The organism is Demequina litoralis (assembly GCF_030418455.1).
GTDB lineage: Bacteria > Actinomycetota > Actinomycetes > Actinomycetales > Demequinaceae > Demequina > Demequina litoralis.
The window spans coordinates 224,152-319,535 of record NZ_JAUHPW010000003.1 but is presented as its reverse complement, the minus strand read 5'-3'; the positions used below and the strand labels follow the sequence as shown (position 1 = coordinate 319,535).

88 protein-coding genes, 1 tRNA gene and 1 riboswitch (1 of these 90 running past the window's edge) are annotated in these 95,384 nt (G+C 71.9%); of the genes, 26 read left to right on the top strand and 63 right to left on the bottom strand.

The features are described from left to right. Window positions 1–173 precede the first annotated feature (173 nt). The 4 genes from QQX09_RS05935 to QQX09_RS05920 are packed head-to-tail and all read right to left on the bottom strand — an operon-like array spanning window position 174 to window position 4,245. Complete coding sequence (locus tag QQX09_RS05935; protein ID WP_301131896.1) at window positions 174–995, bottom strand: ABC transporter permease; 822 nt, start codon at window positions 993–995, stop codon at window positions 174–176. After that, on the bottom strand, window positions 995–1,861 hold the full coding sequence (locus QQX09_RS05930) for an ABC transporter permease (RefSeq protein ID WP_301131829.1): 867 nt from the start codon (window positions 1,859–1,861) through the stop codon (window positions 995–997). The genes QQX09_RS05935 and QQX09_RS05930 overlap by 1 nt, the downstream gene beginning before the upstream one ends. 1 nt (window position 1,862) lies before the next feature. Further along, complete coding sequence (locus QQX09_RS05925) at window positions 1,863–3,011, bottom strand: ABC transporter ATP-binding protein (protein WP_301131828.1); 1,149 nt, start codon at window positions 3,009–3,011, stop codon at window positions 1,863–1,865. Next, window positions 2,998–4,245 carry a polyamine ABC transporter substrate-binding protein gene (locus QQX09_RS05920; RefSeq protein ID WP_301131827.1) on the bottom strand — a complete coding sequence of 416 codons (1,248 nt, stop codon included), beginning with the start codon at window positions 4,243–4,245 and terminating at the stop codon, window positions 2,998–3,000. Before QQX09_RS05920 ends, QQX09_RS05925 begins: the two co-directional genes overlap by 14 nt. A 146-nt stretch (window positions 4,246–4,391) precedes the next feature. On the opposite strand from QQX09_RS05920, the gene QQX09_RS05915 reads away from it, so the two are divergent. Continuing rightward, complete coding sequence (locus QQX09_RS05915; protein WP_301131826.1) at window positions 4,392–5,846, top strand: NAD(P)/FAD-dependent oxidoreductase; 1,455 nt, start codon at window positions 4,392–4,394, stop codon at window positions 5,844–5,846. Window positions 5,847–6,017: 171 nt separating this feature from the next. Continuing rightward, complete coding sequence (locus QQX09_RS05910) at window positions 6,018–7,472, top strand: sugar porter family MFS transporter (protein WP_301131825.1); 1,455 nt, start codon at window positions 6,018–6,020, stop codon at window positions 7,470–7,472. A 173-nt stretch (window positions 7,473–7,645) separates the two neighbouring features. Here the strand turns inward: QQX09_RS05910 and QQX09_RS05905 are convergent. After that, window positions 7,646–7,727 (bottom strand) — tRNA-Tyr (locus tag QQX09_RS05905). Window positions 7,728–7,849: 122 nt separating this feature from the next. Here QQX09_RS05905 and QQX09_RS05900 point away from each other — a divergent pair. Further along, the gene (locus QQX09_RS05900; RefSeq protein ID WP_301131824.1) at window positions 7,850–8,341 is read left to right on the top strand and encodes a YajQ family cyclic di-GMP-binding protein; all 492 of its coding nucleotides are present in this window, start codon (window positions 7,850–7,852) and stop codon (window positions 8,339–8,341) included. 21 nt (window positions 8,342–8,362) lie between these two features. Here the strand turns inward: QQX09_RS05900 and QQX09_RS05895 are convergent, their stop codons facing one another. From QQX09_RS05895 to QQX09_RS05865, 7 genes are all read right to left on the bottom strand, one after another. Then, window positions 8,363–8,722, bottom strand: coding sequence for a nuclear transport factor 2 family protein (locus tag QQX09_RS05895; RefSeq protein ID WP_301131823.1), 360 nt, complete (start codon window positions 8,720–8,722; stop codon window positions 8,363–8,365). A 58-nt stretch (window positions 8,723–8,780) separates the two neighbouring features. Next, window positions 8,781–9,698, bottom strand: a complete 918-nt coding sequence (locus QQX09_RS05890) for an oxygenase MpaB family protein (protein ID WP_301131822.1) — start codon at window positions 9,696–9,698, stop codon at window positions 8,781–8,783. 84 nt (window positions 9,699–9,782) lie between these two features. Next, complete coding sequence (locus tag QQX09_RS05885) at window positions 9,783–10,337, bottom strand: isochorismatase family protein (protein WP_301131821.1); 555 nt, start codon at window positions 10,335–10,337, stop codon at window positions 9,783–9,785. A 50-nt stretch (window positions 10,338–10,387) separates the two neighbouring features. Continuing rightward, window positions 10,388–11,266 (bottom strand): zinc metalloprotease HtpX, encoded by an 879-nt coding sequence (gene htpX / locus QQX09_RS05880; protein ID WP_301131820.1) that lies wholly within the window; start codon window positions 11,264–11,266, stop codon window positions 10,388–10,390. Between the two features lie 253 nt (window positions 11,267–11,519). Beyond that, window positions 11,520–12,914 (bottom strand): FAD-dependent oxidoreductase, encoded by a 1,395-nt coding sequence (locus QQX09_RS05875; RefSeq protein WP_301131819.1) that lies wholly within the window; start codon window positions 12,912–12,914, stop codon window positions 11,520–11,522. A gap of 201 nt (window positions 12,915–13,115) precedes the next feature. Continuing rightward, window positions 13,116–13,763: a DUF4125 family protein gene (locus QQX09_RS05870; RefSeq protein ID WP_301131818.1), complete on the bottom strand. Its 648-nt coding sequence runs from the start codon at window positions 13,761–13,763 to the stop codon at window positions 13,116–13,118. Next, the gene (locus tag QQX09_RS05865) at window positions 13,745–15,688 is read right to left on the bottom strand and encodes a DUF4037 domain-containing protein (protein ID WP_301131817.1); all 1,944 of its coding nucleotides are present in this window, start codon (window positions 15,686–15,688) and stop codon (window positions 13,745–13,747) included. Before QQX09_RS05865 ends, QQX09_RS05870 begins: the two co-directional genes overlap by 19 nt. Window positions 15,689–16,079: 391 nt before the next feature. Between QQX09_RS05865 and QQX09_RS05860 the strand changes: the two genes are divergently transcribed. The 3 genes from QQX09_RS05860 (at window position 16,080) to rarD (ending at window position 19,617) form a co-directional block, all read left to right on the top strand. Beyond that, the gene (locus QQX09_RS05860; RefSeq protein WP_301131816.1) at window positions 16,080–17,867 is read left to right on the top strand and encodes a nitrite/sulfite reductase; all 1,788 of its coding nucleotides are present in this window, start codon (window positions 16,080–16,082) and stop codon (window positions 17,865–17,867) included. Then, window positions 17,864–18,592 (top strand): phosphoadenylyl-sulfate reductase, encoded by a 729-nt coding sequence (locus QQX09_RS05855; protein WP_301131815.1) that lies wholly within the window; start codon window positions 17,864–17,866, stop codon window positions 18,590–18,592. Before QQX09_RS05860 ends, QQX09_RS05855 begins: the two co-directional genes overlap by 4 nt. Before the next feature lie 74 nt (window positions 18,593–18,666). Next, complete coding sequence (rarD, locus tag QQX09_RS05850) at window positions 18,667–19,617, top strand: EamA family transporter RarD (RefSeq protein ID WP_301131814.1); 951 nt, start codon at window positions 18,667–18,669, stop codon at window positions 19,615–19,617. A 217-nt stretch (window positions 19,618–19,834) separates the two neighbouring features. Here rarD and QQX09_RS05845 read toward each other — a convergent pair whose 3' ends face one another. From QQX09_RS05845 to QQX09_RS05755, 19 genes are all read right to left on the bottom strand, one after another. Then, window positions 19,835–20,374 (bottom strand): hypothetical protein, encoded by a 540-nt coding sequence (locus tag QQX09_RS05845; RefSeq protein ID WP_301131813.1) that lies wholly within the window; start codon window positions 20,372–20,374, stop codon window positions 19,835–19,837. Window positions 20,375–20,546: 172 nt separating this feature from the next. Next, window positions 20,547–21,563: a hypothetical protein gene (locus QQX09_RS05840; RefSeq protein ID WP_301131812.1), complete on the bottom strand. Its 1,017-nt coding sequence runs from the start codon at window positions 21,561–21,563 to the stop codon at window positions 20,547–20,549. Beyond that, window positions 21,563–22,102 carry a sigma-70 family RNA polymerase sigma factor gene (locus QQX09_RS05835; RefSeq protein WP_301131811.1) on the bottom strand — a complete coding sequence of 180 codons (540 nt, stop codon included), beginning with the start codon at window positions 22,100–22,102 and terminating at the stop codon, window positions 21,563–21,565. Before QQX09_RS05835 ends, QQX09_RS05840 begins: the two co-directional genes overlap by 1 nt. A gap of 184 nt (window positions 22,103–22,286) precedes the next feature. Next, complete coding sequence (locus QQX09_RS05830; RefSeq protein WP_301131810.1) at window positions 22,287–23,285, bottom strand: polyprenyl synthetase family protein; 999 nt, start codon at window positions 23,283–23,285, stop codon at window positions 22,287–22,289. Between the two features lie 3 nt (window positions 23,286–23,288). After that, window positions 23,289–24,869: an NADH-quinone oxidoreductase subunit NuoN gene (nuoN, locus tag QQX09_RS05825; RefSeq protein ID WP_301131809.1), complete on the bottom strand. Its 1,581-nt coding sequence runs from the start codon at window positions 24,867–24,869 to the stop codon at window positions 23,289–23,291. Next, the gene (locus QQX09_RS05820; protein ID WP_301131808.1) at window positions 24,866–26,359 is read right to left on the bottom strand and encodes an NADH-quinone oxidoreductase subunit M; all 1,494 of its coding nucleotides are present in this window, start codon (window positions 26,357–26,359) and stop codon (window positions 24,866–24,868) included. The genes nuoN and QQX09_RS05820 overlap by 4 nt, the downstream gene beginning before the upstream one ends. Before the next feature lie 3 nt (window positions 26,360–26,362). Further along, window positions 26,363–28,243, bottom strand: coding sequence for an NADH-quinone oxidoreductase subunit L (gene nuoL / locus QQX09_RS05815; RefSeq protein ID WP_301131807.1), 1,881 nt, complete (start codon window positions 28,241–28,243; stop codon window positions 26,363–26,365). Window position 28,244: 1 nt separating this feature from the next. Continuing rightward, complete coding sequence (gene nuoK / locus QQX09_RS05810) at window positions 28,245–28,544, bottom strand: NADH-quinone oxidoreductase subunit NuoK (protein ID WP_042213267.1); 300 nt, start codon at window positions 28,542–28,544, stop codon at window positions 28,245–28,247. Next, complete coding sequence (locus tag QQX09_RS05805; RefSeq protein WP_301131806.1) at window positions 28,544–29,281, bottom strand: NADH-quinone oxidoreductase subunit J; 738 nt, start codon at window positions 29,279–29,281, stop codon at window positions 28,544–28,546. The genes nuoK and QQX09_RS05805 overlap by 1 nt, the downstream gene beginning before the upstream one ends. Further along, complete coding sequence (gene nuoI, locus QQX09_RS05800) at window positions 29,281–29,988, bottom strand: NADH-quinone oxidoreductase subunit NuoI (protein ID WP_301131891.1); 708 nt, start codon at window positions 29,986–29,988, stop codon at window positions 29,281–29,283. The genes QQX09_RS05805 and nuoI overlap by 1 nt, the downstream gene beginning before the upstream one ends. A 68-nt stretch (window positions 29,989–30,056) precedes the next feature. After that, the gene (gene nuoH, locus QQX09_RS05795) at window positions 30,057–31,394 is read right to left on the bottom strand and encodes an NADH-quinone oxidoreductase subunit NuoH (protein WP_301131805.1); all 1,338 of its coding nucleotides are present in this window, start codon (window positions 31,392–31,394) and stop codon (window positions 30,057–30,059) included. After that, the gene (locus QQX09_RS05790) at window positions 31,394–33,886 is read right to left on the bottom strand and encodes an NADH-quinone oxidoreductase subunit G (RefSeq protein ID WP_301131804.1); all 2,493 of its coding nucleotides are present in this window, start codon (window positions 33,884–33,886) and stop codon (window positions 31,394–31,396) included. The genes nuoH and QQX09_RS05790 overlap by 1 nt, the downstream gene beginning before the upstream one ends. Then, window positions 33,883–35,208, bottom strand: coding sequence for an NADH-quinone oxidoreductase subunit NuoF (gene nuoF, locus QQX09_RS05785; RefSeq protein WP_301131803.1), 1,326 nt, complete (start codon window positions 35,206–35,208; stop codon window positions 33,883–33,885). Before nuoF ends, QQX09_RS05790 begins: the two co-directional genes overlap by 4 nt. Continuing rightward, entirely contained in the window at window positions 35,205–35,861 is a 657-nt protein-coding gene (gene nuoE / locus QQX09_RS05780) for an NADH-quinone oxidoreductase subunit NuoE (protein WP_436969048.1), read from the bottom strand. The genes nuoF and nuoE overlap by 4 nt, the downstream gene beginning before the upstream one ends. Next, on the bottom strand, window positions 35,858–37,201 hold the full coding sequence (locus QQX09_RS05775) for an NADH-quinone oxidoreductase subunit D (protein WP_301131802.1): 1,344 nt from the start codon (window positions 37,199–37,201) through the stop codon (window positions 35,858–35,860). The genes nuoE and QQX09_RS05775 overlap by 4 nt, the downstream gene beginning before the upstream one ends. Beyond that, a complete protein-coding gene (locus QQX09_RS05770) occupies window positions 37,198–37,914 on the bottom strand; it encodes an NADH-quinone oxidoreductase subunit C (RefSeq protein WP_301131801.1) in 717 nt (238 codons plus the stop codon). Before QQX09_RS05770 ends, QQX09_RS05775 begins: the two co-directional genes overlap by 4 nt. Next, window positions 37,911–38,462, bottom strand: coding sequence for an NADH-quinone oxidoreductase subunit B (locus QQX09_RS05765; protein ID WP_301131800.1), 552 nt, complete (start codon window positions 38,460–38,462; stop codon window positions 37,911–37,913). The genes QQX09_RS05770 and QQX09_RS05765 overlap by 4 nt, the downstream gene beginning before the upstream one ends. A gap of 3 nt (window positions 38,463–38,465) precedes the next feature. Then, window positions 38,466–38,825, bottom strand: coding sequence for an NADH-quinone oxidoreductase subunit A (locus QQX09_RS05760; RefSeq protein ID WP_082099479.1), 360 nt, complete (start codon window positions 38,823–38,825; stop codon window positions 38,466–38,468). 41 nt (window positions 38,826–38,866) lie between these two features. Further along, window positions 38,867–40,162 (bottom strand): geranylgeranyl reductase family protein, encoded by a 1,296-nt coding sequence (locus tag QQX09_RS05755; RefSeq protein WP_301131799.1) that lies wholly within the window; start codon window positions 40,160–40,162, stop codon window positions 38,867–38,869. A gap of 200 nt (window positions 40,163–40,362) precedes the next feature. On the opposite strand from QQX09_RS05755, the gene QQX09_RS05750 reads away from it, so the two are divergent. Further along, on the top strand, window positions 40,363–41,664 hold the full coding sequence (locus tag QQX09_RS05750; protein WP_301131798.1) for an FAD-binding protein: 1,302 nt from the start codon (window positions 40,363–40,365) through the stop codon (window positions 41,662–41,664). Next, the gene (locus tag QQX09_RS14270; RefSeq protein ID WP_367307548.1) at window positions 41,661–43,622 is read left to right on the top strand and encodes an isochorismate synthase; all 1,962 of its coding nucleotides are present in this window, start codon (window positions 41,661–41,663) and stop codon (window positions 43,620–43,622) included. The genes QQX09_RS05750 and QQX09_RS14270 overlap by 4 nt, the downstream gene beginning before the upstream one ends. A 66-nt stretch (window positions 43,623–43,688) precedes the next feature. Here QQX09_RS14270 and menD read toward each other — a convergent pair whose 3' ends face one another. Together menD and QQX09_RS05730 are read right to left on the bottom strand one after the other, a co-directional pair. Continuing rightward, entirely contained in the window at window positions 43,689–45,344 is a 1,656-nt protein-coding gene (menD, locus tag QQX09_RS05735; protein ID WP_301131797.1) for a 2-succinyl-5-enolpyruvyl-6-hydroxy-3-cyclohexene-1-carboxylic-acid synthase, read from the bottom strand. Then, window positions 45,341–46,228, bottom strand: coding sequence for an o-succinylbenzoate synthase (locus tag QQX09_RS05730; RefSeq protein ID WP_301131796.1), 888 nt, complete (start codon window positions 46,226–46,228; stop codon window positions 45,341–45,343). The genes menD and QQX09_RS05730 overlap by 4 nt, the downstream gene beginning before the upstream one ends. Before the next feature lie 152 nt (window positions 46,229–46,380). Here QQX09_RS05730 and QQX09_RS05725 point away from each other — a divergent pair, with 152 nt between their 5' ends. Beyond that, on the top strand, window positions 46,381–47,310 hold the full coding sequence (locus QQX09_RS05725) for a 1,4-dihydroxy-2-naphthoyl-CoA synthase (protein ID WP_301131795.1): 930 nt from the start codon (window positions 46,381–46,383) through the stop codon (window positions 47,308–47,310). Window positions 47,311–47,331: 21 nt separating this feature from the next. Here QQX09_RS05725 and QQX09_RS05720 read toward each other — a convergent pair whose 3' ends face one another. Continuing rightward, window positions 47,332–48,045 carry an SIR2 family NAD-dependent protein deacylase gene (locus QQX09_RS05720; RefSeq protein WP_301131794.1) on the bottom strand — a complete coding sequence of 238 codons (714 nt, stop codon included), beginning with the start codon at window positions 48,043–48,045 and terminating at the stop codon, window positions 47,332–47,334. A gap of 95 nt (window positions 48,046–48,140) precedes the next feature. Between QQX09_RS05720 and QQX09_RS05715 the strand changes: the two genes are divergently transcribed. Beyond that, the gene (locus QQX09_RS05715) at window positions 48,141–50,015 is read left to right on the top strand and encodes an Ig-like domain repeat protein (RefSeq protein WP_301131793.1); all 1,875 of its coding nucleotides are present in this window, start codon (window positions 48,141–48,143) and stop codon (window positions 50,013–50,015) included. A gap of 16 nt (window positions 50,016–50,031) precedes the next feature. On the opposite strand, the gene QQX09_RS05710 is transcribed toward QQX09_RS05715, so the two are convergent. Beyond that, on the bottom strand, window positions 50,032–51,117 hold the full coding sequence (locus QQX09_RS05710; protein WP_301131792.1) for a DUF3048 domain-containing protein: 1,086 nt from the start codon (window positions 51,115–51,117) through the stop codon (window positions 50,032–50,034). A gap of 36 nt (window positions 51,118–51,153) precedes the next feature. On the opposite strand from QQX09_RS05710, the gene QQX09_RS05705 reads away from it, so the two are divergent. Together QQX09_RS05705 and QQX09_RS05700 are read left to right on the top strand one after the other, a co-directional pair. Then, window positions 51,154–52,164 (top strand): AMP-binding protein, encoded by a 1,011-nt coding sequence (locus QQX09_RS05705; protein ID WP_301131791.1) that lies wholly within the window; start codon window positions 51,154–51,156, stop codon window positions 52,162–52,164. Next, on the top strand, window positions 52,161–53,030 hold the full coding sequence (locus QQX09_RS05700) for a 1,4-dihydroxy-2-naphthoate polyprenyltransferase (RefSeq protein ID WP_301131790.1): 870 nt from the start codon (window positions 52,161–52,163) through the stop codon (window positions 53,028–53,030). Before QQX09_RS05705 ends, QQX09_RS05700 begins: the two co-directional genes overlap by 4 nt. 33 nt (window positions 53,031–53,063) lie before the next feature. Here QQX09_RS05700 and QQX09_RS05695 read toward each other — a convergent pair whose 3' ends face one another. Continuing rightward, window positions 53,064–53,351 carry a DUF4229 domain-containing protein gene (locus QQX09_RS05695; protein ID WP_301131789.1) on the bottom strand — a complete coding sequence of 96 codons (288 nt, stop codon included), beginning with the start codon at window positions 53,349–53,351 and terminating at the stop codon, window positions 53,064–53,066. 31 nt (window positions 53,352–53,382) lie between these two features. Between QQX09_RS05695 and QQX09_RS05690 the strand changes: the two genes are divergently transcribed. Beyond that, window positions 53,383–53,676: a PLD nuclease N-terminal domain-containing protein gene (locus QQX09_RS05690; RefSeq protein WP_301131788.1), complete on the top strand. Its 294-nt coding sequence runs from the start codon at window positions 53,383–53,385 to the stop codon at window positions 53,674–53,676. A gap of 101 nt (window positions 53,677–53,777) precedes the next feature. Here QQX09_RS05690 and QQX09_RS05685 read toward each other — a convergent pair whose 3' ends face one another. Genes QQX09_RS05685 through QQX09_RS05670 form a run of 4 tightly spaced genes read right to left on the bottom strand, consistent with a single transcriptional unit; the run spans window position 53,778 to window position 59,393 of the window. Further along, entirely contained in the window at window positions 53,778–56,081 is a 2,304-nt protein-coding gene (locus tag QQX09_RS05685; RefSeq protein ID WP_301131787.1) for a beta-xylosidase/alpha-l-arabinosidase, read from the bottom strand. Continuing rightward, window positions 56,078–56,965, bottom strand: coding sequence for a carbohydrate ABC transporter permease (locus QQX09_RS05680; protein ID WP_301131786.1), 888 nt, complete (start codon window positions 56,963–56,965; stop codon window positions 56,078–56,080). Before QQX09_RS05680 ends, QQX09_RS05685 begins: the two co-directional genes overlap by 4 nt. Window positions 56,966–56,970: 5 nt before the next feature. Continuing rightward, window positions 56,971–58,017, bottom strand: a complete 1,047-nt coding sequence (locus QQX09_RS05675; RefSeq protein WP_301131785.1) for a carbohydrate ABC transporter permease — start codon at window positions 58,015–58,017, stop codon at window positions 56,971–56,973. 35 nt (window positions 58,018–58,052) lie between these two features. Beyond that, window positions 58,053–59,393, bottom strand: coding sequence for an ABC transporter substrate-binding protein (locus tag QQX09_RS05670; protein ID WP_301131784.1), 1,341 nt, complete (start codon window positions 59,391–59,393; stop codon window positions 58,053–58,055). Between the two features lie 169 nt (window positions 59,394–59,562). On the opposite strand from QQX09_RS05670, the gene QQX09_RS05665 reads away from it, so the two are divergent. After that, the gene (locus QQX09_RS05665; RefSeq protein ID WP_301131783.1) at window positions 59,563–60,555 is read left to right on the top strand and encodes a LacI family DNA-binding transcriptional regulator; all 993 of its coding nucleotides are present in this window, start codon (window positions 59,563–59,565) and stop codon (window positions 60,553–60,555) included. 114 nt (window positions 60,556–60,669) lie between these two features. Here QQX09_RS05665 and QQX09_RS05660 read toward each other — a convergent pair whose 3' ends face one another. Genes QQX09_RS05660 through QQX09_RS05630 form a run of 7 tightly spaced genes read right to left on the bottom strand, consistent with a single transcriptional unit; the run spans window position 60,670 to window position 66,582 of the window. Continuing rightward, on the bottom strand, window positions 60,670–61,815 hold the full coding sequence (locus QQX09_RS05660; protein ID WP_301131782.1) for a glycosyltransferase family 4 protein: 1,146 nt from the start codon (window positions 61,813–61,815) through the stop codon (window positions 60,670–60,672). Then, entirely contained in the window at window positions 61,816–62,784 is a 969-nt protein-coding gene (gene ccsB, locus QQX09_RS05655; RefSeq protein ID WP_301131781.1) for a c-type cytochrome biogenesis protein CcsB, read from the bottom strand. It lies immediately after the preceding gene. Continuing rightward, window positions 62,781–64,391: a cytochrome c biogenesis protein ResB gene (resB, locus tag QQX09_RS05650; protein WP_301131780.1), complete on the bottom strand. Its 1,611-nt coding sequence runs from the start codon at window positions 64,389–64,391 to the stop codon at window positions 62,781–62,783. The genes ccsB and resB overlap by 4 nt, the downstream gene beginning before the upstream one ends. Further along, window positions 64,391–65,101: a cytochrome c biogenesis CcdA family protein gene (locus QQX09_RS05645; protein WP_301131863.1), complete on the bottom strand. Its 711-nt coding sequence runs from the start codon at window positions 65,099–65,101 to the stop codon at window positions 64,391–64,393. Before QQX09_RS05645 ends, resB begins: the two co-directional genes overlap by 1 nt. Before the next feature lie 50 nt (window positions 65,102–65,151). Beyond that, window positions 65,152–65,712, bottom strand: a complete 561-nt coding sequence (locus QQX09_RS05640) for a TlpA family protein disulfide reductase (RefSeq protein WP_301131779.1) — start codon at window positions 65,710–65,712, stop codon at window positions 65,152–65,154. Beyond that, window positions 65,709–66,326: a histidine phosphatase family protein gene (locus QQX09_RS05635; protein WP_301131778.1), complete on the bottom strand. Its 618-nt coding sequence runs from the start codon at window positions 66,324–66,326 to the stop codon at window positions 65,709–65,711. The genes QQX09_RS05640 and QQX09_RS05635 overlap by 4 nt, the downstream gene beginning before the upstream one ends. A 19-nt stretch (window positions 66,327–66,345) precedes the next feature. After that, the gene (locus tag QQX09_RS05630; RefSeq protein WP_301131777.1) at window positions 66,346–66,582 is read right to left on the bottom strand and encodes a glutaredoxin family protein; all 237 of its coding nucleotides are present in this window, start codon (window positions 66,580–66,582) and stop codon (window positions 66,346–66,348) included. A gap of 51 nt (window positions 66,583–66,633) precedes the next feature. Here QQX09_RS05630 and QQX09_RS05625 point away from each other — a divergent pair, with 51 nt between their 5' ends. Together QQX09_RS05625 and QQX09_RS05620 are read left to right on the top strand one after the other, a co-directional pair. After that, on the top strand, window positions 66,634–67,473 hold the full coding sequence (locus QQX09_RS05625; RefSeq protein WP_301131776.1) for an HAD family hydrolase: 840 nt from the start codon (window positions 66,634–66,636) through the stop codon (window positions 67,471–67,473). A gap of 72 nt (window positions 67,474–67,545) precedes the next feature. After that, the gene (locus QQX09_RS05620; protein WP_301131775.1) at window positions 67,546–68,769 is read left to right on the top strand and encodes a glycoside hydrolase family 32 protein; all 1,224 of its coding nucleotides are present in this window, start codon (window positions 67,546–67,548) and stop codon (window positions 68,767–68,769) included. Window positions 68,770–68,985: 216 nt separating this feature from the next. On the opposite strand, the gene QQX09_RS05615 is transcribed toward QQX09_RS05620, so the two are convergent. Beyond that, window positions 68,986–69,084: a 30S ribosomal protein bS22 gene (locus tag QQX09_RS05615; protein ID WP_074789180.1), complete on the bottom strand. Its 99-nt coding sequence runs from the start codon at window positions 69,082–69,084 to the stop codon at window positions 68,986–68,988. Between the two features lie 87 nt (window positions 69,085–69,171). Next, window positions 69,172–69,405: a helix-turn-helix domain-containing protein gene (locus tag QQX09_RS05610; RefSeq protein ID WP_301131774.1), complete on the bottom strand. Its 234-nt coding sequence runs from the start codon at window positions 69,403–69,405 to the stop codon at window positions 69,172–69,174. A 174-nt stretch (window positions 69,406–69,579) separates the two neighbouring features. On the opposite strand from QQX09_RS05610, the gene QQX09_RS05605 reads away from it, so the two are divergent. After that, window positions 69,580–70,950 carry a TrkH family potassium uptake protein gene (locus tag QQX09_RS05605; protein ID WP_301131773.1) on the top strand — a complete coding sequence of 457 codons (1,371 nt, stop codon included), beginning with the start codon at window positions 69,580–69,582 and terminating at the stop codon, window positions 70,948–70,950. After that, on the top strand, window positions 70,943–71,608 hold the full coding sequence (locus QQX09_RS05600) for a potassium channel family protein (protein WP_301131772.1): 666 nt from the start codon (window positions 70,943–70,945) through the stop codon (window positions 71,606–71,608). Before QQX09_RS05605 ends, QQX09_RS05600 begins: the two co-directional genes overlap by 8 nt. Before the next feature lie 6 nt (window positions 71,609–71,614). Here the strand turns inward: QQX09_RS05600 and QQX09_RS05595 are convergent, their stop codons facing one another. The 5 genes from QQX09_RS05595 to QQX09_RS05575 form a co-directional block, all read right to left on the bottom strand. Beyond that, window positions 71,615–72,334, bottom strand: a complete 720-nt coding sequence (locus tag QQX09_RS05595) for an anti-sigma factor (protein WP_301131771.1) — start codon at window positions 72,332–72,334, stop codon at window positions 71,615–71,617. After that, window positions 72,321–72,908, bottom strand: a complete 588-nt coding sequence (locus tag QQX09_RS05590) for an RNA polymerase sigma factor (protein WP_301131770.1) — start codon at window positions 72,906–72,908, stop codon at window positions 72,321–72,323. The genes QQX09_RS05595 and QQX09_RS05590 overlap by 14 nt, the downstream gene beginning before the upstream one ends. Next, entirely contained in the window at window positions 72,905–73,564 is a 660-nt protein-coding gene (locus QQX09_RS05585) for a class F sortase (protein WP_301131769.1), read from the bottom strand. The genes QQX09_RS05590 and QQX09_RS05585 overlap by 4 nt, the downstream gene beginning before the upstream one ends. Window positions 73,565–73,635: 71 nt before the next feature. Continuing rightward, a complete protein-coding gene (locus tag QQX09_RS05580) occupies window positions 73,636–74,451 on the bottom strand; it encodes a DUF4397 domain-containing protein (RefSeq protein WP_301131768.1) in 816 nt (271 codons plus the stop codon). Between the two features lie 230 nt (window positions 74,452–74,681). Beyond that, window positions 74,682–75,863 carry an anti-sigma factor domain-containing protein gene (locus QQX09_RS05575; RefSeq protein ID WP_301131767.1) on the bottom strand — a complete coding sequence of 394 codons (1,182 nt, stop codon included), beginning with the start codon at window positions 75,861–75,863 and terminating at the stop codon, window positions 74,682–74,684. Window positions 75,864–76,338: 475 nt separating this feature from the next. On the opposite strand from QQX09_RS05575, the gene QQX09_RS05570 reads away from it, so the two are divergent. Continuing rightward, window positions 76,339–76,893 (top strand): hypothetical protein, encoded by a 555-nt coding sequence (locus QQX09_RS05570; RefSeq protein WP_301131766.1) that lies wholly within the window; start codon window positions 76,339–76,341, stop codon window positions 76,891–76,893. 371 nt (window positions 76,894–77,264) lie between these two features. Here the strand turns inward: QQX09_RS05570 and QQX09_RS05565 are convergent, their stop codons facing one another. Next, window positions 77,265–78,692, bottom strand: coding sequence for an ATP-binding protein (locus tag QQX09_RS05565; RefSeq protein ID WP_301131765.1), 1,428 nt, complete (start codon window positions 78,690–78,692; stop codon window positions 77,265–77,267). 105 nt (window positions 78,693–78,797) lie between these two features. Continuing rightward, window positions 78,798–81,221, bottom strand: a complete 2,424-nt coding sequence (locus tag QQX09_RS05560) for a glycoside hydrolase family 94 protein (RefSeq protein ID WP_301131764.1) — start codon at window positions 81,219–81,221, stop codon at window positions 78,798–78,800. 406 nt (window positions 81,222–81,627) lie between these two features. Between QQX09_RS05560 and dcd the strand changes: the two genes are divergently transcribed. The 6 genes from dcd to QQX09_RS05530 all read left to right on the top strand — a co-directional run bounded on the left by dcd (window position 81,628) and on the right by QQX09_RS05530 (window position 87,912). After that, window positions 81,628–82,200 (top strand): dCTP deaminase, encoded by a 573-nt coding sequence (gene dcd / locus QQX09_RS05555; RefSeq protein ID WP_301131763.1) that lies wholly within the window; start codon window positions 81,628–81,630, stop codon window positions 82,198–82,200. A 95-nt stretch (window positions 82,201–82,295) separates the two neighbouring features. Continuing rightward, window positions 82,296–83,204 (top strand): DUF2510 domain-containing protein, encoded by a 909-nt coding sequence (locus tag QQX09_RS05550; protein ID WP_301131762.1) that lies wholly within the window; start codon window positions 82,296–82,298, stop codon window positions 83,202–83,204. A gap of 71 nt (window positions 83,205–83,275) precedes the next feature. Continuing rightward, a riboswitch (TPP riboswitch) is annotated at window positions 83,276–83,406 on the top strand. A 19-nt stretch (window positions 83,407–83,425) separates the two neighbouring features. Continuing rightward, window positions 83,426–84,499, top strand: coding sequence for a thiamine ABC transporter substrate-binding protein (locus QQX09_RS05545; protein WP_301131761.1), 1,074 nt, complete (start codon window positions 83,426–83,428; stop codon window positions 84,497–84,499). 10 nt (window positions 84,500–84,509) lie between these two features. Further along, complete coding sequence (locus QQX09_RS05540; RefSeq protein ID WP_301131760.1) at window positions 84,510–86,150, top strand: ABC transporter permease; 1,641 nt, start codon at window positions 84,510–84,512, stop codon at window positions 86,148–86,150. Continuing rightward, complete coding sequence (locus QQX09_RS05535; RefSeq protein WP_301131759.1) at window positions 86,147–86,797, top strand: ABC transporter ATP-binding protein; 651 nt, start codon at window positions 86,147–86,149, stop codon at window positions 86,795–86,797. Before QQX09_RS05540 ends, QQX09_RS05535 begins: the two co-directional genes overlap by 4 nt. A gap of 404 nt (window positions 86,798–87,201) precedes the next feature. After that, window positions 87,202–87,912 (top strand): GNAT family N-acetyltransferase, encoded by a 711-nt coding sequence (locus tag QQX09_RS05530; protein WP_301131758.1) that lies wholly within the window; start codon window positions 87,202–87,204, stop codon window positions 87,910–87,912. A 154-nt stretch (window positions 87,913–88,066) separates the two neighbouring features. Here QQX09_RS05530 and QQX09_RS05525 read toward each other — a convergent pair whose 3' ends face one another. The 7 genes from QQX09_RS05525 to QQX09_RS05495 all read right to left on the bottom strand — a co-directional run bounded on the left by QQX09_RS05525 (window position 88,067) and on the right by QQX09_RS05495 (window position 95,087). Next, window positions 88,067–89,245 carry an ABC transporter substrate-binding protein gene (locus QQX09_RS05525; RefSeq protein ID WP_301131757.1) on the bottom strand — a complete coding sequence of 393 codons (1,179 nt, stop codon included), beginning with the start codon at window positions 89,243–89,245 and terminating at the stop codon, window positions 88,067–88,069. 61 nt (window positions 89,246–89,306) lie between these two features. Continuing rightward, a complete protein-coding gene (locus QQX09_RS05520; protein ID WP_301131756.1) occupies window positions 89,307–90,068 on the bottom strand; it encodes an ABC transporter permease in 762 nt (253 codons plus the stop codon). A gap of 2 nt (window positions 90,069–90,070) precedes the next feature. Then, a complete protein-coding gene (locus QQX09_RS05515) occupies window positions 90,071–90,877 on the bottom strand; it encodes an ABC transporter ATP-binding protein (RefSeq protein WP_301131755.1) in 807 nt (268 codons plus the stop codon). Continuing rightward, complete coding sequence (locus QQX09_RS05510; RefSeq protein WP_301131858.1) at window positions 90,874–91,749, bottom strand: ABC transporter permease; 876 nt, start codon at window positions 91,747–91,749, stop codon at window positions 90,874–90,876. The genes QQX09_RS05515 and QQX09_RS05510 overlap by 4 nt, the downstream gene beginning before the upstream one ends. Before the next feature lie 11 nt (window positions 91,750–91,760). Further along, a complete protein-coding gene (locus tag QQX09_RS05505) occupies window positions 91,761–92,777 on the bottom strand; it encodes a TIGR03842 family LLM class F420-dependent oxidoreductase (protein ID WP_301131754.1) in 1,017 nt (338 codons plus the stop codon). Between the two features lie 11 nt (window positions 92,778–92,788). Beyond that, window positions 92,789–94,225 carry a dihydropyrimidinase gene (hydA, locus tag QQX09_RS05500; protein WP_301131753.1) on the bottom strand — a complete coding sequence of 479 codons (1,437 nt, stop codon included), beginning with the start codon at window positions 94,223–94,225 and terminating at the stop codon, window positions 92,789–92,791. A 13-nt stretch (window positions 94,226–94,238) separates the two neighbouring features. After that, window positions 94,239–95,087, bottom strand: a complete 849-nt coding sequence (locus QQX09_RS05495) for a nitrilase-related carbon-nitrogen hydrolase (RefSeq protein WP_301131752.1) — start codon at window positions 95,085–95,087, stop codon at window positions 94,239–94,241. A 135-nt stretch (window positions 95,088–95,222) separates the two neighbouring features. On the opposite strand from QQX09_RS05495, the gene QQX09_RS05490 reads away from it, so the two are divergent. After that, a protein-coding gene (locus tag QQX09_RS05490; protein ID WP_301131751.1) for an aminotransferase class I/II-fold pyridoxal phosphate-dependent enzyme crosses the window boundary here: on the top strand, window positions 95,223–95,384 show its 5' end (the start). It continues 1,218 nt past the right edge of the window; 162 of the gene's 1,380 nt are visible here — the first part of the coding sequence; its start codon is at window positions 95,223–95,225; its stop codon lies beyond the right edge, outside the window.

Here is a 95,384-nt window from a genome sequence, read left to right as displayed (position 1 = left end):
GCTGACGCACGATTTCCAATGACACGTGTGACGCGATAGGCCCGTGTGACACCTGGGGTCCCACCCCTCACCTGCGCCCCACGGTTCACCTTTGTCATTGGGAATCCCTCGGGAGTCGAGAAGGGCCCCGATCCGCGTCCGGATCGGGGCCCTTCCTCGTCTGCCGCCGCGGCTCAGAGGGCCGCGGCCTTGCCCTTCGCCCGCCGCCGCGAGGCGACCTCGCCGCCCACCACGATGGCGAGCGCGAGGATGAACATGAGCGTGCCGATCACGTTGACCTGCATCGGGACGCCGCGCTGCGCGGCACCCCACACGAACATCGGGAAGGTCACCGTCGTGCCCGAGTTGAGGTTCGTGATGATGAAGTCGTCGAACGACAGCGAGAACGCGAGCAGCGCCGCCGACAGGATGCCGGGGAACACCAGCGGGAACGTGATCCTCCAGAACGCCTGCCACTCGTTCGCGTAGAGGTCCATCGCGGCCTTCTCGAGGTTCGAGTCCAGGCCCGCGAGACGCGACCGGACCGTCACCACGACGAACGAGATGCAGAACATGATGTGCGCGATGAGGACCGTCCAGAAGCCGAGCTGGCCGCCGAAGCCCGCCGCCACGAACAGCGCGAGCAGCGACGAGCCCATGACGATCTCGGGCGTCGCCATCGGCAGGAACAGCACCAGGTTCATGGTGGAGCGGCCCTCGAAGCGGTGGCGCACCAGCGCGAACGCGGCGAGGGTGCCGATGACCGTCGCGACGAGCGTCGCCAGCAGGCCGATGCTGATGCTCACCCGCAGCGACTCGCACATGCCCTGCGGCTCGCAGGGGTTCAGCCAGTTGTCCCACGTGAAGGACTGGAACTGGTAGAGGTTGCGCGACTGCGACGAGTCGTTGAACGACATCAGGGCGACGATGAAGTTCGGGATGTACATGTACAGCAGCACCAGGATGCCGAGCGTCAGCATGAGGTGCTTGCCGATCCAGTTGCCGATGCGGGTCATCACAGCAGCTCCTCCGTTCCTGCGCGGCGCACGTACACCAGGACCATGCCGACGATGATCACCATGAGGATGACCGACAGCGCCGATGCGTGCGGATAGTCGCCCGCGGTGGTGAACAGCTGCTGGATCTTGTTGCCGACCATCTGGGTGTTGGGGCTGCCCAGCAGGGACGCGTTGATGTAGTCGCCCGTCGCCGGGATGAACGTCAGCAGCGTGCCGCCCACGACGCCCGGGATCGACAGCGGCCAGATCACCTTGGCGAAGCGCTGGAACGGGCTCGCGTACAGGTCCGCCGCCGCCTCGTTGAGCTTCGGGTCGATCTTCTCGAGGCTCGTGTAGAGCGGCAGGATCATGAACGGCAGGAAGTTGTACGTGAGGCCCATGATGACCGCGAACGGCGTCGCCAGGAGCCTGCCGTCCTCGCCCAGGATGTGCAGCGTCTGCAGCGTGTTCACGATGATGCCGTTGTCCGCGAGGATGAGCTTCCACGACAGCGTGCGCACCAGGAACGACGTGAAGAACGGCGCGATGACGAGCACGAGCATCACGGTCTTCCAGCGCCCCGCCTTGAAGGCGATGGCGTACGCGAGCACGTAGCCGAGCACGAGGCACAGCAGGGTCGAGATGCCGGCGTACAGGAGCGACCGCATCATGTACGGCCAGTAGTCCCCGAGCGCCTCCGTGTAGTTCGCGATGCGCCACGTCAGGGTGTACCCGTTGATGGGCGAGCCCGTCGCCGGATCCGACAGCGACGTGGTGAGCAGCGACAGCATCGGGAACAGGAAGAAGACCGCGAGCCAGATCGCGGCCGGCCCGATGAGGAGATAGGCGGCGTTCTTGCCGAACACCCGCTGAAGCGCCTCCACGTCAGTCCTCCTCGAGCCCCGCCTCAACGTCCTGAGCGGAGTCGAGGAGGAACGCGAACTCGGGACGCCACGACACGTCGACCTTGGTGCCCACGGGGATCAGGCCGCCGCGGCGGCCCGTGTTCTGCTCGAAGCAGGTGATCTCCTGGCCCCACGGCATGCGGAGCGTGTAGTCGGTGGACACGCCGATGTAGCTCGCGTCGACCACCACGGCGCCGGACAGCGCCGCGCCGGGCGCGTCGAGCGACTGCCCCTCGGGCTGGATGAGGACCTTCTCGGGTCGGATGCCGACCCAGCCCTCGTCGGAGGTGGTGTGGACCTTGCTCGCCTTGATCGTCGCGACCGTGCCGTGCATGTCGACCTTGACCACCGCATCGTCACCGGTGCCCTCGCGGCCCACGACGGTGCCCTTGATGAGGTTCGAGCGGCCCAGGAAGTTCGCGACGAACGTGGTGCGGGGGTTGGTGTACAGCTCGTACGGCGCCCCCATCTGCTCGATGCGACCCTTGTTCATGACGGCGACCGTGTCGGCCATCGTCATGGCCTCCTCCTGGTCGTGCGTGACGTGCACGAAGGTGAGGCCCACCTCCTCCTGGATGCGCTTGAGCTCGATCTGCATCGCGCGACGCAGCTTGAGGTCGAGCGCGCCGAGCGGCTCGTCGAGCAGCAGGACGTCGGGGCGGTTGATGAGGGCGCGGGCGAGCGCGACGCGCTGCTGCTGACCGCCGGACAGCTGCGCCGGCTTCTTGCCCGCCTGCTCGGTGAGCTCCGTCAGCGCGAGGATCTCCTTGACCCGGTCGATCGGGTCCTTCGCGCCGCGACGCTTGGGACCGAACGCCACGTTCTCCGCGATCGTGAGGTGCGGGAAGAGCGCGTAGTTCTGGAACACCGTGTTGACGGGCCGCTTGTACGGCTTCGCGTAGGTGATGTCCTGCTCGCCGATGTGGATGGTGCCCTGGGTGGCCTCCTCCAGACCGGCGACCATGCGCAGCGTCGTGGTCTTGCCGCAGCCCGACGGGCCGAGCAGCGCGAAGAAGGATCCCTGCGGGATCACCAGGTCGAGCGACTCGACCGCGACGAAGCCGTTCGGGTACCGCTTGTGGAGACCGGTGAGCTTGAGGTCGCCGCGGGCTCCGTCAGCCAGTGACATCCGCGTAGTCCTTCTCGTACTGCGAGGCCTTCGCCTCGTCCAGCGCCATGAAGCCGTGCGTCTGGGCGAGGTACTCGGCGGTCGGGAAGATCAGCGGGTTGTCGACGAGCGACGGGTCGATCTTCTCCATCTCCGCCTGGGCGCCCTCGACGGGGCAGACGTACCAGACGTAGGCGGCGAGCTTGGCGGCGACGTCGGGCCGGTAGTAGTAGTCGATCAGCTTCTCGGCGTTCGCCTTGTGCTGGCCCTGGACCGGCACGATCATGTTGTCCGACCAGATCATCATGCCCTCCTCCGGGGGCAGGAAGACCAGGTTCTCGTCCTCGGCGGCGGCGACGTCGCCCGACCACGCGACGCAGGCCGCGATGTTGCCGTTGGCGAGGTCGTTGATGTACTCGTTGCCGGTGAACGCGCGGATCTGACCGTCGGCACGCGCCTTCGAGATCTTGTCGAGCGCGTTGCCCCACTGGTCGTCGGTGAAGTTCGCCGGGTCGGCGCCGTCGGCCAGCAGCAGCAGGCCCATGGTGTCGCGCATCTCGGTGAGCATCGTCACCTTGCCCTTGAGGTCCGAGCGCGTGAGCAGCTCGTCCATGGTGGTGACCTCGCCGACGAGCGACTTGTTGTACGCGATGCCGGTGAAGCCCGACTGCCACGGCGCGGAGTAGTCGCGGTTGGGGTCCCAGCCGACGCCCTGGAGCGACGAGATGAGGTTCTTGTCGAGGTTGGGCACGTTGGCCTTGTCGAGCTGCTGGATCCAGCCCGCCTCGATCATGCGCGCGGCCATCCAGTCGGTCAGCACGAACATGTCGCGGCCGGTCGGCTGGCACGCGCCCAGCTGGTTGCGGACCTTCGCGAAGAACTCGACGTTGTCGTTGACGTCGGGCGTGTAGGTGACGTCGATGCCCGACTCCTCGCCGAAGGCCGTCAGCGTCGACACGTAGTCGCCGTCGTCCTCGTCGATGTACTCGGGCCAGTTGGACATGTTGAGGACGGCCTCGGTGTCCGACAGGTCCGTCGTCACGCAGCCCGCGGCCGCGTCGCCGCCGCCGCCTCCACGGCCCATGAGGTAGACCGCCCCGAGGCCCGCCACACCCGCCGCACCTCCGATCATCAGACCGCGGCGCGAGATGCCCTTCTTCTTCACTTCCTCCGGCGGCGTGACCTCGGACACGTCGACCTCCTTAGCTCCGGGCAGGACCCGGTCGGACTTCTTCGAGTGGGGAGATAGTGGCATGCCCCCTGGGGCTCAACAAGAGGTGAACGATGCGTGGACACGGGTTATCGGCCGGATTGGCCGGAGGACCGATGCGCGGGAGACGACTTGTCCGGGCCGGGAGATTGCAGGCGTGTTTCCAACGTGATCATCGCCACACTGAGGCCATGAACACGCACGACTTCGGCGCCGGGGCCGCGCGGTCCGCGCGCCGCCCCGCCCCGGACGTTCCGTCCGAGCGCGCCCGCGCCTACGCCTCCGTCTCGCTGTGGCTCGCGACGGCCGACGACGACCTCGTCGCCGCGGACCCGCTCGCCGGCGACCGCGAGGTGGACGTGGCGATCGTCGGGGCCGGCTTCACCGGGCTGTGGACCGCGTACTACCTCGCGGAGGCGCGGCCCGACCTGCGCATCGCGATCGTCGAGCGGGAGATCGCGGGCTTCGGGGCGTCCGGGCGCAACGGCGGGTGGGCGTCGGCGCTGTTCCCCTCGTCGCTGGCCACCCTCGCGCGCGACGCCGACCGGGACGCCGCGCTGCGCCAGCACGCGGCGATGCGCGCCTCCGTCGACGAGGTGATCCGCGCCGCGGCCGCCGCGGGCATCGACGCACGCCTCGCCAAGGGCGGCACTCTCACGCTCGCGCGCACCGCGACCCAGCTGGCGCGCGCCCGCGCCGAGGTGGACGAGGCGCGGGCCTGGGGACGGGGCGAGGACGACATCGTCCTGCTCGACGCGGAGGCCGCCCGTGAGCGGCTCGCCGCGACGGACGTGCTCGGCGCCACCTACACGCCCGACTGCGCCGCCGTGCATCCGGGGCGGCTCGTGCGCGGGCTGGTGCGCGCCGTCCGCGAGCGCGGCGTGCGGGTCCACGAGCGCACGGCCGCGACGCGCATCGTCCCCCACCGGGTCGAGACCGAGCGCGGCACGCTCACCGCGACGCACGTCGTCCGCGCGACCGAGGGCTACACTACGGGGCTGCCCGGTCACGGACGGGCCGTGGTGCCCGTGCACTCGCTCATCATCGCCACCGCGCCGCTGCCCGCGGGCATGTGGGACGAGATCGGCCTCGCCCGCCGCGAGACGTTCACGGACGGCCGCCACCTCGTCATCTACGGGCAGCGCACCGCCGACGACCGCATCGTCTTCGGCGGCCGCGGCGCCCCCTACCGCCTGGGCTCGAGCACGCGTCTCGACCCGCGGGCGGCCGCCCGCACCCACGCGAAGCTCCACCGCATCCTCGTCGACCTGCTGCCCGCGGTGCGCGACGTGGAGATCACGCACGCGTGGGGAGGCGCGCTCGGGATCGCGCGCGACTGGCACGCGTCGGTGGGCCTCGATCCCGAGACGGGCCTGGGCTGGGCCGGCGGCTACGTGGGCGACGGCGTCACCACGACGAACCTCGCGGGCCGCACCCTGCGCGACCTGGTGCTCGGCGAGGACACCGCGCTCACCTCCCTGCCGTGGGTCGGCCACCGGTCCCCCGGCTGGGAGCCCGAGCCCGTCCGCTGGCTCGGCGTCAACGCGGGCCTGCGCGCGATGGCCGCCGCGGACGCCGAGGAGCGCGCCACCGGTCGCGGCAGCGTGGCGGCGCGGATCATGGCGCCGTTCACCGGGGGCCACTGAGCGCACGCCACGGGTGGTGACGTCATCACCGGCGACACGCGGACGATGCGGGCCCTTCCGCGGGCGATCCGCCCCGGTTGGCGATAGTTTCGGCGGTATGGACCGTGCCGCCGAGGCACGGCGATCGAGTGGTCGGGGACGCGACGCAGCGGCCCCGGATTGGAGCCCGCCGTGACACAGCAGCCTCCCGCGACGGCGGCTCCCCGCCTGCATGGCCGGGTCGTCGCGATCAGCATCGGCGCCGCGCTCGGCGGCTTCCTCTTCGGGTTCGACTCGTCGGTGATCAACGGCGCGGTCGACTCGATCCAGGGCGAGTTCGACCTGGGCGACACCTTCACCGGCTTCGCGGTCGCGTCGGCGCTGCTGGGCTGCGCCGTGGGCGCCTGGTTCGCGGGCGGCCTCGCCAACCGTTACGGCCGCATCCGGGTCATGGTGATCTCGGCGATCATGTTCTTCCTCTCCGCGCTCGGCTCGGGCTTCGCGTTCGGCGTGTGGGACCTCATCGGCTGGCGCATCCTCGGCGGCCTCGCGATCGGCGCGGCGTCCGTCATCGCGCCGGCGTACATCGCCGAGGTCGCACCCGCGACGTTCCGCGGCCGGCTCGGCTCCCTCCAGCAGATGGCGATCGTGCTCGGCATCTTCGCCGCGCTGCTGAGCGACGAGATGCTCGCCTCGAGCGCGGGCGGCGCCTCGGAGGAGCTGTGGGCGGGACTCGAGGCGTGGCGCTGGATGTTCCTCGCCGCCGCCGTGCCCGCGGTGATCTACGGCGTCGCCGCGCTGCGGCTGCCCGAGTCGCCGCGCTACCTCGTGACGAAGCATCGCGACGACGAGGCCGCGCGGATCCTCGCCGACTACACGGGCGAGGCGGACCCGCACCACAAGATCGCCCAGATCCGCTTCTCGCTCGGCAGCGACGAGAAGCGCTCCCTCCGCGACCTCCGGGGCCACGCGTGGGGCCTGCACCCGATCGTGTGGACCGGCATCCTGCTGTCGATGTTCCAGCAGCTCGTGGGCATCAACGTGATCTTCTACTACTCGACCACGCTGTGGCAGTCCGTGGGCTTCGACGAGTCCGACGCGTTCACCACGTCGACCATCACGTCGCTCACCAACATCGTCGCGACCATCGTCGCGATCTCGCTGGTCGACCGCATCGGCCGCCGCCTGCTGCTCCTCATCGGCTCGGCCGGCATGTTCGTGTCGCTCGCCACCATGGCGCTCGCGTTCGCGAACGCCACCACGAACGCCGCCGGCGACACCGCGCTCGAGGGCGGCTGGGCCACGGCCGCCCTCATCGCGGCGAACCTGTTCGTGGTCTTCTTCGCCGCATCGTGGGGTCCCGTCGTGTGGGTGCTGCTGGGCGAGATGTTCCCCAACCACATGCGTGCGACCGCCCTCGCGGTCGCCGCCGCGGCGCAATGGGCGGCGAACTTCCTCATCACCGTGTCGTTCCCGGGCCTCGCGGACCTCTCGCTCGTGCTCGCCTACGGCTTCTACGCGGCGATGGCGCTGCTGTCCTTCTTCTTCGTGCTGTCGCGCGTCCCCGAGACGAAGGGTGTCGAGCTCGAGGACATGCGGGACGATGCGGACGCGCACACCGTGGAGAACGCCGCCGCGGGCGTCTGACCGCGGCACTCCCGTGCACCCCTCCACACGGGATGTGCACCTCTCCACGCCGGAACCCAGTTGTGAACGGGCACATCCCGCGAGAAGCGTGGATGCGCATCGTCCCGTGTGGAGGGGTGTCCGCCCGGGGAACGCAGAAGCGCCCCTCCCGGAGGAGGGGCGCTTCCCAGATGTGGCAGGTGAGGGATTCGAACCCCCGAAGTCGATGACGGCTGATTTACAGTCAGCTCCCTTTGGCCGCTCGGGCAACCTGCCGATGCGCCGCAAGCGGCGCGCATGGAAGGATAGCAAGGATCGAGCCCCCGACGCGAATCGCGGCCGGGACGGGCTCCCGAGACGTGGTGGCGCCGCTCCGACGGCGCCCGGAAGGAGATGAGATGGCAGGCGACAGCAGCTTCGACGTGGTGTCCAAGGTGGACCGCCAGGAGGTCGACAACGCGCTCAACCAGGCTTCCAAGGAGATCGCGCAGCGCTACGACTTCAAGGGCGTGGGCGCCTCGATCGAGTTCGCCGGCGAGGACATCCTCATGAAGGCCAACAGCCCCGAGCGCGTCAAGGCGATCCTCGACGTGTTCATCGGCAAGCTCGCCAAGCGCCAGATCGAGATGAAGGCGCTCGAGTGGGGCGAGCCGGTCCAGTCGGGCAAGGAGTACCGCCTCGTCGCCAAGGTCAAGGAGGGCATCGCGCAGGACGTCGCGAAGAAGCTCACCAAGCTGGTGCGCGACGAGGGCCCCAAGTCGGTCAAGGCGCTCATCCAGGGAGACGAGCTACGCGTGACCTCGAAGTCGCGCGACGACCTGCAGGCGACCATCGCGCTGCTCAAGGGCGCCGACGTCGACGCCGCGCTCCAGTTCGTCAACTTCCGCTAGGGGCGGCGCCGGGAGCGGCCGCTAGGACGGGTGCGAGGCGGCGGTCTGCTGGTGCGCCAGCAGCCGCCACCCGCCGTCCAGCAGCGCGTACGCGCTCGTGATGTGGAGGACGTGCTGGTCGTCCCACCGGATCGCCCGCGCCCGGTAGACCACCACGGCGACGTCCTCGCGCGGCGCGATCACGCGCATGTCGTCCAGCGTGTGGAGGTCCCACGGCTGGCTGGTCGCCATCGAGTCGATGGCCTCCGCCCGCTCCAGCACGCCCACGTCGGGCACCACCATGACGGCCTCCGGGGCGAGCACGCTCTCGAAGAACGTCCGCGGATCCCCGCCGGAGAGCTCCTCCCAGGCCTGTCGCTCGAGCTTCTCCGCCTCGTGCATGAGGTCACCTCCGACCCGCCGGGGCCCCGGCCGATCGGCGCGGGAGCCCCTCCCAGCATCATCCCCCCGCGGCGCGCTCCTCACCCGTCGAGCGGGCATCCTCGCGCCGCTCGCCGTGCGGGACCGGGCAGCCGGACGGGAACGTGCCGAGATTCTCGAGGCGGTAGCCGTCCGGGTAGCTGCGGATCCACGGCAGGTCCTCGACGCGAGTCGGGCGCGCATCGGACGGGAGCAGCCCCGCCATCCTGCCGCGGAGACGCACGGCGAGCCGGGAGCCGGCCACGACGGCGCGCGGCGGCCGCGGGTAGCGGAAGGCCTCGAGCAGCGCATCGTCCATGAGCGCCCGGCTGAACGGCTCCATGAGGGCGTCGGGCACGCGCGGACGGAAGGTCAGCAGCAGCGCGAGGGTCGCGTCGGCGACCCGGCGCCCGCCCTCGTCGAAGGCGAAGTGCTCCTCCTCGTAGGCGTCCATGAGGCCGGCGAAGCCCTCGTAGGTCTCCGGCACGTCGCGGATGCCCATGTGCGCGCCGAGCGCGCGGTAGTAGCGCACCGACGCCTCGAGCTCGCCGCCGGTGAGCGGCCGCTTGCCGTAGTCGTCGAGCCAGCGCTTGGGGACGACGACGAACGTCGACAGGACGTAGCGGAGCTCGTGGTCGGGGATGTCGTAGGCGCGGTGCATCTGGTTGATGCGGCGGATCGCGGTGCGCGCGTCGGGATGCTCGAAGCCCAGGCGGGAGGGGACCTCGAGGAGGAGCGCGGTGTCGTCGTAGCGCTTCTGCGCGCGGCCGGTGAACTCGCCGGTGCGGTCGAGCAGCGCGCCGATGCCGGGCACCGCGTACGTGCGGAACAGCGCGAAGCTGAGCGCCTGGTTCATGTCCCAGGGGAACTCGTGCATCACCAGGTTCCGGTAGATCTCGACGAAGTCGCGCTCCGGGTCGAGCGACTCGTTCACGCGCTTCCAGTGGTCGCGTCTCATGACTCGCAACCTACGCGAGAAGTCGCGAGAAGTGAACGGGGGTTCACCGGGATGGCCGCATGCCGACGCGTGCGGCCCGACGCGTCAGGGCGTCGCGAGCACGATGCGCGCCGCCGGCACCACGTCGGCCCGCTTCCCGGGTCCGCTCTGGTAGCGCCAGTAGAGGTTGGTGTGGGCGATCACCTGCGCGGGAGGCGGCGCGCCGAACGCCGAGTGGTCGACGGTCGTGTGGCCATCCTCGACGAGCGTGACGTCGTAGCCGCGCGCGAAGGCACCGTGGATGGTGGAGCGCACGCACGCGTCCGTCTGGGCGCCGCACACGACGAGGCGTCCGGCGCCGAGCGCGGCGAGCGCGCGCTCCAGGTCCGTGTCCTCGAAGGCGTCGCCGTGCTCCTTCGCGACCACCGGCTCGCCCGGATGCGGCGCGAGCGCGTCGACGAGACCCCAGCCGTCGCTGCCCTGGGCACCGTCGAGCGTGTCCTGCACCCAGACCACCGCCACGCCGGACGCGCGGGCGCGCGCGACCAGTGCGGCGATCCTCGCCACCGTGCCGTCGCGGTCCACAGCATCGGCGACCACGTCGCGCTGCATGTCGATCACCAGCACCGCCGTGGCGGCGCGACCCTCGAGCGTCGTCATGCCCCCACGCTACGGCCGGTCGCCGACATCGGGCACCGGCCCGCGCGGGATCAGCGCAGGTAGCCGCGGGTGCGCGCCATGTCCTCGAGGCGGGCGATGCGCTGGTCCATGGGCGGGTGCGTCGCGAAGAGGTTCGCGAGACCCTCGCCGCGGAACGGGTTGGCGATCATCATGTGCGAGACGTTCTCGAGCTGCGGGGTGTCCTTGAGCGGACGCGCGCGCGTGCCCTGCTCGAGCTTGCGCAGCGCCGAGGCGAGCGCGAGCGGGTCGCCGGTGAGCGAGGCGCCGTCCTCGTCCGCGTCGTACTCACGCGTGCGCGAGATCGCGAGGCGGATGAGCGACGCGGCGAGCGGCGCGAGGATGAGCATGGCGAGCAGGCCGATCGCGCCGAGCGGGTTCTCCCGGTTCGACTGGCCGCCGCCGAAGAAGAACAGCATCTGCGCGACCGCGGTGATCATGCCCGCGAAGGCCGCGGCGACGGAGCCGATGAGGATGTCGCGGTTGTACACGTGCATGAGCTCGTGGCCGAGCACGCCGCGCAGCTCGCGCTCGTCGAGCAGCTCGAGGATGCCCTCGGTGCAGCACACCGCGGAGTTCTGGGGGTTGCGGCCGGTCGCGAACGCGTTGGGCGCCGCGGTGGGCGAGACGTAGAGCTGCGGCATCGGCTGGTTCGCCTCGCGACTGAGGTCGCGGACGATGCGGTACATGGCCGGCTGCTCGACCTCGGTCACGGGCCGCGCGTGCATCGCGCGGATCGCCAGCGAGGCGGAGTTCCAGTAGCCGAAGGCGGTGCCCGCCACGGACAGGAGCGCGAAGAGCCAGAGGTACTGGCCGCCGCCGATGAACGTGCCGAGCGTGAGCATCACCGCCCACAGCAGCACGAACAGACCGGTGGTCTTGAGCCCGTTGAAGTACTTCCTGCCGCCCACGTGTCCTCCGTTTTCCCTCGGACGGAGAACGCGCGTCAGCCCGTGCCGGTTCCCCCCGGGAGGAATGGTGCCATGCCGCAGCGGCACCCGGTGCCAGCGCGGCGGGGACGGCGCGCATCGTCCCGCGTCCCGGGGCGGCGCCCGGACCGCCCGACCGGCGACGCCGGCGGACGCCGCCGGAGACGCGGCGGGCCGATGCGACGGTCGCATCCGTCGCATCGGCCCCATGCGTCACCTACTTCATCGGGAGTCGTCAGGGCGAGACGTTGTGGGCGCTGCGGCTGAGCGCGATCTCCGTCATCTGCTCGCGCGGGACCACCTTGATGCGCTCGCGGCCGTGCGGCTCGCCGATCGCGCGCTCGTGCGCGTCGAGGATCTCCCAGTCGGCCCACTGCACCACGGGCACGCCGCGCGACTTGAGCAGGCGCAGCACGTTGTCGGGGCTGAGGCCCGCGGGCGTCGCCTTGGTCTCTGCGTAGAGCGACGGCGCGTCCTCGACGAGGTTCGCGATGGTCTCCGAGGCGTCGGACTTGGTGTGGCCGATGAGGCCCACCGGGCCGCGCTTGATCCAGCCGGTCGCGTAGTAGCCCTGGAGGTGCTCGCCCGACTCGTCGACGACGCGGCCGCCCTCGTTGCGGATGGTGCCCTTCGCACCGTTGAACGGAATGCCCTCGATCTCGGTGCCCCAGTAGCCCACGGCGCGGTACACGGCCTGGACCGGGTAGTCGATGAACTCGCCCGTGCCCTTGACCGTGCCGTCGCCCTGCAGCGCGGTGCGCTCGACGCGCACGCCGACGACCTTGCCATCCTCGCCCAGCACCTCGTGGGGGCTCTGGAGGAAGTGGAGGTGGATGCGTCGCGAGGCGGTGCCGGGCTCCTTGAGCGCGTAGTCGGTCAGGGTCTTGACCACCTGCTTCTGCTGCTTGTTGGTCTCGGCGAACTCCAGCGAGGCCTCGTCGAACTCGTAGTCGGTCTCCGGGTACACGACGATGTCGACGTCCGGGACGTGGCCCAGCTCGCGCAGCTCGAGCGGCGAGAACTTGACCTGTGCCGGGCCGCGGCGTCCGAAGACGTGCACGTCGGTCACGGGCGAGCCCGAGAGGCCGTCGACCACGTTCGCGGGGATCTCCGTCGGCATGAGGTCCTTGACGTGCTTCGCGAGGATGCGGGCCACGTCGAGGGCCACGTTGCCGACGCCGAACACGGCGACCTGCGACGCGTCGAGGGGCCACGTCCGGGGCACGTCGGGGTGGCCGTCGTACCAGGACACGAAGTCGGCGGCGCCGAACGAGCCTTCCAGGTCGATACCAGGGATGTCGAGGTCGGCGTCCTTGAACGAGCCGGTTGCGAAGATGACCGCGTCGTAGTGCTCGCGGAGCTCCTCGAGCGAGATGTCCTCGCCCACGTTGACGTTGGCGAGCAGGCGGATGTCGCCGCGGCCGATCACGTTCGCGAGGGCGACGATGATCTGCTTGATCCGCGGGTGGTCGGGGGCGACGCCGTAGCGCACGAGGCCGAAGGGAGCGGGGAGCCGCTCGATGATGTCGATCGACACGTTGAGGTCGGTCTTGGACAGGATGTCGGCGGCGTACGTGCCGGCGGGGCCGGCGCCGATGATGGCGACACGGAGCGGACGCTCGGTGGTCACGGCGGTCTCCTCAGAGTTGCTGGGCGGGGATTCCGGGGAGGGGTGCGCTGCTCGCCACGCCCGCACCGGGCGAACGCCTCCAGAGTATAGACACGGCCTGGAGGCCACCCGTCAACCCCGGAGCGCGCACACCCCTGGGGGCATCGAGGCTGGTAGATGCCCTCCCGGGTATGGCCCGGACGGGCGCTCCGGCCCGCCTCGTCAGGCGCCCTGGGCGGCCTCGGCGGCGTCCAGGTCGGCGAAGCCGGCGTAGCCGGCGGTGCGCGCGACGGCCCTCTCGGTGAGGTTGCCGCCCGCCGCGGCGACCGCGTCGACGAGCTCCGCGTACAGGCGCAGGGTGCGGGTCGAGTAGGTGCCGAGCTCGCCTCGCAGGTACGTCTCGAGGGACGTGGCCTCGTCCGAGTCCTCGGAGGTCGTGAGGACCCGCATGCCCGCCCCGAGCCGCGGGTAGCGCGCACGGAAGTCGCGCGCCCAGGCGACCTGCGTGGCGACGATGCGCTCCTGGAGGGCGACGCGGGTCGACGACAGCGGCGGGAGGTGGGGCGCGATCTCACGCGCGTACCGCTCGGGCGCCGTCGACCGCATCATCCGCGCGTACTTCTCGGTCAGCAGGTTGCGCCCGGTGGCGTCGGCGACGTCGAGGTCCTCCGCGTAGCTGTCGAGCAGCCGGGGCGTCCACTCGAGGAACTGGCTGAGGCGCATCGCCCGGAAGGTCGGCCAGTCGTCCTGGCAGTCGGCGCGGCCGTCGTCGCCGCGGACGTGCTGGAACTGGGCGAACTCGTGGCGCACGACCGCCTCGGCCTTGGCGGCGCGGCCGGCCTCGTCGCCGCTCACAGCGCCCTCAGCCACGGGTCGCGGATGCGTGCCTGCACCTCGCCGCGGTGGTGCTCGAGGAACGTCGCGTCCGAGCGCGACAGCCCCTGCACCCGCAGCTCGGCGACGATGCGCGCGCTCAGCCGCTCGATCGCGGCCTCGAGCCGCTCTCGCGCGGGACCCGCGCCCGACCCGCCCTCGCCGAAGCCGGCGCCGCCCAGGCACGCGGCGGACGCGAGGCGCAGGATCTGGGACAGGTCCCGATGCGCCTCGGGCAGGCGCGACGCGGGACGCGCGGCGAGCCGGCGCAGCGCCGCGAAGTGCCACTTGTAGTAGGGCAGGTAGCCGACCGCGGTGGGCCCGTTGAGCAGCATGACGAGGGAGGCGGCGGCGCGCGCGAGCTCGCCGACCGCGAGCCAGGCGGCCTCGCCGTCGCCCCGGGCGAGCATGCGCGGCACGTTGTACTGGCCGGCCTGAGCGATCATGCCGAGGCGCTGCGAGATCCGGGCGAGGCGCACGTCCTCGGGCATGCGCCGGAACCCGTTGCGGGCCGCGCTGAACGCCCCGAGCGGGTCGGCGAAGACCGCGCCGTTGGTCGCGGCCGCGAGCGTCGCCTCCTCGAGGAGCATCCACTCGTGGGGGCTGTCCGCCGTCGGGGCGGACGGCCGCCCGGCGACCGAGGTGAAGAACTCGCCGATCTCGAACACGCCGGTCCGCCGTCCCTCGCCCCGGGCGCGTGCGGTCTCGACCCGCGGTCCGAGCCCGTGGAGGACGCGCGGCAGGCGCTCGTAGTCCGCCTGCAGCGCGGCGCCGATCTCGGCATGGTCCGACGCGGTGAGCCACAGGCACAGGCCGGGCCCGAAGTCGTGGTCGCGCGAGACGGCGTCGTCGAAGCCGTAGCACTCGGAGCCGTGCCCGACGAGTCCCGCGGCGATGCGGCCGCGGTGGTCGGGGTAGCGCTCCGCGAGCAGCGGGCGGACGTGGTCCTCCCACAGCTCGCGGGCGAGCTCCATGCCGGTGGGGCCGTCGGCCCGGTGCGCGGTCGGCGCCTCCCCCGCGGGGGACGATGCGGCGGTCGGGGTCGCGGCCCGTGCCGGCTCGACGACCGCGTCGGGGGCGGCACCCGGCGCGGCCTGCGCGGCGACACGGCGCGCGTCGGCGAGGTTGCCGGCGGTGATCGCGTACGCATCGGACCCGGCTCCGTAGGCACGCTCGACGATCGCGAGCGCCTCGGCGTAGAGGTCGACCGCCTGCGCGGCGTGACCCGCCAGCAGGCGCTGCTGCGCATGGCTCGCGAGCATGGCCGCCGCGTGCGGGTCCTCGGCGTGACCGCCCTCGCGCACGATGGCGAGCGCGGCCGCGGTGTGCCTCGCCGCATCGTCCCCACGGCCCAGCGCGAGGCATTCGAGCGCGAGGTTCGAGCGCGTCGCGGCGATGTCGAGGTCGGCGCCGGGGTCGACGGCGGCGGACTCGAGGATCGCGAGCGCCCCGAGCAGCTCGTCGCGCGCGCCGGCGTGGTCGCCGGTCGCGCCGAGCGCGAGCGCGAGGTTGTTGCGCAGCGCGGCGAGGCGCCGGTCCCCCGCCGGGAAGGCCGTCGCGGCCGCGGCACGCGCGGCGCGGTACAGCGCGAGCGCGTCGTCGTGGAGTCCCGCGGCACGATGCGCGGTGGCGGCGTTGACGAGCGTGGTCGCGTGCGCCTCGGTGCCGGCGAGGCCGAGCTGGTCGACGAGGGCGAGCGCCTCGATCGCCTCGCGCACCGCATCGTCGTGCCGACCGACGGACCGGTGATGACCCATCGCCTCGTTGAGCACCTGGAGCCGCGCCGGACGGTCGCCCGCGGTCGCGGCGAGCGCGTCGCGCAGGTAGCGCTCGGCGGCCTCGGGCCCCGCGCCGGAGGCATGGAGCGCGTCGAGCCCGCGCAGGAACGCGGCGGGGTCGAAGGCGGCCGGGGCTGCGTCCATCGTCGCTGGTCCTCGCGTTCCGGGAGGCGTCGGGAAGGGGTCGGGGCGCGCCGCGCCCCGCTCGCGATCCTAGGTCGCACGCGCCCTGCCGGTCCGGGCCGAAGGCCCCGGCCGCGCACACCCCCGGGGGCATCCTGCCTGGTAGGCGCCTTGCCTGATAGCACAGGGATCGGCCCGGCAGGGGTTCCCAAGGTCCCGGATGATGTGTCATCATCTCCGCCATGGCGACCTCGGCGAACCAGCGTGCACTCCAGTGCCGCGTTTGCTGTGCCATGTGTCTGTCGGCCTGAGACGCCCACGGATCGACCTCACCATCCATCCAGGGCGCTCGGCCTGACGAGCGCAACCTCGTCACGCCGCAGCTCCCGACCCGACACCCACAGGAGCAGCAGTGAGCACCACGACAGAGCACACCGGTGCCGTCCCCCCTGCCCCGCAGGGCGCCACGGAGGCCGACGAGCGCCGCCGCCAGCGCGAGGAGGCTCGCCTCATCCGCACCCGCGAGGCCGCCGCGCGCAAGAACACCGCGTCGAAGGACGGCCAGTGGGCCGCGGGCGACCGCACCCCGCTCAACCCGAACGAGGAGTTCAAGGCGACCTCGGATCCGCTCGAGGTCCGCCACCGCATCGAGACCATGTACTCCAAGTGGGGCTTCTGGTCGATCCCGCCGACCGACCTGCGCGGCCGCTTCCGCTGGTGGGGCCTGTACACGCAGCGCCGCCCGGGGATCGACGGCGGCCGCACGGCCGTGCTCGAGCCGCACCAGCTCGACGACGAGTACTTCATGCTCCGCGTCCGCTCCGACGGCGGCCAGCTGAGCGTCGCCCAGGCCCGCGCGATCGCGGGCATCTCGCAGGAGTTCGGGCGCGACACCGCCGACGTGTCCGACCGCCAGAACATCCAGCTCCACTGGATCCGCATCGAGGACGTCCCCGAGATCTTCCGCCGCGTCGAGGAGGTGGGCCTGTTCACCACCGAGGCCTGCGGCGACAGCCCGCGCGTGATCCTCGGCTCCCCCGTCGCGGGCGTCGCCAAGGACGAGCTCATCGATCCGACGCCGCAGATCCAGGCGATCATCGACCGCGGCATCGGCAACCCCGAGTTCTCCAACCTGCCGCGCAAGTTCAAGTCGGCGATCTCGGGCACCCGCATCCCGGACATCGTCCACGAGGTCCAGGACATCGCCTTCGTCGCGGTCGACCACCCCGAGCTCGGCCTCGGCTACGACCTGTGGGTCGGCGGCGGGCTGAGCATCAACCCGCACCTGGGCGTGCGGCTCGGCGCGTTCGTCGAGCCGGCCAAGGTGCCGGACGTGTGGGCCGGGGTGATCGGCATCTTCCGCGACCACGGCTACCGCCGCCTGCGCACCCGCGCCCGCCTCAAGTTCCTCGTGAAGGCCTGGGGAGCGGAGAAGTTCCGCCAGGTGCTCGAGGACGACTACCTCGGCTGGAAGCTGCCCGACGGCCCCGGCCCCGAGGTCGCGAAGCCAGGCGACCGCGGCGACCACGTCGGCATCCACGAGCAGAAGGACGGCCGCTACTACATCGGCGCCGCGCCCGTCGCGGGCCGCATCTCCGGCGTGAAGCTCGCCGCGATCGCGGACATCGCCGAGGCCGCGGGCTCCGACCGCATCCGCCTCACGCCGCTCCAGAAGATCCTCATCCTCGACGTGCCCGAGGACAAGGTCAACGACGTGGTCAACGGCCTGCGGGGGCTCGAGCTCGAGGCGCAGCCCGGCGAGTTCGCCCGCAACGTGATGGCCTGCACGGGCATCGAGTACTGCAAGCTCGCGATCGTCGAGACGAAGGCGACCGCCCGCGAGGTGGTGAAGACGCTCGACGCGGCCTTCCCCACGCTCGACTCCCCCATCACGGTGCACGTCAACGGCTGCCCCAACTCGTGCGCCCGCATCCAGGTGGCCGACATCGGCTTCAAGGGGCAGCTGGTGCTCGACGAGGAGTCGGGCGAGCAGGTGCCCGGCTTCCAGGTCCACCTGGGCGGCCGGCTCGGCCGTGGCGAGGACAACGACTTCGGCCGCAAGATCCGCGCGCACAAGGTGACCCAGCACGGGATGCCCGAGTACGTCGAGCGCGTCACCCGCAACTACCTCGAGACGCGCGCCGACGGCGAGCCGTTCGCGGACTGGGCCTTCCGGGTGGACGAGGAGCTGATCCGATGACCGTGCCAGGGGTGGCGTCGCTCACCCTGCTCAACCCCACCGAGTGGAACGCGGAGACGTGCGCCGCGGTCAACGCGCGCCTGCTCACCGCATCGGCGGAGCACATCGCCGACTGGGCGGTGGCGACGTTCGGACGCGACCTCGCCGTCGCATCGTCCATGCAGGACACGATCCTGCCGCACCTGTTCGGGACGCGCCTCGAGGGCGTCGACGTGCTGTTCCTCGAGACCGGGTACCACTTCCCCGAGACGCTCGCCACGCGCGACGCGGCCGCCGCATCGTTCCCCATCACCATCGTGGACGTGACGCCGGAGCGGACCGTCGCGGAGCAGGACGCCGAGCACGGCAAGGACCTGTTCGCGCGCAACCCCGGACTGTGCTGCCAGCTGCGCAAGGTCGACCCGCTCCGGCGCGCGCTCGAGGGGTACTCGGCGTGGGTCACGGGCGCGCGCCGCGTCGACGCCGCCACGCGTTCCGAGATGCCGGTCGTGTCGTGGGACGCCAAGCACGGGCTGGTGAAGATCAACCCGCTCGCATTGTGGGACGACGCCGCGGTCGACGCGTACGAGGACCGCAACGGGCTGCCGCGCAACCCGCTGGTCGCGCAGGGCTACCCGAGCATCGGCTGCTGGCCGTGCACCCGCCAGGTCGCGCCCGGCGAGGACCGGCGCGCGGGCCGCTGGGCGGGCCAGGACAAGACGGAGTGCGGCATCCACGTCGCCTGACCGGCCCGCGGGAGGTGCCAGTCGAGAGCCGCTGGCCCTCGGGATGAGGGGCCGGCGGCTGGCAGAATCGTCCGGTGACCCCCTCGCTCGACCGCCGCGGCCTCGCCTACGGCGCCTCCGCCTACTTCATCTGGGGGCTCTTCCCCCTCTTCATGGCCGCGCTCGAGCCGGCCGGCGCGCTCGAGATCGTCGCCTGGCGCTCGATCTCCTCGCTCGCGGTGTGCCTCGCGATCGTGCCGTTCGTCCGCGGATGGGCGCGCATCGTCGCCGTGGTGCGGGATCGCACGGTGATGGCGCGGCTGGCCGTGGCCTCGTTCGTGATCGCGCTCAACTGGGGCGTGATGGTCTACGCCGTGGTGACCGACCGCGTCGCGTCGACCTCGCTCGGCTACTACATCAACCCGCTCATCACGGTGACGCTCGGCGTCGTGCTGCTGGGCGAGCGGCTGCGACGGCTCCAGCTGGTGGCGATCGGCGTCGCGGCGGTGGCGGTCGTGGTGCTCGCGGTCGAGATGGGCGGCCTGCCGTGGATCTCGCTCGTGCTGGCGCTGAGCTTCGCGACGTACTCCTTCATCAAGAAGGACGTGGGGCACAAGGTCGATGCGCTCACCGGGCTCACCGTCGAGACCGCGGTGCAGCTGCCGGTGGCGATCGGCGTGCTCGCGTGGGTCGGGATCGCCGGGCAGGCGACGCTGTTCGCGCGCGGCGCCGAGGGGCTGGGCGGATGGCACGACGCGCTCATGCTCACCACCGGCACGTGGACCGCGGGCGCGCTGCTGATCTTCGCGGCGGGCGCGCGACGGCTCCCGCTCAACATCTCGGGGCTGCTGCAGTACATCGCGCCCACCATGACGTTCGCGCTCGCGGTGTGGCACTTCCACGAGCCGATGCCGCCCGCCCGCTGGGCCGGCTTCGCGCTGGTGTGGGTGGCGCTCGTGCTCATCACGGTCGACTCGTGGCGGGCGCGCTCGCGGGTGAAGGATCCGGAGGCGGCGGTCTCGGGCGGGGTCACCGAGCCCGTCTGAGCGCCTTCGCTCCCCTCTCCCCCCGGCCATGGGTCGCTGGTGGGCGCTTCCGCGCTCTCGCAGCGCGACACCGGTGGATCATCGTCGAGCGCCTCGCGCCGCAGGATCCGGCCGTTGCCCGCGTCGGAGGCGCGACGTAGACTCGGTGCCGCGGAGGGCTCTCGCCCTTGGAGCCCGGCAGTCTTCCGGACGGTGGACGAGCCGGGCTCACGCATTCCTAGGGCCGCATCACTCGACGCTCGACCAAGGGTTCGATGCGCCGTAGCCATTCCCCGCGGCGCTGAACACACCACGCCACCGCATCGCTCACCCACAGCACGGGATCCTCCGTCGGAGGCACATGACGGTAGGTGAGCCCTGGACGTTCTCGCCCGCTGCGAAGCACCCTCTCGATCACCTGGCGATCGGATCGCTCGAGAGACGCATCGCACTCCAACAGCAGTTCGGCGACGCCGTCGCGCGCGAACGCGCCCACCATGGCGACGAGGCAGCGCGGACGGGCTACCCTGTCGGACTCGCCGCGGACCGCCCACACTGCGGACCGGACATCAAGTCCGTTCATGGTCGCCAGGATCTCCCGCCTGCGCGAGTCGCTCTCGCGGGTGAAGTGGAGGCGCGTCTGGCCGGCGCGGAGCAGTCTTCGCAAGGATCGACGGACGTCGGCATGTGCGGCGGGTGCGACAGCGGTCGCCGCCATGACGTACACGTTCGACTTGGACTCATCCACGAATACCCGGTCCCCCGCGTTGAAGATCACGAGTCAACGGTACGGAGACCGCCCGACCAAGCGGCCGCCCTGTCCACAGCCGACCACGCCACGCTGGGCCGACCGTCGCCGCGCGACGCGAGGCGCGAGGCGCGACCGCGCGGTGATCGGCGATGCCTGCGATCCCGGAGCCCCTGCAGGTGTCGGGCTCGAGGAGACGGATCTACTCTGCGAGCGAGACGCTCGGCGCGGGCGAGCTTCCGGACGGCTCCACCGCGGGGCCCCCACCGGGCTCCCACCCGGCGGTGAGGCTCATGTCGGGCGCCACCTCGGCGGCGGGATCCACGCAGGCCACGTCGAGGATGCCGGCCAGGTCGTGATGCGCGACGATGCTGAAGGTTCCTCCGCCAGGTAGGCCGCTCACGCGCAGCGCGACGGACTCCACCGCGGTGTCGTCCGCGGCCGGCGGCATCGCGGACCCCTCACCCATGGGCGTCGTCGTCGTGCCCGAGGCAGTGGTCACCACGGCCTCCGTCGTTGCGCCGGCGGGTACGGACGTCCCCAGGTAGCCCAGCCCGCCCAACCCGATCCCGGTGCGGAGCGTCGAGGACAGCAGCGCGGTGTCGATGCCGTCGGGGACGTCGGCGGGGATGTCCACGGTCCACGCGTAGTCGGCGACCACCGGGTTGACGCCGTCCCAGTCGCCGCCTCCGGCGGAGCCGTCGGTGGAGTGGTCCACGACCATCGCCATGTCATCGAGCCCGGTCTCCTCTCGAGGCCAGGAGACGATGTACACCTGTCCGTCGAGCGCGTAGAGATAGCGCCCCTCGGCGTCGGGCTCGAGGCGCGACCAGGTGCCGTCGGGCAGCACCACCACGACCCCGGGGTGGACAGCGTCGGCACGCAGGTCCACGTAGGCGCGGAACGCGTAGGGCGCGTCGCCGAGCGCGGCGGCATTCGGTGCCACGTACGGCAGTGCGGCGCAGTCCGCGGCGTCCGAGGTCGCGGCGGGCACCGCTGCGGGGGGCGCTGCGGGATCGCCGCCGACGGCGAACGCGGCCACCCCGACCGCACCGACCACAGCCGCGGCGCCGAGACCGCTTCCGATCGCACGGCGCGTGCGGCGCCGGTGGGCAGCTCGCGCCGCCCCCGACCCGAGACCCGGGTCGACGCCCGCGGCGCCGAGCGCGCTCGCGTGAGCCTCGAACCCGTCGCGCAGCACATCGTTCATCTCGCGCATCAACGTCCCCTCTCCAGAGCAGCGACCACCTCGACGGTCCTTGGCTCCTCGTCCCAGTCCGCTGTCACGTCGAGCAGCGGCGCGAGCTGCGCCACGGCATCGTGCAGGTACCGCTTCACCGTGCCCTCCGCGATCCCCAGGCGCTGGGCGATCTGCGGCACCGTGAGGTCGTCGAAGAAGCGCAGCACCACGCAGACCTGGACGCGCGGGCTCAGCCCCCGCAGCGCACGACGGACATCGAGGCCGGCATCGAGGTCCGGCGCCTCACGAGGTCGCTCGAAGGCGCGGTCGCGCGCGCGGCGCCGGCTCGCGGCCGAACGCGCCCGATCGATGACGATGCTGGGCATGGTGGAACGGACGTACGCCTCGGCCTCCCCGACCGTGGAGAGGCGCCGGGGGCGGGAGAACACCTTGACCAGCGCATCGTGGACGAGGTCCTCGGCGTCACCGTCACGGCCGACGAGCAGGGCCGCGTAGGCCACGAGCCGTGGCCCTCGCTCCCGCATCAGCTCCTCGACGAGCCCCGTCCATCGTGTCACCGGATCCCCCTCCGTCTCTCTATCCCGCCAAACGGAGCCCGAGCTGGAAACGTTGGGCCGGTGCCGGACCACGCTCCACACACGCGGCGCGCGCGCCGGCCGTCCAGATGCGGCTCCCGCACATCACACCAGGTGGCGCGGCCGGAGTTGCAGGATCCGTGTGGGGAGCGGCTGCTGGGGGCGGTCAGGCCGCGCGGGCGACCAGCGCGTCCGCGAAGGCCACCAGGGAGTCGCGCACGTCGCCCTCGGGCAGCTGGGCCACGGCGTCCTTGGCCTGCTGGGCCCACGCGCGTGCGAGGGTCGCGGTCTCGTCGACCACCACGTGCGCGGCGAGGCGCGCGACCACGGAGGCGAGCACTTCGTCGTCCGACAGGTCGCCGTCGATCGCGTCGAGCAGCTCGCGGTCGCCCTCGGCCGCGTCGCCCGCTGCGAGGCGGCGGCGCAGCAGCAGCACGGGCATCGTGGGGACGCCCTCGCGCAGATCGGTGCCGGGGGTCTTGCCGGTGGTGGCGGCGTCCGAGCGGATGTCGATGACGTCGTCGGCGAGCTGGAACGCGACACCCGCGGCCTCGCCGTACGCCGTCACCTTCTCGACGATGCTCGGCGGGCAGCCGCCGAACATCGCGCCGAAGCGCGCGGAGGTCGCGATGAGCGAGCCCGTCTTGTCGGCGAGCACCTGCAGGTAGAACGCGATGGGGTCGTCCGCCTCGGACGCCCCGACGGTCTCGTGGAGCTGTCCCAGGCACAGCCGCTCGAACGTCTCCGCCTGGATGCGCACGGCCTGCGGGCCGAGGCCCGCCACCACGCGCGAGGCGCGCGCGAACAGCAGGTCGCCGGTGAGGATCGCGACCGAGTTGCCCCACACCTCGTGCGCGGCGGGGGCGCCGCGCCGGGTGGGCGCCGAGTCCATGACGTCGTCGTGGTACAGCGTCGCCAGATGGGTGAGCTCGACCACCACGGCCGCGTCGAGCACCTCGGGGCGCGCGCCGTCGCCGAGCTGCGCGCACAGCAGCGCGAGCACGGGCCGCAGACGCTTGCCGCCCGCGTCGACGAGGTGACGCGAGGTCGCGTCGGCGAGCTTGTCCGACTGCGCCACCGCATCCCGGAGCCGCTCCTCGACGACCTCGAGCCGGGGCAGCAGCTCCGCCTCGAGCGCCTCGTTGCCGATCGCCAGAGTCGCCATCCGCTAGCCCGCCGCTCCCAGCAGCAGCACGCCGGCGTTCTCGAACGCCGCGAGCACGGGCCCCGGCAGCACGCCGAGCAGCACCACGGCGGCGGCGGCGATCACGACCACGGCGCGCGCGAGCGGGCTGTGGTCGATCTCGACGGCGTCCTCCTGGCCCTCGGGCACGTCGGTGAGGAACATCAGCACGATGAGGCGGACGTAGAAGAACGCGGCGGCGGCCGAGGCGATCACCGCGATGAGCACGAGCGGCCAGGCGCCCTCGGAGATCGCCGCGGCGAACGCGACGAACTTGCCGACGAAGCCCGCGGTGAGCGGGATGCCCGCGAAGGACAGCAGGAACAGCGCCATCGCGGCGGCGAGCCACGGCGAGCGCTTGCCCAGGCCGGCCCACTGGCCGAGACGGGTGGCCTCGCCCATGACGGTGCCGTCCTCGCCCTTCTCGCGCACCTGCGTGATGACCGCGAACGCGCCGAGCGTCGCGAGGCCGTACGACGCGAGGTAGAACGGCAGCGCCGAGAGCGCGCCGTCGGGGAAGCCGGCGAACGCGACGAGGATGAAGCCGGCGTGCGCGACCGACGAGTAGGCGAGCATGCGCTTGAGCTCGGTCTGGACCAGCGCGACCACGGTGCCGAGCAGCATCGAGGCGATCGAGACGCCCCAGATGAGCCAGGAGAGCTCCCACTCGAGCCCGTAGAACGCCTCGTACACGACGCGCAGCAGCGCGGCGGTGGCGGCGGCCTTGGTCGCGGCGGCCATGAAGGCCGTCACGGGCGTGGGCGCGCCCTGGTAGGCGTCCGGGGTCCACGAGTGGAAGGGCACGGCGCCGATCTTGAACAGCAGGCCGACGACGACCATGACCGCGCCCGCGAGCACCAGCCCGTCCACGCCGCTCACCGACGCGACGCCCTGAGCGATCTCGGTGTACGAGGTCGAGCCGGTGGCGCCGTACAGGAACGCGGCGCCGAACAGCAGGATCGCTGAGGAGAACGCGCCGAGCAGGAAGTACTTCAGGGCGCCCTCGTGCGAGAGGAAGCGGCGGCGGCGCGCGAGCGCGACGAGGATGTACAGCGGCAGCGAGAACACCTCGAGCGCGACGAACAGGAAGATGAGGTCCGTCACCGAGGTGAAGAGCATCATGCCGCCCACCGCGAACAGCGCGAGCGGGAACACCTCGGTCACCTGCATGCCCTTGCGGCGCGCGAGGGTCTCCTCGGTCGAGCCGGGCGCGACGGACCCGAGCGGCGTGAACGCCTCCTCGCCGGCGCGCGTGCGGGCCGCGAACAGCAGCGTCCCGAGGGTGCCGAAGACCAGGATGACCACCTGCCACGCGAGCGACTGGCGGTCGACGGTCAGCATGCCGTCGAGCACGACGGTGCCGGCGCCCTCGAGGCCGGCCCACTGCACGATCGCGGTGCCGGCCGCGGCCAGCAGCGCGACGACGGAGACTCCCAGCTGCACGCGGCGGCGGGTCTGGGCCGCGCGCACGAACGACTCGATGAGGATCGCGACCGCGGCGGCGCCGAGGACGATGATGACGGGCGCCAGCGGCGCCCAGGCGATCTCGGGGGTCGTGAAGCTCACTGACCTGCCTCCTCGGTGGGAACGGTGGCCACGATGTCGGCCGACGGCTCACGCAGCGTGTCGATCGCGATGCCGGGCAGGAAGCCGAGCACCAGCATGAGCGCGATCAGGGGCCACAGCACCACGCGCTCGCGGCGCGTGAGCTCGCGGACGGGCTTGCGGCCCTCGGGCGCGGGCCCGGTGAACACCTTCTGGTAGGTGAGCAGCACGTACAGCGCCGCCAGCACCACGCCGACGGCGGACACGATCACGGCGACCTTCGCGACGGAGAAGGCTCCGACGAGCACCATGATCTCCGAGACGAACGGGGACAGTCCGGGCAGCGCGAGCGCGCTCAGGCCGACGATGAGGAACGTGCCCGCGAACACCGGGACGATGCGCTGGAGACCGCCGTAGGCCGTCACGTCGGCGGTGCCGTAGCGGTGGATGAGGAACCCGACCGCGAAGAACAGCGCGCCCGTCGACAGGCCGTGGTTGAACATGTAGAACGCCGCGCCCTCGACCGACGTCTGCGTGAACGCGAAGATGCCCAGCACCATGATGCCGAAGTGGCTCACCGAGGTGAACGCGACCAGGCGGAGCATGTCCTTCTGGCCGATCGCGAGCAGCGCGCCGTAGATCACCGAGACGACCGCGAAGCCGATGATGACCGGAGCGGCCCAGGCGGCGGCCTCGGGGAACAGCGCCACGCACAGCGTCAGCATGCCGAACGTGCCGATCTTGTCGAGCACGGCGACGAGCAGCGCCGTGGTGCCCGGACGTGCGGTCTCCGCGACCGTGGGCAGCCACGTGTGCACGGGGACCATGGGCGCCTTGATCGCGAACGCGAGGAAGAAGGCGAGGAAGATCAGCCGCTCCGCCGTGGTGGACATCGGCAGGTTGGTGAGGTTGTCCGTGAGGAAGGCCTGGTCGCCGCCGGGGCCCTGGAAGTACAGGGCCACCACGCCGACGAGCATCACGAGGCCGCCGGCGAGCGAGTACAGCAGGAACTTCACCGCGGCGTAGCGGCGCTGGCCGCCGCCGAACGAGCCGATGAGGAAGTACAGCGGGATGAGCATCGCCTCGAACAGCACGTAGAAGAGGAAGACGTCGCGCGCGGCGAAGATGCCGATCATGAACGCCTCGCTCAGCAGGATCAGCGCGAGGTAGTGCGTGCGGCGCGCCGGGTCCTTGTCCTCCCACCAGCCGGCGAGGATCGCCAGCGGCGTGAGGAGCGCGGACAGCACGATCATGAGCAGGCCGATGCCGTTGACGCCGAGCGCCCAGCTGGTGCCGATCTGCGGGATCCACGCGTAGGTCTCGGAGAACTGGATGGTGCCCGCGGCGGACGTGTCGAACTGGAGGAACAGCACGACGGCGAGCACGAGCTCGACCCCGGTGATGGCGAGCGCCAGCTCGCGCACCCGTGCGCGCGCCCCGCCGGGCAGGGCCCAGAGCAGGACGGCGCCGAGCGCGGGCAGCGCCACCATGACGGAGAGGATCGGGAACATGGTTTAGAGACCCCCCTGCACCACGATGAGGATGACGATGACGAGACCCACCAGCATGGTCAGCGCGTACGAGCGCACCTGACCGTTCTGCGTCTTGCGCACGGACTCGCCGGTTCGGGCGAAGCTGTGCGCCGTCTTGTCCACCGCGCCGTCGACGAGCGCCGCGTCGGCGTACACGAGGGTGCGGGTGAGGTGGGTGCCGGGACGCTCGAAGACGCCCCGGTTGACCGAGTCCTGGAACATGTCGTTGCGCGCGGCGATGGTGGCCAGCGAGGCCGCCGGGGCGGTCTCGGGCACGTCCGCGGCGCCGTACTTGCGCCAGGCGACCCACGCGCCGAGCGCGACGAGCACGAGCGTCGCGACCATGATGACCGGCACCGGCAGCACCGGCTCGTGGTGCTCGGCGTGGCCGGTGACCGGCTCGAGCCACGTGGCGAAGCGGTCGCCCATCGCGAGGAAGAGGCCCAGGAACGCCGAGCCGACCGCGAGGATGATCATCGGCACCGTCATGAGGGCCGGCGACTCGTGCGGGTGCTGGTCGTCGGTCCAGCGGGCCTTGCCGTGGAACGTCATGAAGAACAGGCGGGACATGTAGAAGGCCGTCAGGCCGGCGCCGATGAGCGCCGCGCCGCCGAGGATCCAGGGCTGGACGCCCTCGCCCACGAAGGCGGCCTCGATGATCTTGTCCTTCGACCAGAAGCCCGAGAACGGCGGGACGCCGAGGATCGCGAGCCAGCCGAGGCCGAACGTGACCCAGGTGGTGACCATCGCGGTGCGCAGCGCGCCGTAGCGGCGCATGTCGACCTGGTCGTGCATGCCGTGCATGACGGAGCCGGCGCCCAGGAACATGCCGGCCTTGAAGAAGCCGTGCGTGACGAGGTGGAAGATCGCGAACGCGTAGCCGATCGGGCCGAGGCCAGCGGCGAGCATCATGTAGCCGATCTGCGACATCGTCGAGGCGGCGAGCGCCTTCTTGATGTCGTCCTTGGCCATGCCGATGAGCGCGCCGAGGATGAGCGTGAACGCACCGATCGCGGCGACGACGGTCTGCGCGGCGGGCGCGCCCTCGTAGACCGGGGCGGAGCGGACGATGAGGTACACGCCCGCGGTCACCATGGTCGCCGCGTGGATGAGGGCCGAGACCGGGGTCGGGCCCGCCATCGCGTCGCCCAGCCAGGACTGCAGCGGGAACTGCGCGGACTTTCCGGTCGCGGCCAGCAGCAGCATGAGGCCGATCGCGGTGAGCTGTGCGGTCGAGGCCTCGGGCGCGGCCGCGAACACGGTCGCGAAGTCGACGCCGCCGAGGTAGGCGAACATGAGGCCCATCGCGAGGATGAGCCCGATGTCGCCGATGCGGTTGACCACGAAGGCCTTGTTCGCGGCGGTCGCGTACTCGGGCTTCTGGTTCCAGAAGCCGATGAGGAGGTACGACGCGAGGCCCACGCCCTCCCAGCCGACGAACAGCAGGAGGTAGGAGTCCGCGAGCACGAGCAGCAGCATCGCGGCCACGAACAGGTTGAGGTACGCGAAGAAGATGCGGCGGTTCGGGTCGTGCTCCATGTAGGCCACGGAGTAGACGTGGATGAGCGTGCCGACGAACGTCACGAGCATCACGAAGGTCATCGACAGCGGGTCCACGAGCAGACCGGCGTCGAGGTTGAGCTCGCCGCCGGGGATCCAGCTGAACAGATGGACCGCGTGCGCGCGGTCGTGCGCGTCGAGGCCGAGCATCTGGATCAGCGCGATCAGGCCGATGACGAAGGCGGAGCCGGAGGCGGCCACGCCCAGCCAGTGGCCCCAGGGGTTCGCGCGCTTGCCCAGGAGCAGCAGGACGAAGCTGCTGGCCAAGGGCGCGGCGATGAGAAGCCAGGTCAGGTCTAGCATGTCAGCCCTTCAGCTCAGCGGGTTCGTCGAGCGAGATGGTCTGGCGCGCGCGGAACACGGCGATGATGATCGCGAGTCCCACGACGACCTCGGCGGCCGCGACGACCAGCACGAAGAACGCCATGATCTGGCCGTCGATCTCACCGTGCATGCGGGAGAAGGCGACGAGCGCGAGGTTGGCGGCGTTGAGCATGAGCTCGACGCCCATGAAGGCGATGATCGCGTTGCGCCGCAGGAGCACGGCCGCGGCGCCGATCGCGAACAGGATGCTCGCGAGGATGACGAAGTTGATGGGGTCCATCAGCGGTCGCCCTCCTGGCGCGACGGGTCCTCGAGCCTGGCGCGGTACTCCTCGCCGAGCTGGGTCTGGCTGCGCGTCTTGAGGACGCGCGAGATCGACTCCTCGATCGGCTGACCCTCGGGGTCGAGCGCCGGGACGTCGAGCGCGTTGTGACGCGCGTACACGCCGGGCATGGGCTTGTTCACCGGGTTCGCACCCACGCGCACGCGGTCCCGCTGGACCTCGAGCTGGGTGCGGCGCGGCTTGAGGCGCGGCGTGTGCGTGAGCACGAGCGCGCCGACCGCGGCGGTGATGAGGAGGAAGCCGAGCACCTCGATGACGAGGACGTACTTCTCGAACAGCATGATCGCGATGACGTCGGGCTCGCCCTGCACGCCGGTCTCGGCGGTGGGCAGGACCGTGCGGCCGACGATCGACACGAGGAAGGCGCCGAGGCCCGCGGCCGTGAACAGGCCGATCCAGCGCTGGCCCACGATGGTCTCCTTGAGGTCCTCGCGCTGGTCGACGCCGACCAGCATGAGCACGAAGAGGAAGAGCATCATGACCGCGCCGGTGTAGACCACGATCTGCACCATGCCGAGGAACGGGGCGCCGAGCGTCACGTACGCGGCGGCGAGGCCCACCATGACGAGCACGACGGACATCGCGACGTGCACCGCCTTGCGGGCGAACAGCAGCGACAGCGCCGGGATCACGGTGATCGCCGCGATGATCCAGAAGAGGACGGCGTTGACCATCAGAGCTTGCCTCCGCCCATGTAGCCGAGCCGCGCGCTGCCCATCGCGCCCGCCGCATGCTGCGGCGAGGTGTAGCGCTCCTCGCGCGGCGCATCGTCCTCCACGGGCTCCTTGCCGCGGTTCTCCGGGAGCGTCGGGTCGTCGGGACGGTGCTCGCGCACCCACGCGACCTGCTCCTCGACCGGGCCGTCGACCTCCTGGCGGTAGTACGAGCCGTCGGTGGTGCCGGGCACCATCGGGTGCGGCGCGGCGAGCATGTTCTCGCCCATCGGCGCGAGGAGGTCCTGCTTCTCGTAGATGAGGCCCTCGCGCGTGGGACCGGCGAGCTCGTACTCGTTGGTCATCGTGAGCGCCCGCGTGGGGCACGCCTCGATGCACAGCCCGCAGAAGATGCAGCGCAGGTAGTTGATCTGGTAGACGCGGCCGTAGCGCTCGCCGGGGCTGACCTGGTGGTCGGGCGTGTTGGAGTCCGCCTCGACGTAGATCGCGTCGGCGGGGCACGCCCACGCGCACAGCTCGCAGCCGATGCACTTCTCGAGGCCGTCGGGGTGACGGTTGAGCTGGTGGCGGCCGTGGTAGCGCGGCATCGTCGGCACCTTGACCTTGGGGTACTGCTCGGTCACGGTGGGACGGAAGAAGTTGCGGAGGGACACGCCGAATCCGGCGACGGGCGCGAGCGCCTCGCCGATCGGTCCCTTCTTGGGCAGGTTGGACTCGAAGGTCTCCCGCTGCGCGTCGCGCTCGCGGTTGACCTTCCAGACCTCGTCGGACCCGCTCACTCGGAGTCCTCCTCTCGTGAGCCGACATGCGCCTCGACCGTGCGGCCCGAGCGCGGGGACGGGGGCAGGACCTGGTGCGGCAGCGGAGGCACCGGGTAGCCGCCCGCGAACGCGTCGAGCACCTCCGGCTCCGCGTCCTCGTCGACCTGGTCCGCCTTCTTCGCCTTCTCGTCGGAGACGAAGCTCCAGACGGCCACGACGAGCAGGATCGCGACGAGGCCGGCGACCGCGTCGTAGACGTTGAGGTCGCGGTCGAAGTGGTCGAAGGCCGCGCGACCGACGGAGAAGAACACCAGCCAGCCCAGGCCCACCGGGATGAGGATCTTCCAGCCGAACTTCATGAACTGGTCGTAGCGGAAGCGCAGCACGGAGCCGCGGATCCACACGAACACGAACATGAGCAGCCAGATCTTCAGGATGAGCCACAGCGGCGGGAAGATGCCGGTGTTCAGGAGCTCGGCGCCTGGCCACGAGGCGGGCCATGGCGCGCGCCAGCCGCCCAGGAACAGCGTCGCGGCGACGGCCGAGACGTTGATCATGTTCATGTACTCGGCGAGGAAGAACCACGCGAACTTCATCGACGAGTACTCGGTCATGAAGCCGGCGACCAGCTCCCCCTCGGCCTCGGGGAGGTCGAAGGGCAGGCGGTTGGTCTCGCCGACCATGGAGATGACGTAGAGGATGAACGCCGGGAAGAGCGGCCACACCCACCAGCGGTCGGTCTGCGCCTCGACGATGCCGGACGTGCTCATCGTGCCCGAGAGCATGAACACCGTGACGAGCGACAGCCCCATCGCGAGCTCGTACGAGATCACCTGCGCGGTCGAGCGGATGGCGCCCATGAGCGGGTAGGTCGAGCCGGAGGCCCAGCCGCCCAGCACGATGCCGTACACGCCGAGCGCGGCGCACGCGAGGATGAAGAGGATCGCGACGGAGAAGTCGGTGAGCTGCAGCGGCGTCGAGAAGTCGGTGCCGTAGATCCGCGTCTCGGGGCCGAACGGGATCACCGAGAAGATCAGCAGGGCGCAGAACACCGAGATCATCGGGGCCGCGATGTAGAGCGCCTTCTCCGCCTTGCGGACGCTGATGTCCTCCTTGAACAGGAGCTTCATCGCGTCGGAGACGGACTGGAGGAGGCCGAAGGGGCCCAGCCGGTTGGGGCCGGGACGCTCCTGCAGACGGCCGATGACGCGGCGCTCGAACCACACGGCGAACAGCACCGAGGTCAGCAGGAACACCACGACCAGGACGGCCTTGACGATGACGACCCACAGCGGGTCGGCGGCCAGGGCCTCCGCGACGGGGACGCCCGACGTGGACGCGAGGACGGTCATCACGCCGCTCCCTTCACCGAGACGACGGCTCCGGCGGTCGCGCGCAGGTCGCGCGCCACCCACGAGCCGGGGGACTTCACGGGCACCCACACGACGCCGTCGACCATGCCGTCGGTCACGACGAGCGGCAGCTCGACCGCGCCGGCCTCGGTGGAGACCTCGACGCTCACGGCGTCGCCGAGCGCGGCGGCGGTGGCGGCGGACATGCGGGCGACGGCGACGCGGCCGGTGCCGGCGAGGTAGGGCTCGCCGTCCTGCAGCGCGCCCTCGTCGACCAGCTGGTGCCAGGTCGCGAGGACCGCCGTGCCCTTCTTGGGGCGCGGGTTGCGGGCGGCCCTGGCCTTCGGCGCGGCGGGACGATGCGCGGCGTCCGCGGCGCCCAGCGCCGCAAGCTCCGCGTTGACGGCCTCGACGGTGCCGGTGCCGAGCTCGACGCCCCACTCGCGGGCGAGCAGGTCGAGCACGCGGTGGTCGGGCATCGCGTCGGTGCGGATCGCCGTGGCGAAGCCGCGCAGGCGGCCCTCCCAGTTGACGAACGTGCCGGGCTTCTCCGACGGCGGCGCGACGGGCAGGACCACGTCCGCCGCCTCGGCGATCTCGGAGCGGCGCACCTCGAGCGACACGACGAAGCCGGTGGCCTCGAGCGCGGCCGAGACGTCGCCGGCGAGGTCGGAGGCGCTCACGCCGCCGACGACGAGCGCACCGATGGCGCCCTCGGCCGCGGCCTTGAGGATGCCGGCGGTGTCACGGCCCTTGGCCGACGGCAGCGCGTCGACGCCCCAGGCCTTCGCGACCACGTCGCGGGCGCCCTTGAGCGTGGCGGTGCGGCCGCCGGGCAGGAGGCCGGGCAGCGCGCCGGCCTCGACGGCTCCGCGCTCGCCCGCGCGGCGCGGGATCCACGCGAGGCGTGCGCCGGTGGACGATGCGAGCTCCTGGGCGGCGACGAACGCGCCGGGCGCCTCGGCCGCACGCTCGCCGAGCACGACGACCGCGCCGGGCTGGGACAGCGCGTCACGCACGTCCTCGGGCAGCTCCGCGAGGACCGCGGCCTCGCGACCGGGGGCCGCGGGCACGAGCGTGGCGCCGAGCTTCTCGGCCCCGCGCGACAGGAACGGCGCGACGGCGGCGACCCGCTGGCGTCCGAGCGACTTGCGCAGGCGCAGGAACACCACGCCGCCCTCGTCCTCGGGCTCGAAGCCGACGAGCAGGACCGCGGGAGCCTTCTCGAGCTCGCCGAAGGTCACGCCGAGGCCCGTGCCGGCGACCTGCGAGCCGAGGAACGCCTGCTCCTCGTCGCTCGCGGTGCGGGCGCGGAAGTCGACGTCGTTCGTGCCGAGCACCACGCGGGCGAGCTTCTGGTACGCGTACGCGTCCTCGAGCGTGACGCGGCCGCCCGTGAGGACGGCGGCACCGCGGGAGGCGCCCTCGTCGTCCGCGGCGGTGGCGGCCTTGATGCCCGCGGCCGCGGCGGCGAGCGCCTCGGGCCACGACGTCTCGACGAGCTCGCCGTCCTTGCGGACGAGCGGGCGGGTGAGACGGTCGGACAGGTTCTGCCACGCGAAGGCGAAGCGGTCCTTGTCGGAGATCCAGTCCTCGTTGACCACCGGGTCGTTCTCCGCGAGGCGGCGGAGAATCTTGCCGCGACGGTGGTCGATGCGGATGGCCGAGCCCGACGAGTCGTGCTCGGCGATGCTCGGCGACGACACGAGGTCGAACGGGCGCGAGCGGAAGCGGTACGCGGCGGAGGTCAGCGCGCCCACGGGGCAGATCTGGACCGTGTTGCCGGAGTAGTACGACGAGAAGGCCTTGCCGGCCTCGTCGACGGTGGCCGCGCCCACGGGGCGGTAGCCGTCGAAGTCGAGCACGTCCTCGTCGAACGTGCCGATCTGCTGCTGCGCGCCGCGGTTCTGCAGGTCGATGAACGCGTCGCCCGCGATCTCCTTCGAGAAGCGGGTGCATCGCTGGCACAGGACGCAGCGCTCGCGGTCGAGCAGGATCTCCGAGCTCAGCGCGAGCGGCTTCTCGAAGACGCGCTTGACGTCGACGAAGCGGCTCTCGGGCCGGCCGTGGCTCATCGCCTGGTTCTGCAGGGGGCACTCGCCGCCCTTGTCGCAGACCGGGCAGTCGAGCGGGTGGTTGATGAGCAGCAGCTCCATCACGCCCTTCTGGGCGCGGTCGGCCTCCTCCGAGGTGTGCTGCGTGTTCACCACCATGCCCTCGGTCACCGTCATGGTGCACGAGGCCTGGGGCTTGGGGAACGCGCGCAGCTTGCCCTCGGGACCCGCCGGGCTGGCGACGTCGACGAGGCACTGGCGGCACGCGCCCGCGGGCTTGAGCGCCGGGTGGTCGCAGAAGCGCGGGATCTCGATGCCGACCTGCTCGGCCGCACGGATGATGAGCGTGCCCTTGGGCACCGTGACCTCGGTGCCGTCGATCGTCAGGGTGACGGTGTCGACGACCTCCGCTGCCGGCTTGTCCGCGGTCGCGGTCATGCGTGCGCCTCCTCGGTCGCGGGCGTGTCGGTGTAGTCGAAGAGCGCGGAGGCCGCGTGGTCGAACGGGCAGCCGCCCTGCTCGACGTGCGCCTCGTACTCCTCGCGGAAGAGCGTGACGGAGCTGATGATCGACGAGGTGGCGCCGTCGCCGAGCGCGCAGAACGAGCGGCCGGCGATCGAGTCGCACGTGTCGAGCAGCTGCTGGATGTCGGCCTCGGTCCCGCGGCCCGCCTCGATGCGCTTGAGGATCTGGGTGAGCCAGTACGTGCCCTCGCGGCAGGGGGTGCACTTGCCGCAGGACTCGTGCTTGTAGAACTCGGTCCACCTGGTCACCGCGCGCACCACGCAGGTGGTGTCGTCGAAGAGCTGCAGCGCGCGCGTGCCGAGCATCGAGCCCGCGGCGCCCACCGACTCGTAGTCGAGCGGGGTGTCGAGGTGGTCCTGCGTGAAGATCGGGGTCGACGAGCCGCCGGGCGTCCAGAACTTGAGCTCGTGCCCCTCGCGGATGCCGCCCGCGAGCTCGAGGAGCTCGCGCAGCGTGATGCCGAGCGGCGCCTCGTACTGGCCCGGGCGGGTGACGTGGCCCGACAGCGAGAACAGGCCCATGCCCTTGGAGCGCTCGGTGCCCATCGCCGTGAACCACTCGACGCCCTTGTCGACGATCGCCGGCACGGAGGCCACCGACTCGACGTTGTTGACGACCGTGGGACGCGCGTAGAGGCCGGCGACCGCGGGGAACGGGGGCTTGAGGCGGGGCTGGCCGCGACGGCCCTCGAGCGAGTCGAGCAGCGCGGTCTCCTCGCCGCAGATGTAGGCGCCGGCGCCGGCGTGGACGGTGACGTCCAGGTCGAAGCCGCTGCCGTGGATGTCCTTGCCCAGGTGGCCGGCCTCGTAGGCCTCGCGCACGGCCTGCAGCAGGCGGCGGTAGACGTGGACCACCTCGCCGCGCAGGTAGATGAAGGCGTGGTTGCAGCCGATCGCGAAGGACGTGATGATGACGCCCTCGATGAGCGCGTGCGGGGCGGACATCATGGTGGGGATGTCCTTGCAGGTGCCGGGCTCCGACTCGTCGGCGTTGACCACGAGGTAGCGGGGGCCGCCGTCGTCCGGGGGCAGGAAGCCCCACTTCATGCCTGTGGGGAAGCCCGCGCCGCCGCGGCCGCGCAGGCCAGAGTCCTTGACGGCCTGGATGAGGTCGCCTGGCTCCATGCCGAGCGCCTTCTTGAGCGGCGCGTAGCCGCCGGCGTCGGTGTACGTGTCGAGGCTCCAGGACTGCTCGGAGCCCCAGGTCGCGCTGAGGACGGGGACGAGGTCGGTCACTTGGCCGCCCCCTTCCAGCCCTGCTCCTTGGCGGCCTCGAGGCCCGCGAGGGTGGGGGCGCCGGCGCCCTGGTCCTCGTCGGCCCGGCCGTCCTCGAAGCCCGCGAGCACCCGCGAGACCTGCGTGAACGAGCACACCTTGGCGGGACCGCGCGTGGGCGCGACGTCCTTGCCCGAACGGAGGTCGTCGACCACCTGCTTGGCGCTCTCCGGCGTCTGGTTGTCGAAGAACTCCCAGTTGACCATCATCACGGGCGCGTAGTCGCAGGCCGCGTTGCACTCGAGGCGCTCGAGCGTGATCTGCCCGTCCTCGGTGGTCTCGTCGTGGCCCACGCCGACGTGCTCGGACAGCTCGTCCCAGATGCGGTCGCCGCCCATGACGGCGCACAGCGTGTTGGTGCACACGCCCACCTGGTACTCGCCGTTGGGGCGGCGCTTGTACTGCGTGTAGAACGTCGCGACCGCGGACACCTCCGCCGCCGTGAGGTCGAGCTGCTCGGCGCAGAACTCGATGCCGTCGGGGCTGACGTAGCCGTCGACGGACTGCACGAGGTGCAGCATCGGCAGCAGCGCGGAGCGCTTGACCGGGTAGCGCGCGATGATCGCGGCCGCGTCCTCGGCCAGCTGCGCGAGCGTGGTCTCGTCGTAGGTCATCGGTCGACGCCTCCCAGCACCATGTCGATCGTGGCGATCGCGACCACGACGTCGGCGACCTGACCGCCCTCGGTGAGGATCGACAGCGCCTGCAGGTTGTTGAACCCGGGGTCACGGAAGTGCGCGCGCCAGGGCTTGGTGCCGCCGTCGGACACGAGGTGCACGCCGAGCAGGCCCTTGGGGCCCTCGATCGCGGAGTACACCTGGCCCGCGGGGACCTTGAAGCCCTCGGTCACGAGCTTGAAGTGGTGGATGAGCGACTCCATCGACTCGCCCATGATGTGGCGGATGTGGTCGAGCGAGTTGCCCTGGCCGTCCGAGCCGACGGACAGCTGCGCAGGCCAGGCGATCTTCTTGTCCGCGACCATGACGGGCTGGCCCTCGGTCTGCTCGAGGCGGTCGGCGCACTGCTCGACGATCTTGAGCGACTCGTAGCACTCCTCCATGCGGAGCACCACGCGCGAGTACGCGTCGCCGTCGGTCGAGGTCGGGACCTGGAAGTCGTACGTCTCGTACCCGAAGTACGGGTCCGACTTGCGGAGGTCGTACGGCAGCCCCGCCGAGCGCAGGATGGGTCCGGTGATGCCGAGCGCCATGCAGCCCGCGAGGTCGAGGTTCGCGACGCCCTTGAGGCGGCCCTTGAAGATCGGGTTCTCCAGCTGGAGGTCCGCGAGCTCGTCGAGCTTGGCCTTGATCTGCGGGATCAGCTTGCGGATGTACGCGACGGTGCCCTCGGGCGCGTCCTGTGCGACGCCGCCGGGACGGATGTACGCGTTGTTGGTGCGCAGGCCGGAGATCATCTCGATGATGCGGAAGGTGTCCTCGCGCGCGACGAACGCCGTGGTCATCACGGTCGTGGCGCCCATCTCGTTGCCGCCGGTGCCGACCGCGACGAGGTGCGAGCCGATGCGCGTGAGCTCGAGCATGAGGACGCGCAGGATGTTCGCGCGCTCCGGGACGTCGTCCGTGATGCCGAGCAACTTCTCGATGCCCATGCAGTACACGGCCTCCTGCGACATGGACGCGACGTAGTCCATGCGGGTGCAGAAGGTCACGCCCTGGGTCCAGGTGCGGAACTCCATGTTCTTCTCGATGCCCGTGTGGAGGTAGCCGATGCCGGCACGGGTCTCCGTGACAGTCTCGCCCTCGATCTCGAGCATGACGCGCAGCACACCGTGCGTGGACGGGTGCTGGGGGCCCATGTTGACGACGATGCGCTGCTGCGCGAGGCGCGCGGCCTCGTCGGCGATGTCGGACCAGTCGCCGCCGTAGGCGCTGTACTCGGGGGCGTCGGGGTCCTCGACGAACGCGCCCGTGGCGTGGGGTGCGGTCTGGGTCATCGGTACTGCCTCCGGTTGTCGGGCGAGGGGATCTCCGCGCCCTTGTACTCCACGGGGATGCCGCCGAGCGGGTAGTCCTTCCGCTGCGGGTGCCCCTCCCAGTCGTCGGGCATCTCGATGCGCGCGAGCGACGGGTGGCCGTCGAAGACGATGCCGAAGAAGTCCCAGGTCTCCCGCTCGTGCCAGTTGTTCATCGGGTAGATCCCGGTGATCGACGGGACGTGCGGGTCGGCCTCCGAGACCGCGACCTCGAGTCGGAGGCGGCGGTTGTGGGTGATCGACTGCATCGGGTAGACGGCGTGCAGCTCGCGGCCCTGGTCCGCGGGGTAGTGCACGCCGGAGACGCCGAGGCACATCTCGAAGCGCAGGTCCTGGTCGTCGCGCAGGTGCTGGGCGACGGCGAGGAGGTGCTCGCGCGCGATGTGCAGCGTGAGCTCGCCGCGGTCGACCACGACGTGCTCGATGGCGGCCGCCGCATCGTCCCCGAGGAGCTCCTCGAGCACGTCGACGACCCCGTCGAACCACTCGCCGTACGGGCGCTCGGAGGCGCCGGGCATCTCGACCGGCTTGACGAGCAGGTCGTAGCCGGACGTGTCGCCCTGGGCGCCGAACATGCCCTCGCGGACGTTGATGAGCGTGATCTGCTCGCGGTCACCCGGCTGGGGGCCGCCCTGCGGGGCGCCGGTGCCGGTGAGGTCCTGGGAGTCGCTCAACGAAGCAGGCCCTTCATGTCGGAGGTCGGGGTGGCGGCGAGCGCTGCGGCCTCGGCGGCGGCGGCGATCTCGCGGCGGTTGCGGCCCATGGGCGTGTTCCTGACCTGCTCCTGCAGCTCGAGGAGCGCGTTGAGCAGCATCTCCGGGCGCGGCGGGCAGCCGGGCAGGTAGATGTCGACGGGGACGATGTGGTCGACGCCCTGGACGATCGCGTAGTTGTTGAACATGCCGCCCGACGAGGCGCACACGCCCATCGAGATGACCCACTTGGGCTCGGCCATCTGGTCGTAGACCTGGCGGACGATGGGCGCCATCTTGTTGGACACGCGGCCCGCGACGATCATCATGTCGGCCTGGCGCGGCGACCCGCGGAAGACCTCGGAGCCCATGCGCGAGATGTCGAAGCGCGGCGTGCCGGTCGCCATCATCTCGATCGCGCAGCACGCGAGGCCGAACGTGGCCGGCCAGAGGGATCCCGCCCGCATGAAGCCGACGAAGTCCTCGACCACGCCGAGCATGAACGGGGGTGCGCTCTCTTCAATACCCATAAGTCAGTCCCACTCGAATCCGCCGCGGCGCCACTCGTACACGAAGGGGATCGTGATGAGGGCGAGGAAGGTCATGATGGCGATGAGCCCGAACCACCCGAGGGCGTCGTGCGCGACGGCCCACGGGTAGAGGAAGACGACCTCGATGTCGAAGATGATGAAGGTCATCGCGACGAGGTAGTACTTGATCGGGATGCGGCCTCCGCCGGCGGCGCCCGGGGTGGGCTGCAGGCCGGACTCGTACTGGTCGAGCTTCGCGGCGTTGGCGCGCTTCGGGCCCAGGATCGAGCTGACGAAGAGTCCGGCGCCCGCGAGCAGCCCCGCGATCACCATCATCACGATGATCGGCACGTACGGATTCACAGGGGTTGATCCTTCCGTCTTCGTCGAGGTCGCGGATGCCGTCAGGCCGCCGGAGCGACCCTCGTCAGGGCGGAGAGGAGCCTGTCGGCCCAGTTCCCGCCACGAGGCTCATAGACATCTGCCAGCAGTCTAGACGTGAATTCCATGACCAAAGGACTAGGAAGCCCGTACCGGGTGCACACCTTCATGACGCTCGGATGCTCGACCAGCGAGGCGAAGACCCGCCCGAGCGAGTAGTAGCCCCCGAGGTCGTCCTTCATCATCCGGGCGTAGCTCGCGAGCGCGGCCTCCTGGTCGCGTGCTCCCGTCGCGGAGCGCCACGCGACGGCGGCCTCGGTCGCGCGGCGGGCCGCCTGCATCGCGTAGGCGATGCCCTCGCCGTTGAACGGGTTCACCATGCCGCCGGAGTCGCCCACGAGCATCATGCCGGGCACGTAGTGCGGCTGGCGGTTGAAGGCCATCGGGATCGCGGCGCCCTTGATGCCGCCGACCTGCTCGCCGAACTCCCAGTCCGCCGCGGAGTGGTCGAGCCAGTCGCGCAGCAGCGCACGGTGGTCGAGCTTGGGAGGCGTGCCCTTGGCGCTCAGGGTGCCGAGGCCCACGTTCGCGGTGCCGTCGCCCATGGGGAAGATCCAGCCGTAGCCCGGCAGGAGGTTCGAACGCCCGCGCTCGCCGTCCCAGATCTCGAGGTGGCCCTCCATCCACTCCTCGTCGTGGCGGGGGGTGGTGAAGTAGGTGCGGACTGCGACGCCGATGGGGCGGTTCTCCATGCGCTCCATGCCCATCCCGAGCGCGGCGCGCGCGCTCACGCCGTCCGCCGCGATGACGAGCGGCGCGCGGTACTCGACGGGCTCGCCGACCTTGCGGCCGCGCTCGTCGGTCTCGCGCGCGACGACGCCGACGACCCGGCCGCCGCCGGCGTAGCCCGCCTGGCGCTCGTCGCGGAGGACCGAGTCGACGTGCCAGCCCTCGCGCACGTCGGCGCCGGCGGCGCGGGCGTGGTCGGCCAGTCGCTTGTCGAAGTCGGCGCGCGGCAGGGACAGCCCGTAGCGGGGAAAGGACTCGAGGTCGTGCCAGGGGAACTCGAGGCGGTGGCCGCCGCCGACCATGCGGAGCCCGTGGTTGGGGATCCAGCCCTCGTCCCGCGGCGTCGGCAGCCCGATGAGGTCGATCTCGCGGACCGCGCGGGGCGTGAGCCCGTCGCCGCAGACCTTCTCGCGGGGGAACCTCGCCTTCTCGAGGGCGATCACGTCGAAGCCCTCGGCGGCGAGATAGCGGGCGGCGGCGGATCCTCCGGGACCCGCCCCGATCACGATGACATCGGCTTCTGTGCGCACCCGACAAGGGTAGAGGGGCGCGCTCGGTGCTCGGTGCGGGGCGCTGCCCGCGCATCGTCCCGCCGCCCGTCCCCGCGCATCGTCCCGCCGCCCGTCCCCGCGCATCGTCCCGCCGCCCGTCCCCGCCGGGCGGACGATGCGCGCCGCGCCGTACCGCGCCCGAACCGCGCGCGCGGGGGCCGCGTTGCTACGTTGGAATCATGAGCGACGCGGGCGTCACCTGGGCGGGTACCCATCGTTTCGTGGCGGAGCGTCTGGTCGAGGCGCGCACCGTCGAGGACGTGGCGCGCGCGGTGCGCGAGGCGCCCGGCCGGGTCAAGGCGCTCGGCACCCGGCACAGCTTCAACTCGATCGCGGACACCGACGGCACCCTCATCGACACGACGGGCCTCGAGGGCGAGCCGCACATCGACCTGTCGGACCCCGCCTGGCCCACCGTGACGGCTCCCGCGGGCATCCGCTACGGGGAGCTCGGCGCGTGGCTTCAGCACCGCGGCTGGGCGCTGCACAACACCGGCTCGCTGCCGCACATCTCGGTGGTCGGCGCGATCGCGACGGGCACGCACGGCTCGGGGGCGCGCAACGGCTGCCAGGCCACGGCGCTGCGCAAGCTCGACTACATCGACGCGGACGGCGAGCTCCGCACCTGCCGCCAGGGCGACCCGGAGTTCCCGGCGCTCGCGGTGGGGGTCGGGGCGTTCGGGATCATCACGTCGGTCACGCTCGGCGTGCAGCCCACCTACGACGTCCGCCAGGACGTCTACACGGGGATGCCGTGGGCGACGCTGCTGTCCGACACCCCGGCGATCCTCGCGGACGCGTACTCGGTGTCGATCTTCACGACGTGGGACGAGCCGACCGTCCAGCAGATCTGGCGCAAGAGCGGCGTCGGGCTCGACAAGGCTCCCCCCGACGAGTGGCACGGCGCCGTGCGCAGCCCGGAGTCCGACGCGCGGCTGGTCGACGGCGACCCCGACGCCCTCACGCCGCAGGGCGGCACGCCGGGGCCCTGGATCGACAGGCTCCCGCACTTCCGGCTCACGCACACGCCGTCGAACGGCCAGGAGATCCAGACCGAGTACTTCGTGCCGATGGAGGCGGCCGGCGAGGCGCTCGCCGCGGTGCGCGCGCTGGGCCTGCTCATCCGCCCCCACCTGCTCGTGTCGGAGCTGCGCGCGGTGGCTGCGGACCAGCTGTGGCTGTCGGGCGCGTACGGCCGCGACACCCTCGCGATCCACTTCACGTGGGCGCCGCACCCGGAGGAGGTGCTCGCGCTGCTGCCGCGCATCGAGGAGGCGTTGGCCCCGTTCCACGCGCGCCCGCACTGGGGCAAGTGGCATGCGTTCGACGCCGCCGCGATCGCTCGCGCGCATCCCCGCGTCGCCGACGCGCGCGCCGTGTTCGAGGAGCTCGACCCCGGCGGCCGCTTCGTCAACGAGTACCTCGCGGGGGTCGGGGTGCGTGCGGCCCGATGGTGGAACGGCCCTAATGTGGATGAGTGACCGTCCATAGCGCCTCCCCGGGACCCCTCGTCGTCCGCACCATCGAGATCGAGGACCCGGGCGATCTCATCGCCGCGCTGCCCGTGCCCGGCATCTCGTGGGTCCGCCGCGGCGAGGGCATGGTGGCGTGGGGCGAGGTCGCGCGCGTCGACGGCACCGGCGAGGACCGCGTCGACCAGGCGCAGCACTGGTGGCGGCTGCTGTGCCGCCACGCCGAGGTGCGCGACGAGGTCCGCGAGCGCGGCACCGGCCTGATCGCCTTCGGGTCGTTCGCGTTCGCGGACGCCTCCGACGCGGGCGGCGCCCTCGTCGTCCCGCGCTACGTGCTGGGCCGCCGCGACGGGCGCGCGTGGTTCACGACGATCGCCCGCGGGGACGATGCGCCGGTCACCCTCGAGGAGGCGCTCGCCTCCGCGACCGCCCCTGCCGACCCCGGCGAGGTGACCGTCTCCGCGGGGGACGAGAGCGTCTGGGCCGCCGCCGTCGACGCGGCCGTGGCCCGGATCCGCGCCGGCGAGCTCGAGAAGGTGGTGCTGGCCCGGGCCGTCGAGGCCACCGCCGAGCGCCCCGTCGACGTGCGCGTGCTGCTGCGCCGCCTCGCGGACGAGTACCCCACCTGCTGGGCCTTCCACGTCGACGGCCTCGTGGGCGCGACCCCCGAGCTGCTCGCACGCGTCGACCACGGGCTGGTGACGTCGCGCGTGCTCGCGGGCACCATCCGCATGACCGGGGACGACATGCGCGACCTCGCCCGCGCCGGAGCGCTCGCCCGCTCGTCGAAGGACCGCGAGGAGCACGAGTACGCGGTGCGCTCGGTCACGCAGGCGCTCGCGTCGCACTGCGGCAGCGTCAACGTGCCCGACGAGCCCTTCGTCCTCCACCTGCCCAACGTCATGCACCTCGCGACGGACGTCACGGGCGTGCTGTCGCACAACGTCGCCGCGCTCGAGCTCGTGAGCGAGCTGCACCCGAGCGCGGCCGTGTGCGGCACCCCCACGCTCGGCGCGGCGCGCGTCATCGACGAGCTCGAGGGGCTCGACCGCGGCCGCTACGCGGGCCCCGTGGGATGGATCGACGCGGGCGGCGACGGCGAGTGGTGCATCGGCCTGCGGTCCGCGGAGATCTCGCCCGCCGACCCGACGCGGCTGCGGCTGTTCGCGGGCTGCGGCATCGTCGCCGCGAGCGAGCCGGCCGCCGAGTGGGCGGAGTCGGAGGCGAAGCTCGAGCCGATGCGGCGCGCGCTCGGCGCCCCCGCGCCGGCGGCGACCGGCGCGATCCCGCACGTCCACCCCGCGGGTCCGGATCCCGACGCCGTCGACGGCTGGGACGCGACCGCGTGGGAGGAGCGCTACGCCTCGCACGACGCGGTGTGGAGCGCGAACCCGAACCACCAGCTCGTCGAGGAGGCCGCGCGCCTCGCCCCGGGCCGCGCGCTCGAGGTGGGCTGCGGCGAGGGCGCGGACGCCGTGCATCTCGCCCGGCTGGGCTGGTCCGTGACGGCGATCGACGTGTCCGCGACCGCGGTGTCGCGCGGCGTCGCGCGGGCGTCCCGCGCGGGCGACGAGGTCGCGGCGCGCCTCGAGTGGCGCGTCGACGACGCGATGCATGCGGACCTGCCGACCACATCGTTCGACCTGGTCACCACGCACTACGCGCACCCGGAGGCGGGCATCGCGGTGCTCGTCGCACGGCTGGCGGACCTGGTCGCGCCTGGCGGGACGCTGCTGGTGGTGGGGCACGACCCCCGCGACCCGCACGTCCTCGAGCACCCCAAGCTCAGCCGCCTGGCGTTCCGCGCCGAGGAGGCCGCGGCCGGGCTGGGCGAGGGCTGGACGGTCGAGGTGGCCGAGCTGCGCGAACGCGACGGCATCGGTCACGACGGCGAGCCGATGCTGCGCCGAGACGCAGTCCTCCGCGCCCTCCGACTGCCAATGACAAAGGTGACAGAAGTGACGTGAGGGAACGCCCGGGTGACCCGGGCGTCAAACCCCCTTCTTCACTCCTGTCACTCTTGTCATTGGCAGTCAGCGCACCAGGGCCTCCACCACCTCGAGCGCCGTGACGGGCTCCCCGAGCGCCGCCACGAGCTCATCGCGCGAGCGCACGGCACGATGCGGCACCCGGTAGCCCGCGCACACCGACGCGAGGTCCGCGCCGTGCGGCGTGGTGAACACGCGCTCGAGGTTCTCCGCGGGCGCACCGCCGTGCTCGAGGCCGCCGAAGATGGTGCCGCCGCCGTCGTTCACCACGACGATGCGCAGCCGCGGCCGCTCCTCGCGGGGACCCACCAGCAGGCCTCCCGCCTCGTGGAGGAAGGTGACGTCGCCCATGAGCGCGTGCACGGGATGCCCCGACCCGAAGGCGATACCCGCCGCGGTCGAGACTGTCCCGTCGATGCCCGCGAGCCCGCGGTTGGCCAGCAGCATCGGCGCGGCGCCGGCCGGAGCGGACGGCATCAGGCGGTCGAGGGACCGCACCGGGCCCGACGAGCCGACCACGCCCCACACGCCGTCGCGCAGCGACTCCGCGAACGCGGCCGCCACCACGCGCGGCCCCCAGCCCTCCGGCACCTGCACCCGGCCGCCCGCGGCCCGCCACTCGGCGAGCCAGCCGGGGTCCGCATCGTCCGGCGAAGCGGACCACAGCCACGAGGCCGGCACGTCCCGCAGCACGGCCTGCGCGTGCGGGGGCGCCTCGCGCCACCGCGCACCGAAGCGCGCGACCACCAGCGCGGGCGCCCGCGCGATGAGCGCCTGCACGGGACGCGTGAGGGTGGGGCGGCCGATGACCACGACCTGGTGGACGCGGTCCGCGAGGTCCCTGCCGTGCGCGGACTCGAGGAGGCGCACGTAGTCGGGGACGCAGTGCGAGCCGGAGCGCGCGAGCGAGGTCGGCTCCGCGAGGAGCGGCCAGCCGTGCGCCTCAGCGACCTGGCGGGCGACGTCGCCGGCCCCGTCGCCCGCGATCACCACGCCGCGCGCGACGGGCGGCAGCGGTGCCGGCTCCTCGGGCGGCGCGACGATCGGGATGCCGCCGGTCGGGGTGGGCAGGCGGGGCGGGTCGCTCCACAGCCCGCCGTCCGCACCGAGCGGCTCGCGGAAGGCGACGTTGACGTGGACAGGGCCGCCCGCCGCGGCCAGGTCCTCGCGCGCCCGGTCGCCGAGCGCGGCGCGCACGGCGCGGTCCGCGAGCGCGGTCGCGCGGTCGGGACGGTCGCCCAGGGCCGCGGCGGGCACATCGGCGCCCCAGCGCACGAAGGCCCCGAACAGCCCCACCTGGTCGGTGGTCTGGTTCGCCCCCACCCCGCGCAGCTCGGTGGGCCGGTCGGCGGTGAGGAGCAGCAGCGGCACGCCCGAGTGGTGCGCCTCCATGACGGCCGGCATGAGGTTGCCCACCGCGGTGCCCGAGGTCGTGACGATCGCGACCGGGCGAGGATCTCCGGCCGCGGCGCGCCCGCGCGCGATGCCGAGCGCGAGGAACGCGGCGGAGCGCTCGTCGATGCGCACGTGGAGGCGGATCCGCGGCGCGCCGAGCGGCGGGTTCTCCGCGCCGGCCTCCGCGAGGGCGTGCGCGAGCGGGCCCGAACGCGACCCGGGGCTGAGCACGTAGTCCTCGACGCCGCGCTCGGCGAGCGCCGCGACCAGGGCGCGGGCGAAGGCCCCCGACGGGTGCTCGGTCATGCGACGACGTCCAGCGTCACGGGGCCGATGACGCCGTCGCGCGGCACGATCGTCTCCCGCACGGTGTCCTCGGCCAGCAGCTCGCCGGTCCCCAGCCCGCACGCGTACGGCAGCTCGGGGACGGCCCGCGCGAGCGCCACGCCCGCCGCGAGGCCCACCGAGGACTCCATCGCGCTCGACACCACGATGGGCACGTCGTAGCGCTCGACCACGCGCAGGCACGCGGCCACGCCTCCCATCGGCGCGACCTTGAGGACCAGGATGTCGGCGGCGCCGGCGCGCATCACCTCGTCGGCGTCGCCGGGCAGGCGCACCGACTCGTCGGCGGCGACGAGCACGTCCGTGCGGCGGCGCACCTCGGCCAGCTCCGCGACGGTGCGGCACGGCTGCTCGACGTACTCGAGGCCCGGCCCTCCGCCCGCACGGGCGGCGGCGTCGAGCTCCGCGAGCGCCTTGACCGCGGTGTCGACGTCCCACGCGCCGTTCGCGTCGACGCGCACCCGGCCCTCCGGGCCGAGGGCGACCGCGACGGCCTCGACGCGCCGCGCATCGTCCCTCAGCGAGACGGTCCCGGCGACCTTGACCTTGGCGGTGGTGCAGCCGCCCGCCCTCGCGAGCTGCGCCGCGCGGCCCGCGGGCACCTCGGGGACGATGCTGTTGACCGGCACCGTGTCGCGCACCGGCGCCGCCCACCCTCCGCGGGCGGCCTCCATCGCGGCCTCCCACCAGCGGGAGGCGCGCTCGGGGGTGTAGTCGTCGAACGGCGAGTACTCGCCCCACGCGTCCTGGCCGTCGGGGCCGGTGCCGCGGATGAGGACGCCGTGGCGCTCCGTCACGCCGCGGAAGCGCGTCGACAGCGCGACGCGGAAGGGCCGGAACTCCATGAGCTCAGCCTAGGGCTGGCTGGTCCGACGTTTCCCCATGACAAGGGTGAGGCATGGGACGGGTGGGACGGGAGGGGCCCGGCACCCGGATTCACACCTGTCACCCTTGTCATTGGGAATCGCGCACGCTCGCCGCACTACGCTCGGGGAGCATGAGCGACATCCCGGCGCAGGTCTCCGACCTCATGGACCCGACCCAGTGGCGCGCGATCGACGGCTTCCCGGACGCGGACATCACCTACCACCGCTGGGTGGCGCGCGGGCCCGAGGGCGAGCGGGACCTCCCCGCCGTGCGCATCGGCTTCAACCGCCCCGAGGTGCGCAACGCGTTCCGCCCGCAGACCGTCGACGAGCTCTACCGCGCGGTCGACCACGCCCGCCAGACCGTCGACGTCGCGGCGATCATCCTCACCGGCAACGGCCCCGCCGCGGACGGCGTGCACGCGTTCTGCTCCGGTGGCGACCAGCGCATCCGTGGCAAGGACGGCTACCTCTACGAGGGCTCGGCGCAAGACGCCCCGGCGTACGGCGGCCGCCTCCACATCCTCGAGGTGCAGCGCCTCATGCGCACCTCCCCCAAGGTCACCATCGCCGCGGTCAACGGCTGGGCGGCCGGCGGCGGCCACAGCCTGCACGTCGTGTCCGACCTGAGCATCGCGAGCCGCGAGCACGCGCGCTTCAAGCAGACCGACGCCAACGTCGGCTCGTTCGACGCCGGCTACGGCTCCGCCCTGCTCGCCCGCCAGGTGGGCGACAAGCGGGCACGGGAGATCTTCTTCCTCGCCCGGGAGTACTCGGCGGACGATGCGGCCGCCTGGGGCGCAGTCAACGAGGCCGTGCCGCACGCGGAGCTCGAGGCGAAGGCGCTCGAGTACGCCGCGCTCGTCGCCACGAAGTCGCCGCAGGCGATCCGGATGCTGAAGTTCGCCTTCAACCTCGCGGACGACGGCCTCGCCGGCCAGCAGGTCTTCGCGGGCGAGGCGACCCGCATGGCCTACATGACGGAGGAGGCACAGGAGGGCCGCGACGCGTTCCTCGAGCGCCGCGAGCCCGACTGGACGCGCTTCCCGTACGCGTACTGACCGCCGGGGCCCACGGGCCCCTCACCCCGCCAGCCACTCCTCGACGAGCGCCGGCACGGCCTCCTCGATGGGCTCGCGGACCACGCGGTGCGCGTCGCGGTCGTATGCCGTCGGGGACGCGTTGACGATCACCAGCTCCGCGCCCGCCTGCAGCGCGGACCCCGCGTACATCGCCACGGGGTACACCTGCAGCGTGGTCCCGATCGCCACGAACACGTCGCACCCGCGTGAGGCGCGCGAGGCCCGGTCGAGGTCCGCATCGCTCAGCGCCTCCCCGAAGTACACGACGTCCGGCTTGAGCACCCCGCCGCAGTACGGGCAGCGCGGGTCCGGGTCCACGTCCAGCATCGCGATCACCTCGCGCGTCTCGCAGCCCCACTCGCATCCCACGCACGAGGTGGTGGCGAGGCTGCCGTGCATCTCGACCACCGCATCGTCTGGCGTGCCGGCGGCCTGCTGCAGGCCGTCGATGTTCTGGGTGAGGATGTCGCGGGCGAGGCCGGCCTCGACCAGCCGCGCGAGGGCACGATGCGCGGGCGAGGGGCGCGCCGACCACGCCGCGTGCGCGGCCCAGTCGCGCCAGCCCTCGATGCGCGCCTCGCGGTCGCCGAGGAAGACGTCGATCTCGAGCAGCCGGGCCCGTTCGGGGTGCCGCGTCCACACGCCGTCGGGGCCGCGGAAGTCGGGGATGCCCGCGCCGGTCGAGAGCCCGGCGCCCGTGAGGACCGTGATCACCCCTCCATGGTGCCGCACCGGGCACACGCCCGCGCCGGCGAGGCACCCACAAATGGGGGTATCGCCGCTGGTGCGCCCCCCGATAGCCTCCCCCCGTGACCACTCGCATCCGCCCGGCGGCCCGCACCGCCACGAGCGCCGGCGTGGCGCTCGCGCTCACCCTCGCCGGCCTCTCCAGCGCATCCGCGATCCCCGCGGGCCCGGGCGGGACGCTCGGCCTCGCCACGGTCGACGCCCACATGCTCGAGGTGATCGTCGACACCGAGGGCGAGCACACCGACGGCTACGTCCTCGTCGAGGACGACGGCTCGATCACCGAGGTCTCCGGCGAGGCCCTCGAGGAGATCCCCTCGGGCTCCGAGGTGGAGGCGACCGTCGACGACGGCGTCGTGAGCGCCGCCACGGTGCTCGACCCGGTCGCCGCGGCGGTCGCGGTCACGGGCCACGACGCGTACGTCGTGACGATCGACGATGCGACGACCGGCGGCGACGTCTCGGCCGCGGACGCGACGGACGACGCGGCGTACGCGCTCGACTACTGGGTGCGCGAGGGCCGCGGCGCGTTCTCCTCGTTCGACATCGCGCAAACGCGCGTGCTGTCGCTCGCGGGCTCGTGCGCGTACACCTTCGACGAGCTGTGGGAGGAGGCCGCGGCGCTCTTCCCCGCGGTCGACTTCGCGACCGCGACCAACCACCTCATCGTCTACACGCCCACCTCGTGCGTGTACGACTACCTCGGCGTCGCGACCATCGGCCGGATGACGCTCGGCGGCTACGTGCACATCGCAGAGCCGGGCGCCGCGGTCACCGTGCACGAGCTCGGCCACAACCTCGGGCTCGGGCACAGCGACCTGCTGTGGGGCGACGTGTTCGGCGCGTACGGCTTCGCCGAGTACTACGGCGCCTACAGCCCCATGGCCGGGTCCATCGGCACCTTCGAGCCGGCGAGCCTCGACGCCGCGTACCGCGCGTACCTCGACCTGCCCGGCGTGGACGCGCAGACCGCCGCCCTCACCCTGACGCCGGGCGCGACGGAGCCGCAGGTCGTGACCCTCGGCGCGTCGACCTCGACCACCGGCACCACCGCGGTCACCTTCGACGACGACTACGGATTCCGCTACTTCGTCGACTACCGCGACGGCGCGGGCACGGACGCCCCGGCGTACTTCGCCGGCACCGACGCCTACCTCGAGCCGCTCGGGTTCGTCGCCTCCTACGCGCCGGGCGTGGTGCTCACGATGATGGAGCCCGGCTACAACGAGCAGTACGTGTTCGCCCACGACCACGGCGACGGCACGCTCCAGACCTCGTTCCGGACCGGCGACACCTACGTCGACCCGATGGGGCAGTTCACCCTCGACGTGGTCGAGTCGACCGCCTCGAGCGCGACCGTCGCCCTCACGCCCGGGCCGGCGACGGCCACGACGGCGCGCGCGACGGCCACCAAGGTCCCCTACCGCACCGCCGGCAAGGTCACCGTCACGGTGGCCGGCGAGCGCACGCCGATGGGCACGGTCACCCTGAGCGTGGGATCCCGGGAATGGACGAGGACGCTCAACAACGGCAAGGTGACCTTCACCCTGCCCAAGGGCTGGAAGCCGGGCACGCGCACGCTCACCGCGCGGTACTCGGGCTCGCTCGCGTCGCAGCCCTCGACGACCACGGTCAAGGCGACCGTCACGAAGGCGACGCCGAAGGTCACCGCGGTCGCCAAGACCGCGGTGAGGAAGGGCGCGCGGGCGACCTTCGTCGCGACCGTGTCGAGCTCCGTCGCGCGCGAGACCGGCTACGTGCAGATGTACGTCGGGACCACGAAGGTGTCGGCCAAGTACAAGCTGGTGCGCTCCGGCTCGGTCTACAAGGTGCGGCTGACGACCTGGAAGCTGCCGAAGGGACGCGTGTCGGTGAAGTACCTGGGCAACACGTACCTCAAGGCCCGCAAGGTCGCGACGAGCTCGTACGCGCGCTGAACCGCGCGCCCGGCGGCTACGAGATGTCGATCGACGTCGCGCGCCCGATGCCCGCGTTGGGGATGAGCTCGAACCAGGTCTGACCGGCCGCGAGCGCGACCTCGTCGCCGTCCTTCGTGGTGAGCACGAACGGGTCGTACTGGCCCTTCTTGCTCCACCTGATCGGGATGGTCCGGTTGCCCGTGACCACGTAGCCCTCGCCCGAGCGCCCGGCCACGAGCGTCTCCGGCACCGACGAGCCGCCTTCCGAGGACGTGTACTGGACGGTCACCCACAGCATCACGACGTTGGTGGCGGACAGCTGCACGCCGTCCGTGGTGACGTGCGGCCTGCCCGACTCCGAGCGCTTCCACACCTGGTCGGTCCGGTCCCACCGCCACGACGGCTGCGAGTAGCCCGACATGTAGATGTCGATCGCGGTCGCCTTGGTGCCTTCGAGCTGCGCGGTGGCCTCGGTCGCGGGGTAGGCGACCTCCCACTGCGCGTCGGGCGCGTCCGCGTCGGTCTGCTCGAGGAACGAGGACAGGTAGCCGTGCAGGTTGTGGGGCGCGGCCTTGTCCGTGGTCCGGTAGAAGCCGTAGTCGCCCACGTCCTGCGTGATGATGTCCTGGCCCGAGGCGAGGGTCGCGGACACGAACCGCGGCTGCGCGCCGGAGAAGATCAGCGGGCCGCCGAACGAGCCCATGATGTTGCGGTCCATGGGGCGCATCGACCGGATGGGGCCCACCGACTCGGGCATGTCCGACTGGTAGACCGCGATGAGGCGGGAGATGCCGGCCTCGACGTACTCCTCGAAGACGACGTCCGCCTTGTCGAGGTTCTCCTGCGGGCGGGCCTCCGCGGAGTTCTCGATCTTGATCGACAGCGCCGGACGGTTGCGGTCGGCCTTGGACGCGCCGGACGCGTCGAGGCCCGTGAGCGGCCACGCGATCGCGGGCACCGGGTCCTCGGGGGCGGGCGGCAGCGCCACCGCCGACACCTCGGGCGAGGCCTCGATCGACAGGGTCGTGGTGGGGCCGCTCTCGGAGGCGGGCGAGCACGCGGCGAGGATCGTCACCGCGGCGGCAGCCGCGAGCGCGCCCGCGATGCGGGTCGACGTCATGCGGATGAGTGTAGGGGCCGCCCTAGGCTGGGCGGTGTGACCTACGCCCGCCTCGCCGACGATCCCTTCGCCGCGGTGGACGATGCGCTGGCCGGGCGCGCCGACGGCATCGCCGCCGCGACCTCCGGCTCGACGGGCGCGCCCCGCGAGGTGCTCGTCCCCGCCGCCGCGATCCGTGCCTCCGCGACGCTCACCGCGGCCCGCCTGGGCGGCGAGGCGGCCTGGCTGCTCGCGCTGCCCGCCGACCGCATCGGCGGCGCGATGGTGGTGGCACGCGCGACCCTCGCCGGGACCCCGCTGGCGACCATGCCCGCCGGGCCCTTCACCGCATCGTCCTTCGCCGAGGCGACCTCCCGGATGCCGGCGGGCCGGCGGCACGTGTCGCTCGTGCCCACGCAGGTGCGCCGGCTGCTCGCCGACCCGGCCGGGCGCGACGCGCTCGCCACGTTCGAGGCGGTGCTCGTCGGCGGCGCCGCGCTGCCCGAGCGGGACGCGCCCGCGAACCTCGTGCGCACGTACGGCATGAGCGAGACGTCCGGCGGCTGCGTCTACGACGGCCGACCGCTCGACGGCGTCGGGGTGCGGATCGACCCGGACGGGCGGATCCTGCTGGCGGGGCCCACGCTCGCGGCGGGCTACGCGGACGGCGACGATGCGGGCTTCGAGACCCGCGACGGCGTGCGGTGGTTCCGCACGTCCGACGTGGGCGAGCGGCGCGCGGACGGCCGGCTGCACGTCCTCGGCCGCGCCGACCACGTCATCAACACCGGCGGCGTCAAGGTGCACCCGCAGCGCATCGAGCTCGCGCTCGAGCGGGCCGGCGCGACGGCGGCGGCCGTGGTCGGGGTGCCCGACCCCGAGTGGGGCCAGCGCGTGGTCGCGGTCGTCGAGGGCGCGGTGGACGATGCGGCGCTGGCGGCGGCGCTCGAGGGTCTCGCCTCGTACGAGCGCCCCAAGCGCATCGTCCGTGCGACTGTGCCGCGCACCGCGGGTGGGAAGATTGACCGGCCGGCCGCCCGTGGCCTGGCGAGCGAGGAGGACCGATGACCACGACCGCCGACTGGGTGGCAGGCGCCCGCCCCCGCACGCTGTGGACCGGCGCGGTGCCGGTGATCGTCGGCTCCGCGGCCGCGATCGCGGAGGACGGCTTCCGGCTGATCCCCGCGCTGCTGGCGCTCGGCGTCGCGCTCGCGCTGCAGGTGGGCTCGAACTACGCCAACGACTACTCGGACGGCATCCGCGGCACCGACATCGACCGCATCGGCCCCGAGCGGCTGGTCGCGTCGGGCAAGGCGCTGCCGTCCTCGGTCAAGCGCGCCGCGTACCTGTCCTTCGCGGCGGGCGCGCTGCTGGGTCTCGCGCTCGTCGTCTCCGTGGAGATGTGGTGGCTGCTCGCCGTGGGCGCGGTCGCGATCGTCGCGGCCTGGACCTACACGGGCTCGTCGCGGCCGTACGGCTACGCGGGCTGGGGCGAGGTCAGCGTCTTCATCTTCTTCGGACCCGTCGCGGTGCTCGGCACCATGCTCACGCAGGCCGGGCACATCACGTGGTGGGCCGTCGTGGCGTCGGCGGGCGTGGGGCTGTACGCGGTCGCGCTGCTGCTGGTCAACAACATCCGCGACCTCGAGACGGATGCGCTCGCCGGCAAGCGCACGCTTGCGGTCAAGGTGGGCGAGCTGCGCGCGCGCCAGCTGTTCGCGGCGTCGGTGACGCTGCCCGTGGGCCTCGCGGTGCTGGTCGCGTTCGCGCACCCGTGGGTGCTCATCTCGACGATGGTCGCGCTGCCGTCGGTCATCATCGCGTTCGGCATGCGCATGGGCGCGTCGGGCCGGAACTTCGCGGTGATGTTCCAGGGGATCAGCGGCGTGGGCCTCGCCTACGGCCTGCTGATGGCGGTGGGGCTGGTGCTGTAGCGCGGGCCCGGGGACGCGTCGCGCTCGGCGGGTTCAGCGAGCGGTGCCGGCCTCGTGGTCGGTGGGCTCCGCATCGGCGCCGATCTCGGCGTCCTCCTCGGCGGCGGCCTCGCGGATGCCCTTCTCCGAGCGGGAGATCCAGCCGTCCATCTGCTCGGCGGCGCGGACCCGCAGGCCCGGGAGTGCCAGGTAGGACACCAGCCAGGCCACGATGAAGGCGGCGAAGAACGCGATCACGTCGCGCCATCCCACGGCCCACAGCACGCCGAGGACGGCGAGGAAGATGCCCGTCCGGGCACCCCAGTACGCAAGAACGCTCATGCGTCAACGGTACCCGGCGTACGCTTGATGGATGGCTCGCGTGCTTCCCCTGCTCATCTACCTGGGCCTCGTCATCTACGCCCTCTCCGACGCGATGCAGCGTCCCGAGAAGGACCCGTACGGGGTGTCCAAGTGGCTATGGGCTGCGATCATCGTGCTGCTGCCCTACGTGGGCGCGATCGGCTGGATCCTGCTGAGCCGCACCCGGCCCGACAGCGGCCCGCAGCGCCGGTCGGAGCCCGTGGCGCCCGACGACGACCCCGAGTACCTCGCGTGGCTGCGCGAGCAGTCGCGGCGCAAGCGTCAGAGCGGCGAGGGCCGCTGACCCGCGTCCGACTGCCAATGACACAGGTGAAGGGAGTGACGACTCGCCGCGTGGACGGGCCCGGCCCGGCCCACCACGCGCCGTCACACCAGCCACACGTGTCATTGGCAATCGGCGCGCACCCTCCTTGCGCTCTCGCGGCCCACCGCGCATCGTGACCCGGTGAGCGCCACGACCGCCTCGGCCTCGCGCCGCAGCGGCGTGCCGACCCACAGCTCGACCTCGCCGGGCTCGACGGCGCGCACGAGGTCGCGCCCCGAGAACGCCAGCCGCGCGGCCGGGATGTCGAGCGTGACCCGCCGCGACCCGCCCGCGCCGACCGGCACCCGCGCGAAGCCCACGAGCTGCGCGACCGGCCGCGTGAGCGACGCGCGCCGCTGGTGCGCGTAGACCTGCACCACCTCGTCGCCGTCGCGATCGCCGGTGTTGCGCACGGTCACGGACACCCGCATCGTGCCGTCCGTCGCGGCCCCGGACGCCGCGAGGTCCTCGTACGCGAAGGACGTGTACGACAGGCCCTCGCCGAAGCCGAGCGGCGGCGCAGACGACAGGTTCGTGACGTCCGTGTCGCCGCCGAGGCGCGGGTGGAGGTAGCTGTACGGCTGGGCGCCGGTGTCGCGAGGGATGCTCACGGGCAGCCGGCCCGACGGGTTGACCCGCCCCGACAGCACGCCCGCGATCGCCCGCGCGCCCTCCTCGCCCGGGAAGAAGGCCTGCACCACGGCGGCGCAGCGCTCGAGCGCCCAGCCGATCGCGTACGGGCGACCCGTCACCAGCACGAGCACCACCGGCGTGCCGGTCGCGAGCACCTCCTCGACGAGGTCGCGCTGGACGCCGGGCAGCTCGAGGGAGTCCGTGTCGCATCCCTCACCCGAGGTCCCGCGCCCGAACAGCCCCGCCTGGTCGCCGACCACGACGACGGCGACATCCGCCGCGCGCGCCGCGGACACCGCCTCGGCGAAGCCCTCGCGCGAGTCGCCCTGGACGTCGCAGCCGCGCGCGGACAGCACGGGGCCGAGCTCGTCGCGGACGGCGTCGAGCACGGTCGGCACGTCGAGCCCCAGCTCGGTGCCCGGCCGCTTGTCGAGCACGTGGTTGGCGAACGAGTAGCAGCCGAACATCGCCGCGTAGCGGTCCGCGTTCGGGCCGATGACCGCGAGGCGGGACGATGCGCCGGCGCCCTGAGCGCCGCCGTCGCCCGCCGCATCGTCCCGCGGGGCGAGCGGCAGCGTGCCGTCGTTGGCCAGGAGGACGATGCCGCGCTCGGCGAGCAGCCGGGCGACCTCGCGGTGCTCGGGGCCGTCGAGGTCGACGCCCGAGGGCGGCGGCCCGTCGAAGGTCGCGTCGAGGAGGCCGAGCGCCTCCTTCTGCGCGAGGATGCGCGCGACCGCCCGGTCGACGAGGGCCTCGGGCACCCGCCCGGACCGGACGGCGGCGGCGAGCGGCGCGAGGTACGCGTCGCCGGTGGGCAGCTCGACGTCGACGCCCGCCTCGAGGGCGAGCGCCGCGGCCTCGGAGAGGTCCTCGGCGATGCCGTGCAGGAGGTGGAGGAACGCGACTCCGAAGTAGTCGGCGACCACGACCCCGTCGAAGCCCCACTCGTCGCGCAGGACGCCCGTGAGCAGGTCGCCGTCCGCCGCGGTGGGCACGCCGTCGATCTCCGTGTAGGCGTGCATGACGGACCGCACGCCGCCGTCGACGACGGCCATCTCGAACGGCACCATCATGACGTCGCGCAGCTCGCGCGGCCCCATCGAGACGGGCCCGAAGTTGCGTCCCGAGCGCGACGCCGAGTAGCCGACGAAGTGCTTGAGCGTCGCGTGCACGCCCTCGGACTGGACGCCCTCGACGTAGCTGGTGCCGATCTCGCCGACCAGGTACGGGTCCTCGCCGATGCACTCCTCGACGCGTCCCCAGCGAGGGTCGCGCACCACGTCGAGCACGGGCGCGAGGCCCTGGTGGATGCCCAGCGCGCGGCAGTCGCGGCCGATAAGCGCGCCCATGCGCGCCACGAGCGCCGGGTCGAACGCCGCGCCCCACGTGAGCGGGCCGGGATAGGTCGCGGCCTTCCACGCGGACAGGCCGGTGAGGATCTCCTCGTGGACGATGGCCGGGATCCCCAGGCGCGTCCCCGTCACCAGCGCGCGCTGGCGCTCCCACAGGACGCGGGCCCGGGCCTCGGCGTCCACGGGCGTGGTGCCGTAGATGCGGGTGAAGTGGCCGATGCCGTGACGCGTCGCATCGTCCAGGCCGCCGGTGACGGACACCTCGCCCTGGAGGGGGGCGACCACGTCGCCCTTCTCGTCCTCCCAGAAGCCGGTGATCTGCGCGAGCTTCTCCTCGAGCGTCATCTCGGCGAGCAGCGAGGTCACGCGGGAGCTCGCCGCGAGGTCGACCGCGGTCATCCCTTCACCGCCCCGGTGAGGCCGTCGACGATGCGCCGCTCCATCAGCAGGAAGAACGCGAGCGCCGGCAGCATCGCGAGCGACGTGTACGCCATGATCATGGTCGTCGCGGCCGCGTGCTGGCCCTGGAACGTGGTGACGCCGAGCGGCAGGGTCATCCCGGCGGGGTCGCCGGTGAGCAGCAGCAGGGGCAGCAGGTAGGCGTTCCACGAGCCGATGAACGCGAGCACGCCCACCGTCACCATCGCGGGCCGGGCGAGCGGCAGCAGCATCCGCCAGAAGAAGCCGATGCGGGAGATGCCGTCCATGAACGACGCCTCCTCGAGCTCCTTGGGCAGCGCCGCGAGGAACGGCCGCAGGATGATGATCGTGACCGGCAGGCCGAAGGCGATCTGCGGGATTACCAGGCCCCACAGGCCCGAGATGCCCATGTCGCGCAGCAGCAGGTACAGCGGCAGCACGGCGACGGTGAGCGGGAACATCAGGCCGGTGGTGAAGATCACGAAGACGAGCTCGCGGCCCTTGAAGGAGTACCGTGCGAGCGGGTACGCCGCCATCGTCCCGAACAGCACCACGCCCGCGGTGGTCGCGACGGCGACCAGCGTCGAGTTGAGCAGCTGCCTCCAGAACAGCGGCTGGGACAGGATCTCCCAGTAGTTCTGCCACATGAACGGGTCGGGGAAGCCGGTGGGGTTCGCGGCGAGGTCGCCCTGGGTGCGGAAGCCGCCGAGGATGAGGTAGAGGATCGGGCCGAGGGTCAGCCCCACGCCGACGAGCGCGATGCCGACGGCGATGTAGGCGGAGCCCTCGGGCATGAGCCCCTTGCGGCGCCGCCCCTCGGGGGACGATGCGGCGGTCGGGCGGGCGGGGGTGTCGACGGACATCGTCGTCACCTGGCCTTTCGGGGGTGGGCGTTGTCGCGGCGCAGGATGGTCGCCATGTAGGCGAGCGCGATGACGAACGACAGGAGGAACATGATCACGGCGATCGCGGAGCCGTAGCCCCAGTCCGCCCGGAAGAAGCCGATCTCCATCATGTAGCTGGCGATCGTGGAGTACTGGCCGGCGGTCCCGCCGCGGTTGAGCACCCACACCATGTCGAACAGCTGGATCGAGCCGATGATCGACAGGAACGCCCAGATGCGGATGGTGGGCCCGATGAGCGGGATGTTGATGCGCCACTGGATCTGCCACCAGCTGGCGCCGTCGATCGCGGCGGCCTCCTGGAGGTCCTCGCTCACGCCGGACAGGCCGGCGAGGAACAGGATGATGGCGAGCCCCACGTACTTCCACGTGATGATGAAGAACACGGTCCAGAAGCCCCACGTGGGGTCCTCGAACCAGCCGCCCGCCGGCATGTCGAGGCCGATGGCCCGCATGAGCTCGGTCGCGATGCCGTTGGGGTCGAAGATGATGAGCCACATGGTTCCGGCGATGACCTCGCTCAGCACGTAGGGGGCGAAGATCACCACCCGCGTGAAGGCGCGGCCGCGGAAGCGGCGGTTGAGGGTGAGCGCGACCGCCAGCGCGATGGGCAGCTGGACCGCCATCGACAGGAAGATGATCGCGAAGTTGTGGCTGAGGGCCTCCCAGAAGGGCTGGGAGTAGGCCGTGGTGAAGGCCTGCTGGGTGGCGGGGTCGGTGCCGCCGAAGAGCGCCCGCGCGTAGTTCTCGAGGCCGATGAACTCGGCGTCGGAGAACTGCGAGACGCCGTTCCACTTGTAGAGGCTGAACCGGGCCGCCGAGACGACCGGGTAGACGACGAAGGTGAGGAAGAGCGCCATCGCCGGGCCCACGAAGAGGGCGATCTCCGCCCACTTGCGTGCCGTCGCCCGGCGGGTGTGCTCGGTTGCAGGGGTCACCGGGCGGGACCCCGCCGCCGACGTGGTGTCGACGGCGGGGGCCGCGCTGCGACCCGAGGCCTCCAGTGCGGTCACCAGGGAGCCTCGCTTTCTTGTCGCAGGGATCGGTGTCAGGAGGTGGCCGCGGCCGCGGTCATCATGTCGACGACACCCTGGGCGTCGCCCGTGCCGTTGAAGATGTTGACGATGCCGTCGTTCATGGCGCCGCCCACGTTCGGGCCGAGCAGGGTGTCCATCCAGAGCTGGACGTACGCCGCGCTCGAGGTGGTCTGCGCGATCTCCTGGAGGACCGGGTCGGTGACCGCGTCCGCCGCCGCCGGGGCCACCGGCAGGCCGCCCACGGCCTCCGCGTAGCCGCGCTGGACGTCGTCGCTGACGATGTACGCGAGGAAGTCCGCGCACTCCGCCGGGGCGTCCACGTAGCAGGAGAAGCCGTCGCCGCCGCCCATCGCCGCGGACGGGTCGCCGGAGCCGCCGTCGGTGGCGGGCATCGGGAACCAGTCGAGGTCGTCGTGCAGCGCCGCGATCGCCTCGTCCGAGCCGTCGGTGAAGCCCTCGTACACGAAGTAGTTCCACTGGCCCATGAGCTCCATGGCGGCCTTGCCGTTGGCCACCATGCCCGCCGACGAGGTCGCGCCGGTCTGGGCGACGGTCGACGTGAACTGGGGCTGGAACGGCTCGGTGCCGAGGAAGTCCTCGAGCTGGGTGCCGGCGTCGAGCCAGCACGGGTCCGAGAAGTCGAGGCCGGTGCCGGCGCTCGCGACCACGTCCTGCGCGCAGGAGCGCAGTGCGAAGTTGTACCACCAGTGCGCGGCGGGCCAGCCGTCCGAGGCGCCCACGGCGATCGGCACGATGCCGGCGTCCTTGAGCTTCTCGACGGCGTCGCCGAGCTCCGCCATGGTGGTGGGCTCCTCGGTGATGCCGGCCTCCTCGAAGAGCGAGGGGCGGTACCAGATGCCCTCGACCGCGAACTGGAACGGCAGGCCGTAGGTGACGCCCTCGACCTGCCACGGGGCGACGCCGCCGCCGAGGCGGTCGATGTCCGCGGACAGGGTGTCGGACAGGTCCATGAGGTAGCCGGCCTCCGCCTGCGCCGCCATCTCGCCGCCGCCCCACTGCTGGAACAGGTCGGGCGCGTCGCCCGACTGCAGCGCGGTGGGGATGCGCGTGCGCTGGAGGTCCTCGTTCTGGATCTGCTCGATCTCGATCGTCACGTTGGGGTGGTCCGCCATGTAGTCGGCCGCGACCGTGTCCCAGTAGTCACCGAGCGAGTTCTCGCCGGTGTCGCCCGCCACTCCGTTGTGCCACCACGTGAGGGTGACAGGGGCGTCGCCCGAACCGCCGTCGGTGGCGTCGGCAGAGCTGCCGTCCTCCCCCGCCTCGGTCGAGCTGCACGCCGCCAGCAGCGCCATGGATGCCGCGATCGCCGCTCCCGCAGCGGCTCGTCGCATGTTCGCCATGATGTCCCCTTTCGTCTCCATTGACTCAGGCCGAACAGTGGCGAGTCTGGCACCGGTCCGCCACGTTCGTCAAACGTTATCGATAACGTTTTCGCAACGGGGTGGCGGACGGCCGCCCGAGGACGCCCGGCGACGCGCGAGGCCCGCTAGCATGCGAGGCATGGAACCGGTCGCCCGCGTCAAGCTCGCCGACGTGGCCCGCAGGGCGGGCGTCTCGGTGGCGACCGTGTCCAAGGTGGTGAACGGCCGCTACGGGGTCTCGAAGGACACGATCGCCAAGGTCCAGCGCGTCATCGACGAGCTCGGCTACGCGGGCAACCTGTCGGCCGCAGCGCTGCGCGGCCAGCGCACCAACGTGCTCGGCATCCTCGTGGCCGGCTTCGAGCCCTTCTCCGCGGAGCTCATGAAGGGCGCCTGGACCGGGGCCGAGGGCAGCGGCTACGAGCTGCTCGCCCACTCGGGGGGCCACGGCCACGGCTGGGAGCGGCGCTCGCTCGCGCGGCTCGCGGGCACCCTCATCGACGGCGCGATCCTCGTCACGCCCACGGTCCTCAACACGGAGACCGGCGTGCCCGTGGTCGCGATCGACCCGCACTACGGCCCGTCGCCGCTCCCGACCGTCGACTCCGACAACTACGGCGGCGCGCGGGCCGCGACGGACCACCTGCTGGGCCTCGGCCACCGCCGCATCGGCTTCCTGGGCGGGCGCCGCGACCTCGACTCGGGGCGCCGCCGCGAGGACGGCTTCCGCGACGCGATGGAGGCCGCCGGCGTCGAGGTCGACGAGGACCTAGTCGTGGAGACGAGCTACGAGCCCGAGCTCGCGGCCGCCGCCGCCGAGTCGATGCTCGGCCTCCCGGACGCGCCCACCGCGATCTTCGCGGCGAACGACACCACTGCCCTCGCGGTCATGGACGTCGCCGCCGACATGGGGGTGCCGGTGCCGCACGAGCTGTCGATCGTGGGCTTCGACGACATCCCCGAGGCGGCCGGCGCGGAGGTGCCGCTCACCACGGTCCGCCAGCCGCTCCAGGCGATGGGCGCCGAGGCGATGGAGATGCTGCTCCTGCTGGTGCGCGGGGAGGAGTGCGAGCAGCACGTGCGGATGGACACGTCGCTCATCGTGAGAGGCTCGACGGCCCCGCCCCGCTGACCCCTCAGCGATTCCCAATGACAAGAGTGAAGGATGTGACAGGCCCGCACGCGGGCCGAGTCACACCAGCCACACGTGTCATGGGGAATCCCATCGGGAATCCCGTCCAGACCCTCATCGGGAAGCGGAGGGGCCGTACAGCTCCAGCACCTGGGCTCCGACCGTCTCGACGTCGAAGCGCGCGACCCGGGAGGCCTGCTCCGCGTGCAGCTCGGCACGCAGATCGGCGTCCTCGATGAGCCGCCGGAGCGCCGCCGCGAAGCCCTCGGCGTCGCGCGCGTCGACGGAGACCCGCGCATCGTCCCCGATCACCGAGAGGTAGCCGGGGTTCGCACCCGCGAGCACCATGCCCGAGCCGCGCCCGGCCTGCGACGCCATCGCCTCGACCAGCACGATCCCGAAGCTCTCGCCGCCGGTCGCGGGGAACACCGCGATGTCCGCGTCGGCGTAGAACGCGGCCTTGTCCTGCTCGGCGACGAAGCCGGGCAGCGACACCCGCGCCAGCGCGCTCACCTCGATCGCGGCCTCGAGCGCGCCCAGCAGCGGCCCCTTGCCGCCGATGCGCACGTCGATCCGGTCCTGCACCTCGACGGGCAGCGCATCCAGCGCATGCACAAGCTCGAGCACGCCCTTGCGCTCGACGAGCCGGCCGAGGAACGCGACGACCAGCCGGCCGTCCGCACCCGGCACCCGCTCGGCCGCGGCGGCGGAAGCCGCGAAGCCCGCGACGTCGACGGGGCACGGGATCACCCGCGCCGAGATCCCGAACGCGGACGCGGCGAACTCGCGCGCCGGCTCGGACACCGCGCAGAACGCGTCGAACCTGCGCAGGTTGCGCCGCAGCACCCGCCCGAGCAGGTGCGTCCCCCACGAGGACACCTTGCCGTCGGGAAGGATGTGGAAGGTGCCGACGATGCGCACGGCGTCCCCGAAGAGCCTCCGCGCCTCGTCCACCACGCGCGCGGCGAACAGCGGCGAGTGCGGCGTCTGGACGTGGATGACGTCGTAGCGCTCGCGCTCGAGCACCGCACGGATCCCGGCGCGCGACGCGGGCAGCGGGACGCGCAGCCCGTTGCCGTTGAACGTCACGCCGACGTTGCGCGCGAGCGAGTGGACGGTCACGTCGGTGCGCTCGGCGGACGAGCTGAGGTAATGCACCTCGTGGCCCTCGCGGGACAGGTACGCGCCCAGCGTGAGGACGTACTGCTGGACCCCGTCGGTCCGGTCGATGCTGTCGTCCAGGACCAGCGCGATCCTCACTCAGGACCCCGCATACGTGTGAAGGCCCTGGAAGAACAGGTTGACCACGGTGAAGTTCATGATGAGCGCGGTGAAGCCGGCGATCGCGAGCCACGCGCTGCGGCGGCCGGCCCAGCCCTGGGTGGTGCGCGCGTGGAGGTACGCGGCGTAGAGCACCCAGATGACGAAGGACCAGACCTCCTTGGGGTCCCAGCCCCAGTAGCGGCCCCACGCGTGCTCGGCCCAGATCGCGCCGGCCATCACCGTGAACGTCCACAGCACGAAGCCGACGGCGTTGAGCCGGAAGGACAGCGCCTCGAGGGACGATGCGGCGGGCACCGCGTCGAGCCAGCGCATCCGGTCGCCGGTCCAGCGCGAGCCTCCGTCGCGCGAGTCGCGCATGAGCTGCAGCGCGCTCACCACGAACGAGACCGCGAAGATGCCGGTGACGATGGTGGCGATCGACACGTGGATGATCAGCCAGTAGCTCTGCAGCGCGGGCGGCAGCGTGTCGACGTCCTTGTAGAGGACGGTGAGCGCGAGGCCGAGCGAGATGGTCGCCATGCCCGTGACGCCTGCGCCGAGGTACGCGACGTCGCGCCGGCGCTGCAGGACGAGGAACGCGACCACCGCGAAGAACGAGCCCGAGATCGTGTACTCGTACATGTTCGACCACGGCACGTGGCCGGCGTCGATGCCGCGCGCGGCCAGGCCCACGCCGTGGAGGACCGCGCCGACGAGCGTGCTCGAGCGGGCGATGCCCGCGGCCTTCGCGGAGCGCGCGCCACGGGACGATGCGGCGGGCGCCTCGCCGCCGGACGTCGACGGCGTCGCGGGCCCGCCGGCGCCCACGGGCACGGCTGCGGCGGCCCTGGCGGCCACCTTCTCGTCGGCCACGCGGGCCAGGCGGATCGCGTAGGCGACCATCGCGATCGCGTAGAGGACGGTCGCGCCGCCCAGCGCCATCACGCTGAGGTCGGTCGGATTCATGGCTGCTCTCTCTCCCCCGCCTCGGGGGCCGGATCGCGGCCCGCCGCGGCGGCCATGGCGCGCTCGAGGACCACCCCGACGCCCGCATCGTGCGCCGGCGCATACGCGGCGCCGGTGACCACTGTAGTTCCGTCCTCCGCACGCGCGACCACCCACACCTTGCGGCGGGAGGCGAACAGCGACGTCGCGAGGCCCGCGAGCGTCAGCATCGCGGCGACGAGGAGGAACGGCAGCGACGGGTCCGCGCGGAGGTCGAAGGCGCCGTAGCGCGGCAGCTCCTCGAACGTCACGGAGCCGAGGCCGTCGGGCAGCTCGACCGTCTCCCCGAGCGCGAGGCGCAGCGTCACGGGCAGGCCCTCGTCGTCCTGGACGGGGCTGAGCTGGGACTCGTCGAGCGTGTAGACGTTCTGCGGCACGCCGGCGTCGAGGCCGAGGTCGCCCGTGTACGCGGTCATCTCGATGACCGGGTTCGCGGGGTCGGGGTGCACCGAGCCGACCGCGAAGGGGCCCTCGACGAAGCTCGGGTACAGCGTCGCCTTGAAGCCGAGTTGCTCGCCCGTGGTGACGTCCGGCACCTTGACGACGCCGGTCGAGGTGTAGGCGGCATCCTGCGCGAGGAACACGACGGGCCCCGAGAACGCCACCTCGCCCGCGGCGTCGCGGACGGTGAGGACGGGCGCGTAGCCGTTGCCCTGGAGGTAGATCTTCGCGTCGCCGGACTCGAGCGGGTGGTTGACGGCGATGGTCTCCGCGACCGGCGCCTCGCCGGGCTCGGTGAACGCGACGTTCGCCTGGAAGTGCAGCGGGCGCCCCGTGTCGGAGAACGATGCGTCGAGCGAGTCGAGCCGCAGCGTGAACGGGTCGAGGTCGGAGGCGTCGAAGAGGCTGCCCGAGGAGAACGTGTCGTACGCCGCGACGGCGTTCGTGAAGGAGCGCCCCTCGACCACGATCGCCTGACCGCGGTAGGTGAACAGCGTGCCGTAGGCGACGGCGACGAGCACGAGCACGAGCGACGCGTGGAACACGAGGTTGCCGAGCTCGCGCACGTGGCCGGTCTCCGCCGCGAGCGCGATCGCGCCGTCGTCGCGGCGGTCGACGCGCACGCGGTAGCCGCGGACGGCGCCCAGCCAGCCCGCGCGCGGTCGCAGCACCGCGCGGGCGGCCGCGACCGCATCGTCCGGCGTGGCATCGATGTGCTCGGGACCCGTGCCGTCGTAGCGCGCGAGGGAGCGCGGCGTGGCCGCGACCGGGCGGCGCAGCTCGCGGTAGTGGTGGATCGCGCGCGGCGTGATGCAGCCGATGAGCGATGCGAACAGCAGCAGGTAGATCGCCGTGAACCACGCCGAGCCGAAGACGTCGAGGAAGCCGGTGGCGTCGAGGACGGGGCCCCAGAAGGCGTTGTCGGCGACGAACTGGCGGGTCGCCGCGGCGTCCTGGGGCCACTGCGGCAGCACCGAGCCCGGGATGGACGCGAGCGCGAGCAGGAGCAGCAGGATGAGCGCGACGCGCATCGACGTGACCTGGCGCCAGATCCACCGCAGCCAGCCCGTGAACCCCAGGCGCGGCGCGGCGGGCACCACGTAGTTGTCGAGCTTGACGCGGGCCATCAGACGGCGACCCAGAACGAGTCGATCCAGCCCTGGAGCTGCGCGGTGAGGCTGTCCCACAGCCCGGTGACGAGCAGCACGCCGAGCACGATGAGCAGCGCGCCGCCGACGCGCATGAGCGCGAGCCGGTGGCGGCGCAGCCAGCCGAGCACCTTGCCGGAACGCTCGAACAGGGCCGCGAGCAGGATGAAGGGCAGGCCCAGCCCGATGCAGTAGGCGACGGCGAGCGCGACGCCGCGGCCCTGCGTCGCCTCCGACAGGCCGAGCGCGTAGACCGCGCCGAGCGTCGGGCCGATGCACGGGGTCCAGCCGAGCCCGAACGCCACGCCCAGGATCGGGGCGCCCGCGAGGCCCGCGGTGGGGCTGACGTGGAGGCGCTTCTCGGTCTGCAGGAAGGGCAGCGCGCCCATGAAGGCGAAGCCGAGCAGGATGATCACGACGCCGAGCAGCCGCGTGATGAGCGAGAGGTACGGGGCCAGCACCGCGCCCAGCGAGGACGCGAGGAAGCCGAACGTGATGAACACCGCGGAGAAGCCGAGGACGAACAGCAGCGCGCCGACCACCAGCCTGGGCTTGGACGCCTTGCCCGTGCCGCCGGCGCCCGCCATGCCGGACACGTAGCCGAGGTACCCGGGCACCAGCGGCACCACGCACGGGGAGGCGAAGCTCACGAGGCCCGCGAGGATCGCGACGGGCACGGCGAGCAGCATCGAGCCGCTCAGCGCGATGCCGGCGAACGAGGCGTCCGCGGCGAGCGCGATCACGCGGCCGCCCCGGCGGCCTCGTCGACCAGCGACCGCAGGGTCGAGGGGTCCGCGGTGCCGATGATCCGGGCGTACAGCGCGCCCTCGGGGTCGACCACCAGGGTGGTGGGCACCGCGTTCATCGCGACGATGCCCTGGAGCGTGGCGGTGGCGGCGCCGTCGGTGTCGTCGATCGACGGGTACGCGATGCCGAAGGTGCGGTCGAAGGCCTCGACGGTGGGCGCATCGTCGCGGCCGTTGACGCCGATCACCTGGACGTCGTCTCGCGCGTCCAGCGCAGCGATGTCGGGAGCCTCCGCGCGGCACGGCGGGCACGAGGCGTACCAGACGTTGATGAGCACCACCTGGCCGCGGTAGTCGGCCACGTCGACGGCGTCGCCCTGGAAGGACGTGCCCGCGAGGGCGACCTCGACGCCGTCGTCGAACACCGTCACCGTGCCGTCGCCCGAGACGTAGCCGGGCGACTGGGCGGCGTCGCCGGGCGCGCAGCCGACGACGGTGAGGACGATGGCGAGGACGATCGCGGCAAGGATCGCGATGCGGGCGGCGGGCCTCACCTGGGCGCCTCGATGTGGGCGGCAGGCGCGCTGTAGCCGACGAAGGAGACGCGGTCGCCGTCGACGTCGAAGCTCGTGAGCGACGCCAGCGCGCACTCGCGCGAGCGCGGGTCGTGGACGAACGAGCGGCCCTCGGCTGCGCAGCGCGCGACCCAGATCGGCAGCTGGTGGCTCACCATGACGGTCTCGGAGCCGGGGTTCGCGGCGGCGGCGTCGACGATCGCGGCGTGCATGCGCGCCGCCTGCTCCTTGTAGGGCTCGCCCCACGACGGGCGGAAGGGGTTGCGCAGCAGCCACCAGTTCCGCGGGTGGGCGAGGGTGAGCGGGGTGGGGGTCGGGCCGCCGGCGAAGGCGTTGTCGGCCTCGATGATCCGCTCGTCCGTCGCGATGTCGAGGCCGTACGCGGCGGCGACGGGCGCGGCGGTCTGCTGGGCGCGCAGCAGCGGCGACGCGACCACGCGGCCCACCTTCGCCCCGGAGCCCACGAGGTGGTCCGCGACGGCCTGCGCCATCTGCTGCCCCGCATCGGACAGGCGGAACTCGGGAAGGCGGCCGTACAGCACCCCGTCGGGGTTGTGGACATGGCCGTGGCGAAGGACGTGCACGCGGGACATGGGTCCTATTGTCACCCGGTTACGAGAGGGCTCCGCGCAGCCTCTCGGGGTCGATGCGCCAGAACCCGACGGTCTCGCCGTCGACGGTCGCCACGGGGATCTCGTCGCCGTAACGCGCGCGCAGCTCCGGATCGGCGTCGATGTCGACCTCCTCCCAGTCCTGCTCGAGCGCGGCGCAGGCCGCGGCGACCACGTCGCGGGCGTCCTCGCAGAGGTGGCAGCCGACGCGGGTGTAGAGCATGACGCGGGCGGGCATGCTCCCAGGATAGGCACGGGGGATGCTTGCGCATCTCGGTACAGTTGAGCGGTGACCACGGACGCCGAGCACGCCCCCGCACGGGTCGCCGCGTTCTTCGACGTCGATAACACGGTCATCCGGGGCGCGAGCTCGTTCCACATCGCGCGCGGCCTGTGGCAGCGCGACTACTTCAACCTCCGCGACATCCTCAAGCTCGGGTACGAGCAGGCCACCTACGTCCTCTTCGGCGAGACGAAGGACCAGATGGACCGGATCCGCGAGCAGGGCCTGGGCATCATCAAGGGGTGGTCCGTGGCGGAGATGACCGCGGTCGCCGAAGAGGTCTACGACGAGCTGCTCGCCAGCCGCGTCTACCCCGGCACCAAGGCGATCATCGACGAGCACCTCGAGCGTGGCGACGAGGTGTGGTTCGTCACGGCCTCCCCCATCGAGGTCGGGCGCCTGATCGCGCGGCGCATCGGCGCGACCGGCGCGCTGGGCACCGTCGCGGAGCACCGCGACGGCCACTACACCGGCCGGCTCGAGAGCGACTTCCTCCACGGCCCGGCCAAGGCCACGGCGGTGCGGGCGCTCGCCGCCGAGCGCGGCGTCGACCTCGCCGCGAGCCACGCGTACGGCGACTCGGTCAACGACGCGGCGATGCTCGAGGTGGTCGGCCACCCGTGCACCATCAACCCGGATCCGCGGATGCGCCGGCTCGCCAAGGAGCGCGGCTGGCAGGTGCGCGAGTTCCGCAAGCGCCGCAAGAGCGGCCGCCGCGGCATCGTGAAGTCGTCGGTCACGGGCGCCGCGTGGGTCACGATCCAGGTGACACGCGGCGTCAAGGCGGCGCTGCGCACGCTGCTCGGCAGGCCCCGCCGCGAGTCGGAGGGCGCGCGCGAGGCCTGAGCGCATCGTGCCGCGCGCCGCTGCCGGCGCTCGACCCTGCGGACCCGACCCCGCCCGCGCCAGGATGGGGTCATGGACGCCTTCCCCCGCCTCCACCCGCGTCCCGCGACGGGCTGGGTCAACGACCCGAACGGCCTCGGCCGGTGGGACGGCCGCTGGCACGTGATGATGCAGTGGAACCCCCACGCGCCGCGCTGGGGGGACATCCACTGGGCCCACGTCAGCTCCCCCGACCTCGTGTCATGGACCGAGCACGCGCCCGCGCTGGTGCCGCGGGAGGGCTCCATCGATGCGGGTGGATGCTGGTCGGGGGTCGCGGTCGCGGACGGCGCCGGCCCGCCCCGCCTGGTCTACAGCGCCACGCCGGCGGGACCGGCAGAGGTCGGCGTCGCGATCGCGACCGCGCGCGACGACGGCACCTGGGCCCCACCCGACGCCATGACGCTTGCCCACCCCGCCGATCCCCGCATCAAGGACGTCCGCGACCCGTTCGTCTTCAGCTGGCGGGGCCGGCGCTACGCGCTCCAGGGCTCACGCCTCGACGACCGCGGCGCGGTCCTCCTGTGGGACGCGGCCGACCTCGACGCCTGGGTCCCGCTGGGCACCCTGCTGCGCGCCGACGACGTCCCCGACCATCTGCCGCGCGTCGGCGACGTCTGGGAGTGCCCGCAGCTGGTCGCGATCGGCGGGCGCTGGGTGCTGGTCGTGTCGTGGCTTCTGCTCGACCACTCGGCGCGCGGCACCTTCGCCTTCACGGGCGATCTCGCCGACGCGGGAGGCGCTCCCGCCTTCACCCCCGCCGCCGCGGTCCCCTTCGACGGCGGGCCGGATTTCTACGCGCCGCAGCTGCTCGCGGTGGACGGGCGCGTGCTCGCGATCGGCTGGAGCGACGAGGCGCGCCCGCAGGCCGCGGTCGACGCGGCGGGCTGGGCAGGTACGCTCACCTTCCCCCGCGAGGTGGTGCTGGACGAGACGGGGCTCGCCAGGATGCGACCCGTCGCGGAGCTCCGTGCGCTGGTGGGCGAGCCGGTCGACCCGGCTCGAGGCATCGCCCTCACGGCGTGGACGGCCGCGGTCGAGGGACCGTGGTCGCTCGCCGTCGCACGCGAGGGCGGTGGTGCCGCGCCCCGCGAGGTGTGCGGCGGTGAGGACGACGCCGAGGTCTGGGTCGACGGGTCGATCGTCGAGGTGTTCGACCGGGAGGGCTCGCGCACCTTCCGCGCGTACCCGGCGGAGGGGGAGCGCTGGGCGCTGGAGGCGACGGCCGCGCGGGCGCACGCGTTGGCGCTCCCCTAGCCGGGCCCTGCCGGGCTCCGACCCCGACCCCGCCGGGCTCCGTCCCCGCCGGGCCCCAACCGGCGCAAGGGACCGGGTGCGCCGCGCATCGTCCCTGGTGGCGCGACTCGTGCGCGGTGGCGTACGCCGGTTCCGACGGGAGCAGGGACGATGCGCCGGGGAAGCGAAACGCCCGCCCCGCCGGGTGGCGGAACGGGCGTGCGAAGCGCGGTGCGCTTACTTCTTGTTGCGGCGCTGGTGGCGCGTCTTGCGAAGCAGCTTGCGGTGCTTCTTCTTCGACATACGCTTGCGGCGCTTCTTGATGATGGAACCCACGGAACCTACCTCGTTCTCCGACATAAAGTGCGAGGCGTGCCGTAGCACGCCGGCGTCCAGGCCGCGCTGGACGCGACAGACAAGGACCTAGCCTACCGTGCCGGTGCCCTTGTCGTCATCTTCGACGATGTAGCCACCGGCGAGGGCGGCCTGCTCCATGAACTGCTCGACCGCCTGCTGGGGGACGCGGAACGACCGTCCGAAGCGCACCGCGGGCAGCTCGCCCGAGTGCACCCAGCGGTACACCGTCATGCGCGACACCCTCACCATGTCGGCCACCTCGGCGACGGTGAGGAAGGTGGTGCGCGGTGATTCGGCCATGTCGTCTCGTCCCTCTCGTAGCATCTGGCGCGTATATCGGCCCGATGCTCCTTCAACTGTAGGGGCTGAAGTGACGGTTGTGAAGTGTGGGGAACGCGCCGATGATGGGGGTGAGGGATAGGCTCGCGCGCGGGGCGTCAAGCAGGGCGAACAGGTCCCGCGGTGAGGAGATCGATGGCAAGCCTGCGCACGGCTCGCGACGCGTTCGGTGAATGGATCGACCGCGTCGCGCTCGAGTCGCCGGCCCGTCTCACCCTCGGCGCCTTCGCCATCACCATCCTGCTCTTCACGGGCCTGCTGTCGCTGCCCGCCGCGACGACCAGCGGCGAGCGCGCTCCGTTCGTCGACGCGCTCTTCACCTCGACCTCCGCGGTGTGCGTCACCGGCCTCGTGACCGTGGATACCGGCACTTTCTGGTCGCCGTGGGGCCTCACGATCATCGGCCTCGCGATCAAGGTCGGCGGCCTCGGGATCATGACGCTCGCGTCGCTGGCCGGCCTCGCGGTGTCGCGCAGGCTCGGCCTGACGCAGCGCATCCTCGCGGCGGGCGAGTCCCGCGCCGCCGGCCTAGGGGACCTGGGCTCGCTGCTCCGCACGGTTGTCATCGTGTCGACCACCGTCGAGCTCACCATCGCCGCGATCCTCCTCCCCCGCTTCCTCACGCTCGACTACGGCTGGCCCAAGTCGCTCGGCTACTCGCTCTTCTACGGCGTCTCCGCGTTCAACAACGCGGGATTCACGCCCGACCCGGTGGGCCTGTACCCCTACGCGGGCGACCTGTGGATGCTGGTGCCGATCGGCCTGGGGGTGTTCATCGGCGGCCTGGGCTACCCCGTCTACCTCAACCTGCTGCGCGAGCGGAACCCCCGCAAGTGGTCGCTCCACACCAAGCTCACGCTCGTCACGGTCACCGTGCTGGCGTTCATCTCGGCCTCGTTCCTCGCGGTGTTCGAGTGGACCAACCCCCTCACGCTGGGCGACCACAGCGCGGGCAAGACGATCGGCAACGTGTTCTTCCAGTCGATCAACCAGCGCTCGGGCGGCTTCGCATCCTTCGACGTGGGACTCGCGCGCGAGCAGACCTGGCTGCTCGAGGACGTGCTGATGTTCGTCGGCGGCGGCTCCGGATCGACCGCGGGCGGCATCCGCGTCACCACGCTCGCGGTCCTCGTGCTCGCGGCATGGGCCGAGGCGCGCGGCCGCCGCGACATCGAGGCCTTCGGCAAGCGCATCGGCACCGAGGTGCTCCGCGTCGCGGTCTCGATCACCCTCATGGGCCTCTTCGTCGTCATCGTCACCACCGGCATCTTCATGTGGCAGACGGACATCCCGCTCGACCGGTCCCTGTACGAGGTGGTGTCCGCGTACGCGACGTGCGGACTGTCGACAGGGATCACCGGCGACCTCGACTCCGATGCGAAGATGACCTTGATCATCACGATGTACCTGGGCCGCGTGGGCTCGCTCACGCTCGCCTCGGCCCTCATGCTCAACCGCCAGCGCCGGGTTGTCCGGTACCCGTCAGAAAGGCCCCTCATTGGCTAGCAACGACTCGTCCCGCGCGGGGGTCCTGGTCTTCGGGCTCGGCCGCTTCGGCTCGGCCATCGCGGACACGCTCGACAACATGGACGTCGAGGTCCTGGGTGTCGAGCGCGACCCCGCGGTGGTCGAGCGCTGGTCCAAGCGCATCCCCTGCGTCGAGGCCGACGGCGCGGACCCGCGCGCCCTCGAGCAGATCGGCGCCGCCGACTTCGCCGCCGCGGTGGTCGGCGTGGGCACGTCGCTCGAGGCGTCGGTGCTCATCACCGGCAACCTCGCCGACGTCGGCGTGCCGGAGATCTGGGCCAAGGCCACGTCGAACGAGCACAAGCGCATCCTCGAGCGCATCGGCGCGCACCACGTGGTGCTGCCCGAGGCCGAGGCGGGCGCGCGCATCGCGCACTCGGTCGGCGGCAACATGCTCGACTACATCGAGGTCGAGGACGGCTTCACCGTCGTGAAGATGCGCGCGCCCAAGGAGACGCACCACTTCACCCTCGACAAGCTCAACCTCCAGGGCACGTACGGCGTCCACGTCATCGGCGTGAAGAGCGCGGGCCACGAGTTCGAGTACGCGACCCCGGACACCGTGGTCGGGCCCGAGGACCTGCTGGTGGTCGCGGGCGAGGGCGAGCTGCTCGAGCGCTTCTCGCAGCGCCCGTAGCCGGGGTCAGCCCTCGAGGACACCCCTGGTGATCGAGTCGCCCGAGTGCGTCGGGTCGCCATCCGCGGGCTCGACGGAGATGTCGACGATGGGGAAGGCCGTGACGTCGTATCCCGCGGGGATCTCGAACTCCCCGTGGTCGGCCGTGAGGAACCCGAGCGACACCATGCCGACGACGTCCGGGTCGATGAGCCACACCTCGAGCGCGCCGTCGGCGGTGGGCGCGTAGGCGGTGTCGACCACGAGCACCTCGGTGCCGTCGTCCCGACGCTCGACGCGCGCGGTGCCGGCGTCCGCCTCCGTCGCGAGGTCGGCGAGCGCGGCCTGCGCCACGAGCGACTGCTCCGGGGCGGTGTCGCGGAGGGCGAGAGCGACCCCGACGCCCCCGATCGCCACACCGACGGCCGCGGCCGCACCGACGACCCAGCCGGCGAAGGTGCGATCCGGGGCCCGTCGCGGCCGGCGACCGGCCGTCAGCGGCACGACCGAGCCGGACGCCGCATCGTCCTCCGCGCGGACCTGCGTGTCGATCGCCTCCCACACGCCGTCCGGCGGAGCGACCAGCGGACCCGCGGGTCCGGCGTCGACGAGCGTCGCCTGGAGGTCGCGCAGCTCGGCCACCTCGTGGGCGCACCGCTCGCACGCGGCCACGTGCGCGGCATCGGAGGCGTCCACCGGCTCGCCGAGCGCGAGCGCGGCCAGCACCTCGTCGTCACAGTGACGCATCGGCGGCCTCCAATCCTCGTCGCAGCGCGATCAACGAGCGCCGCAGGTGGCTCTTGACGGTGCCGAGCGGCATGCGCAGCTCCGTCGCGATCTGCTCGTGGGTGCGACCTTCGAAGAAGGCGAGCGCCACGATGGTCGAGCGGGGCGGGCCGAGGCTCTCGACCTCGCCCCGCACCATGATCCTGTCCGCCTCCCGCGCCAGCGGGTCCGGCTCGCCCGCGGGCGGGAGGTCGCGGACGGCCTCGAGCCGGCGCCGCTCCCGCGACCGGGACTCCAGCGCGTCCGCGATCGTGCGCTTCGCGATGCCGACCACCCAGCCGCGCGCAGTGCCGCGCTCGGGGTCGAAGCGCGCCCTGCCGCGCCAGGCGGCCACGTATGTCTGCTGGGTCACGTCCTCGGCCTCGGCCCGGTCGCCGAGTGACCGCAGCGCGAGCGTGTAGACGAGCGCCGAGGACTCCCGGTAGAGCCGCTCGAGCGACCCGTCGACGCCGGCGGCGAAGTCGCGGTCGAGCGACCGGTCGGGCGCATCGTCCCGCTCCGCCGTCTCCGCCACCATCGCCGTCCCTGCGCTCATCGCGAGTCGTCCTCCGGGAGTGCCCAGACGAGGACGTTGTCCTCGTAATGTTGCACATCGGCATCCCAGCGTCCACCACACGTGACGAGCACCAGGGCGCCGTCGGGCGAGGCGAAGACGGCGTCGAGGTCGACGTCGCGCTTGTCCGTCTGCTCGACGCGTTCGACCCGGTAGACGGCCGAGCCGCCATCGTCGAGCACCACCTCGAGGCGGTCTCCCGGCCGTGCCTCCCGTAGCCGGGCGAAGGGTCCCAGCCCGACCACCGCATCGTCCACGTGCGCCGCGATCACCGCGTTGCGACCGCCGCGGAGGCCCCCGCCGGGGTTGCCCGCCGCGCGGAACCAGCCGGCGACCTCGGCGCTCGAAGGCAGCTCCATCGAGCCGTCCGCGTCGAGGCCGACGCCCCTCACGCGCACGTCGATCCCGAGGCGGTCGACCACCAGCCTCGACGGCCGGGGCGCCGCGGCGAGGTCGGCGACGTCGGCGCGACGGACGGGGATCTGTCCCGCCACCGGCCCCGCCGCGATCGCGGGGATCTCGGCGACGGCGGGCGCGACGCTCGCGGCCGGGGTCGGCTCCGTCTGCGCCCCGGCGGGGCTGCACGCGGAGAGCCCGAGCGGCATGAGCGCGGCGAGCGCGAGGGCTGCGAGTCGCATGAGGGGCTCCGGGGTCGTGGGTGGGGGCGGGGCCGCCAGGGGGAGAGGGCGCCCCGCCCCCGGAGGGGACGTCAGCGGCGGGCGAGCGCCGCGCGGGTGCCGAGGCCCGCCGCGGCGACCAGCGCGAGCGCCCCGGCCACGATCACGCCGGCCGGCACGCCTCCGTCGTCGGCCGCGAGGCCCTGGGTGCCGGCGCTGACGCCGGCCGGCATGTCCGCGTGGGTCGCGACGGTCTGGGCCGCGACCGCGAGGCTGCCGTCCTCGGCGGAGCCCCACGCGTAGACGATCGTGTTGACGGCCTCCTCGACCGCGACGTCGGTGGGGCCGAGCACCGGGTCCTCCTCGCCGGTGAGCGACACGGCCGCCGCGTAGGTGCCGACGGGCAGGTCCGCCATGACCTCGTCGGGGTTGGCGAGGTTGTCGAAGACCACGCTGCCGTCGGCCCACACGTCGACCGCAGGGGCGGCGGCGACGTGACGGACGGTGAGGCGGCCCTCGCCGGACGCGGTCGCGGAGATGTCGTTGGTGAAGAGGTTCGCCGTCGCGTCGCCCGCCTCGTCGAGATGCGCGATCGCGGTGTAGCTCATGCCCTCCTCGAGCGGCAGGTCGATCGGCCCGAGCACCGGCTCCGAGTCGTCGGCGGCGTCGGACGCGGTGATCGCGACCGCGTAGGTTCCGGGATCGAGGTCGAGCGGCCCGGCGAGGTCGCCCGGGGCGAAGTCGTCGAGGGTGAGGGCACCGTCGACGTAGACGTCCACGGTGAGGTCCGGGATGCCGTGGAGCACCGAGAGCTCGGCCTTCCCGTCGTCGACCGCGAGCGCGGGGGCGGCGGTGCCCGCCGCGAGCAGGGTGCCGGCGGCGATGCCGGCGAGGATCGAGGTACGCATGTCCTTCTCCTTCCGTCGAGGCCGCCGCCGGGGTGCGGCGTGCCGTCACCTCCTACTTCCGACGGAGGACGCCGTCCAGATGCAGCCCGACCCGAATTTCGCTCACAGCGAACAGTGCGCCGTGACAGCCGCCACGGATCTCGCGGCGACACGCCGCGCGCGGAGGGACGATGCGCCGGTCGCCGCGGCGTGTCGCGCCGGGATCCGTGCGGAGCGTCGGGAGGGGAGGCTCAGCGCAGGGTGCCGCGGGCGATGACGTCGCCGCTCGGGCCCGCATCACCGTCCCACGGCTCGCGGCTGATCTCGACGGTCGCACCCACGGCCGTCGGGGCGGAGGGCGGCAGCGCGACCTCGTAGTGGCCGGACGTGAGCTGGCCCAGCGCGATCGGCTCGCCCTGCACCGGGATGAGCCACAGCTCGAGGTAGGCGTCCGGATACTCGGCGTACGGCCCGTCGACCACGATGACCTCGCCGCCATCGGTACCGGCGAGCAGCTGTGCGGTGCCGGTCTCGGACCCGCCCGCGCGGGGATCCTCGAGCCTAGTGCGGGCGACGGCGTCGCCCCGGGGCTCGACCAGCACCTGCGACAGCGCGACCGCGAGCCCCGCGACCACGCTCGCGGCCACGAGCGCGATGCTCATCACCAGGGTGCGGCGGCGGTGCGCGCGTGCCGCGTCCCGCCGTGCCTCGTCCCGCCAGTCCGGCTCGGGCTCGGGCGGGCCCGCGTCGACGGCCTCGCGCACCTCGTCCCACAGGCCGGCGCGCGGCGCCACCATGGGTGCCGAGGCGGGCATGCGCGCGATCGACCCGACGAGGTCGTTGAGCGAGCGCCAGGCATCGCGGCATTCGCGGCACGAGGCGATGTGCTGCTGGCCGCCGTCGGCGATCCGGATCCCGAGCGCGCGCGAGGCGAGCCCCTCGACGGACGCATGCCCCTCGCCCGGGACGGGCCCGGGCCACAGCGCGAGCAGCGCGTCGCGCAGGCGCGTCTCGAGCGCGTCCTCGGGGAGCCCCGCGGCCATCGCGAGCTCGTAGCGGGGCACGCCGTGGACGAGCGCGCGCTCGAGGAGCTCGCGGTCGTCGGGGTCGATCCGGTCGAGAGCGGCGCGCACCAGGATCCGGTCGGCCTCGGCCACGACCGCACGCTCGTCGGTCACGCCCTCCGTGCCGAGCGCGGCGTCGTCGAGGGCGGCGAGCTTGGCGCGCACGCGCCGCTCGAGGTCGCCCGTGATCCGGTCGACCGCATCGTTGACGAGGTCGCGAGGCTCGAGGGAGCCGCCGGCCGCCGCGGAGGCGAACACGCGCCTCACCACGTCCTCGGCCTCCTCGACGGAGCCGAGCGCCCTGAGCGCGAGCGTGTGCACGAGCGCGCCGGACTCGCGATAGGCGTCCTCGATGTCGGTCACGATCATGCTCACCCCCTCGTCCACGGGCAGTGTGCCACGCGCGGGCCGGGACCCGGCACCCCCCGGGGCATGCGTGAGGGCGCCGCACCCGCTGCGGCGCCCTCACGGCTCGGGAGCAGAAAGAGCGCACGAACCCATCGGGCCCTCTCGAAGCGCACCTCGGAGTCGCCACGACGCTCCGCCGGGCGAATCTCCGCGACAGGACGCTCGAGCAGCTCGTGACACGACTCACGTGCGCGCACGTTGGAGGCACGCGCGCATAGGCACCCCGGTACGGCAGCGTCCTTGAAGCCGCTACTGATGCTCGGAGCTCCCCGTAGGCGCACCCAGTGCGACGCGGCCAAGGTCGCACACCTCCTTCGACAAACGCATCCGCGTGCTCGACGACTCCAACTTGGTTGACCGCTCGCGCTCCGCGGACCAGCGAGAGCTGGAGGGCAACTCCGGTAGACCGCGACCTCTGGCGGCTAGAGTGCCAGGCATGACGTTCGAGGAAGAGATCAGGAACGCGCTGTCACGCGAACGCATGGATCTTGCCGCGCAACGCAACCGCGTCGAAACACCGACACCCGGTGATGTATTCGCAAGCGAATGCGCGGAATTCGACGCGCAGGTCGATGCGGCGCTCTCGATTCTTCACGAGGCCGAAGTGCCGAAGGTGCCGGTGATCGCTTTCTTCCCGCCGCTGCGAGGCGGCCATCGCAAGCCTCGACGTCTAGGAACCGCCATTCCGCTGGGCGAGGCCTTCAAGCATCGTGGCGAGCTGCGGTTCGGATATCTCACGGCGGCCGGCATCCGCTCGCGACGCCTTCGGGTGCGACCGAACGACCTCATCATCCGGGTCGAGACGGACACGCCGCACCGGGTGCGTTCGACGTTGCGCCTCGGACCGGCGCACTTGGGGCCACCGCTGGCAGGCCACGTCACGATGCACTTCTTCGACACCACGGACGGGTCGACAACGTACGTGTCACCGACCGAATGGCTCGCGAACACCGTGGGCAGGACGCTCGCGCTGTTCGAAGAACTCCACTGAACCGCGCTGATCAAGGTCAGACAGTCACCGACACCTTGGCCACGGAGCCGCAAGGGAAGGCCAGGCGGTGGCGGTCACCTGGACCACGGAGCCGGGCTCCGCGTAGGGCACAAGCGCGCTCTCGACGGGTGTGCCGTCGACGGTGTGCGAGGCGCCCGTGCCACCGGAGTCGGCGACCGTGATGACGTGCGCGGCGTTGCACGGCTCCTGCGACAGAATCGAACAACAGCGCGCCGCGTTGTTGCGCAACAGGGCTTGCACCCGATGTCGATCTGCATGCTTGCCGCAATGAGATTCCGGCGATCCACCAGGCCTACTCGCCAAGGATCACTAAACGTTTGTTGCGAACTTTTGTTGAGAGTGCGCGCCACTCAGCCCAGCAGGCCCCAGGTCGCAGTTCTGTCATTCGGGCTCTGACCCCGCCACTCAACGAGTCCAGCATCCTCCAAGATACGGAGATACTTCAGCACCGTTGGACGGCTCATTCCCGCTAGGTCGACAACGTCGCCCGTTCGCATAGGCCGATCGACGCCTTCGAGCATCTTGAAGAGCGCCCGTGCCTGCGTCGGGAGGCTCGCCAGAACCTGGTCGTTGACGCGCGCCTGCGACAAGAGCGTCAGCCTCACGTGCCCGCTGCCCTGTTCATAGAGCGGGTCTGACAGGCCTCGTTCCCGCATTTCCTCGAAGATGCGACGGATGCCTTCACCAAGTTCCTGCGTGATGCTGAGGTCAAAGCACACGCGAGCGATCCGCGGATTGCGTGCGTACCGCACGGCCTCGAGAGGGTCGGTCAGGTTGGCGAGCCCTGGGAAGCGCCCAGGGCTGGTGATCACGACTCGGTCCTCAAACAACTCAACGCGTATGTGGTCGCCGCCCATGCTGTAAGAACGATGGACGACGGCGTTGACCAAGCCCTCAAGCCATGCAGCCCGGGGGACAATCGGGATTGCCGAGAACTTCCCGTCCGCGCCGAGCGCTCGCCGCCGTGGAATGTTGCGCTCGATGACCTGCGTCGCTTCAGCGATGACGCGCGGAATCGGCCCCTCGATCCGGAGGTCCGTCTCGCTGTCGAGCGCCTGCCGGCTTCCCGAACCACGATCCGTGCCGAAATACCGCAGGACGCGGACGAACGCACTTGGGAACAGGTCCTGGGGGTGTTCCGCAAAGAGCAGGTACGCCCCCACCGTGACATCGAGAGCCGACGTCAGCAGGCCACGCGTGGCAAGGAAGCGCTCCGGAGAACCTGATGCGCCCGCTGCACGGCGGTATGACTCAACGAGCGCCGGAGATAGGTCCCTGAAGGAGCGGTCTTGAAGCTTCTGTGCCTCGTACTTGGCGAGGCCACGGTCAAACTCAAGCTCCTGACGCTGTGCAAATGTCAACCTTCGGTTTTCATCCCCGACGCGCAGATAGCAGTCCCCCGACACCGTCTCGTGCACCTGCTCACTCGGCTCGACGAGAATCACGAGCAGATGCGCATCGAGTCCGTCGCCTCGACGGCAGGCCACCTCGCGAATCTGTACTGGCGCTGGAGGCCTGAGGAAGTCGATCGATGCCTGTCGAAGGTCATTGATGCGCGATGTCTCGCGATCCAGACGCTCAACGATCCCATCTGAGAGCCCGATAACGATGCTCCCACCCTCCGCATGGGCGAACGCCGCGATGGATTCAGCAAGCTTCGCGGGCTTGATACGAACCGACTTGCGGTCGAACCATTGATCCTCGCCGAGCTCGAGCAGCTTGGCAGCGCGGCGAACAACCGGGAGATCCAGAGCAGCGGTGGCAGCGTTCGATGGCACATTGCTACTGTAAACATTTGACAGTAGATGCGCCGCTCGACACTCCCGGGGCATGCGTGAGGGCGCCGCACCCGCTGCGGCGCCCTCACGGCTCGGGAAGGAAGGTCAGACGGTGGCGGTCACCTGGACCACGGAGCCGGGCTCAGCGTAGGGCACGAGCGAGCCCTCGACCGGGACGCCGTCGACGGTGAGCGAGGCACCCTTGCCGCCCGAGTTGGTCACGGTGATCACGTAGGTCGCGCCCCGCACGACGCGGCGGACGGTGTACTCGGACACCTCGGCGCCGATGCACGGGTCCACGACGAGGCCGTCGTAGTCCGGGCGGACGCCCAGCAGGTACTGGGACACGGTGACGAAGTTCCACGACGCGGTGCCGGTGAGCCACGAGTTCTTCGCCTCGCCGTGGCGGACGGCGTCCTTGCCGGCGATCATCTGCGCGTACACGTACGGCTCGAGGCGGTGCACCTCGGACTGCTCCTCGCGGTACGCGGGGGCGATCTGCTTCCAGTACTCCCACGCGTGCTCGGCGCGGCCGACCACGGTCTCCGCGATGATCACCCACGGGTTGTTGTGGCAGAAGATGCCCGCGTTCTCCTTGTAGCCCGGCGGGTAGGACGTGACCTCGCCCAGCTCGACGTGGTATTCGGTGTAGGCCGGGTTCAGCAGGACGATGCCGTGGGGCGTGTTGAGCCGCTCGCGCACCGAGTCGAGGGCCCTGGCGGCCTTGCCGTCCTCGACGCCGATGCCGCCCATGATGCAGTAGCCCTGGGGCTCGATCCAGATCTGGCCGTCCTGCGTCTCGTGGGTGCCGACCTTGTTGCCGAAGTAGTCGTACGCGCGCAGGAACCACTCGCCGTCCCAGCCGTGCTCCGTCACGGCGGCCTTCATCTCCTCGATGGCGGTCTGCGCGCGGTCGGCCTCCGCATCGTCCCCCCGACGTCGCGCCAGCGCGACGTACTCGGGGCCGATCGCGGCGAACATGCCCGCGATGAAGACCGACTCGGCGACGCCGCCGGTGCGGTTGCCGGTGGTCTGGAAGGACTCGCCGGGCTCGGTGGAGAAGCAGTTGAGGTTGAGGCAGTCGTTCCAGTCGGCGCGGCCGATGAGCGGCAGGCCGTGCGGGCCGGTGTTGTTGAGCGGGTGGTCGAACGAGCGCTTGAGGTGCTCCATGAGGGAGGCGGCCTTGGACTCGTCGTTGTCGAACGGCACCTGCTCGTCGAGGATCGCGAAGTCGCCGGTCTCCTTGACGTAGGCCGCGACGCCGAGGATCAGCCACAGCGGGTCGTCGTTGAAGCCCGAGCCCAGCGTGTGGTTCCCGCGCTTCGTGAGCGGCTGGTACTGGTGGTACGCGCTGCCGTCCTCGAACTGCGTCGACGCGATGTCGATGATGCGCTCGCGGGCGCGCTCGGGCACCAGGTGGACGAAGCCGAGGAGGTCCTGCGACGAGTCGCGGAAGCCCATGCCGCGACCCATGCCGGTCTCGAAGAAGGAGGCCGAGCGCGACATGTTGTAGGTCACCATGCACTGGTACTGGTTCCAGATGTTGACCATGCGGTCGAGCTTCTCGTGGCCGGACTCCACCGTGTACGAGCCCAGCAGGCCGTCCCAGTAGGCGTTGAGCGCGGCGAACTCGGCGAGGGTCTGCTCGTCGGTGGCGAAGCGGGCGAGGAGCTCGCGCGCGCCGTCCTTGCGGATGACGCCGGGAGCCTCCCACTTGTCGTCGCGCGGGTTCTCGAGGTAGCCGAGCACGAACGTGAAGGCCTTGGACTCGCCGGGCGCGAGCTCGACCTCGAGCTGGTGCGAGGCGATCGGGTACCACCCGGAGGCGACGCTGTTCTGGGCGCGGCCGGCGTGGGGCACGGCGGCCTCGTCGAAGCCGTTGCCGAAGCCGAGGTACGTGTCGCGGTCGGTGTCGAAGCCCGCGATGGGGGCGTTGACGCCGTAGACGGCGTAGTGGTCGCGCCGCTCGCGGTACTCGGTCTTGTGGTAGATCGCGCCGTCGACCACCTCGACCTCCCCGATGGAGAGGTTGCGCTGGTAGTTGGTCTGGTCGTCCTCGGCGTTCCACAGGTTGAACTCGAGGAAGCTGAACAGCGAGAAGGACTTGGGGGCGTCGGACGTGTTGGTGACCTCGACGCGGTGCACCTCCGCGTTGACGTCGACCGGGACGAACAGCAGCACGGACGCCGTCAGGCCGTTGCGCGAGCCCGTGATGCGCGTGTAGCCCATGCCGTGGCGGGTCTCGAAGGAGTCGAGCTCGGTCTTGTACGGGCGATAGCCGGGGCTCCACACGTCGCCGCCGTCGTTGATCGAGAAGTAGCGGCCGCCGTCGTCGACGGGCACGTTGTTGTAGCGGTAGCGCGTGAGGCGGCGCAGCTTGGCGTCGCGGTAGAAGCTGTAGCCGCCGCCGGTGTGGGACACGAGCCCGAAGAAGTCCTGCGCGCCGAGGTAGTTGATCCACGGGTACGGGGTGTGGGGCGTCGTGATGACGTATTCGCGGGCTTCGTCGTCGAAGTGGCCGAACTGCATGTGCGGTGCCTTTCGTGTCGGGGCGCGCTCGTCCTGCGGCGCCTCCGGCGGAGTGTCGGGAACCACCCTATCGAAACGATTCGGGAAACGCGAGAGAGCGCTCTCACGAACGGCGCGCCGGGACGATGCGGGGGTGGGGTGGGGACGGACCGGGCGACGATGTCGGCGCGCTCGCACACACCTCGTTCGCGCGTATTTCAGCCGATGCTTGAACATTCCCGCAGCCAACCGGTTGCGCCGCCCGCTGCGAGGGGCTGTTCAAGCCCGAGCTGAGATACGCGGTCACGACGTGCGCCGGCGCACCGATGCGTGCGCCCGGAGAGGTGCCGGGCGCGGCGCGGGACGCGGCCGGGACGATGCACAGCGGACCGCCGTGCACCGCGCATCGGCGGACTAGGGTGGGCTCATGCTTCTCTCGGACAGGGACATCCGTGCTGAGATCGCCGCGGGCAGGGTCGCCCTCGAGCCCTACGACGCGGACATGATCCAGCCCTCCTCGATCGACGTGCGCCTCGACCGCTTCTTCCGCGTCTTCGACAACCACAAGTACGCGGCCATCGACCCGGCCGCCGAGCAGCCGGAGCTCACGCGTCTCGTCGACGTCGCCGACGGCCCCTTCGTGCTCCACCCGGGCGAGTTCGTGCTCGGCTCGACCTACGAGTCCGTCACCCTGCCCGACGACGTGGCCGCGCGCCTCGAGGGCAAGTCCTCGCTGGGCCGCCTGGGCCTCCTCACGCACTCGACCGCGGGCTTCATCGACCCCGGCTTCGAGGGCAACGTCACGCTCGAGCTGTCCAACACCGCGACGCTGCCCATCAACCTGTGGCCGGGCATGAAGATCGGCCAGCTGTGCTTCTTCCGGCTGTCCTCGCCCGCCGAGCACCCCTACGGCTCCGACCGCTACGGCTCGCGCTACCGCGGCCAGCGGGGCCCCACCGCCTCCCTCAGCTGGAAGAACTTCCACCGCATCGACATCTGAGGCACCGCCTCACCTGTCGACCGCGTCACATCGGGCCGCGACGGCCGGCCGGTCCCCCTAGGATGCCGCGGTACGGCCATTCACCAGGGGGGACGATGCCCGAGCAGCACAGCGACCCGACCGCCGGCGACCCGTTCGCCGCGCCCGCGGCGGAGAGCGCGCCGGAGACCGCACGAGCAGCCGAGGCCGCCTCGGCGTCGGCTCCCGCGGGCTGGTACCCGGATGCCGAGCGGCCAGGGGGTCAGCGCTACTGGGACGGCGCCTCCTGGACCGACCAGCGCGTCGACGCGGTCCCGACGCCGCCGCGGAAGCGCGGCCGCCGCCTGCCGTGGCTGATCGCCGGCGGGGTCGGCGCCGCGCTCGGTGCCGGCTTCCTCGTCTACACGGCGGTCACCCACGCGGTCGAGTCCGCGTTCGTCAACGTCGTGGAGGGCACCGTCGACGCGACCGCGGGTGCCGCCGACGAGGACGGCGGCACCCGCACGCTCGCGGCGGTGACCGCCGACGGCTGGACCGCCGTGACGGTCATGGACGGCCACGGCTCGATCGCGGTCGACCCCGCCTGGACCGACGTCGCGGACGTCATGGGCGCGGAGGCCATGGCCGCCGAGATGTCGGCGGACGCAGGCGGCGAGATCGCCGTCGACGGGATCTGGCTCACCGCGGGCGACCTCGCGTACGGCGGCACGCTCCTCATGGTGATGAGCGTGGCCGATGCGGGCGCTGCCAGCACGCCCCGCCTCGAGGTCGCATCGTTCATCGAGGCGGCGGCCGCGGGGGCGGACTACGAGCTCTCGGTGGACGATGCGATCGTCACCGAGCACGGCTACGTCGGCCACATCTCGGAGTTCGACCTGCCGGTCGAGGACATCGTGCTCACCAACACCGTCGGGATCGTCGCCGACGGCAGCCACCAGCTCCTCGTCTACGCCACCGGCACCGAGGACCTGGGCCCTGGCTCGGGCCACCTCGAGGCGGTGCTCGGCTCGTACCTGGCGGAGTAGCCGACCCGGTCGGTCGCCGCGACGGCCTCGTACGCCGTGACCGTCCGCGGCTGACGCCGCGCTATCCTGGCCGGACACGACAGGGGAGCGCCTCCTTTCGCGGGCATCCGCGACGGACCCAGGGCGCTGAGAGTGCGGAACGCCGCAGACCCTCGAACCTGATCCGGCTCGCACCGGCGTAGGGAGTCGAGTCTCGTCCCCTCCTATTCCGGGAGGAAAACATGCGCGTCACGCGCACCGCGGCCGTCACGGCCGCCGCCATGTCCACCATGCTGCTCGCGGCCTGCTCGACCACCGCGGAGCCCGGCACGTCGGCCACCGCCGAGGCGACCGCCGCATCGTCCACCGAGACGGGCGGCACCGTCCGCCTGGTGACGCACGACAGCTTCGCCGTGCCCGAGGACGTGCTGGCCGCCTTCGAGGCCGAGTCCGGCATCGACGTCGAGCTGGTGCAGCCCGGCGACGCGGGCACGCTCGTCAACCAGCTGGTCCTCACCAAGGACGCGCCGCTGGGCGACGTGGTCTACGGCATCGACAACACGTTCGCGTCGCGCGCGGTCGACAACGGCGTGCTGTCCGCGTACGCGCCCGACGTGCCCGCCGCCGGGGATGCCGCCGCGTACGCGGTCCCCGGCGCCGAGGACCTGCTCACCGCCATCGACTTCTCCGACGTATGCCTCAACTACGACCTCGCGGCCTTCCCCGACGACGCGCCCACGCTCGACGACCTCACGGACCCCGCGTTCGCCGGCATGGTGTCGGTCACGAACCCCGCGACCTCCTCCCCCGGCCTCGCGTTCCTGCTCGCGACCATCGCGGCGAAGGGCGACGCCTGGACCGAGTGGTGGGCCGCGATGCGCGCCAACGACGTGCGGGTGACGGCTTCCTGGTCGGACACCTACTACACGGACTTCTCGGCACCGAACTACGGCGGCGACTACCCCATCGTCCTCAGCTACGCCTCCTCGCCGCCGTACGAGGTCATCGACGGCGAGCCCACCACCGCCGCCATGCTCGACGCGTGCTTCCGCCAGGTCGAGTACGCGGGCGTCCTCGAGGGCGCGGAGAACCCCGCCGGCGCGCAGGTCGTCGTCGACTGGCTGCTGTCCGACGACTTCCAGTCGACGCTGCCGGAGAGCATGTACGTCTACCCCGTGTCGACCACCGCCGAGGTGCCGGCGGACTGGGAGCAGTTCGCCCCCCTCGCCGCCGCGCCGCTGTCCGTCGACCCCGCCGACATCGACGCGCACCGCGACGAGTGGATCGACGAGTGGACCGCCACGGTCCTCGACTGAGACGACCGTCATGACGCCCTGGCCCGCGAGCGCCCGCCTCTGGTGGGCGCTCGCGGGCGTGCCCCTGGCCTTCCTCGGGCTCTTCTTCCTGTGGCCCGCGGGCACCGTCATCGTGAGGGGCCTGCTGGGCGAGGACGGGCTCGGCGGCGGCGACCTCGCGGGGGCGCTCGAGGTGCTTGCCCGGTCGCGCACGCTCGACGCGATCTCGACCACCGTGGGGCTCGCGGTCGCGGGCACCGCGGGTGCGCTGCTGCTGGGGCTGCCCGCGGCGTGGGCGCTGTCGCGGTTCTCGTGGCGGGGCGCCCGGACGATGCGCGCGCTCGTGACCGTGCCGTTCGTGCTGCCTACGATCGTGGTCGCCGCCGCGTTCTCCGCACTGTTCTCCCGGTCGGGGCTGCTCGGCGGCCTCGGGCTCGACCAGTCCGTGACGGCGATCGTGCTGGCGCTCGTGTTCTTCAACATCTCCGTGGTGGTGCGCATCGTCGGCGGGGCGTGGGAGTCGCTGTCCCCGCGGATGGCCGATGCGGCGCGCACGCTCGGGGCGTCCCCCGGCCGGGCGTTCGTGCGGGTGACGCTGCCCGCGCTGCGCCCCGCGATCGCGTCGGCCGCCGCGGTGGTGCTGCTGTTCTGCTCGACGTCGTTCGCGCTCGTGCTGATCCTGGGCGGATCCCGCGTGCGCACCGTCGAGACCGAGATCTACCTCCAGGTCAACCAGTTCCTCGACCTGCGCGCCGCGGCGGTGCTCGCGCTCGTGCAGGTGGTGTTCGTCGCGATCGCGCTGTGGGTGAGCGCGCGGGCCCGCGCGCCCCGTCCTCCCGCGGCGGTCGAGCCCGCCAGGGCGCCCCGCGGCCGCGAGCGCTGGGGGCTCGCGGCCGCCCTCGCCCCCACCGTGGCGCTGCTCGTCCTGCCCGGCATCGCGCTGGTCGAGCGGTCGCTGCGCACCACGGACGGCTACGGGCTCGACCACTACGCGGCGCTGCTGGGCGACCCGCCCGCCCGCTCGACGCTGTCCGCCCCGCTGTGGCAGGCGGCGCTGACGTCGCTCGTGACCGCGACGGTGGCGACCGCGATGGCCGCTTTGGTGGGGATCGTGACGGCGCAGCTGGTCGCGCGACGGTCGCGGCGTGCGTCGGCGCTCGAGTCGCTCGTCATGCTGCCGCTGGGCGTCTCCGCGGTGGTGGTGGGCCTCGGGGTGCTGCTCACGCTCAACCGGTCGGTGCTGGGCGTCGACCTGCGCGGGTCCTGGTGGCTCGTGCCGATCGCTCAGGCGGTGGTCGCGCTGCCGCTCATGGTGCGCGCGCTCGTCCCGGCCGCGCGCGCGATCGACCCGCGGCTGCGTGCCGCCGCCGCCACGCTCGGCGCCTCGCCCTGGCGCGTGCTGTGGCGGGTCGACGCTCCGATGCTGCGCTCCGCGACGGCCGCGTCGATCGCGTTCGCCTTCGCCATCTCCATGGGCGAGTTCGGCGCGACCGCCTTCGTCGCCCGACCGGACCGCCCGACGCTGCCCACCGCGATCGCGCGCCTGCTGTCGCGGCCCGGCATCGAGAATGTGGGCATGGCCTTCGCCGCATCCGTCCTGCTCGCCGCGATCACCGCGGCCATCATGCTCGCGTCCGAGCGCCTGCGCACCACCGTGGGGGCGGAGATATGAGCGGGCTCGAGGTCCGCGACCTGCGCGTCGCCTACCCCGGCACGCCGCCCGTCGAGGCCGTGCGCGGGGTCTCGCTGTCCATCCGCCGCGGCGAGACGCTCGCGCTGCTGGGGCCGTCGGGCTGCGGCAAGTCCTCGCTGCTGTCCGCGGTCGTGGGAATCGTCGAGCAGGCGGGCGGCACCGTTGCGTGGGACGGCGAGGACCTTGCCCGGGTGCCCGTGCACAAGCGGGGCTTCGGGCTGGTCTTCCAGGACGGGCAGCTCTTCCCCCACCTCACGGTGGGCGCGAACATCGCCTTCGGGTTGGAGATGTCCGGGATGGGTCGCGCGGCGCGGGTCGCGCGGGTCGAGGAGCTGCTGGCGCTGGTGGGGCTCGAGGGCCTGGGACAGCGCGGGGTCACCGAGCTGAGCGGCGGGCAGCGTCAGCGCGTGGCCCTCGCCAGGTCGCTGGCACCGCGGCCCCGCCTGCTCGCGCTCGACGAGCCGCTGTCCTCCCTCGACACGGATCTCCGCGCGCGCCTCGCGGTCGAGGTGCGCGACATCCTGCAGGCCTCCGGCGCCACCGGCCTGCTCGTCACGCACGACCCGGCGGAGGCGTCGGTCATGGCCGACCGGGTGGTGCGCATGGAGGACGGCCGGCTGGCCTGACGTCTCCGCCGTGCGCGCTGCGAGGTCCGGAGTGCTCGATTCGGCGCTCGCAGCCAAGCGGTCGATGCTTCACGCGGCGTCGATGAGGTCGTTGAGGGTTGGGGCGTCGGGGCGTCGGGGCGCGGGCGTGTCGGGGCGCGTGCGTGTCGGCGCGTGGGCGCGCACTTCGTGTCCGCGTATTTCAACGCAGGCTTGAACAGGACGTGCAGCGGGCAGCGGAACCGCCCTCGGGCGGGGCTGTTCTAGCGATTCCTGAAATACGCGAGCACGACTTGTACGCGAGCGCGCCGCACGGGGCGGTGCCGCAGCGGCAGGGCGCCGGGCGGTGGCGCTTCGGCGGTGGGGCTGGGCGGCCGGCGATTCCGGTCACCCAGCACCTCCCAGCGCGCGGGAGAATCGGTCTCATGCCCCTCACCGAGCTCGACCATCCCGTGTGGCACGCGCTGTCCGGCGCGCATCGTCCCCTGTCGATCCGGCGGGGCGAGGCCGCGCGGTACCGGCCCACGGTGGCCTCGTTCGCGGCGATCCCGCCGGGTGACGATGCGCGGGACTGGGACGACCTCGCGGCGATCGCGGGCGGGGACGAGGTGGTGCTGTTCGGCTTGCCCCGCGAGGTCCCGTCCGGCTGGGAGGAGACCGCGCACTTCGAGGTGGTCCAGATGACCGTGCCGGAGAGCTTCGGACGGCGCCACGAGGGCGTGGTCCGGCTGACGGCGGACGATGCGCCCGCGATGCTCGCGCTCATCGCGGAGGCGCAGCCCGGGCCCTTCTTCGCCGAGACCCACCTCATGGGCGCCTACTACGGGATCAAGGAGGACGGCCGGCTGGTCGCGATGGCCGGCGAGCGGCTCACCACGGGGTCGTGGACCGAGGTCAGCGCGGTATGCACGCGCGACACGCATCGCGGACGAGGGCTCGCGACCGTGCTCATGGAGGTCGTCGCGCACGGGATCCGCGAGGCAGGCAGGCGGCCGTTCCTCCACACCGGGGCGTCCAACGCGACCGCGCTGCGGCTGTACGACCACCTGGGCTTCGAGGCCCGCGACACCGGCAACGCGGTGCAGATCGTGCGCGTCGCGGGGTCCACGGGCGCGGCGGCAACCCTCCACCACTGACGCGCTCGGAAGCGCGGGCTCCGACCAGCGCCTACCCCTGCGGGGGCCGGAGCCGGCGGACGCGAGCGGCGGACGCGAGCGGCGGGCGGCGCGAGCGGGCACGCAGACGGGCCGGCCCCGAGGGACCGGCCCGCCCGCCTGTGAGCGCTGGCTCCTACTCGCCGCCCTCGTTGAGCGTCACCTCGATGGGCTCGAAGCCCTCGCCCATGACGTCGACGCCCTCGGCCTTCAGCTCCTCGAGCGCCGCGTCGACGTACTCGTTGGAGTACGCGGTCTCCGGCGGCTCTGTGGTGATGATGGTCGCACCCTCGGGGTTGACCGTGTCGAGCGCCATGGCGACCGTCGAGTCCCACTGGTCCTCGTTGATGTGGCCCACGCCGGAGGTCGACGGGAAGATCAGCTTGTTGACCTCGTTGGTCATCCACAGCTGGTGCGACGTGCCGAGCGTCGAGCCCGCCGCGGTCACGATGTCCGCCGCCGCCTGCGGCTCGTCCTTCGCGTAGACGCAGCCCTTGATCGTGCCCTTGACGAAGGACGTCGCGGTGGCCGCGTAGTCCTCGTCGGACGCGAGCCGCTCCGCGTCGGCCCAGATGGCGTCCTGGAGCATCGCGGTGCCCTCGTCGTTCCAGTCGATGACGATCAGGTCGTCAGCGGTGTAGAGCTCGCCGGTGTCCGGGTTCACGGTCTCGAGGACCTGCGCGTACTCGTTGTAGGTCATCGCCTGCGCCGCGTCGATGTCGCCCGCGATGAAGGCGTTCATGTCGAAGGCCTGCTGCACGGTCGAGCCGCCCGCGAGATCGTCGAGCGTGACGCCGTTGGCCTGCATGCCGGCGATGAGCTCCCACTCGTTGCCGTAGCCCCAGGAGCCGATGCTCTTGCCGGCGAAGTCCGCCGCGGACGTGATGCCGGAGTCCTTGAAGGCGACCTGCGTGGTGCCGGAACGCTCGAAGATCTGCGCGATGTTCGTGACCGCCGCGCCCTGCTCGATCGCGCCGAGCACCTTGGGCACCCAGGAGACGGCGAAGTCGGCGCCGCCCGAGGTGAGCACGTCGATCGGCACGATGTCGACCGCGCCGGGGATGATCTCGACCTCGAGCCCCTCCTCCTCGTAGTAGCCCTGGTCGGCCGCGGCGTAGTAGCAGGCGAACTGCGCCTGGGTGAGCCACTGGAGCTGCACCGAGACCGGCGTGAGCTCCGCGGGAGCCTCCGACGAGCCCGTCGCGTCGTCGGTCGTGTCCTCGGCGCTAGCGGTACAGCCCGCGAGCGCGAGCGCGGCGATCGCCGTGCCCGTGAGTGCGGCCGCTCCGCGGCCGTGTCGTGAGATGAGAGCCATCCCTGTTCCTTCCCCTCGGTTTCCCGTTCTTCCGTTGATCGACCGCCCCGCCGGCGGACGCCTATGACCCTCCGCGCCGGCGCTGCGACAGGGCCTCGATGCCCGCCGTGACGCCGTAGAACAGTGCGCCGAGCAGCACGGCACCGAGGACGTACGCCCACGCCGCCGTGTAGTTGCTGCCCGCCGCCGCGGAGGTGATCGCGATGCCGAGTCCGTTCGCGGGGCCACCGAAGTACTCGGCGATGAGCGCTGAGATGACCGCGAGGGAGGAGCCGATCTTGAGGCCGGTGAGGACGTACGGGACGGCCCCGGGGATGAGGACCATGCGGTTGGTCTGCTCGGCCGTGGCCGCGTAGGACCGCATGAGGTCACGATGCACGGGCTCGACCTGGCGGAGGCCGTGCATCGTGTTGAGGTACATGGGGACGAAGACGGCGATCGCCGCGACGAGCTGGCGGCCGGTGTTGGCGGCGGCGCCGAACATCGCGTAGAACACCGGCGCGAGCGCGACGATCGGGATGACCGCGAGCGCGGCGACCACGGGCGCGAGCATCTGCGACAGGAACCGCAGCGCGTTCGCGATGATCGCGACGAGGATGCCGGTGACGGCGCCGAGCACGAGGCCGATGAGGGCGTTGAGCCCGGTCTTGCCTGCGGCGTCGACGATGCGGTCGAACGAGTCCGCGAACGCGCCGGCGATGCCGGACGGGCTCGGCACGAGGAACGGCTCGATCGCGAGCGCGACGACGAGGGCCTGCCACAGCGCGATCGCGATCACCCCGAGCGTGAGCGGGGCGAGCAGCGTGCGCGCGGTCGAGGCCATCCTCATCGGTTCTCGACCCCCCGGGGCCCGCCCTGCTCGCTGCCGTGGAGCAGCGTGCGCACCGCGGTGACACCCTCGTAGAAGGCCGTGTCCTCGCGCAGGTCCTCGTCGCGGGCCTTGAAGTCGAGCGGCACGATGTCGGTGATCCGTCCCGGGCGCGGCGACATCACGACGACGCGGTCCGACAGGAACACCGCCTCAGGGATCGAGTGGGTGACGAAGATCACCGCGGCGCCGGTCTCCTGGCACAGCGCCACGAGCTCGTTCTGCATGTGCTCGCGCGTCATCTCGTCGAGCGCCCCGAACGGCTCGTCCATGAGCAGCAGCCGCGGGCGCTCGGCCATGGCGCGCGCGATCGCGACGCGTTGCTTCATGCCGCCCGACAGCTGGTCGGGGTGATGGTCGGCGAAGTCCTCGAGGCCGATGAGCGCGAGCAGCTCGTCCGAGCGGTCCCTGCGATCCCGCGCGTCGACCCCATGGATCTCGAGCGGCAGCTCGATGTTGGCCCGGACGGAGCGCCACGGCAGGAGGCCCGCCTGCTGGAAGGCGATCCCGTAGTCCTGGTCCTTGCGCGCCTGCTCGACGCTCTTGCCGAAGACGGTGATCTCTCCGGACGTCAGGGGATCGAGGTCGGCGACGAGCCGCATGAGCGTGCTCTTGCCGCAGCCGGAGGGGCCGATGAGGGACACGAACTCGCCCGCCGCGACGTCGAGGCTGACGTCGGACAACGCGTGGACCTCGCCGCCCTTGCGGGTGCGGAAGACCTTGTCGACGCCGTCGATGCGGACGGCGACGGGGGTGCCGGTCATGCGGGGACCTCTCCTCTCCTGTAGCGCCGCAGCCCGACGCCGATGAGCGCGACGAACCCCGCGGACACGAGCCCGATGAGCACGGCGCCGAAGATCGGGGCCCAGGTCTTGGCGGGGTCGCCGCTCGCGGTGGCGGCGAACTCGATGATCATGCGGCCGATGCCTCCGCCGAGGCCGATGGAGACCTCGGCGACGACGGTGCCCACCACGGCGTTCGCGGCGGCGAGGCGCAGCGCGGGCAGCAGGTACGGCACGGAGGACGGCAGGCGGAGGCGCAGCAGCGTGGTCCACCAGCCGGCGGCGTACGAGCGGAACAGGTCGATGTCCGCGGCGGGCGGCGACTTCAGCCCGCGCAGCGCGCTCACGGCGACGGGGAAGAACGCCAGGTACGAGGCGATGACCGCGACGGACATCCAGTTCTGCCACTCGAACGAGCCGATGTGGATGCTCGACCCCCAGCGGCGCACCAGCGGCGCGATCGCGATGAGCGGCACCGTCTGGCTCAGCACCACCCAGGGCAGCACGGCGCTCTCGGCGGTGATCCACCGCTGCATGAGCAGCGCGAGACCCATGCCCGACACCACGCCGATGACCCATCCCACCGCGGCGATGCCGAGCGAGAAGGCCGCGGCCTGGAGCACCGCCCACCACAGGATGTCCGCGCCGGCGGCCCGGGTCACGGGCTCGAACAGCCGCGTCACCATGTCCCACACGTGCGGCATCGCGATGTCCGTGGTGCGCGGCAGCACGGTGACGTCGCCGACGACGATGCCGTCGGCGGGGGCGAGCGCCTTGTACCCCTCCCACAGCATGACGACGGCGAGCACGCCGGCGACGCCCCAGAGGATCGCCGCCGCCCTGCCCATCCGCATCGTCACCCGCGTCACGCCTTCGCGGTGATGGCGTCCGCGATCGCGGGGATCACGTGCTCGCCGTACACGCGGAGGGTCTCCTCCTTGTTGTCGTGCTGGAGGTAGCCCGCGAACTGCGTCATGCCCGCGTCGCGCAGCGCCTCGAGCTTCGCGACGTGCTCCTCCGCGGTGCCGAGCACGCAGAAGCGGTCGACGATCTCGTCCGGCACGAAGTCGGCGTGGGTGTTCCCCGCGCGCCCGTGCTCGTTGTAGTCGTAGCCCTGGCGGCCCTCGATGTACTCGGCGAGCGCGGCAGGGATCGACCCCTCCTTGCCGTACTTCTCGACGATGTCCGCGACGTGGTTGCCCACCATGCCGCCGAACCAGCGGCACTGGTCGCGCATGTGCTCCCAGTCCTCGCCGATGTACATGGGGCCGGAGACGCAGAACTCGAGGCTGTCGGGGTCCCGGCCGGCGTTCGAGGCGGCGGTCTTGACCGTGTCGATCATCCAGCGGGCGATGTCGACGTCCGCGCATTGGAGGATGAAGCCGTCGCCGACCTCGCCCGCGGCCTTGAGCGCGAGCGGACCGTAGCCGGCCACCCACACCTCGAGCTCGCTGGTGCGCGCCCACGGGAACTGCAGGGTCGCGCCGTTGTGCTCCACGGGGCGGCAGTTCGCGAGCTCGCGGATCACGTGGACGGACTCGCGCATCTCGCGGACGGACACGGGCTTGCCGTTGAGCACGCGCACGGCGGAGTCGCCGCGGCCAATGCCGCAGACGGTGCGGTTGCCGTACATCTCGTTGAGGGTCGCGAAGGTCGACGCGGTGACGGTCCAGTCGCGGGTCGCCGGGTTCGTGACGTAGGGGCCCACCTTGATGCGGTGGGTCTGCGCGAGGATCGCGCTGTAGATGACGTAGGGCTCCTGCCACAGCAGGTGCGAGTCGAAGGTCCACGCGTGCGAGAAGCCGTGCTCCTCGGCGAGCTTCGCCAGCGCGACGGTGCGCTGCGCGGGCGGGTTGGTCTGCAGAACGACCCCGAAGTCCATGTCGAGCCTCCTCAGATCAGGTACTGCGACAGGCCGCGCTTGAGGAACTTCCCGTGCCCCTTGGCGCCGTGGAAGGCGTCGCCCTCGACGAGCACGCGACCTCGCGAGATGACCGTGTCGACCTTGCCGTCGATCTCGTAGCCCTCCCACGCGGCGTGGTCCATGTTCATGTGGTGCTTCTTGTCGATGCCGATCGACGTGTGGCCGTTCGGGTCGTAGATCACGATGTCCGCGTCCGCGCCCGGCTGGATCACGCCCTTCCTGCCGTACATGCCGAACATGCGCGCCGGCGTGGTCGACGTGAGCTCGACCCAGCGCTCGAGCGTGATCTGCCCGGTCACCACGCCCTGGTACATGAGGTCCATGCGATGCTCGACGGAGCCGATGCCGTTGGGGATCTTGCGGAAGTCGCCGAGACCCAGCTCCTTCTGGTCCTTCATGCAGAACGGGCAGTGGTCCGTGGAGACCATCTGCAGGTCGTTGGTGCGCAGCGCCTGCCACATGTGGTCCTGGTGGCCCTCGGCGCGCGAGCGCACCGGGGTCGAGCACACGTACTTCGCGCCCTCGAAGTCGCCCCACTCCTCGCTGGTCGCGCCCAGCTGCTCCTCGAGCGACATGTACAGGTACTGCGGGCAGGTCTCGCCGAAGACGTTCTTGCCGTTGTCGCGGGCGGCGGCGAGCTGTGCGACGGCCTGCTTGGCGCTCACGTGCACCACGTACAACGGGGCGCCGGTGATGTCGGAGAGCATGATCGCGCGGTGCGTCGCCTCCTCCTCGGCCTGCCAGACGCGGGCGATGCCGTGGTAGTACGGCGAGGTCTTGCCCTGCTTGACCAGCTGCTCGGCGATCACGTCGATGACGGGGCCGTTCTCCGCGTGCATCATCGTCAGCAGCCCGTTGTCGGCCGCGACCTGCATGGCCTTGAGGATCTGCGCGTCGTCCGCGTAGAAGACGCCCGGGTAGGCCATGAACATCTTGTAGCTGGTGATGCCCTCGTCGACGAGCCACGGGAGCGCCGCAAGCGAGTCGTCGTCGACGCCTCCGACGATCTGGTGGAAGCCGTAGTCGATGTGGCAGTTGCCCGCGGCGAGCTCGTGCCAGGCGGCGAGGCCGTCCTGCACCTTGCCCCCGTAGGTCTGGACGGCGAAGTCGACGATCGACGTGGTGCCGCCCCACGCGGCCGCGGCGGTGCCCGTCTCGAACGTGTCGGAGGCCGACGTGCCGCCGAACGGCAGCTGCATGTGGGTGTGGGCGTCGATGCCGCCGGGGATGACGTACTTCCCGGTCGCGTCGATGACGCGGTCGACGGTGCGCGGCAGGTCGTGGCCGAGCGCCGTCGAGCCTGGCGCGAGCACCGCGACGATGGTCTCGCCGTCGACGAGGACGTCCGCGAGCACGCGGCCGGTGGCGGAGACGACGGTGCCTCCCGTGATCAGCGTGGTTGCCATGTCCGTGCCTCCCTTACGGCGCCGTGATCTCGTCGTACGTGTCGGGCCGGCGGTCGCGGTAGAACTGCCAGTCGTCGCGCATCTCCTGCACGAGGCCGAGGTCGAGATCGCGGATGAGGATCTCCTCGACCTCGCCCGAGCCGAGCTCGCCGACGTAGTTGCCGCGCGGGTCGACGATCTGGCTGGTGCCGTAGAAGTTCACCGCCTCGTCGCCGTACTCGTTGTCCTCGAGGCCCACGCGGTTGGGGGCGAGCACGAAGTAGCCGTTCGCGACGGCGGCGGCGGGCTGCTCGATCTCCCACAGCCGGTTCGACAGCCCCGGCTTGGTGGCGTTGGGGTTGAAGGCGAGGTGCGCGCCGTTGAGGCCGAGCTCGCGCCACGCCTCGGGGAAGTGGCGGTCGTAGCAGATGATGACGCCGACCTTGCCGACCGCGGTGTCGAACACCGGGTAGCCCATGTTGCCCGGCCGGAAGTAGAACTTCTCCCAGAACTTCTCGACGTGCGGGATGTGGTTCTTGCGGTACTTGCCGAGGATGGTGCCGTCGGCGTCGACCACCACCGCGGTGTTGTAGTACACCCCGGTCTGCTCCTCCTCGTAGATGGGGAGCACCATCACCATCGACAGCTCCTTCGCGAGCGCCGCGAAGCGCTGCACCACCGGGCCGTCGGCCGGCTCGGCGAAGCGGTAGTACTTCTTGTCCTGGGTGATGCCGAAGTAGGGGCCGTAGAAGAGCTCCTGGAAGCAGATGACCTGCGCACCCTGAGCGGCCGCGGTGCGCGCGAACTGCTCGTGCTTGTCGAGCATCGACTCCTTGTCGCCCGTCCACGTCGTCTGGGTGATGGCCGCCCTGATCACGCTCATGCCTGCTCCTCGGTTCCTGGTGTCCGCGCCGGTGACTGTTACTGTGCTGATTGAACATTTCCCTTGGGTTACCTGCGGTAAAGGCCTCGTTACGGCTCGCGCAGCCGCCGCCCGTGCCGGACAGGAGGGTGCCCCGTGCTGATCGACACGCTCGCGGCCCATATCGAGGAGCCGAACCCGCAGGGCATCGCGTCGGCGCTGTCGATGCTCATCCGCACGGGCGAGATCGCCCCGCGCACCCGGCTGCCCACGGTCCGCGCGGTCGCGACGCGGCTCGGCGTGAGCCCGGGCACCGTG

Excerpts from the sequence above, each read along its gene's own strand:
- QQX09_RS05935 (WP_301131896.1), bottom strand. The coding sequence starts at position 995 with ATGACCCGCATCGGCAACTGGATCGGCAAGCACCTCATGCTGACGCTC.
- QQX09_RS05925 (WP_301131828.1), bottom strand. The coding sequence starts at position 3,011 with ATGTCACTGGCTGACGGAGCCCGCGGCGACCTCAAGCTCACCGGTCTC.
- QQX09_RS05920 (WP_301131827.1), bottom strand. The coding sequence starts at position 4,245 with ATGCCACTATCTCCCCACTCGAAGAAGTCCGACCGGGTCCTGCCCGGA.
- QQX09_RS05915 (WP_301131826.1), top strand. The coding sequence starts at position 4,392 with ATGAACACGCACGACTTCGGCGCCGGGGCCGCGCGGTCCGCGCGCCGC.
- QQX09_RS05900 (WP_301131824.1), top strand. The coding sequence starts at position 7,850 with ATGGCAGGCGACAGCAGCTTCGACGTGGTGTCCAAGGTGGACCGCCAG.
- QQX09_RS05895 (WP_301131823.1), bottom strand. The coding sequence starts at position 8,722 with ATGCACGAGGCGGAGAAGCTCGAGCGACAGGCCTGGGAGGAGCTCTCC.
- QQX09_RS05890 (WP_301131822.1), bottom strand. The coding sequence starts at position 9,698 with ATGAGACGCGACCACTGGAAGCGCGTGAACGAGTCGCTCGACCCGGAG.
- QQX09_RS05885 (WP_301131821.1), bottom strand. The coding sequence starts at position 10,337 with ATGACGACGCTCGAGGGTCGCGCCGCCACGGCGGTGCTGGTGATCGAC.
- QQX09_RS05865 (WP_301131817.1), bottom strand. The coding sequence starts at position 15,688 with ATGGACGCAGCCCCGGCCGCCTTCGACCCCGCCGCGTTCCTGCGCGGG.
- QQX09_RS05855 (WP_301131815.1), top strand. The coding sequence starts at position 17,864 with ATGACCGTGCCAGGGGTGGCGTCGCTCACCCTGCTCAACCCCACCGAG.
- QQX09_RS05840 (WP_301131812.1), bottom strand. The coding sequence starts at position 21,563 with ATGCGCGAGATGAACGATGTGCTGCGCGACGGGTTCGAGGCTCACGCG.
- QQX09_RS05830 (WP_301131810.1), bottom strand. The coding sequence starts at position 23,285 with ATGGCGACTCTGGCGATCGGCAACGAGGCGCTCGAGGCGGAGCTGCTG.
- QQX09_RS05820 (WP_301131808.1), bottom strand. The coding sequence starts at position 26,359 with ATGTTCCCGATCCTCTCCGTCATGGTGGCGCTGCCCGCGCTCGGCGCC.
- nuoL (WP_301131807.1), bottom strand. The coding sequence starts at position 28,243 with ATGCTAGACCTGACCTGGCTTCTCATCGCCGCGCCCTTGGCCAGCAGC.
- nuoK (WP_042213267.1), bottom strand. The coding sequence starts at position 28,544 with ATGGACCCCATCAACTTCGTCATCCTCGCGAGCATCCTGTTCGCGATC.
- QQX09_RS05805 (WP_301131806.1), bottom strand. The coding sequence starts at position 29,281 with ATGGTCAACGCCGTCCTCTTCTGGATCATCGCGGCGATCACCGTGATC.
- nuoH (WP_301131805.1), bottom strand. The coding sequence starts at position 31,394 with ATGACCGTCCTCGCGTCCACGTCGGGCGTCCCCGTCGCGGAGGCCCTG.
- QQX09_RS05790 (WP_301131804.1), bottom strand. The coding sequence starts at position 33,886 with ATGACCGCGACCGCGGACAAGCCGGCAGCGGAGGTCGTCGACACCGTC.
- nuoE (WP_436969048.1), bottom strand. The coding sequence starts at position 35,861 with ATGACCTACGACGAGACCACGCTCGCGCAGCTGGCCGAGGACGCGGCC.
- QQX09_RS05775 (WP_301131802.1), bottom strand. The coding sequence starts at position 37,201 with ATGACCCAGACCGCACCCCACGCCACGGGCGCGTTCGTCGAGGACCCC.
- QQX09_RS05765 (WP_301131800.1), bottom strand. The coding sequence starts at position 38,462 with ATGGGTATTGAAGAGAGCGCACCCCCGTTCATGCTCGGCGTGGTCGAG.
- QQX09_RS05750 (WP_301131798.1), top strand. The coding sequence starts at position 40,363 with ATGAGCGACGCGGGCGTCACCTGGGCGGGTACCCATCGTTTCGTGGCG.
- menD (WP_301131797.1), bottom strand. The coding sequence starts at position 45,344 with ATGACCGAGCACCCGTCGGGGGCCTTCGCCCGCGCCCTGGTCGCGGCG.
- QQX09_RS05730 (WP_301131796.1), bottom strand. The coding sequence starts at position 46,228 with ATGGAGTTCCGGCCCTTCCGCGTCGCGCTGTCGACGCGCTTCCGCGGC.
- QQX09_RS05725 (WP_301131795.1), top strand. The coding sequence starts at position 46,381 with ATGAGCGACATCCCGGCGCAGGTCTCCGACCTCATGGACCCGACCCAG.
- QQX09_RS05710 (WP_301131792.1), bottom strand. The coding sequence starts at position 51,117 with ATGACGTCGACCCGCATCGCGGGCGCGCTCGCGGCTGCCGCCGCGGTG.
- QQX09_RS05700 (WP_301131790.1), top strand. The coding sequence starts at position 52,161 with ATGACCACGACCGCCGACTGGGTGGCAGGCGCCCGCCCCCGCACGCTG.
- QQX09_RS05695 (WP_301131789.1), bottom strand. The coding sequence starts at position 53,351 with ATGAGCGTTCTTGCGTACTGGGGTGCCCGGACGGGCATCTTCCTCGCC.
- QQX09_RS05690 (WP_301131788.1), top strand. The coding sequence starts at position 53,383 with ATGGCTCGCGTGCTTCCCCTGCTCATCTACCTGGGCCTCGTCATCTAC.
- QQX09_RS05685 (WP_301131787.1), bottom strand. The coding sequence starts at position 56,081 with ATGACCGCGGTCGACCTCGCGGCGAGCTCCCGCGTGACCTCGCTGCTC.
- QQX09_RS05680 (WP_301131786.1), bottom strand. The coding sequence starts at position 56,965 with ATGTCCGTCGACACCCCCGCCCGCCCGACCGCCGCATCGTCCCCCGAG.
- QQX09_RS05670 (WP_301131784.1), bottom strand. The coding sequence starts at position 59,393 with ATGCGACGAGCCGCTGCGGGAGCGGCGATCGCGGCATCCATGGCGCTG.
- QQX09_RS05665 (WP_301131783.1), top strand. The coding sequence starts at position 59,563 with ATGGAACCGGTCGCCCGCGTCAAGCTCGCCGACGTGGCCCGCAGGGCG.
- ccsB (WP_301131781.1), bottom strand. The coding sequence starts at position 62,784 with ATGAATCCGACCGACCTCAGCGTGATGGCGCTGGGCGGCGCGACCGTC.
- resB (WP_301131780.1), bottom strand. The coding sequence starts at position 64,391 with ATGGCCCGCGTCAAGCTCGACAACTACGTGGTGCCCGCCGCGCCGCGC.
- QQX09_RS05645 (WP_301131863.1), bottom strand. The coding sequence starts at position 65,101 with ATGCTGCTCGCCGTGCCCGTCGCGATCCTCGCGGGCCTCGTGAGCTTC.
- QQX09_RS05635 (WP_301131778.1), bottom strand. The coding sequence starts at position 66,326 with ATGTCCCGCGTGCACGTCCTTCGCCACGGCCATGTCCACAACCCCGAC.
- QQX09_RS05630 (WP_301131777.1), bottom strand. The coding sequence starts at position 66,582 with ATGCCCGCCCGCGTCATGCTCTACACCCGCGTCGGCTGCCACCTCTGC.
- QQX09_RS05620 (WP_301131775.1), top strand. The coding sequence starts at position 67,546 with ATGGACGCCTTCCCCCGCCTCCACCCGCGTCCCGCGACGGGCTGGGTC.
- QQX09_RS05610 (WP_301131774.1), bottom strand. The coding sequence starts at position 69,405 with ATGGCCGAATCACCGCGCACCACCTTCCTCACCGTCGCCGAGGTGGCC.
- QQX09_RS05605 (WP_301131773.1), top strand. The coding sequence starts at position 69,580 with ATGGCAAGCCTGCGCACGGCTCGCGACGCGTTCGGTGAATGGATCGAC.
- QQX09_RS05595 (WP_301131771.1), bottom strand. The coding sequence starts at position 72,334 with ATGCGTCACTGTGACGACGAGGTGCTGGCCGCGCTCGCGCTCGGCGAG.
- QQX09_RS05590 (WP_301131770.1), bottom strand. The coding sequence starts at position 72,908 with ATGAGCGCAGGGACGGCGATGGTGGCGGAGACGGCGGAGCGGGACGAT.
- QQX09_RS05585 (WP_301131769.1), bottom strand. The coding sequence starts at position 73,564 with ATGCGACTCGCAGCCCTCGCGCTCGCCGCGCTCATGCCGCTCGGGCTC.
- QQX09_RS05580 (WP_301131768.1), bottom strand. The coding sequence starts at position 74,451 with ATGCGTACCTCGATCCTCGCCGGCATCGCCGCCGGCACCCTGCTCGCG.
- QQX09_RS05575 (WP_301131767.1), bottom strand. The coding sequence starts at position 75,863 with ATGATCGTGACCGACATCGAGGACGCCTATCGCGAGTCCGGCGCGCTC.
- QQX09_RS05570 (WP_301131766.1), top strand. The coding sequence starts at position 76,339 with ATGACGTTCGAGGAAGAGATCAGGAACGCGCTGTCACGCGAACGCATG.
- QQX09_RS05560 (WP_301131764.1), bottom strand. The coding sequence starts at position 81,221 with ATGCAGTTCGGCCACTTCGACGACGAAGCCCGCGAATACGTCATCACG.
- dcd (WP_301131763.1), top strand. The coding sequence starts at position 81,628 with ATGCTTCTCTCGGACAGGGACATCCGTGCTGAGATCGCCGCGGGCAGG.
- QQX09_RS05550 (WP_301131762.1), top strand. The coding sequence starts at position 82,296 with ATGCCCGAGCAGCACAGCGACCCGACCGCCGGCGACCCGTTCGCCGCG.
- QQX09_RS05545 (WP_301131761.1), top strand. The coding sequence starts at position 83,426 with ATGCGCGTCACGCGCACCGCGGCCGTCACGGCCGCCGCCATGTCCACC.
- QQX09_RS05540 (WP_301131760.1), top strand. The coding sequence starts at position 84,510 with ATGACGCCCTGGCCCGCGAGCGCCCGCCTCTGGTGGGCGCTCGCGGGC.
- QQX09_RS05535 (WP_301131759.1), top strand. The coding sequence starts at position 86,147 with ATGAGCGGGCTCGAGGTCCGCGACCTGCGCGTCGCCTACCCCGGCACG.
- QQX09_RS05530 (WP_301131758.1), top strand. The coding sequence starts at position 87,202 with ATGCCCCTCACCGAGCTCGACCATCCCGTGTGGCACGCGCTGTCCGGC.
- QQX09_RS05525 (WP_301131757.1), bottom strand. The coding sequence starts at position 89,245 with ATGGCTCTCATCTCACGACACGGCCGCGGAGCGGCCGCACTCACGGGC.
- QQX09_RS05520 (WP_301131756.1), bottom strand. The coding sequence starts at position 90,068 with ATGGCCTCGACCGCGCGCACGCTGCTCGCCCCGCTCACGCTCGGGGTG.
- QQX09_RS05515 (WP_301131755.1), bottom strand. The coding sequence starts at position 90,877 with ATGACCGGCACCCCCGTCGCCGTCCGCATCGACGGCGTCGACAAGGTC.
- QQX09_RS05510 (WP_301131858.1), bottom strand. The coding sequence starts at position 91,749 with ATGCGGATGGGCAGGGCGGCGGCGATCCTCTGGGGCGTCGCCGGCGTG.
- QQX09_RS05505 (WP_301131754.1), bottom strand. The coding sequence starts at position 92,777 with ATGGACTTCGGGGTCGTTCTGCAGACCAACCCGCCCGCGCAGCGCACC.
- hydA (WP_301131753.1), bottom strand. The coding sequence starts at position 94,225 with ATGGCAACCACGCTGATCACGGGAGGCACCGTCGTCTCCGCCACCGGC.
- QQX09_RS05495 (WP_301131752.1), bottom strand. The coding sequence starts at position 95,087 with ATGAGCGTGATCAGGGCGGCCATCACCCAGACGACGTGGACGGGCGAC.